At 36.4% G+C, this 94,843-nt stretch carries 95 protein-coding genes, 1 pseudogene and 1 riboswitch; of the genes and pseudogenes, 21 read left to right on the forward strand and 75 right to left on the reverse strand.

Annotation, left to right across the window (positions count from 1 at the left end):
• The first annotated feature begins 266 nt into the window (after nt 1-266).
• Together J7E67_RS12925 and J7E67_RS12930 are read left to right on the forward strand one after the other, a co-directional pair.
• Entirely contained in the window at nt 267-731 is a 465-nt protein-coding gene (locus J7E67_RS12925; protein ID WP_251026741.1) for a VanZ family protein, read from the forward strand.
• A 119-nt stretch (nt 732-850) separates the two neighbouring features.
• Nucleotides 851-1,555 (forward strand): DUF421 domain-containing protein, encoded by a 705-nt coding sequence (locus tag J7E67_RS12930; RefSeq protein ID WP_214716503.1) that lies wholly within the window; start codon nt 851-853, stop codon nt 1,553-1,555.
• Between the two features lie 134 nt (nt 1,556-1,689).
• Here J7E67_RS12930 and J7E67_RS12935 read toward each other — a convergent pair whose 3' ends face one another.
• The 7 genes from J7E67_RS12935 to galE all read right to left on the reverse strand — a co-directional run bounded on the left by J7E67_RS12935 (nt 1,690) and on the right by galE (nt 7,784).
• Nucleotides 1,690-2,772: a nucleotidyltransferase family protein gene (locus tag J7E67_RS12935; protein ID WP_214716502.1), complete on the reverse strand. Its 1,083-nt coding sequence runs from the start codon at nt 2,770-2,772 to the stop codon at nt 1,690-1,692.
• Nucleotides 2,773-2,792: 20 nt separating this feature from the next.
• Nucleotides 2,793-4,601, reverse strand: coding sequence for an ABC transporter ATP-binding protein (locus tag J7E67_RS12940; RefSeq protein WP_251026742.1), 1,809 nt, complete (start codon nt 4,599-4,601; stop codon nt 2,793-2,795).
• A 19-nt stretch (nt 4,602-4,620) separates the two neighbouring features.
• A complete protein-coding gene (locus tag J7E67_RS12945) occupies nt 4,621-5,076 on the reverse strand; it encodes a signal peptidase I (RefSeq protein ID WP_214716501.1) in 456 nt (151 codons plus the stop codon).
• Entirely contained in the window at nt 5,066-5,341 is a 276-nt protein-coding gene (locus J7E67_RS12950; protein ID WP_251026743.1) for a PqqD family protein, read from the reverse strand. Before J7E67_RS12950 ends, J7E67_RS12945 begins: the two co-directional genes overlap by 11 nt.
• A complete protein-coding gene (locus J7E67_RS12955; RefSeq protein WP_214716500.1) occupies nt 5,338-6,123 on the reverse strand; it encodes a hypothetical protein in 786 nt (261 codons plus the stop codon). Before J7E67_RS12955 ends, J7E67_RS12950 begins: the two co-directional genes overlap by 4 nt.
• A gap of 84 nt (nt 6,124-6,207) precedes the next feature.
• Nucleotides 6,208-6,471: a hypothetical protein gene (locus J7E67_RS12960; RefSeq protein ID WP_214716499.1), complete on the reverse strand. Its 264-nt coding sequence runs from the start codon at nt 6,469-6,471 to the stop codon at nt 6,208-6,210.
• A gap of 266 nt (nt 6,472-6,737) precedes the next feature.
• Nucleotides 6,738-7,784, reverse strand: coding sequence for a UDP-glucose 4-epimerase GalE (galE, locus tag J7E67_RS12965; protein ID WP_214716498.1), 1,047 nt, complete (start codon nt 7,782-7,784; stop codon nt 6,738-6,740).
• A gap of 271 nt (nt 7,785-8,055) precedes the next feature.
• Between galE and J7E67_RS12970 the strand changes: the two genes are divergently transcribed.
• Together J7E67_RS12970 and J7E67_RS12975 are read left to right on the forward strand one after the other, a co-directional pair.
• On the forward strand, nt 8,056-10,176 hold the full coding sequence (locus tag J7E67_RS12970; protein WP_214732050.1) for a right-handed parallel beta-helix repeat-containing protein: 2,121 nt from the start codon (nt 8,056-8,058) through the stop codon (nt 10,174-10,176).
• 242 nt (nt 10,177-10,418) lie between these two features.
• Entirely contained in the window at nt 10,419-12,758 is a 2,340-nt protein-coding gene (locus J7E67_RS12975) for a right-handed parallel beta-helix repeat-containing protein (protein WP_251026744.1), read from the forward strand.
• A 154-nt stretch (nt 12,759-12,912) separates the two neighbouring features.
• On the opposite strand, the gene J7E67_RS12980 is transcribed toward J7E67_RS12975, so the two are convergent.
• The 31 genes from J7E67_RS12980 to J7E67_RS13130 form a co-directional block, all read right to left on the reverse strand.
• Nucleotides 12,913-14,466, reverse strand: a complete 1,554-nt coding sequence (locus J7E67_RS12980; protein ID WP_214715034.1) for a lipopolysaccharide biosynthesis protein — start codon at nt 14,464-14,466, stop codon at nt 12,913-12,915.
• Nucleotides 14,467-14,840: 374 nt separating this feature from the next.
• Nucleotides 14,841-14,987, reverse strand: coding sequence for an LbetaH domain-containing protein (locus J7E67_RS31280; protein ID WP_251026745.1), 147 nt, complete (start codon nt 14,985-14,987; stop codon nt 14,841-14,843).
• Nucleotides 14,988-15,262: 275 nt separating this feature from the next.
• Nucleotides 15,263-16,474, reverse strand: coding sequence for a glycoside hydrolase family 88 protein (locus J7E67_RS12990; RefSeq protein WP_214715033.1), 1,212 nt, complete (start codon nt 16,472-16,474; stop codon nt 15,263-15,265).
• A gap of 18 nt (nt 16,475-16,492) precedes the next feature.
• Nucleotides 16,493-17,680, reverse strand: a complete 1,188-nt coding sequence (locus tag J7E67_RS12995; RefSeq protein WP_214715032.1) for a glycosyltransferase — start codon at nt 17,678-17,680, stop codon at nt 16,493-16,495.
• A 5-nt stretch (nt 17,681-17,685) separates the two neighbouring features.
• Nucleotides 17,686-18,885, reverse strand: coding sequence for a glycosyltransferase (locus J7E67_RS13000; protein ID WP_251026746.1), 1,200 nt, complete (start codon nt 18,883-18,885; stop codon nt 17,686-17,688).
• 12 nt (nt 18,886-18,897) lie between these two features.
• Nucleotides 18,898-20,058 (reverse strand): polysaccharide pyruvyl transferase family protein, encoded by a 1,161-nt coding sequence (locus J7E67_RS13005; RefSeq protein ID WP_214715030.1) that lies wholly within the window; start codon nt 20,056-20,058, stop codon nt 18,898-18,900.
• Between the two features lie 17 nt (nt 20,059-20,075).
• Nucleotides 20,076-21,107, reverse strand: coding sequence for a glycosyltransferase (locus J7E67_RS13010; protein WP_214715029.1), 1,032 nt, complete (start codon nt 21,105-21,107; stop codon nt 20,076-20,078).
• Nucleotides 21,108-21,125: 18 nt separating this feature from the next.
• On the reverse strand, nt 21,126-22,322 hold the full coding sequence (locus tag J7E67_RS13015) for a glycosyltransferase (RefSeq protein WP_214715027.1): 1,197 nt from the start codon (nt 22,320-22,322) through the stop codon (nt 21,126-21,128).
• 12 nt (nt 22,323-22,334) lie between these two features.
• A complete protein-coding gene (locus tag J7E67_RS13020) occupies nt 22,335-22,982 on the reverse strand; it encodes an acyltransferase (RefSeq protein WP_251026747.1) in 648 nt (215 codons plus the stop codon).
• A 26-nt stretch (nt 22,983-23,008) separates the two neighbouring features.
• Nucleotides 23,009-23,734 (reverse strand): glycosyltransferase family 32 protein, encoded by a 726-nt coding sequence (locus J7E67_RS13025; protein ID WP_214715026.1) that lies wholly within the window; start codon nt 23,732-23,734, stop codon nt 23,009-23,011.
• A gap of 30 nt (nt 23,735-23,764) precedes the next feature.
• On the reverse strand, nt 23,765-24,106 hold the full coding sequence (locus J7E67_RS13030) for a helix-turn-helix domain-containing protein (protein WP_214715025.1): 342 nt from the start codon (nt 24,104-24,106) through the stop codon (nt 23,765-23,767).
• 59 nt (nt 24,107-24,165) lie between these two features.
• On the reverse strand, nt 24,166-25,281 hold the full coding sequence (locus tag J7E67_RS13035; RefSeq protein WP_214715042.1) for a DegT/DnrJ/EryC1/StrS family aminotransferase: 1,116 nt from the start codon (nt 25,279-25,281) through the stop codon (nt 24,166-24,168).
• 48 nt (nt 25,282-25,329) lie between these two features.
• The gene (locus J7E67_RS13040; protein WP_214715024.1) at nt 25,330-25,980 is read right to left on the reverse strand and encodes an acetyltransferase; all 651 of its coding nucleotides are present in this window, start codon (nt 25,978-25,980) and stop codon (nt 25,330-25,332) included.
• A complete protein-coding gene (locus J7E67_RS13045; protein ID WP_214715023.1) occupies nt 25,977-26,591 on the reverse strand; it encodes a sugar transferase in 615 nt (204 codons plus the stop codon). The genes J7E67_RS13040 and J7E67_RS13045 overlap by 4 nt, the downstream gene beginning before the upstream one ends.
• A gap of 38 nt (nt 26,592-26,629) precedes the next feature.
• Nucleotides 26,630-26,773 (reverse strand): YwzD family small protein, encoded by a 144-nt coding sequence (locus J7E67_RS13050; protein WP_214715022.1) that lies wholly within the window; start codon nt 26,771-26,773, stop codon nt 26,630-26,632.
• Between the two features lie 51 nt (nt 26,774-26,824).
• Nucleotides 26,825-27,892 (reverse strand): EpsG family protein, encoded by a 1,068-nt coding sequence (locus J7E67_RS13055; RefSeq protein ID WP_214715020.1) that lies wholly within the window; start codon nt 27,890-27,892, stop codon nt 26,825-26,827.
• A gap of 27 nt (nt 27,893-27,919) precedes the next feature.
• Nucleotides 27,920-28,828, reverse strand: coding sequence for a glycosyltransferase family 2 protein (locus J7E67_RS13060; RefSeq protein WP_214715018.1), 909 nt, complete (start codon nt 28,826-28,828; stop codon nt 27,920-27,922).
• Nucleotides 28,829-28,853: 25 nt separating this feature from the next.
• The gene (locus J7E67_RS13065; RefSeq protein WP_214715016.1) at nt 28,854-29,972 is read right to left on the reverse strand and encodes a glycosyltransferase family 1 protein; all 1,119 of its coding nucleotides are present in this window, start codon (nt 29,970-29,972) and stop codon (nt 28,854-28,856) included.
• An 11-nt stretch (nt 29,973-29,983) separates the two neighbouring features.
• The gene (locus J7E67_RS13070) at nt 29,984-31,051 is read right to left on the reverse strand and encodes a glycosyltransferase (RefSeq protein WP_214715013.1); all 1,068 of its coding nucleotides are present in this window, start codon (nt 31,049-31,051) and stop codon (nt 29,984-29,986) included.
• Nucleotides 31,014-32,180 (reverse strand): glycosyltransferase family 4 protein, encoded by a 1,167-nt coding sequence (locus J7E67_RS13075; RefSeq protein ID WP_214732056.1) that lies wholly within the window; start codon nt 32,178-32,180, stop codon nt 31,014-31,016. The genes J7E67_RS13070 and J7E67_RS13075 overlap by 38 nt, the downstream gene beginning before the upstream one ends.
• Before the next feature lie 26 nt (nt 32,181-32,206).
• Nucleotides 32,207-33,085: a UTP--glucose-1-phosphate uridylyltransferase GalU gene (gene galU, locus J7E67_RS13080; protein WP_214715011.1), complete on the reverse strand. Its 879-nt coding sequence runs from the start codon at nt 33,083-33,085 to the stop codon at nt 32,207-32,209.
• Nucleotides 33,086-33,098: 13 nt separating this feature from the next.
• On the reverse strand, nt 33,099-34,925 hold the full coding sequence (locus J7E67_RS13085) for a polysaccharide biosynthesis protein (protein ID WP_214715009.1): 1,827 nt from the start codon (nt 34,923-34,925) through the stop codon (nt 33,099-33,101).
• Between the two features lie 429 nt (nt 34,926-35,354).
• Nucleotides 35,355-35,915: a CpsD/CapB family tyrosine-protein kinase gene (locus J7E67_RS13090; protein WP_214715039.1), complete on the reverse strand. Its 561-nt coding sequence runs from the start codon at nt 35,913-35,915 to the stop codon at nt 35,355-35,357.
• Nucleotides 35,916-36,000: 85 nt separating this feature from the next.
• Nucleotides 36,001-36,732 carry a YveK family protein gene (locus tag J7E67_RS13095; RefSeq protein WP_214715007.1) on the reverse strand — a complete coding sequence of 244 codons (732 nt, stop codon included), beginning with the start codon at nt 36,730-36,732 and terminating at the stop codon, nt 36,001-36,003.
• A gap of 230 nt (nt 36,733-36,962) precedes the next feature.
• Complete coding sequence (locus J7E67_RS13100) at nt 36,963-38,759, reverse strand: ABC transporter ATP-binding protein (RefSeq protein WP_214715005.1); 1,797 nt, start codon at nt 38,757-38,759, stop codon at nt 36,963-36,965.
• Nucleotides 38,760-38,762: 3 nt separating this feature from the next.
• The gene (locus J7E67_RS13105; protein WP_374102971.1) at nt 38,763-39,953 is read right to left on the reverse strand and encodes a nucleotidyltransferase domain-containing protein; all 1,191 of its coding nucleotides are present in this window, start codon (nt 39,951-39,953) and stop codon (nt 38,763-38,765) included.
• Between the two features lie 12 nt (nt 39,954-39,965).
• Nucleotides 39,966-40,427: a lasso peptide biosynthesis B2 protein gene (locus J7E67_RS13110; RefSeq protein ID WP_214715004.1), complete on the reverse strand. Its 462-nt coding sequence runs from the start codon at nt 40,425-40,427 to the stop codon at nt 39,966-39,968.
• Between the two features lie 24 nt (nt 40,428-40,451).
• A complete protein-coding gene (locus tag J7E67_RS13115) occupies nt 40,452-40,754 on the reverse strand; it encodes a lasso peptide biosynthesis PqqD family chaperone (RefSeq protein WP_214715003.1) in 303 nt (100 codons plus the stop codon).
• Nucleotides 40,751-41,686 (reverse strand): phosphoenolpyruvate carboxykinase (ATP), encoded by a 936-nt coding sequence (locus tag J7E67_RS13120; protein ID WP_214715002.1) that lies wholly within the window; start codon nt 41,684-41,686, stop codon nt 40,751-40,753. The genes J7E67_RS13115 and J7E67_RS13120 overlap by 4 nt, the downstream gene beginning before the upstream one ends.
• Nucleotides 41,687-41,788: 102 nt before the next feature.
• Nucleotides 41,789-41,914, reverse strand: a complete 126-nt coding sequence (locus J7E67_RS13125) for a paeninodin family lasso peptide (RefSeq protein WP_214715001.1) — start codon at nt 41,912-41,914, stop codon at nt 41,789-41,791.
• Nucleotides 41,915-41,930: 16 nt separating this feature from the next.
• Nucleotides 41,931-43,868 (reverse strand): asparagine synthase-related protein, encoded by a 1,938-nt coding sequence (locus tag J7E67_RS13130; protein ID WP_214715000.1) that lies wholly within the window; start codon nt 43,866-43,868, stop codon nt 41,931-41,933.
• Between the two features lie 404 nt (nt 43,869-44,272).
• A riboswitch (SAM riboswitch) is annotated at nt 44,273-44,387 on the forward strand.
• 81 nt (nt 44,388-44,468) lie between these two features.
• On the opposite strand from J7E67_RS13130, the gene J7E67_RS13135 reads away from it, so the two are divergent.
• The 9 genes from J7E67_RS13135 to J7E67_RS13175 all read left to right on the forward strand — a co-directional run bounded on the left by J7E67_RS13135 (nt 44,469) and on the right by J7E67_RS13175 (nt 56,898).
• A complete protein-coding gene (locus J7E67_RS13135; protein ID WP_214714999.1) occupies nt 44,469-45,581 on the forward strand; it encodes a methionine biosynthesis PLP-dependent protein in 1,113 nt (370 codons plus the stop codon).
• Nucleotides 45,581-46,774 carry a cystathionine beta-lyase gene (gene metC / locus J7E67_RS13140; RefSeq protein WP_214714997.1) on the forward strand — a complete coding sequence of 398 codons (1,194 nt, stop codon included), beginning with the start codon at nt 45,581-45,583 and terminating at the stop codon, nt 46,772-46,774. The genes J7E67_RS13135 and metC overlap by 1 nt, the downstream gene beginning before the upstream one ends.
• A complete protein-coding gene (locus J7E67_RS13145; RefSeq protein WP_214714995.1) occupies nt 46,771-48,636 on the forward strand; it encodes a bifunctional homocysteine S-methyltransferase/methylenetetrahydrofolate reductase in 1,866 nt (621 codons plus the stop codon). The genes metC and J7E67_RS13145 overlap by 4 nt, the downstream gene beginning before the upstream one ends.
• Nucleotides 48,614-52,063, forward strand: a complete 3,450-nt coding sequence (gene metH / locus J7E67_RS13150) for a methionine synthase (RefSeq protein WP_214714993.1) — start codon at nt 48,614-48,616, stop codon at nt 52,061-52,063. The genes J7E67_RS13145 and metH overlap by 23 nt, the downstream gene beginning before the upstream one ends.
• Nucleotides 52,064-52,340: 277 nt before the next feature.
• A complete protein-coding gene (locus J7E67_RS13155; protein ID WP_088089423.1) occupies nt 52,341-52,754 on the forward strand; it encodes a MarR family winged helix-turn-helix transcriptional regulator in 414 nt (137 codons plus the stop codon).
• A 14-nt stretch (nt 52,755-52,768) separates the two neighbouring features.
• Nucleotides 52,769-53,977, forward strand: a complete 1,209-nt coding sequence (locus J7E67_RS13160; RefSeq protein WP_214714991.1) for an MFS transporter — start codon at nt 52,769-52,771, stop codon at nt 53,975-53,977.
• 221 nt (nt 53,978-54,198) lie between these two features.
• Nucleotides 54,199-54,762 carry an NAD(P)/FAD-dependent oxidoreductase gene (locus tag J7E67_RS13165; protein WP_214714989.1) on the forward strand — a complete coding sequence of 188 codons (564 nt, stop codon included), beginning with the start codon at nt 54,199-54,201 and terminating at the stop codon, nt 54,760-54,762.
• A 27-nt stretch (nt 54,763-54,789) separates the two neighbouring features.
• A complete protein-coding gene (locus tag J7E67_RS13170) occupies nt 54,790-55,173 on the forward strand; it encodes a VOC family protein (protein WP_214714987.1) in 384 nt (127 codons plus the stop codon).
• Between the two features lie 213 nt (nt 55,174-55,386).
• Nucleotides 55,387-56,898, forward strand: a complete 1,512-nt coding sequence (locus J7E67_RS13175; protein WP_214714986.1) for an MDR family MFS transporter — start codon at nt 55,387-55,389, stop codon at nt 56,896-56,898.
• Nucleotides 56,899-56,946: 48 nt separating this feature from the next.
• Here J7E67_RS13175 and J7E67_RS13180 read toward each other — a convergent pair whose 3' ends face one another.
• Nucleotides 56,947-57,786 carry a pirin family protein gene (locus tag J7E67_RS13180; protein ID WP_214714985.1) on the reverse strand — a complete coding sequence of 280 codons (840 nt, stop codon included), beginning with the start codon at nt 57,784-57,786 and terminating at the stop codon, nt 56,947-56,949.
• A gap of 305 nt (nt 57,787-58,091) precedes the next feature.
• On the opposite strand from J7E67_RS13180, the gene J7E67_RS13185 reads away from it, so the two are divergent.
• A complete protein-coding gene (locus J7E67_RS13185; protein ID WP_214714984.1) occupies nt 58,092-58,604 on the forward strand; it encodes a nuclease-related domain-containing protein in 513 nt (170 codons plus the stop codon).
• A gap of 724 nt (nt 58,605-59,328) precedes the next feature.
• On the opposite strand, the gene J7E67_RS13190 is transcribed toward J7E67_RS13185, so the two are convergent.
• From J7E67_RS13190 to J7E67_RS13225, 8 genes are all read right to left on the reverse strand, one after another.
• On the reverse strand, nt 59,329-59,727 hold the full coding sequence (locus J7E67_RS13190) for a cytosolic protein (RefSeq protein WP_214714983.1): 399 nt from the start codon (nt 59,725-59,727) through the stop codon (nt 59,329-59,331).
• A gap of 109 nt (nt 59,728-59,836) precedes the next feature.
• A complete protein-coding gene (locus J7E67_RS13195) occupies nt 59,837-59,998 on the reverse strand; it encodes a hypothetical protein (RefSeq protein WP_179195941.1) in 162 nt (53 codons plus the stop codon).
• A gap of 112 nt (nt 59,999-60,110) precedes the next feature.
• The gene (locus J7E67_RS13200; RefSeq protein ID WP_214714982.1) at nt 60,111-60,260 is read right to left on the reverse strand and encodes a hypothetical protein; all 150 of its coding nucleotides are present in this window, start codon (nt 60,258-60,260) and stop codon (nt 60,111-60,113) included.
• A gap of 19 nt (nt 60,261-60,279) precedes the next feature.
• Nucleotides 60,280-61,500 carry a helix-turn-helix domain-containing protein gene (locus tag J7E67_RS13205; protein ID WP_214714981.1) on the reverse strand — a complete coding sequence of 407 codons (1,221 nt, stop codon included), beginning with the start codon at nt 61,498-61,500 and terminating at the stop codon, nt 60,280-60,282.
• 142 nt (nt 61,501-61,642) lie between these two features.
• Nucleotides 61,643-62,905 carry a S8 family peptidase gene (locus J7E67_RS13210; protein ID WP_214714979.1) on the reverse strand — a complete coding sequence of 421 codons (1,263 nt, stop codon included), beginning with the start codon at nt 62,903-62,905 and terminating at the stop codon, nt 61,643-61,645.
• A 159-nt stretch (nt 62,906-63,064) separates the two neighbouring features.
• Nucleotides 63,065-64,003, reverse strand: coding sequence for a magnesium transporter CorA family protein (locus tag J7E67_RS13215; protein ID WP_088089439.1), 939 nt, complete (start codon nt 64,001-64,003; stop codon nt 63,065-63,067).
• 226 nt (nt 64,004-64,229) lie between these two features.
• Nucleotides 64,230-65,126: a cation diffusion facilitator family transporter gene (locus J7E67_RS13220; RefSeq protein ID WP_214714977.1), complete on the reverse strand. Its 897-nt coding sequence runs from the start codon at nt 65,124-65,126 to the stop codon at nt 64,230-64,232.
• A gap of 107 nt (nt 65,127-65,233) precedes the next feature.
• The gene (locus tag J7E67_RS13225) at nt 65,234-65,374 is read right to left on the reverse strand and encodes a hypothetical protein (RefSeq protein WP_214714976.1); all 141 of its coding nucleotides are present in this window, start codon (nt 65,372-65,374) and stop codon (nt 65,234-65,236) included.
• A gap of 98 nt (nt 65,375-65,472) precedes the next feature.
• Here J7E67_RS13225 and J7E67_RS13230 point away from each other — a divergent pair, with 98 nt between their 5' ends.
• On the forward strand, nt 65,473-65,691 hold the full coding sequence (locus J7E67_RS13230) for a YozQ family protein (protein ID WP_098930799.1): 219 nt from the start codon (nt 65,473-65,475) through the stop codon (nt 65,689-65,691).
• Nucleotides 65,692-65,741: 50 nt separating this feature from the next.
• On the opposite strand, the gene J7E67_RS13235 is transcribed toward J7E67_RS13230, so the two are convergent.
• Entirely contained in the window at nt 65,742-66,500 is a 759-nt protein-coding gene (locus J7E67_RS13235; RefSeq protein ID WP_214714975.1) for a yteA family sporulation protein, read from the reverse strand.
• 230 nt (nt 66,501-66,730) lie between these two features.
• Between J7E67_RS13235 and J7E67_RS13240 the strand changes: the two genes are divergently transcribed.
• Together J7E67_RS13240 and J7E67_RS13245 are read left to right on the forward strand one after the other, a co-directional pair.
• Nucleotides 66,731-66,892 (forward strand): hypothetical protein, encoded by a 162-nt coding sequence (locus J7E67_RS13240; RefSeq protein ID WP_179195943.1) that lies wholly within the window; start codon nt 66,731-66,733, stop codon nt 66,890-66,892.
• 16 nt (nt 66,893-66,908) lie between these two features.
• Nucleotides 66,909-68,264, forward strand: coding sequence for an amino acid permease (locus J7E67_RS13245; RefSeq protein WP_214714974.1), 1,356 nt, complete (start codon nt 66,909-66,911; stop codon nt 68,262-68,264).
• A gap of 35 nt (nt 68,265-68,299) precedes the next feature.
• On the opposite strand, the gene J7E67_RS13250 is transcribed toward J7E67_RS13245, so the two are convergent.
• From J7E67_RS13250 to J7E67_RS13270, 5 genes are all read right to left on the reverse strand, one after another.
• Complete coding sequence (locus tag J7E67_RS13250; protein ID WP_214714973.1) at nt 68,300-68,926, reverse strand: LysE family transporter; 627 nt, start codon at nt 68,924-68,926, stop codon at nt 68,300-68,302.
• A 110-nt stretch (nt 68,927-69,036) separates the two neighbouring features.
• The gene (locus tag J7E67_RS13255) at nt 69,037-69,474 is read right to left on the reverse strand and encodes a GtrA family protein (protein WP_251026748.1); all 438 of its coding nucleotides are present in this window, start codon (nt 69,472-69,474) and stop codon (nt 69,037-69,039) included.
• Complete coding sequence (locus tag J7E67_RS13260) at nt 69,440-70,480, reverse strand: glycosyltransferase family 2 protein (protein ID WP_214714970.1); 1,041 nt, start codon at nt 70,478-70,480, stop codon at nt 69,440-69,442. The genes J7E67_RS13255 and J7E67_RS13260 overlap by 35 nt, the downstream gene beginning before the upstream one ends.
• A gap of 20 nt (nt 70,481-70,500) precedes the next feature.
• Entirely contained in the window at nt 70,501-72,177 is a 1,677-nt protein-coding gene (locus J7E67_RS13265; RefSeq protein WP_374102970.1) for a DUF6044 family protein, read from the reverse strand.
• Between the two features lie 135 nt (nt 72,178-72,312).
• Nucleotides 72,313-72,474: an aspartyl-phosphate phosphatase Spo0E family protein gene (locus J7E67_RS13270; RefSeq protein ID WP_214714968.1), complete on the reverse strand. Its 162-nt coding sequence runs from the start codon at nt 72,472-72,474 to the stop codon at nt 72,313-72,315.
• A gap of 240 nt (nt 72,475-72,714) precedes the next feature.
• On the opposite strand from J7E67_RS13270, the gene J7E67_RS13275 reads away from it, so the two are divergent.
• Nucleotides 72,715-73,701 (forward strand): potassium channel family protein, encoded by a 987-nt coding sequence (locus J7E67_RS13275; RefSeq protein ID WP_214714967.1) that lies wholly within the window; start codon nt 72,715-72,717, stop codon nt 73,699-73,701.
• Nucleotide 73,702: 1 nt separating this feature from the next.
• Here the strand turns inward: J7E67_RS13275 and J7E67_RS13280 are convergent, their stop codons facing one another.
• The 6 genes from J7E67_RS13280 to yugI form a co-directional block, all read right to left on the reverse strand.
• Nucleotides 73,703-74,116, reverse strand: a complete 414-nt coding sequence (locus tag J7E67_RS13280) for a YugN-like family protein (protein ID WP_088089450.1) — start codon at nt 74,114-74,116, stop codon at nt 73,703-73,705.
• A gap of 107 nt (nt 74,117-74,223) precedes the next feature.
• Entirely contained in the window at nt 74,224-75,570 is a 1,347-nt protein-coding gene (locus J7E67_RS13285; protein ID WP_214714966.1) for a glucose-6-phosphate isomerase, read from the reverse strand.
• A 121-nt stretch (nt 75,571-75,691) separates the two neighbouring features.
• Complete coding sequence (locus tag J7E67_RS13290) at nt 75,692-76,855, reverse strand: iron-containing alcohol dehydrogenase (protein WP_214732052.1); 1,164 nt, start codon at nt 76,853-76,855, stop codon at nt 75,692-75,694.
• Nucleotides 76,856-77,623: 768 nt separating this feature from the next.
• On the reverse strand, nt 77,624-78,907 hold the full coding sequence (locus J7E67_RS13295) for a Glu/Leu/Phe/Val family dehydrogenase (RefSeq protein ID WP_214714964.1): 1,284 nt from the start codon (nt 78,905-78,907) through the stop codon (nt 77,624-77,626).
• A 25-nt stretch (nt 78,908-78,932) separates the two neighbouring features.
• Nucleotides 78,933-80,132, reverse strand: coding sequence for an ornithine--oxo-acid transaminase (locus J7E67_RS13300; RefSeq protein WP_214714963.1), 1,200 nt, complete (start codon nt 80,130-80,132; stop codon nt 78,933-78,935).
• A 186-nt stretch (nt 80,133-80,318) separates the two neighbouring features.
• A complete protein-coding gene (yugI, locus tag J7E67_RS13305; protein WP_214714961.1) occupies nt 80,319-80,726 on the reverse strand; it encodes a S1 domain-containing post-transcriptional regulator GSP13 in 408 nt (135 codons plus the stop codon).
• A gap of 137 nt (nt 80,727-80,863) precedes the next feature.
• Between yugI and J7E67_RS13310 the strand changes: the two are divergent.
• Nucleotides 80,864-81,130, forward strand: a pseudogene (locus J7E67_RS13310) (helix-turn-helix domain-containing protein); the annotation flags it as partial.
• Between the two features lie 185 nt (nt 81,131-81,315).
• Here J7E67_RS13310 and J7E67_RS13315 read toward each other — a convergent pair.
• From J7E67_RS13315 to J7E67_RS13345, 7 genes are all read right to left on the reverse strand, one after another.
• Nucleotides 81,316-81,579 carry a DUF1871 family protein gene (locus J7E67_RS13315; RefSeq protein ID WP_214714959.1) on the reverse strand — a complete coding sequence of 88 codons (264 nt, stop codon included), beginning with the start codon at nt 81,577-81,579 and terminating at the stop codon, nt 81,316-81,318.
• Nucleotides 81,580-81,635: 56 nt separating this feature from the next.
• Nucleotides 81,636-82,013, reverse strand: coding sequence for a PH domain-containing protein (locus J7E67_RS13320; protein ID WP_214732054.1), 378 nt, complete (start codon nt 82,011-82,013; stop codon nt 81,636-81,638).
• Between the two features lie 173 nt (nt 82,014-82,186).
• Nucleotides 82,187-83,383, reverse strand: coding sequence for an alanyl-tRNA editing protein (locus J7E67_RS13325; protein WP_214714958.1), 1,197 nt, complete (start codon nt 83,381-83,383; stop codon nt 82,187-82,189).
• A gap of 140 nt (nt 83,384-83,523) precedes the next feature.
• Nucleotides 83,524-84,060 (reverse strand): mediator complex subunit 15 domain-containing protein, encoded by a 537-nt coding sequence (locus J7E67_RS13330; protein ID WP_214732055.1) that lies wholly within the window; start codon nt 84,058-84,060, stop codon nt 83,524-83,526.
• Nucleotides 84,061-84,214: 154 nt separating this feature from the next.
• Nucleotides 84,215-84,763, reverse strand: a complete 549-nt coding sequence (locus tag J7E67_RS13335; protein ID WP_214714956.1) for a superoxide dismutase family protein — start codon at nt 84,761-84,763, stop codon at nt 84,215-84,217.
• 96 nt (nt 84,764-84,859) lie between these two features.
• Nucleotides 84,860-85,069, reverse strand: a complete 210-nt coding sequence (locus J7E67_RS13340) for a hypothetical protein (protein WP_214714955.1) — start codon at nt 85,067-85,069, stop codon at nt 84,860-84,862.
• Between the two features lie 92 nt (nt 85,070-85,161).
• Complete coding sequence (locus J7E67_RS13345) at nt 85,162-85,902, reverse strand: peptidylprolyl isomerase (RefSeq protein WP_214714954.1); 741 nt, start codon at nt 85,900-85,902, stop codon at nt 85,162-85,164.
• Nucleotides 85,903-86,013: 111 nt separating this feature from the next.
• On the opposite strand from J7E67_RS13345, the gene kapB reads away from it, so the two are divergent.
• The gene (kapB, locus tag J7E67_RS13350; RefSeq protein ID WP_214714952.1) at nt 86,014-86,394 is read left to right on the forward strand and encodes a kinase-associated lipoprotein KapB; all 381 of its coding nucleotides are present in this window, start codon (nt 86,014-86,016) and stop codon (nt 86,392-86,394) included.
• 39 nt (nt 86,395-86,433) lie between these two features.
• On the opposite strand, the gene kapD is transcribed toward kapB, so the two are convergent.
• The 9 genes from kapD to J7E67_RS13395 all read right to left on the reverse strand — a co-directional run bounded on the left by kapD (nt 86,434) and on the right by J7E67_RS13395 (nt 93,302).
• On the reverse strand, nt 86,434-87,057 hold the full coding sequence (gene kapD, locus J7E67_RS13355; RefSeq protein WP_088089465.1) for a 3'-5' exonuclease KapD: 624 nt from the start codon (nt 87,055-87,057) through the stop codon (nt 86,434-86,436).
• Nucleotides 87,058-87,249: 192 nt separating this feature from the next.
• Complete coding sequence (locus J7E67_RS13360) at nt 87,250-87,633, reverse strand: hotdog fold thioesterase (protein ID WP_214714950.1); 384 nt, start codon at nt 87,631-87,633, stop codon at nt 87,250-87,252.
• 118 nt (nt 87,634-87,751) lie between these two features.
• The gene (locus J7E67_RS13365) at nt 87,752-87,982 is read right to left on the reverse strand and encodes a hypothetical protein (RefSeq protein WP_214714948.1); all 231 of its coding nucleotides are present in this window, start codon (nt 87,980-87,982) and stop codon (nt 87,752-87,754) included.
• A gap of 338 nt (nt 87,983-88,320) precedes the next feature.
• Nucleotides 88,321-89,829: a leucyl aminopeptidase gene (locus tag J7E67_RS13370; RefSeq protein ID WP_214714947.1), complete on the reverse strand. Its 1,509-nt coding sequence runs from the start codon at nt 89,827-89,829 to the stop codon at nt 88,321-88,323.
• A gap of 114 nt (nt 89,830-89,943) precedes the next feature.
• A complete protein-coding gene (locus J7E67_RS13375; RefSeq protein ID WP_214714946.1) occupies nt 89,944-90,552 on the reverse strand; it encodes a 3D domain-containing protein in 609 nt (202 codons plus the stop codon).
• 175 nt (nt 90,553-90,727) lie between these two features.
• Nucleotides 90,728-91,051: a YuiB family protein gene (locus J7E67_RS13380; protein ID WP_214714945.1), complete on the reverse strand. Its 324-nt coding sequence runs from the start codon at nt 91,049-91,051 to the stop codon at nt 90,728-90,730.
• Nucleotides 91,052-91,225: 174 nt separating this feature from the next.
• The gene (locus J7E67_RS13385; protein ID WP_168245575.1) at nt 91,226-91,351 is read right to left on the reverse strand and encodes a YuiA family protein; all 126 of its coding nucleotides are present in this window, start codon (nt 91,349-91,351) and stop codon (nt 91,226-91,228) included.
• 156 nt (nt 91,352-91,507) lie between these two features.
• Nucleotides 91,508-91,999, reverse strand: a complete 492-nt coding sequence (locus tag J7E67_RS13390) for an NUDIX hydrolase (protein ID WP_308160580.1) — start codon at nt 91,997-91,999, stop codon at nt 91,508-91,510.
• An 85-nt stretch (nt 92,000-92,084) separates the two neighbouring features.
• Nucleotides 92,085-93,302, reverse strand: coding sequence for an NAD(P)/FAD-dependent oxidoreductase (locus tag J7E67_RS13395; RefSeq protein WP_168245577.1), 1,218 nt, complete (start codon nt 93,300-93,302; stop codon nt 92,085-92,087).
• Between the two features lie 464 nt (nt 93,303-93,766).
• Between J7E67_RS13395 and J7E67_RS13400 the strand changes: the two genes are divergently transcribed.
• Entirely contained in the window at nt 93,767-94,765 is a 999-nt protein-coding gene (locus J7E67_RS13400; RefSeq protein ID WP_214714944.1) for an NAD(P)/FAD-dependent oxidoreductase, read from the forward strand.
• The last annotated feature ends 78 nt before the right edge of the window (nt 94,766-94,843 follow it).

Raw genomic sequence — 94,843 nt, forward strand, 5'->3', positions numbered from 1 at the left:
CACAAAATGTGGTGATGAATCTTCTTTTCTAATTATCGGTTCCTAAATAAGAACAACTTATGTTCATTATAAAAGAAAATGTAGAATTTTGTAAATGGAAACGGGTTAATTTTACCCATAGAAATATTATTAACTTATAATACGAAAGTTGTACATTATTGGATTATTTTAGTGTGAATATCTCCTATTTGTTCTTTAAAGGGAACAATGATAAAATTAATAATATAATTCAATTAAGAAATACTAGTTAGTTAGGAGCAAGGATTTTGGATTATCAACCGGTACAAGGTAGTAGAATACGTAAGAGAAAGACAAAGAAACGATTTCTTTTTATAAAAGTCTTAATGATTATTTTATGGGGACTATTTTTGTTGGTAAATACCTGGACTGAGAGTATAGAGCGATTAATATATTTACATTCATTTGGATTAAAGTGGGTATCAAATCCGGACTTTTTGTCTTTTTTTTATTTAAATGATTTAACCTTGATTCATTCTGAATTTATTAAAATTAAGTTAGGCCATTTTATCGGTTTTGCGATAATGGATTTTCTCCTCTTCAATCTATTAAGAAGTCACATATATTCTATCGGAATCTCCATTACTTTTGCGTTTCTAACAGAATTCCTGCAGTTATTTTTCGGGAGAGATGGACGTTTTTATGACTTAGTTATTGATTCATTCGGTATTTTATCAGTATTTTTTATTTTAAAAAGGTTTAATATTAGATGAAACAGGATGGGCCACTTTGCTCATCCTGTTTTATTGTTTTTGATAAGTCTGTGCAAACAAAAAGGAATTCAAGACAATACTAAATGAGATGCTTATCAGAGATAAAGGATGTGACTTTCTTGAATTTTTTTCATAGCCAAGAAACACTTAGTTCAATTGAGTGGATTCTAAGAGCCATCATTGGATTTTTCTTTTTACTCATTGTTGCAAAAATCATGGGTCAACGCGCTATCTCCCAATTAAGATTACTGGATTTCGTTATCGCCATGGTCATAGGAAATATTATTGCTCATCCATTATCAGATGAACATCTTGGGATGAAAGGATCGATGATTACTACCGTTGTATTGGTTGCTTTGTATACAGGGGGTATATTAATCAGCTTAAAATCGGCACTCATCGATAAGTTCCTAGACCCAGCGCCATTTCCCCTTATTAAAGAAGGAGAAATCATTTATAAGGCCTTAAAGAAAGCTAGAATATCCGTTAATCATTTATTAGCTGAATTAAGGAAAGAAAAGGTAGAAGATATTAAAAAGGTTGCGTTAGCATTATGGGAATCTGATGGGAAACTTTCAATTTTCTTAGATCCTCAGTACGAGGCGATTACGCCATCAATCTATCAGATAAAAACTGAGCCTTTCGATCTCCCACAGACGGTAATCAAAGAAGGAAAGATAGATTATCATACACTGAAGCAAATCAACAAGGATAAAGGGTGGCTTATTCACACTCTTAATCAAACGCATCAAACAGAGATACAGAACGTTTTACTAGCCACAATTGACGGAAAAAACAATTTGAAGGTATTCTTTTATAGATAATAGGAGTTTATCTACAATCTTCGGAGGGTTATTGGGGATTAAAAATTCCTAATCTCCTTTAAAGGAACTCTGAATTGAGGTAATACCTGAAACAATTAATGGGACATAAGCCATCTGTTGGTCCAGATGGCTTATTAATGTGGCAATACCGCTTTTAATATACTGGTAAGTCTCTTCTTATACAACAATAGGTACATCTTCTTTCCTTGTGACCGCTCACCTATTTGTGAAGATACTTCATATTTTGAAGGCCATATCCAGTTTCCGATTTCAATCAACGTATGTTTGACTGTATCATAGCTAAAAAATTGATAATCGAGGAAATCCCAGTACTTCCTAAATCCCTTTATAGATTGGTACTCCCAAAGAGTATTATTCGCTTTAAATGGGAACATCTTGACATCGTCTAAGTGTGGAAATTGCTGATAAACGATGGATAAGGTCCTGATCATTCGTTTTAATGTTTGGTGAGATTCCGCAAGCTTTATGAATTGGTCAAAATCAATCTCATTACTGTCCTTGTAAATGACTTGAATAATATCCATAAAATATTTCATCGAATCTAAATTATGCCGCCAGCCATGAAGGCATATCATATAAAAGGTATGAAGATGGGACAGTTCTTTAATATATCCTGATTTGCTCACGGGTATCGACTGTTTCCAAAGGTCATTAATATTAAACCTCGAGGTACTTCTCTTCACCAAATCCCAATGTAATTCCACCACTAACGGAGTGGGCGAGGTAGGTAATCTCTTGCTAAAACTGCAATGGAAATGACCAGGTATTTGCTCCTCTTCAAAAGTAAAACCTAATGATTTTACGGATTCAATGGCGATATTTAGGTCCTGTATTCTGACTAACAAATCAATATCAGATGTAGCCCTTGCCCCCATGTGGCCAAAATATTTCTCAGCAAAATAAACCCCTTTAAGAGCAATAACATCTATCTTTTTCTCCTCAAATCCTCGCAATAATTGATCCGTTTGATTTTTAATAAAAAGGTTTTGATAAAATCCTTTATCATATTCTTCTTTAAGACGAAATTGAAAAAATGCAGGCGTTTGATAGAGCCTCCCCTGCTGCTTTAATAAAAAATAAACTTGAGATGCAATACCGTCATTTTCAATATCCTGAAGCGCTTGATGATAAAACACTGCATCCTGAGGCAGTGATTTCTGATTATCATATAAAAATCTGACGAACTCTATACTCACTAGCCTCATCTCCCATTTTATTAGTTTGAAACTAAAGACAAAGGTGTTTCTTTATTTGAACTATAGGATGTTTCGTTGAGTTTTCGATATAAACCTTTTTGTCCGATTAACTCCTCATGTGTTCCCTGTTGAACAATTTTCCCATCATTCATCACCATGATTACATCAGCGTTTTGGACTGTCGACAAGCGGTGGGCGATAACAATCGTCGTTCTACCTTTCATCAATTCATCCAGTGCTTCTTTGACGTAATATTCGGTTTCACCATCCAAAGCGGAAGTAGCTTCGTCTAATAATAAAATGGGCGAATCTTTTAATATTGCACGGGCAATTGCGACTCTTTGCTTTTGGCCGCCAGATAACTTAACTCCATTTTCGCCAATTTGAGTTTCATATCTGTTAGGAAGTGAGAGAATAAAGTCATGAATCTCAGCATTGATTGCCGCTTCCACCATTTCTTTCTCAGTCACATTGGGGCGGGCAATCAAAAGGTTATCTCGAACGGTTCCAGCAAATAAGAAGGTTTCTTGAGGGACATGGGCAATCGAACTCCTTAATGCTGAAGCGGAAATCTCTGTAATAGGCTTACCAGCAATCTTTATTTCGCCTGATTGCGGCCTATAAAATCCTTGTAAAAGATTAAAAAGTGTACTCTTACCAGCTCCACTAGGGCCAACTAACGCCACCACTTTTCCAGCAGGAATCTCTAAATGAAAATGTTCCAACACATTTTTATTTTCCACATAATTAAAGGTGACGTTATGAAACTGAATCGAATCGACTCGGTTCAAGGTTGACTCAAAAGAAGGCAATTCTTTTAAATCGGCTGGTGTTTCGAGAACCGCTAGCACTCTCTCCAGTGCTGCCACAGACCGTTGAAAGCCGGCCCATAGACTCGCCATTCCTGTGATTGGATAAAATAAGTGACCAACTAAGTTTAGAAACGTTAACAAAGCTCCAACGGTTAACACCCCTTTGGATACAAAAAGGGCTCCAACAGAGAGATTAATCATAAAAGTGATAGAACCTAAGATTTGACCACCCGTATTATACCAGCTTTGAAGTTTTGCATTTTCAAGCTCCAATTGGAATAATTCCTTATTTTGTTTGGCGTACTTAGTATATTGAAGTTTCTCAAGTGTAAAGGAACGAATAACCGTGAAGCCGTGAAACGTCTCATTTAGGAGGCTATTAATATTTCCTACTAATCGGTGTATCAATCTACCATTTTTCCGAAGCAACAAGCCAAATGCAACACCAGATAATGCCGCGATTGGTGCAATGATAAGGCTTACCATACATAGTGTCAGATTAATATTTAACAAATAAAAAAAGACAACAATATAGATAATTGGTAATCTAACTAAACTGATAAGATTACTTCCAATTACCCCATCGACACCATGGATATCATTAGAAAAATGGGACATTAATTCACCAGATCGAATATTGGATGTATCTGCTGCTGGCAGTCTTAATACATGGTGAAAAAAATGATTTTTAATGTCCATTTTCACCCCATTGGTTGCAATCATATTAAAGTATGTATATGAAACACTGGAGACGATACTCAATAATATAAGCAATGCGCCATATGGAATAAATGATAAAATCTGTTGATAGCCACCATGAATAGCTGCATCAGTAATCTGACCATAGTACTTTGCAAAAGCAATCGTTAAGTAAATGTCCAATCCTAATAATAGAAGAATGACAATATAGGCCTTCCAACGTCTCATAATAAAAGGAAATACAAAGGAAAAGGTCCTGCGAAGATCTTTCATGGAAAAATATTGTTTAATTAAAGAATCAATCCGTTCCTTCATCATATGGACACTCCAAATGTTATTAGAATTGTAATTTGAATTTCCTATTTAAAAATTTTCTAAGCATGCCTGATAGTATAGGAAAGGTAAGAATCATTTTTCCCCAACAGCGAGCAAGAAAATGTTGCGGGTTTATAGTCAGTTGTTTTTTTTGCACACTTGCTAGTTTACCAAGGATATACTCTTCTCTTATAAGTTGATCGTACCCAAGGTTTGTATCACCTTTAAATAAGAAAAACAGTTGGTTATCTATTTTTTTTACACTCACAAAGCGATGGGCAATTAATTGACCTGTTTGCGAATAGAACAGAATCACATCGCCCTTCTTTAATTGTGAAGATGGACATGGGATAAACCTACATAGATTACCTTGTTGAATAAAAGGAAACATACTATTCCCATATGCAGGCAGCTCCAACCAGCCGTCCTTTTTGATCGTACGTTTAAGAATTGCAAAGGTATGGTTGTCAATCAACATGTTCAATCAGCCCGTACTGAACGAGATTGGCTAGAAATTCTTCCATGTCCTTTTTTACTTGCTGCACATTTTCAGTTGTTGAAAACTTCTCCAACAAAGATTGAGTTAGGGAATCAACTGTTTGAACCTTATTAAGCAATGACCAGCAATGTCCACCCTCATCATTTAATTTGGTGATTGTATATTGGTCAGTATTCAAGATAATCCATTCTCCATCAAGCTCGGTAGCTTCATAATTTCCTTTTTGAATATATTGAGTCATCATGATATTAACTCCCAAAATGTATTATTTTTTTGAAAATGCAGTTCATAAACAGGTACATTCTTCACCAATTTGGTCATTAACCTCATTATGGTTTTGGTCTCTTCAACACTATGGGGCCAAAAGAAGACTTTATCCATTAAATGAAGTAGTGCATCCGATTTAATAGATCTGGTTCTTTTATTTTGAAGGGCTTGGCAAAGTAATTGAACACTAGCTAATTCTACATTTCCCTCAAAAGAATCTGCTTGGATTTCACTTCGAAATGGTGAATTATATACAATAACTTCATTGGAAGTAATTTTGACAAGTGTTGCCTCATCCGAAAGAAGTGGTCTTGGATACGATAGTTTGGCTGCTGTTGATTTACCTGCCCCCGATTGACCAGCGAAAATATGGGCTTTACCGTGTTCTATTGCACATGAGGAGTGGATCAAGAGACCCCAATTATGATAAACAATGAAGGCACTGTATAAATTTGTTAAGGCGTGTTTTAAGGCAAAATCATTATAAACTGATATAACTGCAGACCTAAAGTCAGTATCAACCTCTATTAGGTAATCAGCTCGGCGGTAAAGGATTTGGTTGTTTTTTTTTGTGATTTCTACGTCATAATCTTGAAAGGAAACACCGTAGCCCTCTTCAATTTTGATGACAAGATCTGGCTGCATATTATCAGCATAAATGTGGGAATGATAATTTTTTTCAAACATTTTCTTTAGATATACAGACTCACAGATTATATGTATGAAATGGTCGCCAATTTTTGTATTTAATGAGATCATATTGGCCTCCTATAGGATAAGTCGATATTGATTAGGAAGGGAAGCCAATGGAGATATTCCCTTTGGTCTTCCGCCTCTGTGAAATTAAGGGTTAACATTTGGATTACACTGACCTACTCCGATATTACCATTTCCGTTTCCATTGCCATTATTATTTCCATTGCCGGCGGTTCCCGCTCCACAAGGTTGTGGATTTGGATTTGTGTCTACTGGGAAGTTGATTCCATCATTGCCTGTTCCATTATGGTCGTGTTTACCCTTACCTGGATTCCAACTCTGGGCTGTTTCAAAACGTATTGGTTGATGGCTTAAGACGATTGGTCTAGAATAAACTGTTTCTTTAATCACTTATATCACCTCCTAATCTATCTAATTACGTTCACTATAATGAACGTTAAACCCAAAAAAGCTTGTCAATTTTCATTTTATAAATAGAAATATCTTTATATAAAATTATAAACCAATAAACGTTCTGTTAAAAGAACAAAAATTCGACAAAAATGTGATGCTCTATTAACTTATTCGTTGATAAAACGTTTATGCGACTACCAAATAAATACCTCTTTGGGTTACAATCCATTATTTAAATACCAGTCAAAATTAATATAATAATTTTATAATTGATTAACAGCATTTATTTTCTCGTACTCTTTCTCAAATCCATTAGGATAATTAACTTGCCATCGCCATGAATCTTTACACATCTCATCAAGACCTTTATTGGCATTCCAATTTAGTTCTTCATTTGCCTTGGAAGCATCGGCAAAACTAATAGAAACATCTCCAGGTCTTCGGTTTACTATTCTATATGGTATTGGACGCCCAATTACTTGTTCAAAGGCATGAATCATATCCAATACGCTGTATCCTGTACCAGTTCCTAGATTATATGCCGTAATTCCTGAATTCTCCATAACCTTTACCAGAGCTTTTAAATGACCATCTGCAAGATCTACCACATGAATATAATCTCTAACTCCAGTACCATCATGTGTTTGATAGTCACCACCAAATACTTTTAGTTCAGGTAATTTCCCAACAGCTACTTGAGTAATATAAGGAACGAGATTGTTAGGAACACCATTAGGATCTTCTCCAATTTGCCCGCTGCAGTGTGCACCAACTGGATTAAAATAACGTAACAGGGCAATACTCCAGTTTTGGTTGGAAGCATATAAATCTTGTAAAATTTCCTCAATCATTAGTTTTGTGCGCCCATAAGGGTTTGTTGCTTGAAGTGGTAAATCCTCACTTAGAGGTACCTGTTCTTGAAGTCCGTATACGGTTGCTGAAGAACTAAATACTAAGTTATAAACCCCATATTTCTCCATAACTCGACATAAATTTAATGTCCCTACTATATTGTTGTTATAATACCGTAATGGCATAGATACTGATTCTCCAACTGCTTTTAATCCAGCAAAATGAATTACTGCCACAATACCATTTTCAAGAAACACAGACTCTATTGCAGAGTAATCAAGTAAATCCACATCATAAATTTTAAAGTCCTTGCCTGTTATTTCTTTAACCCTTTTTAAAGACTCAGGCTTACTATTCAAAAAATTGTCCACCACAACAATTTCATGCCCTGCATTCAATAACTCTATACAGGTATGAGATCCAATGTATCCTGCGCCGCCTGTAACTAATATAGACATATACAAAATCCTCCTTCAATTTTGTTCATTATAAAGAACCTATTAATCAAAAAAAATTCACGTTATTAAAACCACGTAAATTTTAACTCTTCTAACTGAATATTATAATTCAACAAATGTTCCTTTTAAAGAACTTTTATTCGACAAAATCTATTAAACCCCAACATGAAAACAAATACTTTTCGATTCCAGGGAAAGCTTATTTTATTAATCAAATCAGGGCAGAATTATCTAATGGCTTAAAATAAAAAAATAGTAAAGGATGAACCAATTGAAAAAATGTTTTTTTAAGGTCGTAATAACAATTTCTTTGTTACTTTTTTTATTCCCTGTTAATTTTTTTAACTCTTTTGTCCAGGTGCATGCAGAAAAAACAAAGTTAAGTGTTAAATATACTTTAGAGTTAAGCCGTTGGGGGATATATAACGATGCTACACACGCAGTGGAAACAACCAAAGGATTGAATCAAGCTCTCAAATGGGCTTACCAACAAGGCTACTCCACTTTTGTTGTTCCGGATGGAACTTATTTGGTTTCAAAAGATGGACAAATAAATATGGTTAGTAATATGGATTTTCAATTAGGAAAAGGTACTGTTCTGCAAAAAGAAGCGAACAGTAATACAGGTTATATACTTCTTTATATGGGACCCGGTGTTCACAATGTTTCCTTAAAAGGGGGAACATACAAAGGAGATAAAGAAACTCACGATTATAATATGATAAAATCAACGCATGAAGGCGGGTATGGGATTGTTACAAGTGGAGCAAGTGATGTAACTATTGATGGAATTAAATCCATACATTTTACAGGGGATGGCTTAGCTGTAGGTTCAATGGGTAAACTCATCAAAGAATTTTATGCGAAGAGTTTTGTACCTGGATCCGTTAATTCTAAAGGGAAGCTGACTAAAGACTCCACAAAAATGAGAATTGAAAAGATTCCACTAACAGACCGGTATTTTAAGATTCAAAATACTTTCCAATTCCTTCACCAACAAAATATGCCAACAAAAGACTATACTGCATACTTTTACAAAGCAGATGGGACGTTTATAACAAGCTTAAATACAAAAGAAGTAAACAAACCAGTTGGCTGGGGTTTGATGGATATTCCAAAAAATGCAGCTTATTTCAACGCCGTATTTAATACGCCTTATGTTCCGAATAATGTGTATATTGAATTTTGGATGCAAGGCGTCTCCAAAAATGTAACTGTTAAAAATTCTGAATTTTCGTTTAATCGCCGCCAAGGTATTACTGTTGGAGGAGCAAAAGATACAGCCATCCTTAATAACAAGATTCATGATATGAAAGGTACGGCCCCACAATCCGGAATTGATGTTGAAGCAGGTTACAATTTAAATAATCAAATAGAAATCAAAGGAAATAAATTTTATAACAATCAAGCTTATGACTTAATTTTATATGATGGTAGGAATGCAATAGTGGAAGACAATTCTTTCTATTCCAAATCTATCGGATTGGCTATATCCGAACCTTTCAAATATGCGAAGGTAAAAAACAATACATTTAAAGATGCAAGAATTTACATATACAATGATGCCATATTTAATTCCAATAAAATGGATGGCGGTATGGCTGCCTTCCTTGGAAACAATATTTTGATAAATGACATGGAATTTAAGGATACGTTAGTCAATTTAGCAAGTTCCACTCCATTCGGCATTGAGGCCTCCAATATTACAATTAAAAACACAAAGAACGAACACACTCAATTTGGTGTTAATCGAAATCCGATTCACTTGAAAAATGTAACTATTACTGGTCAAGCTGCTTTAGATAGTTTTGGAGGAAATGCAGCAGATGGGAGTACTTTTGATCACTTAAAAGTCATTGGATATACACGAATTCAATTGCCAAAGGGAACTTACAATAACTGTGAATTTGAGGCAGCAAAAGGCAAAAACGGTGTGGAAGTAAGCAATACCGGTCATTATGAATTCCATAACTGCAAATTCACATCATTTAGAGGCGGATTTGAAACGAATAAAGTCCACGGGTTACCTGATACAGTTGTTATAAAGAATTCGACGATAAAGGTATTAGGTGATAATAGTCCTGGAGTTTCCGTACAAGCAGGTAAAACTGTGATCCTTGAAAATAACATTATTGAAACAGGTTCATTCCCGTACAAAACAAATGCCATTATTCAAGTGGGAGATTATTGGAAAAGGGATAGCCTTTCTACCGTTTCAAACTTAACCATTAAAGGAAATACAATAAGGTCTAGCGAAAAAGGAGCTGTTGGTGTCTCCACGATTTATGCAGGTAAAAATGCTCTTTCCTATTTGATTGAAAATAATAAGATTTTTCATGGGAAATTGGAATTGAAAACAAATGATATTAAACGTAACAACAAGCTCCAGTAATAACTTAGGCCCTTCTCAGTTGAGAAAAGGGCCTAAGTTATTACTTTTAGAAATTTTTCCTTTATAAATGGTCCTTAAAATTGAAATAAATTGAAATTTAGTAAACTTGTCCAATCAGAAAAAAACTCTAAACAATATTATATTTAATGACCCGACAATATTAAGTAATTTTTTCAATAATTTCTATAAACTCTCCTTAACCATAACAAAACTCGGGTTAAAACGAAAGGAAGTGCGATAAGTTGTATCTTATAGATCTTGTTAAATGGAATATCACACAAGGGATACCTAATAAACCTTATACTAATGCGGATTATTTAATGGCAGATACGAATATTCAAGGAATAAACAATGCTATACAATACGCATTTAGCAATGGTTATGATGGTGTATTATTGCCTAAAGGCCAATATTCATTATGTTATCCTAGAGAAATAAAAATGCTTAGTAATATGACATTCAACTTAAATGGTTCTACTTTAAAAGTAATTTATGATTCTGATCGAAAATCACCATTTGACAATCGGACCACCAGAGATTTTTACAATTTTGTTGGTAACAGTATCTTGTTTGAAAATGTACTGAACGCTCACCTAATAAATGGAACTATCATTGGATGCAGAGACGATCGAAGCTTTTCGAATGTAACAGCGGAAAGAAAAGTTGAAAGCAGCTATGGAGTTGTTTTTCGTAAAAGTACAAGATACTGTACAATAAAAAATTGTATTGTAAGAGATTATATGGGGGATAATATAACCTTTTCCAGTTCTGCAATTAGAGAATTAGCGGAATTTAATATGAATCTTACATTAAATTCCTTAGATTATAACACTGGTCAATTAGTTTCTTCCACAAATTCATTAACAACTGGCTTTATAAATATACCTACTGATGCAGAATTTTCTTCGTTTCTTATAGCAGGAGCTGGGTATTCAAGATTAACTACTCTAATAAATAAAGACGTAGATGTTTTTTTCTATAAAGCAGATAACTCCTTTATCGGTGTTCTCAAAAAGAAAAAAATATATACAAATATATCAATACCACTTAATGCAGCGAAAATGAGAATGGTCTTTTCAGGTGAAACAAATCCGTCTAAAAATTTACAAATCACATTAAAGTTCGGATTAATTCCTCATCACAATGTAGTTGAATATAACGAGCTTTACAATGGGCATAGAGGCGGGATATCGCTTGGAGGAAGCTATAATGTCGTACAACACAATGTAATTAGAGACAATGGAAAAGGGAGCAATAGCTTCTTAGATGGAAAGCCTATCTTTAGCGACCCTACAAGATATGCAATTAATCAAGAAGATTCCTATGGCGATAACTGTGTTATTAGAAATAATCTTATTTACGGCTGTAATCACGGAATATTAGCTGGGTGCTATTCGATCCAAATTGAAAATAACCACATTTATAACGTGGATTCAATTGGTATTAATCTTTATAGCTTGTTATATGCAAATGTTAGAGGAAACATTATTTATAATTGTCCTACAAGTATAGGCATAATGAATTCAAACTTTGGAAATGCCTATGTAAATATTTCTGAGAATAGTATCCAAGGTGGAAATATGTCTTTTAATGTCAACGATTCATATCAATTAAACGTTACTGATAATAATTTTATAGACGTTTCCAATATTAATATGGGCACCAGCAATATAAACAATACCTTTAGAAACAATAGAATCAAATATGCTAATATTTCTGGAGCTCCAGCCCTTATAGCTAACAAAATAGAAAGTTGTATATTTGATTCAACAACAGTAAGAGATTTAACTTTAAAGGTTTATCAGCAAATTGGGTGTACTTTTAACAATTTAAAGATTACTATTCAAACCCTAAATGGTACCACTAAGAGCGAAAAGGTTACGATAGAGAATTGTGAATATACTAACAGTACGTTGATTAACCTAATCTTGGGTACTAAAGACAGGGGAGTATTTATATCTAAGTCAAGGTTTACAGACACTGTGATAAAAGTTGGAAATATAAACACTCCAGGTTTTCCTGCAACTATAGTATTAGAGGAATGTCAACTTACAGCTAGTGCAGTAAATTACCTTTTTGCAACAGATTTAAATCAACCAAGCGGCTTAATTAAATTAGAAAAATGTACAATTGAAATTTCTAATTCTACGTTTTCTCATTTAATTCATCATGACAAAACTACTTTAAAAGCTGTCTTTACTTTATTTTTAAAAGATTGTAAGTTTAAATTCACTGGAACTACTCCACTAAATCTGATTTATTATAATAGCATTAATCCTATGATTAAATTTATTTCTGCAGACAATTTATTTACTAACATCAACTTACCAAATGAAGATCCAAATATTTATGTTGGGTATGATACTGTTAACACATACAAAGCAAACGTAATATTGCAGACGGATGGTGATGGATATTCAACAACTATTAACCATAACTTGAATACATTGGAACCTTATGTTTTATCTGTCTCATCCGCATCTAAAATTGTACAATCAATTATATCTATAATAGATAAGAATACTATTTTTATAACAGATAAAGAAAATACCAATTTAAAGGTAACGGTAAAAAAATTGTAATATAATCTTCCAACTAATTCTCAGCTTAATATCAATAATATGCCTAAAGTAAATAGAAGGGATTTAATAACTAAAAAAAAAACGGCTAAATACTAAAACATTTAGCCGTTTTTATTATTTTAAATACCTTTGGACATTTTTGATTAATTCAAAATTAGCCCACATCTCTTATTTTTTTATTATATTTCACTTTCATCTGTAACAAACTTAAAATACTTCTTAAAATCATCAACAGATACTTAAATTCGTCGGTCTTATTAAAAATTACAATATAAATTATATTAGGGACAATTAAACAAACAAATCCCATTAAAACTAAATTAAATACATTGTTAGGCAGAATAAAATTGCAAATAATTCTTGTAATTAAAAAAGCACCTAATCCAACAATTACATAATAAGTGTAATTTAAGAAATATTTTATTAATGGCATACTAAAAACCTTTTTATAGACAAAATAAGGTGTGGTCCAGAAAGGAACAGCTAGTGCACTTATGAGTGTCCCAAAGAAAACACCAGAAATCCCTATATATTTAACTAAAACAATAGAGAAAACTAGATTAATTACAGCTTGAAACAATGGAGCATATCTATCTTCATGAAAAATTCCTGCTGTTGTTTTTACAGTAGTTATCGAATTTCTCATACCACGCTCAAAAAAACAAATCATTAATATTGCCAGAACGCCATGGCTCATTATAAATTTTGAACCTAACCATAGATTTATAAATGGCTCTAGCAATATTGCCAAAAAAATGGTTGCAAATGAATAAAGCCAAAAATTTAGGAATCTATATACTTTGTATAAACTATAGACCTTATCTCTAGTTTCCTCTGCGACTAAATTTCCAACACTATGATAAATATTATTAAAAACCTGATTGATAAATGTTCTGCAAATTTCTATTAACATATAATAATTTGAGTACAATCCTACAGCTGCCACACTTACAAAAGAAGAAATAATAATGTTATCCGTTCCAAATACAAGATAGCTTCCGATATTTTGTAAGACGATGGCTTTTATATTTTTTATTATATTTTTCTTTGTATTATCATCTATTCTTTCTGATGTTTTATTCTTTAAATAAGGATATTTTTTATTAGCAATTCTTGATATAATAACTGAATTTGAGATAGTAATAATACTGTCAATTACTAGATAGAGAATATAATTTCTCGTGACATATAATATGCTAATCTTTATACAAACAGAAATTATAGAAGAAATAGAATATACTCCAGTTACAATATAATTCTTTTGGCAAACATTTAGAAATGAATTTTTGTGAACATATAAGTATGGTGCAACAGTGTTTAATAAAAAAATAAGATATATCAAATTTATATTTTCAACATTAGAATCTTTTATAAAAAAAGATAAAAAGGGCATTACAGATAACCCTAGTAACAATATAACTAGAGCAATCATCATATATGCTTTTTTATACAATTTCATCAGTACGTTTATTTTATTTTGATCATTTTCAGCAACTGGTTTGTATAAACTATACATTATACTTGAGCCAATTCCAACCTCAGCTAGAGACAACATCGCTAGAATATTAGTAAATAGTCCATTTACACCAAGATATTCAATGCCTAAACTATTAATAAATACTGTCCTTGATACAAAACTTAGTAAGGTAATTATAACTTGATTTCCTAAACCAACAGATATATTTATTAAAGAACTTTTTACTCTCATTGATTCCCTCTCTAGAATGTTTTGCTTGTTAAACATCCAATTTATTAAATTATTAAGTTTTTAATAAGTCTTAATATTTTCGAAAAAAAGTCTATTGTTAAATGTAAATAAAAAAGTTTTATTTAGGCAATTACTTAAATGGCGATATAAACTTGAACAGTTCTAATCATATATATATTAATATAACAAAATTAATTAACGTATATCAATAGCGAACTAGCCATCCAAAATAACTAAGATACCTTCTAATAACTTATTCAATAAATCCTATATCTCTAGTTAATTCCTCAAACATTTTATTTTTTTTATCTTTCGTAATATTCCCATTAATTGTATACCTTTTATCATAAAATTTAGCACAATATTTATACTCTTTATTTTTTTCTGAAAAAAACCTGAATACTCGAAATAATTTTTGCAGGATTACCTGCTACAATACTTCCTTCTGGAACAGATTCTGTAACAATACTCCCCGCAGCAACAATTGAATTTTTTCCAACAGTTACTCCAGGCATAATCATTGCTCTTGCACCTATAAAAGCATTATCTTCTATATATAATACTTCCAATTTTTGTGTAATTATTTATTACCTTTGTACTAGCATCATGTGCTAACAAATAGACATAAGGTGATAGTGTAACATTATTTCCTATTTTTATCAACCAACAATGTGAATAGTCAAACACCACAACCGTTTGTATAGAACAATTTTTTCCTATTTCCATCCCAAGCTTTATATAATCCTCTAACCAAATTTCTTCTAGAATAAATTTTCTAATTCTTGACCTAATATAATTAACTACTTTTATTAACATAATTTTTTTTCAACCTTTGATTCTCATACAAATTTATCAATCTAATACAAAATCCTTGTGTAAAAGGTAAAATATTGAATAGTGTAGAGTACACCCCAATATCTTTAGTATCCCCCTGGGAAAAATCTACTTCACCATTTCTTCTAGTTACTTTCATTAAATAATTTAGAGCCTTGTTTGTACCTTCTTGACAATCTTTTGAAATGCTGTTTATTACTGATGCATTTATCATAAACCACCCTAATGTTGCTGTCGTAGAAGAGTCTGCTCTGCATTCACTTCTACCAACTTGCCAGTTCCAACTTCCATTATCCTGTTGAAAGTGCATTATAGATTTCGCAAATTTCACTACACTTTCTTCTAATGATGCTTTATATTTATGAGAGTGTGGTAATTCATTCCATGCATCAATAAGTCCTATTGCAAACCATCCTAGTCCTCTTCCCCAGCCATATAATCCCTGTGGTAAAGTATTTTCGATTTTATATGCATGACTTGGAATCCAATGAATATCTAACATCCCGTATTTTTCATACTCCTTTATTTGCTTCACTGCCAAATCAATACATTCTTTTTTATCAAATTTAAACCCGTATGCAATTAAGAAAGGACAAATAAATCCAATTGTGTCTACGTATCTGTAACTTTCCATAGATTTTCTATATTTTACTGTACCGTCATCTCCAATATGATCTCTAATTATTTCCCAAATAAAGTCGAGCGCCTTTTGATACTTAACATTATCAATAATTTCTATCTTCATAATTGCATACGCCAATATTGCTGCATCAATATTTTTGGGCTTATGTAACCAATTTCCGGTATTATCAAATTTTGAATTTAAGAAATTTAATAGTCCCATTTTAACCGCATTATCCTCTTTGTACTTTAAATATTCTGTAATCCCTAATATAAGTGATGCTTCTTGCCAATGTTGTATGGCGCTTTTGCTGTAATTTCCTTTTAATATATCCAATAGAATTAATCTTGTATTATCGGTTACCTTAATTTTAGGAGTCTTTATTAACCATTTTACTCCCTTTTCTGTTATGAATTTATTCCATAATTGCTTATCTTCAAATCTTCCTAATTTAATCCTTTTTAACCAGTCTTTAAAAACGGGTGTTATATCAAAAAATAATATTAATGCTGCAAAACTAAGCAATCCAATACAAACAATTTTAGTTATCACATTGTTCACCTTTCATAATTACTTATTTATTATTTCATATAATTTTGTAATCTCAGATTCAGTACCTAAACTCTCATTTTCTAAATTACTTTTTAGTCTTTCCTTTAATTCATCATCGTTTATTATTGTTTTAATCCCCTCATAAATTGATTGGGAATCTATATCAACAATTATTCCATTTACCATATTTGTTATTTGATCTTTTGCTGTGTTAAAATTTGTAACCACTATGGGCTTTTGCAGAATTTTTGCTTCATCTATAGCAATAGATTTTCCTTCAAAGCGAGATGATTGAACAAAGATGTCAGCTTCCCTCACGTAAGGGTAGGGATTCTCTTGCATCCCAATTAAGATAAAATTTTTCTTTAACCCTTTATTTTTTATTAATTGTTCTAATTTTTCTCTCTCTTCTCCTTCACCGATAATAAACCATTTAATGTCATAGCCATTTTTAATCAACAATTCACAAGCCCCAATTGCTAAATCGTACCCTTTTGCATAATGAAGCCTTCCTACAGAAATTATTGTAATGGTATTTGACTGTATTTTATTTACACTTTCTAAAGCTAATTTTTTTATAACTCTAGGAGCCACGATATTATGCATAACCTGTATTTTAGAGGATAGATTTAGAAATTTTCGTTTTAGAATATTAGCACTTTCTTCTGATACTGTTACTATTTTACTTAGCTTTTCAAAATAGTATTTATCTATTTTGGGATCCATTCCTAACATGTCGTAATCGGAATGAATGAACCCAATTTTCTTTTCTGCATCCACCTTATCAACACAGAAATAAATCGGATTCTTTTCCAGAAATCCGATAGCAATATCATACCTTTTATCCATTGTGTTTAATGATTTTGATATATATTTCCAAACTCTTTGTTCACATCTCGCCTTGTTTTTTTCATTTTTAAAAATATATCCTGCTAATATCCTTGAAATAGCGATATCGAGTCTTCCCTTTGTAACATTATCAATAATTGCAGTCTTTATCGGCATATCAAAATACTTATAACCAAATGGTTCCTCAAGTAGATTTACTTGTTTAGGTACCTTATTTAAAAATAAACCCTCTTGTTTAAATAACAGCAAATCCACTTCATATTGTGAATAATCAATTGTTTCTAACAATGAAATAAGTGATTTTTCGGCTCCACCACAAATTAGTTTATTCATGACAAATAAGATTGTTTTTTTCATATATCTCACCCACTAAAGATCCCATATAACTTGTTAATTTCTCCCTCAGTACCTAATTTCAGTTGGGACAGATTATTGATTAATTTCTTCCTTAAGACTTCGTCTTGTATTAAATTCTCAATATGCTCTGCGACAGAATTTGAATTCATTTCAGCAACTAATCCATCCATTCCATTTGTAATCTGGTCTTTGGCAGTACTATAGTTTGTAACAATAATCGGTTTATTCAATATCTTTGCCTCATCAATCGCAATGGATTTCCCTTCAAACTTGGATGTTTGTGCGTAAATATCAGCTTGTTTTATATAGGGATATGGATTAGCCTTTAAACCCAATAATTTAAAATGGTCTTCTAATTTATTTAGTTTAATAAGTGATTCGAGTTTTTTCCGTTCTTCTCCTTCTCCTACAATATTCCACTTAATATTGTATCCTTTATCTACCAATTTCTTACAAGCTTCAATCGCTAATTCAAACCCTTTTTGAAAATGCAGCCTGCCAATTGATAGAATAATAATTTCATTATTTTTTCTTTTATATACATCCTGACTCTCTTGAGCTGCCATTTTATAAATCATTGTAGGAGATACTATATTATAGACAATCTCCACTTTATTTTTTTCACTTGGAAATCTGTTTTTAAAAATGTTTTCACATTCCTCAGACACTGTAACTATTTTGTTTAGCTTCTGGAAATATCCAATATCAAACTTAGGGTCCATGCCCAATTTATCGTAATCAATATGAACCCATCCTATTTTCTTTGCAGCATTCACTTTATCAACACAAAAATACGTTGAGGTTTTTTCTAGAAAACCAATCGCCACGTCATAATTTTTCTCCAGCCTTGCAAAGGATTTGGCCAGATGTCTCCATGTATACTGCTCTCTAGTGGAGACATTTTTTGTATATTTATTTTTTAATGTAAAAATAACTCTGTTATAAGCAAGTGATAATTTTCCTTTCATTAATAGTTCCTTTACAGCTTTTGTTATATTCTTTGAAAATAATTGATAGGTTTCAGGTAGGGGCAAAACTCTAACCTCTGTTGGAATGAAATCCATAAATAGGCCATCATGATTAAACATAAATAGATCTACATCATATTGACTAAAATCAATCTGTGATAGTAAATTGACTAAGCTCTTTTCTCCACCGCCAGCTGATAAGCTTGGAATCACAAATAGCAAATTTTTTTTCTTCATAATATACCTCATTTACTTTACAAGATCTTTTAAATAATCTACTGCCTTATAAGACATTTTCTTTATTTTTGGTATAGATTTTTGCAGCTGTTGTTTAATTAATTCCTCATCCCGTACCATTTGGTCAAAGCTATTTTTCAGCTTGTTGCTATTAGAAATTTCTTCAATTCCCAACACCAATTTTTCCTCACCAAATAGGTCTTTTGATATTCCTTTTGATTTTATGCTATAACCTAAAACAATTGTTGGGACACAATTTGAGTAAGCAGCAATTGTTGCATGAGTCCTTGCACCAATAAAAAATCTCATCCTACCAATATAGCCTTTGTATTGAATGGCATTTAAATTATCCGGTAAGATGAGGACTCTTCCTGTGTGTTTATATTCTTCATAATATTTATTTAGGATTTCAAAATCGTTATTTCCGTGGTCTATAACATGAGGGGTAAGGGCAATGGTCATATCTGTACTTGCTAATATATGATTAATAAGTTCTCTTACAGCCTCTTGGGATTTCTTGTTTCTTTTCCATACAAGTGGACTAAAATTTAATCCAACAGTATTTCCTTCTTGCCATCCTATAGGTAATTCTAACTCTTCCTTCTCCATCGTAAAGGCTGGATCGGCAACTAATCTGATATTATTTAGACCTCTACTTTTCAGTAAGTTATAAGTAAGTGTTTCCCGAGCTAAAATTAAATCAAATAATTTTAGGTCTTCGATTTTTCTTTCTGACAAGTCTTCCTCTCCAATCGAACAACCCCACAAAACAAGCTTTTTCCCCTGTGCTTTAACTTTTTTATCAATCTCATACAACCATGGCTGCTCTCCATAACAATAATTATCACCACCAATGGACAGACAAATCTCTGCATCCTTGATACGTTTAATAATGTTTTTGTGAATTTTACTAAATGCATACGATTCATCATTTAAACATTTCACATTTAAAGAAGAAATTAACCAATCATAAGAATACTTTTTTATTTGTGAATCAGAGCCGTCAAAAATCTTATCTAGTTTAGGGATCATTTTATCTGTTTCAGGCCTGCTAGAAACTAAGTATACTTGAGCTTTGTTCACTTTTTCTTTTATGATATTAGTAGATGAGCGAACAATCGCTTCACATCCTCTATTTAAACTGCCCCCATGAGCAAACATCATAACTTTCATCCTAATTCTCCTCCAATTCATCTATTCCGCAATCGACTGTATGCTGTTGCACAGTATAGTCCCAGCATTGACCTTCTGTCGATTAAACTAATCACTAATTTTTCATACCTTCCAAATTTAGGTGACATTTCCATTTTATATTCAGGCAGTGCTTCTCTAACAAACTGATTGTTAATCATATTTTTTATGTATTGATATCTTTTAACAAAGCTCAATTCTTTGGTTGGTTTAAAATAAATATAAAGATAGGCCATAACGCAATCCATTAATTTTATAGATTGCAGTTTCTTAATTGTTTGTAAATCCATATTTGTAACAAATTCTTCTGGCAACATTCTATTGTAAACATCTAAAGCTTGGCTGAAGTAATCTTTTTTAGCTATATTTCTTGTTGCGCTTCCCACAACTTCTCTATAATGATACCCGGCATAATCTATAAATCTTACTGCCTTCGCAAAACTGAAACACTGCATATTAAATAGTCCATCTTCGCCTAACGCTACATTCTGTGGAAAGAAGGCATTCGCATGTGTTATTAGATTTCTTTTATAAATCTTTGTGCAAACTGTATTCAAATCATCTTTTTTAAAAAAATAAGGTATCAGAGTTTGTTGAACATATTCAGCATTCAAATTAATATTTTTTGGAAAATGATAATTGCTAGTGACATGATGTCCTTCCATCTTACTTTGAAAATTAGATATAACTATGTCGCAATTCCCTTGTATCGCCAAATCATACAATACTTTATACATTTCCTTTTCAACAAAATCGTCAGCATCTACAAAACCAATATAATCTCCGACAGCTGCATTAAGCCCCGCATTTCTCGCAGCACTTACCCCTTGATTTTCTTGATTAAATAACTTAATCCGATGATCTGTTTTTTTATATTCGTTGATAATAGCTACACTGTTATCAGAAGAACCATCGTTTATAAATATAAACTCACATACCTCTAGTGTCTGGTTTATGAGTGATTCGATACAATGAGCAATATATTTCTCTGCATTATAAACTGGTACGATAATACTTACATTAATACCCATTACCAAATCACTCCTTTCTTAACCTACAATTTTGTAAAGCTTTTCTAATTCATAATTATTGCTATAATCTATTTCTATAATATTACGAATGAATGAGTTTCTTAGCTCTTCGCTTTGGTGAAACCCTTCAATTCCATTTACTATTCCATCTACACTCAAATCACAAATAATTCCCTCTACACCATTTTCTATTTGGCTGCTTGCCGTTGGATAGCTGGTAATAAGAATGGGTTTTCCTAGTATCTTAGCTTCTGAAACGGTAACCGCCTTTCCTTCATACCTGGATGGCTGCACATATAAATCACAATCTTTTATATATGGATATGGATTTGTCTGTTTTCCTAAAAGTATAAAGCTATCTTCTAAGTTGTTTTTTGTAATTAATTCTTTCAAATCTGTTTCGAAGCCTCCATACCCAATCACATACCATTTAATATTAGTTAGACCTTTATCATGTAACACTCTCAGGGCACTAATTGCTAAATCAAAACCCTTTACATAGGATAATCTGCCGACAGAAACAATGTTAAAGGTTTGATTGCAATTATTAAAAATTTTTATCTCCTCTGCCATTTTCTTGATAAAGGTTGGTGAAGTTAAATTTTCAATAACTTTCACTTTTTCTTTTAAAGAAGGATAGGTTGCTAGGAAAGATGTGGCACATGCATCAGAAACAGATGCAATAGCGTCGAATTTATTCCATACATTTAGGTCCAATCTATTATCAATTTCTAATTTACTGTAGTCCGTATGAATCCATGCAATCTTTTTTTGGGCGTTAACTTTGTTGGCTATAATGTCATGCGGCCATGCATAACTTATCGCCACATCGTATTCTTTTTCTATTCTTGGTATAAAATAAGTAGAATATTTAAGTGAAAGTTGCATTTGAATATAGCCTGCGCCTTCTGTTAATTTCCAAGTCTTCGATTTTATTTCCGCAATATATTTAGCTATTATTCTCATAAGGGCTAAAGAGTAATGTCCCTCTTTCAAACATTGGATAACAGGTTTTCGGAAAACGGTAAATTTTTCAACTTCAGGTAAAATGTTCACACTTTTCGGTATTAATTTCATAAAGTCACCAACATGATGGAAGATTAATAAATCTACATTGTATTTCTCATAATCGAAACTTTCTAACATGTTAATTAGGCTTCTTTCAATTCCACCGATTTCCATATTATAAACTGAAATTAAAATATTTTTTTTCATATCTTCCTCACATTAAGCTTTCATATTTTCTAAGTTATTAATTTTAACTACTTTATTTGTTCGATTTAATGAAAAAGAACCGTTCTCTCTTTTGTTAAAAAATAATGTGTTTGCCGATACAGTTCCTTTTACAACACTCCCAGCTCCAATTACTACATTATCGCCTATATGTGTGTCTCTTAAGATAACTACATTGGAACCGATCCATACATTGTCACCAATGGAAACCTCTCCTCTTAACAGATGGTCACCACCACTTTTTTTATAATTATGGTCATGGTCATTAATACATACATTCGGGGCAATTTTTGTATTTTTTCCAATCGATATTCGTTTGACACAGTTTATATTACAATTATCATTAATGAATACATTCTCACCAATATTTAGCTCTCCATTAAAATCAATTCGGATGCTTGCGTTTTTTCTAATAAACGCAAATTTTCCGATATTTATGATAGAACTTTTATTAAAAATTTCTATTCTACTGTTTGCTTGTAATGAGAAAATGGATGATTTTATATTTCTGAAATAAATTAACTTATAAAAAAATCCCCTTAATACTCCTATTAAATGGGATAAATACATAATAAATGTTAAATAAATTCCTCGTTTTCTACATTCAGAAACAAGAACAGTAAAGATCTTCTTAAGTACCATGGGGAATTCTCCTTAAGGAATAAATTTCAGCGATTAATTCTCCTTAACCTTGCAATATTATTTCCGCCTATTATTTTAGACAGATATAATTTTATTTGACCTTTTATTTTTGCCCTCAGTGGCAGCCAGCTTTTATAAAAGTGGTGCATCGCATAAGTATTATCCGAGATAAAATTCCGGCAATTAATATAATCATATGGAGAAAAATAGGTTTGAGGATAAAAGACACCAAGTCCTTTAATCTCTTGATATTGACCATTTGGTTCCAAACCAACACTTTTTAAAATTTTTGTAATAACTGCTACATTGGTTAAATCATTATGGGTACCATTTTCTAGTATATATTTTTTATTTTTATATGATTCCAAAAATAACCTTATCAAGTTATTTCCTTTTGCAGCCCCAATTGTGCTAGTAGCAATAAAATTCTCTTGTTCAAACCCCCAAAATGAATCATGATGCAATAGATTGTCAAATGGTTTAAAAACCTCGACATCAGTATCTAAGTAAATTCCCCCAAAGTTATATAAAACAAATACTCTTACATAATCACTGACGAAAGCAAACTTTCCAGCTTCATATGCCTCTTTCACATAGGTATTTAAATTTATATCAAAGTTGGTTTCATTCCATTCTAAAATTTGATAATCTATTAAATTATTTTTCCAGCTTTCAATACATTTTCTGACTAATTCCGGTTTTTCTTTTCCTCCAAACCAACAGTAATGAATGATTTTAGGTATTTTATACATATAGTTACCTCAATTTTTGTTTTAGAAACTTTATTTTTTTGTTTCCAAATTTTGATTCTGCCACTTGATAAACTCTATCAAGGTTTTATATTCTTGTTTTTCAATTCCTGATTTTTTTAATTCATTTATAATTTCAATCCATTCTTTATCTTGTTGCTGGTGATATTCGTCAGTTGCTTCTGTTTTAAGTAGTACCTGCAGATCAATATTTAAAACATGCGCAATTTTTTTAATAACCTGGATTGAGGGATTTTGGTTTAGATTTCGCTCAATATTACTAAGGTAGGACTTTGAGATGCTGGCACGTTCTGCTAACTCTGATAATGTAAGACCTTTTTTCATTCGGATTTCATATATATTTCTTCCTATCATTGGCAACTACCCCGTTTTATCTTCTAAGATTTTCTTCTGTATTTATACGTATATTCATTCTAATTTACTTTAGCCAACATATTCTTAATAGAATTAATAATTCTAATTTGGTCTTCTTCAGTCATATTTGATCCAGACGGTAGACATAGTCCATTATAAAAAAGACATTCAGAGATATTCTCATTCTCACTGTGTTGAAAATATTTAACACCTTTGAAAACCGGTTGGAGATGAAGTGGCTTCCATACTGGGCGCGCTTCAATATTCTCTTCTGCAAGGTTTCTTATCAAGTCTCCAACTGAAACTCCTGCTTCTTCCTCGTTTACTGTAATAGCTGTCAGCCAACGATTAGAGAAAGTATTCTCTAATTCAGGCATGAATTGAATACCAGGAAGATGGGCTAATTCATGATAATATTGATTATAAACATTTCTTCTTGCTTCCACTCGTTCAGGTAATACCTCTAATTGAGCTCTTCCTACACCTGCTAAAATGTTACTCATTCGATAATTAAATCCGATATAACTATGCTGGTAATGTGGTGCAGGGTCTCGAGCTTGAGTTGCCAGAAAACGAGCTTTTTTTAATGCTGCTATGTCGTTTGAAACTAACATGCCACCACCTGAAGTAGTAATAATTTTGTTGCCATTAAAAGAATAGATTCCAAATTTCCCAAATGTTCCACTTGCCTTACCTTTATATGTCGAACCAAGGGACTCTGCTGCATCTTCAATGATAGGAACATCGTAATGATTACATATAGAAACAATTTCATCCATTTTTGCACTTTGCCCATATAAGTTCACAACAATGACTGCTTTTGGGAGTTTTCCTTCATATGAAGCATCTATAAATGCCTTTTCTAAAGCAAAAGGAGACATATTCCATGTTTCTGGTTCCGAGTCAATAAAAACTGCTTCTGCACCTTGATAAATAATTGGGTTAGCACTAGCAACAAACGTTAAGCTTGAACAAAATACTTTGTCACCTTTTTGTACGTCCAATAAAGAAAGAGCCAAATGAATGGCTGCAGTTCCTGAACTAACGGCAACAGCTTCATTGGCTCCTACATATTCTGCTATTTCTTTTTCAAAGGCATCAACATTTGGTCCAAGTGGCGCAATCCAGTTAGTATCAAATGCTTCCTTTATATACTTAAACTCATTCCCACTCATATGGGGTGATGAAAGGTAAATTCTCTTTTTAAGTGTTGTATTTAACAATTAGTTCACCTCCGAACTCATTTGATTAACTTTTTTAACCCTTGCAGGTATACCAACAGCTGTAGAATAAGATGGAATATCCGTAATAACTGTTGCACCTGCACCGATAATACTCCAATTTCCAATCTTAATATTTGGGATAATCGTTGATCCGGCACCAACATGTACCCCTTCAGCTATATGGACATTTCCAGTTAAGATGACACCTGGAGAAATGTGTGCAAAATCTCCAACAATACTATCGTGCTCGATAATGGAACTTGTATTTATAATAGTATGATTGCCAATTATAGTATCGGAGTTAAGTACTGAGTTAGGCATGATAACGGTCCCATGACCTATCTTTGCACTAGGACTGATTACAGCAGAACGGTGAATCAAGGTAGGAAAATATTCATCGGAAATATTTAGTCTCTGAGCAATGGATTGGCGAATCTTATTATCTCCGATCGCTATAACGAACTTAACATCAATAAAGTAATCAACTAATCTTTTAGCTGATGAAATAGGACCACAATAAGTATTGTCTATAAGACTTACATTGTCGTATTTGTCATCTAAGAATCCCACTATTTCATTTCCTTGATTAGATAAAATTGTATCGGATACCACATTACTGTGACCTCCACGGCCAACCACTACAATTTTCATCCATGTCCCCTTCCTATTGTCGAATTTGATCCTTTAAAACTTTCCATCGTGACTTGGCCTGGTTGGTTTATTCCTTCGGAAACCGCTACCTTATAGACTGTTAAAAATAAGATTTTCATATCAAGTAGGAAGGATCGATTATTTACATACCAGACATCTAATTCAAATTTTTCTTCCCAAGTTATTGCATTGCGTCCATTTATTTGTGCCCATCCGGTAATACCAGGTTTTACTTGATGACGCTTAGATTGTTCCTTTGTATATAGAGGAAGATACTCCATTAATAAAGGTCTGGGACCTACTAAACTTATGTCACCTTTTATTACATTCAATAGTTGTGGATATTCATCCAAACTATATTTTCTAAGGAATTTCCCAAATGAAGTAATCCTTAGATAATCTGGAAGTACTTTGCCATTACTATCTCTTTGATCTGTCATTGTACGAAGTTTGTAAAGGTAAAAGGGCTTTGCATTCAATCCGGGACGCAGCTGTTTAAATATGATTGGAGATCCTAGCTTTAATTTAACCAAGAATGCAAATATCAAGAATACTGGGAAAAGACAAATAAATATAACCAATGAAACTATTAAATCAAATGATCGCTTCATAACTAGCCATCCCCTGCTATTTTTCTCTAATTAATCATTTATCTTTTTTCTGACACTACTTGCTGTTTTATTTCTTCGATTAATTCTATAAGATTAATATTTTCGGATGTTTGACCCTTTAAGTAGATATTTAATAGTAATTCCTGAAATTTCTGCTGTGTTAACGTTACCGATATTTTCACTGTTCAAACCTCACTTAAAGAGATAAAAATCCTTTTAAATAATAAAGGCCCCTATAAATTTATATAATTACTTTTATAAATGATATTAAGTGATAATACATTCTCATAATAAAAGTAAATTAAGTAACAACCTAAAAGCCCATAATAAATTAATTTCCTATCCCTTTTAGAAAATAATTTAATAATCCATGAGATTAATATAAGGTTATAAAGGCCAAAGTATATATTAAATCTTGCAAATATCCAGTTTTGTGAAGAAATGACCATAAATACTATTCCTAGCGTAGTTAAATTAACAATATAATCACTTTTAGGCCATAATTCTCTTAGTCTCTCTTTTCCAAAATAGGCAATAATCAATGGGGCACCAGTTACAGCTACTCGTATTGAACTTGCTCCACCTTCGGAAAAATTACTATAGTGACCGTACTGGGTATCTGCAAGTGCACTAAATAACAGTGTTGAGAACTGATTAAACCCCGCTGCAAGTAAGACAGCTAAACCTAAAAGGGTAAAAGTTACCTTTGTCCATGCCTCCCTTCTTACAATGAAATAAATTGGAATAAAAATTAATGCTGTTTGGTGTATTGTTGATCCTAATAAAACTACAATCATAAACATCTTCCAATTACCATTTACGATAAATCTTGTAGCCGCAAAAACAATGGCTGCAGCTAAGAATTGTCTAATTCCATTCATTGAAACTGTATACATCCCAGCTGCTATATAAGCAAATAAACTTAATTCAATCATTCTAGAGTATTTAAATAATACTTGTACTATCAATACATTTGTAAATAATGCTACAGTAAAAATTAATAATTGAGGATCATGAGAAATTTTTTGTAAAAGTGCTTGCAAAATATTAAATCCAAAATCACCTTTGTAATTTATATTTTGTAGAGTGTAATCATTAATTTTGTAACTATACATATAAAAAAATGTGTCACCAATATTATTTCTAAGACCTGAAACGAGGACCAAAGAAATAATTGAGATAAAGATAAGTAGTTTATTTGGCTTAATATATGGAACATTAATGGCTAAAGGGCTGGAAAAATATCTTGCAAAAAAAGAAGAAAAATATACGACAATAAGATTAATCCATAAGATCTCCATAGGCTTAATCCTTTCGTTAATAATAATTCATAACTCACTACTTTTTAGAACCGTGGTTTTTCCAGTTTTTAATATATAAAAATATAAAGCAACTCCAAATGGTGACGCGAGAAGTGTGGTAAATTTATTCGGTGACTCAAACAAATATTTTGCATTTCTTAACATCAAATTACTTGATACGTAATGGATGGATTCTCTAAATCTTTCCCTGAATGAAGGAGCATACCTCATTGCTACCATTCTAAAAAAGGAAAAACTTTTTGGATTTTTTTTATACTGATTGATAATATTCATACTTGATCCATCTGGTAAATACTCTACAAAACAAAGGATTTCATTCAAAATAAGCAATGGATATTCTTGATCAATAAGAATGTATTTATAGCTTAACGGACAATATTTCTCACCTGGAAAGATAGGGTATGGCGGTGACTTTCGAGTTAATTCAGACCGGTAGACTAGCTTTTTATCACCCTTTACTTGCTGCTTAGCATATAAATTTGATAAAGTTGATTTGTTTAAATTCTCCGGCATTTTTGTGCCAATTACTCTTCCATCAGGACTGGCATCTAGGCCAACTATTCCTGCAAATCTACCACTTCCAAAATTCTTCCAAAATTCAGTAATTTTTTCAACTGCATCATCAGGCATATAATCATCGGAGTCAATACATACATTAAGTTCTGTATCAATGAGTTCATATGCTGTATTATGTGCACCATGCATACCAAGATTTTCTTGATAGTGGTAACGGATTGGAACTGTATTCTCTGTAATCCATCTTTTAACTAATTCTTTCGTATTGTCTGTAGAACCGTCATCAATAATCAACCATATAAAATCTTTACTTGTTTGCCTTTGTAGACTTTCATAACATAAATGAAGAGTATATGCTCGATTATAGGTAGGAGTAAAGACTGTAAGTATCGGTGTCATTTGATTCACCTCCAAATATCTCAAATTATCTTGCTTCAAATGAATAATAATCCGTATAATAATTTGATAGCCATTTAGCCATCGTTATAGAATCATAACCACTTTCCTTCAACTTTTCTGAAGTATCAGCATGTTCGTATGTAGAGTTTAGAATTTGTTTTGTCCAATATTCCGGGGACTTATCTAGACTGATGTATTCTACTCTTCCTGTAACATCACTTTCAAAAGTAATTGCATCTGATACAACACATTTTAGGCCTGCAGCCTGTGCTTCAACTAAGACTACTGGTAAACCTTCAAATAGAGAAGGAAAAAGAAATAAATCCATTGCTTGCATTAATTTTGAAATATCGCTTCTAACTCCTAACAATTTAACACGGGAGGATAAACCTAGGTTCACAATCTTCTTTTCAATTGATGGTCGTAAATGCCCATCCCCAACCAAAAGCAATATAACATCCTGGCGTTGTTGAAGAATAGCTTTAAAAATTTCTATAAGAAATTCGTGGTTTTTTTGTTTATTGAATCTTCCAATATGACCAATTACCAATTCATTTCCAATACCAAGTTCTTTTCTAATATTGTTTCTGGTCGTTTCGTTAAATTTAAACTCACTGACATTTACTGCATTGTTAAGAACCTTCATTTTTTTTGAAGTCGCAATATTATTGCCAAAGAGCCATTGCCCTGCCTTTTTCGAACAAGCAAAGTAATTGGTTGGGTTATTCTTCATAGTGAACCTAGCATATAAACGGAATGGGAGTTTTACATCAATTCCCAAATCACTTAAATGCGAATGGGCGATTCGACAAGGAATTCCTACCTTCTTAGCTGCTCTTAAAACAAAGCAGCTATTTTCGTTAATATGAGAATGAACCACTTTATATTCCATATGTTCTTTGAAGAAGTCATCAAGAAGCCTAAAATACAATCGATAATTACCTGGTTTAATTTGTGGCATTCGGTAGATCCTACCGCCTAGCTCCAATATCTCTTTATCATAGTGACCTTCTTCAGCGCGATGTACCATAAAATCAAATTGGACTTTTTTTCTATCCATTTGTCGATAGTAATTCATTAACATTGTTTCAAGACCACCACGATTCATAATCGTGACCACCTGAAGAATTCTAATAGGTTTCAAGCATCTTACCCCTATCTAATGATTTTTCTAAGAAATTCAATACAAACCAACATAAAATAAAACCCTGCAGCAAAGCGAACTTTTGCAAAAAAATAAAACACTCTCCAAACAAACGGAAATTTAGATAAATCTAATTGTTTAAATGATTGTCTTATTCGTTTTTCTTTCAAGAACATATTTATCCTTCTAATCTTCATAATGGAGGATGATAAATTGTCCTTACTAATTGTATTTAATCCAAGACCGAGTGTATTGAGACAAATGCGATTATTTAGAGCTAAATAGTAATCCTTGTTCATCTTTTTATCCCTTAAAAAATTTTCAATATACATAAAAAGGTACATCCACTGGTCCATTAATTTTGGTTTGTACCCCGATGTAACTGATGTACTATTCGCACGCCAATAATGATAATAAGGGCAATTTAAAAATAAAAAAGATTTTGCATAGTAAGCTGCTTCAATATTAAATAATGTATCTTCATTGGTACCAATTTTATTAAGGTCCATAAATTCAATGTTATTTTCCATTATTATTTCTGCACGATACAACTTTGACCAAACAGTACCCCATGCATCCAGAAATTCTGGATTTGCTATTTCTTCATTTATTGGACCAATTAATCTCCTCATAAAATTTTTTTTTACTTCTTCATCTTGATAACGAAACCTATTGGGAAGATTAAAATCTTTTATTTTTGAATGATTTTCAAACTCACGAATGTATGAACACATGACAATATCGATATTTTCACTTGTTGCATTTTTGTACATTTCCTCATACATTTCTGGATTCACCCAATCATCAGGGTCAACAAAGCCAATATATTCACCGGTTGCAAACCAAATCCCCTCATTTCTAGCAGAGGAAACACCACCATTTAGCTTTTCAATCACTTTAATTCGCGAATCCCTTATTTCATATTTTCTTAGGATTTTTAAGCTTGAATCATTTGATCCATCATTAACAGCAATAATCTCTATTTCTTGTAAAGTTTGGACTAATAAACTATCTAAACATCTACTCAAATACTTTTCAACATTATATATAGGAACGATTATGCTTACTTTTGGTCTCATTTGTGCCCTCCACCATATAAATTGAGTAGATATCTTTTAACTCCGTAAAAACTTTGGATAGTGAATATGTTTTCATTTTATTCGTTCCTGCTAAACCAAATTTTTTGCATAGTTCTTTAGATTTATAAACATCTAAGATTTTCAAGGAAAAATTTTTAGAATCATCAGTAAATAAAACATATCCATTTTTATCATTTTCAACTAATTCCGAGTGCCCTCTATTAATAGTCGCTATGACTGGCAAGCCACAAGACATTGCCTCCATAATATTTACTGGAAGTCCCTCTCTCAGACTAGATGCAACGGCTATATCACTCATCTTTAGCAGGTTTTCAATATCATTTCTAAATCCAAGAAAATGAATCATGTCATCAACCTTTAATGATTGTGCAATTTCTTTGCAATTATTTAAAAGATGCCCCTCACCTGCTAATAAAAGCCTTGCATTTGGCACTTCGTCTCTTATAAGTGCTAACGATTCAATTAACAATTTCTGGTTTTTGTTTTTATTAAATTCCGCTGCATAAAACATTAAAAAATCATTAGGCTTATAGCCTAATGATTCTCTTAACTGATTTTTATGTGACTCTTCTACTGGTTTAAAAATTTCAGTATTCACACCGACACCATGCACCTGTTTGATTGATTTTGCCTTAAATCGATGATTTTTAGCCAAAAGATAATCTTCTTGATTGATCGTAATGAGGCAATCTGTGAAAGATGACAAAAATTTTTCTAACGGATAATAAAGAAGCCAGTTTAGCAATGGTGCTCCTTTACAGAAATGAAAGCCATGTGCTGTATATATGACCTTTGTACCATGCTTTCTTGTATTCCTTGCAGCTAACCTGGTAAGGACTCCGCCCATAGGGGTATGGCAGTGAATAATACTATATTGGTGATCCTCGATAATTTTTTTCAGCTCATGATAAGCTTCTACATTCATTTTATGAAAAGGTGATCTTTGAACGGGAATAGTAAATTTCTTATCTACATAAGGAAGTTTCAATTCACCAGATGCTGCAACATGTACTTCCCATCCCTGTTCTTTAAACCATTTTAAATATGGTAAATGAAAAGCTTTAAAGTGATAATCCACTGTTGCACAGAACAGAACCCTCTTTTGCATTTTATCTTCCATCCTTTTTTATCGAACTACCTAATAAGCTCTTTTTCAAGAACAGATGAAAGGTAGTCTAATAACTGTGTCCTTAAATCTTCACGCTGTAAAGCTAATTCAATACTTGTTTGAATGAAGCCCATTTTTCCACCTACATCGTAGCGTACTCCCTCAAAATCATAGGCATATACAGCTTCATGTTGATTTAAAGCAGCGATAGCATCTGTTAGTTGTATTTCCCCACCAGCGCCAGGTTGTTGTTCACTTAATATGTCAAAAATTCTAGGACTAAGAATATATCGGCCAAGGATAGCGAGGTTCGATGGAGCCTCATCCTGTTTAGGTTTTTCAACTAAGCTATTTACACTGTAGAATCGATTATTAATATTCTTCCCATCCACAATTCCATACCTAGATACTTCATTGTCAGGAACTGTTTGAACCCCAAGAATGGATGCATTATATCTTTCATACTGGTCAATTAACTGCTTTAAACAAGGTGTTTGAGCTTGAACAATATCATCGCCAAGCAGTACAGCAAATGGTTCATCACCGATAAACTTGCGAGCACACCAAATCGCATGACCTAATCCTTTCGGTTCTTTTTGACGGATATAATGAATATCTACCATTTTCGAAGACTTTTGCACTTCATTTAAGAGCTCTAGCTTTCCTTTTTCCAACAAGTTTTGTTCTAATTCGAAAGAATTATCAAAATGGTCTTCTATCGCTCTTTTCCCTTTACCAGTTACGATAATAATGTCTTCGATCCCTGATTCAACGGCTTCTTCTACGATATATTGAATCGTTGGCTTATCCACAATTGGCAGCATCTCTTTTGGCATTGCTTTTGTTGCTGGAAGAAATCTCGTTCCAAGCCCCGCTGCTGGAATAATGGCTTTTCTAACTTTCATTTTATTAACTCCTTTAAACTGAGACTGATAATTTTGATTTTGGCTTTACTTTATAATTCGCAAGATCAATTAGCCTTTCCCTAATTTCGTCTTTATTTAGGCCTGAGTATGTTAGAATAATTTCCTCTATTTCTTGAATTAATAGGTCAGACGTTTTTCCAATATAAATCTTTGGATAAATTTGTTGCTCATGAACCTCATCTTCTTTTAATAATTCTTCAAATAGCTTTTCTCCAGGTCTAATTCCTGAAAATTCAATGCCAATTTCCTCAATAGTATTGCCTGAGAGTTTGATGAGGTTTTTAGCTAAATCAACAATTTTTACAGGGTCGCCCATGTCTAATACGAAAATTTCTCCTCCACTTGCTAGTGCCCCTGCTTGAAGTACTAACCTTGATGCTTCTGGGATCGTCATAAAGTATCGAACCATTTCAGGGTGGGTAACTGTCACAGGACCGCCTTTTTCAATTTGCTTTTTAAATAGCGGAATCACACTGCCTCTGCTTCCTAATACATTACCAAAACGAACGGCAACAAATTTGGTATTACATTCATTGTCCATATGTTGGATAATCATTTCGGCAAGCTTTTTTGCTGCTCCCATTACACTGGTTGGATTCACAGCTTTATCTGTTGAGATCATCACGAAGGTCTTCACTCCAGTCCAGCTGGCAGCATTTGCAACATTCATTGTCCCAATGATGTTATTCTTGACCGCCTCTTCTGGGTTAGCCTCCATTAAAGGTACATGCTTATGAGCCGCCGCATGATAGACAATATCAGGTTGGTATGTACTCATAACCGACATCAATTTCTTCTCATCTTGTATATCCGCAATCACTGGAATGAATTCAATTTCAGTATGTTTATTCGCTTCCTTTAATTCCATTTCTATCGAATATATACTATTTTCACCATGTCCTAATAAAATAAGTTTCTTTGGATTAAAAATCGATATTTGCCGGCAAATTTCCGATCCAATCGACCCTCCTGCACCAGTAACTAAAACGACCTTATTCGTGATATTATCTGAAATACTATTCATATCTAGTTCAACTGGTTCTCTTCCAAGTAAATCCTCTACTTGTACATCACGAAATTGACTTACTGACACTTTCCCTGTCATTAAGTCTTCCAGCAAAGGTAAAATTTGTGTTTTAGCATTTGTTTTGGCACATTCCAGAAAAATAGTATTCAACTTTTTTTTACAAAGTGATGGAATGGCAATCACTATATTTTCAATATCATTTTTCGAAACTACCGTCTCGATTTTGTTGATGCCTCCAACCACGGGGATTCCTAAAATATCAAGCTTATGCTTTTTTACATCATCATCGATAAATGCCACTGGCAATAAATCCGCCTCATTATTTTTTAATAATTGCCTTGCAACCATGGTTCCTGCAGATCCGGCACCTACGATGAGCGTTCGTTTTTTATTATCGATTTTATTAAGCTGTGAATCCCTTAGCATTCGCCAACAAAAACGTGAACCTCCAATGAAAGACATATTCAGTAACCACGTTACTGCCAAAAGACGGACAAATATTTCCTGAACAATTATTTGTTGGACAACTGCTGCAACAAAGATTGAAATTGACACTATTTTTAAAATACTTAGCAATTCTCCCACACTGGCATATTCCCAAGCTTTTTTATACAAATGAAATTTAAATGACAGCGAATAATGACTTAATAAAATGACAATTGAACTTAACACAATATGAAAGTTAATAACCTGGATAGTTCCATCCACTAAAAAACAACTACCAAAAATAGCCGTTAAAACGATACATGAATCAACAAAGATAAAGAAAGACATTCGTTGTCGATAAGTCATAATTTTTCTCCTTTCCAAATTCAATTGACTCTACGATGTCTTTGCTTGATCGCATTATCTATTAGTCTCTTAATATCTTCTAGTTGATCTTTTGTTGCCTCTTGCTTGATATACCTAACTGCTTTTTTAATTGATTTGGGGAAGCGATCAATATTCATGTCATAACTCCTTCAATTTAAAATGGTTAAGTAAATGTACTTTGTTCAAAAGAACACATACTTAACCATTTTATTTAATGTGGGGCATCTAACCCCTCCTCACATCATACTATCGACGACTAGCGTCTAAGGTTCCCTGACCCACAGTATGACCGAGTGCCTCCATTGATATTGGAAAGGAGACATCTCCAAATTTCACTCAACGATAAAAAATACATTTTTGTTTCTAATAACGAACAAAAATATTAAAAAAATTTCTAATTTAATAGGACTATTGATTTAAAACTGCTCCTACAACCTTTGCTTTGGCATACTTAAGTACTTTTTTTGCTTCGGCCGCTTTTTCTAATTTCGTTTTACCACTTTGAATTACTAGTATGACTCCATCACATTGGTTTGCAAGTAGCTTAGTATCTGTAACCTCTAGCACTGAATTAGAATCTATTATAATAACATCGTAATTTTGTTCTGCCTTTTTAAGGAGATCCTGCATCATCTGTGAACCGATTAATTCAACTGGATTAAATGGAACCACACCGCTTGATAAGAGATCTAGCCTCCAAACTTCAGTATGATAAACAGCCTCAGAAAAGGATAATCTACCTGTCAGAACATCCGTTAACCCCTCCGCATTGGCTGTTTTGAAGAAGGAATGTAAAGCCGGCCGTCTTAAATTAGCATCTATTAAGAGAACTTTTTTCTTCTGCTGAGCCATTGAGACAGCAAGGTTTGTTGCAACCATAGATTTCCCTTCTCCATCACTGGATGAAGTAATTAAAAAAGTGCGACTTTGCAGCTCGGACATCATGAACTTAATATTAGTATGAATCATTCTGAACTGTTCAGATATTATTGATTCGGGATGAGAGTATGTAATGATCGTTTTTTTCTTTATTGATGACTTTCTTCTAAATTTATTAAAGATCAATATTCTCACTCCTAGTTTCAAGTTCAAACTTCATACTTTTTGTTTTCTTCTTTACCATTCTTTTGTTTACTTTTGGGATTCTCCCTAATACAGGAAGACCAAGTAAGGATTCGATATCGTTTTCTTTTCTTATTTTGTCATCTAAAGACTCCAATAAAAATGCTATCCCGATGCCAATTGCTAAACCACCAATAATTAAAAATAGGATTTTATTATTATTTTTAGGATTAATAGATATTGTATTAACTTTAGCTTTTGATAATAAGCGAACATAATCTTTACCAACTATATTCGGTACCTCATCCCTGAAAATTTGAGCAGTCGTATCAGCTATTTTTGCTGCCTGACTTGGATCAGGATCTACCACACTAATACTCACTACCTGAGACGATTCAACGCTCGCAACAGTAATTTGTCCTGCTAGGGCTTCCGCAGATCTCGTTAGCCTTAGTTTTTTTACAACTTTTTCTAAAATAACCGAGTCTTTCACAATAACCTGTAGGGTTTTCCTTGATTCTTCATCTGCCCCGATGATAATTCTTGAAGAGGACATATACATTGGAGTTACGGAGGTATTATTTAATAGCACTCCCACTATTCCAGCTAAAACTGAAACCAATGCAATGATCCAAAAACGCCTTTTTATTACTGCAAATAACTCTTTTAAATTAATTTCCTTTGCTTTTTTTCTGTCACCATTACTTTCATTTAAGCTATTCATTAAACCACCTTTTTTGTAGGACATGTAAACACTACGTATAACTACATCAGCTCTTTTTGTTCTAAATAATGAACAACCAACCAAAAAAAATTACATTTCTATATATTACTCAAATTTGCTGATAAACATAACCTATACTCATTATATTAGTTCTTTATTAAGAACCTGTCAATTGTAAATTAAATTCAATTATAACTTTTTAATATACGAACCTTACAAAATTCTAAGTATTAAACACTAACTCCCATTTGTTTTTCCAGTAAGCTGCTAAACATTCCCTTCTTTTCACTTGCAAGTTGACTAAATTGTCCTTGTTGGATGATTTCTCCTTGTTCCAAAACAATTACTTGATCTGCATTTCGAATTGTAGAAAGTCGGTGGGCGATTACAACGACCGTCATGGTTCCTTTAAGTTTTTCAATTGCTCCTTGAATCTTAGCTTCATTCTCTGAATCTAATGCACTGGTTGCTTCATCTAAAACTAGAATGGATGGCTTACGGATTATGGCTCTTGCAAGAACAAGTCTTTGCCGCTCTCCCCCTGACAGCCTAATACCCCTATCTCCAACAATTGTATCCAGACCATTTGGTAATTTCTTCACAAATTCGGCTGCTGCTGAAAACTTTAATGCCTCCCAGATTTGTTCTTCACTCGTATCGGCCTTTATCATAAGTAAATTATCTCGGATACTAGTATTAAATAAAAATGGATCTTGTGGAACATAACTAATTGAGCGCCTTAAGGATAATAGTTTTTGCTCAGTAAGCAAATTACCATCTATCAGGACATTGCCTTGTTCAGGTTTATTTAATCCCATTAGGATATCTATTAATGTGCTTTTTCCAGCACCAGATGGACCTACTATAGCTGTCATACTATTAATCGGAATGTTTAAATTAATATTTTGAAGAGCATATTTTCCATTACGATTATATCGAAAAAATACTCCACGACATTCTAATCCTTTTTCAATAATCAAAGGTTGAATATTCTTGTAAATGCTTTCATCATTAATCTCGGCTGCTTGCTTACATTTTTTTTGTAACTCTCTTAATGCCTTAAATGCAGGAATGGTCGTTGCTATTTGTTCCGTACTGGATTGAATTTCTGTTATCCTTGGCCATAATCTTGAGAAAATAATTAGTATCAATAAAAATTGCTCAGGTTTTATATCAATGATCATCACATAAATAAAAATAAAAACTGCAATCAAGCTTGCTGATGAAATTTTATAAAATGTCTGGGAAGAGGTTTTTAACTTTATATATTCAATTTGCTCTTCTATCATTCCTTTTGTTAAAGAATTTAACCAATGGAGACGTGATTCTTCTAAAGTGTTACTCTTAATATCCTTAATGCCATTTAACTGGTCAGTTATTCCAGCAAGATATTCCTGTGCTAAGATAGAGGTTTTTGACCCTAATAATTTTGATTGTTTTATGAATTTTCTCGAAAATAGAGCAAGAATGAATCCTGAAAGCAGGACCAACATGGTTAGTTTTATGGATAACCAAAGAGCTATAACAATCTGTATACTAGTGAAAACAAGTGATGTTAATAACAATAAAAATTGGATAATACCGCCTGAGACACGTGCAAGTTCCATTGTCATTACGTTTATGAGATCTGCTTTCCTTTCCTTTGTATAGAATTCCCAATTTGTTTTTAATAGGAGGCTATATGTCTCCAATCTTAATTGACGGATAAACCCTTGAGTGATTTTGACATTTCTAATAGCTAAATTTCGCTGAATTAGATTTTGACATATTACCAATGAAATAAAAAATCCCAAAATAAAAACTAGTGCTTGAAGTTTAGGGAAGTCTTGTAAGAAATTTAGGAATTCTAAAAATTTAAATCCTCCAAAATCAACATTTATAATTCCGCTATAACTTATCATTGGAACCAATAACAAAATCCCGATTCCTTCAAGAAAACTTGCTAATCCCATTCCAAACAGATTTAAATAAAGGATCTTGCCAGAATATGAATATATTCTTTTTATAAAGTAAAAAACGTGATTCACTTGTTATGCCCTCCTAGTTTCTGAACGAATCTTTATTTTTCTTAGTAGGAGAATAATCGGGCGCAATGGAAAATATAAAAAATGAAGAACTTTGGGTAAGGGTAAAAATTCTGCATCTTCTGGATATGGGTATAAAAAACTTAATATAAAGAAAAATTTCTGTTTAGTAGACATTAAAGAAAATAAATGCCGTTTATGATATGCAGATACCTCTTCCGGTACCGGGTCTGTATGAAGATTAACCATCTGCTTTATATAAAAAAAAGCGTCTAGTCCAAGCTGCTTTGTTCGTTTTCTATTTATAATGTTATTCATTTCCTTAGGTACCTTGGCATTAAGCAGATGAAAAGCCAAAAAAAGTGCCTGGCCGCCTACATCGTCATAATGATACCTTTTAAGTAAATTAATAGTTTTAGTCCAATTAATTTTTGATTCCGTAATTTGTTTAATATCATCTAACCAACGAAGTCTGGACCACCCATGACGTGCTCCGTGTGAAACAAGGAATACAAATAAGTCTTCTAGTCCCAAAGTATACATAGGCTGGCTTGTCAATGAACTTACTCTTTTCCTTTTCCATAAATCATCAAATTTCGGTTCTTTAGCGGGTCCTGGATTAAGTCTCCAATGGATTTCCACCTTAATCTTTTTCTGAGTGTGAAAAAATGTTATATGGTGATGCCTCCACTTCCAGTCATTTAATACGGTTAAGATATACTCATCTTTTTTGTAACCTTCATTTATGAGAATTTCTTCAGCCTGGTCCAGGTTTTCGATTGGGATTAAAACATCCAAATCAGCAGATGTACGTAAAGAAATATCACCATATAGATCAGCAGCAAGAACGGGTCCTTTTAAAAAAAGGGTACGGATTTGATTACTAGAAAATAATTTTGATATTTTTTCTGTTTCTCCGCTTAGGTGAAGCATTTGAAAAATGTTTTTTTGATAGATGAGGAATAACTCTTGGAGAACGGAAGTCGGAATAAAATTCCCCTCTAAATCTTTCATTCTTTTATAAATGAGAGGAAAAACTCGATGATGTTTAGATAGTTGGATGAACTTATCCCATTCGATACCCTCAAAATCCTTATTATTAAAATCGATGACATCATCTCCTTTTTTCATAATGGAGAGTAGTAGTTTTAATTCTCTAGGAAATTTCTTTAGTTTTTCATTCATTATTTTTTCCACGGTATTCCCCTCTTATCGATTGTCGCTTAACCGTTTTGCGAATTTTCCAACAATGGTAAATCTCCTCATTTCTTCAGCACCAGTAATATACAATGCCCCACTCCTAAGCCACGCATGCGCAATCATGATTCCTTTTTCATCTTTTGCTGTACCTAAATAGAGTGTACTCTCAATTTTCCTTCTTTGGAGCATCTTCATTCCCGCAATCGCCTTGACTAAACATTTACTTTCCCAAAATGTATAATTGCTCGTTATATAAATTGCATCCGATACATTCCTTAATATCATTTGATCTGAAGCTTTATGTTCAAATGATGTTTCATCCATATGTTTACCTAATAAAGGTGCTATCTTGGAAAACTGCATAGATTTAAGGATACGAGCCCAGGCTAAGAAAACAAATGCCTCTACGAACAAAATTTTTTTTATATTATCTAAAAAAATGAATGTCTTAATCTTTCGGAAAAGTGACATTACTATCCTCCTCCTAGTAATATTCTATTCTCCAAGATTGATAACCTGAATGAGGCCCTCACGACTTAATTGTTCAATATAGGATAAAACATGCTGTTCACATATTTCCTTTTCTACTTCGTACGTTAATAATAAGGTATCAACCAATTTGTTAATTTCTATTGGTGTCCTAATTAAATCCCATATTTCCCCACCTAATTCACCTAAATTATAATAATTACCACTTTCTATGCTTAACATTACTTTTTCTCCATCCATATCACTAACTACATTTCCTTCGGTTTGTACAACCTTAGAATTCAATGAAATTTTTTGAGTACTAATCATACTTTTTCCTCCTCTTTAATGGTTGATAAAACAAGTGAAACTAAGCTATGTGCTGTAAAACCTGAATGAGGCCGCATTAATTGATACATTTCTATTCGATTTAAGATTTTAGCAGATTCTTTAAAGTGCCATTCTTGCATTTCCAGGCGAGGAATTAAAAAATTCCGATATGTATGCTGATAAATTGTTTGAAAGCGCCCTAATCCCTCTATTCTCCTAATTTCAACATGATTACTTTCCGTTTTAACTAATTCATAAACTCCTGCAAGAGGTAGACTTTCACTTGAATAATCAGAATGTACCGGAATAGCATATTTTGTTTCTCTATCAAACAATGGACGGTAACCCGATGAACTTATTCCAAATTCATTTAAACTTTCTTGCCACAATTTTTGATGCGGATAGGATGGTTCAACATATGGAATATTGTCTTTTGATAGATAAACTGGAATTACATCATCACTTAAAAGTTGATACCCTTCCTTTATTAACGCTGCTGCAAGTGTAGATTTACCAGCACCTGAATCGCCTACAAAAGCATACGCCTTCCCATTAATCGCTACTGCACTCCCATGTAATGGTAGTAATTTTCTCTGAATCAATATTGCCCCCATACAAGTGCCAAGGATGTAAAGACGGATTTTATCCTCTTCAACGCCTACCATTGGTGATACAGAAATCTTTTTACCTTCTTGTATAGAAAATATAGCTGTATTTGGTACTTCAAACATTACTTTATTTTCTTTTACTACAAATCTTTTCTGTGCTATCGTATCTATTTCGGACCACTGTTTACTTAAATCATCAATTTCTATAACTATTTCTACCTTATGAATACTTTCACTTATTCTAGGTAATTCAGGTAGGTAAATTTCACTTAAAATGTTTAGCCCAAAACCCTTATACATTAAGGTATTTAGTGTTGTAATCATATTTTTCACTCCAAATGTTGACAAATTAGATTTTTAAAAGCCCTTATACAGTTTTTATTGTATAAGGGCAGTAAAAATCCAAACCTCTTTTAAATTCAGAAATTAGCTATACTTTACCGGATCATCTGGATCTGGTTGTATTGCATCAGGAAGTCTGTGTCCTGGGCCAGCCATTGTCATGTTAACATTAAGTACTTCTAACACTGGAGCGTTCCATTCTTTCTTCATATCTTGTCACCTCCTTTCAAGTAAATCTTTTTATAAATCTGTAAAAAATTAAGCTGCGCATTAAGACTTTAAATTGTGGATCATAAATATTTTCTAGTGATGGTACCTCTCTGAATTTTGCTATTATATCCTTTAATAATGGTATATTTAGATATTTAGAAACTATTGAATCATTTAGCATCTTGTCAAGCTCTGCAATAAAAGTATCCCACTGCGAAGCCATACGGAGGATTCCATCAGCCCCCTGTGCACCGCGGGTTCGTAAATTAAGCCTAACACTATCTGGTAATAAGTTTTTGGTTGACCTTCTAATAAGAGCTCTATCTAAGCCATTTTGGACATATTGTTCCTCTGGAACAGAGAGACAAAAACGAACAACACGAAGATCATTTGTCGGGTCACGATCCCAAACTGAGTAAGGCAAAGAAAATTTAGCCCCATAGGTTCCTGTAATATTCCAATAATAGAGCTTTTCAAATTGTTGTTCCCTGACTTTATACCAATTTGGATTTGCAGTACCGGTAACATCAATTTCATGCTCCTGCAATTTATCAAATACACTCATTTTCTTACCAAAATCAGGGTTTATTAACATTGGAAAAGCGTATGGATTTTCTGAAGAGATTCGTTGATATATATAAGGAAAAGTCTTTTTGGCGACCACCGACATCACTCTTGACTTCTTTACTCCAAGATTTTTACTATAAAGGTTTATTTCTTGGAAACACCGAATTAAATGTAACCTTTTTAAAAGCATAGCCTGGTATTCTAAGGCTGGTCCCCAAGAAACAGTCCAATTTCCTCTTTGTCCGTTTAATAATACCCCAATCCCTTTTTCATGGGCTCTTTCATAAATCCCTTTTAGCCAGAAGCTATTTTCAAAGAATTTATACGGGGTCTCAAGGGTATCAAGCCATTTATCTATTACTGAAAAAGGACTCTCTCCATCAAAATCTAAATACTCCGCCTCTATATTACCTACATAATTAACAGTTGATTCAATAAAAGGCCTTTCATTTGCAACCCTGCTTTTTGGTGTCCAATCCTCAAAACCTTGTAAAGGAACATAACTATAGGTGTATAATTTTTTATTCTTTTTGCCTAGAGAATTAGCTGCAAAGCTTGCAACTGATCCTGAATCTAAACCACCGCTTAGATGGGCTCCTACTTTATGAAAGGTACGAATACGATCATTTACAGCCCTCTGAAAAATGTCTTTAAAAGCCTCTTCATATTCAAAGTTTGACTTTAATTGCAATTTTTCTCCTTCAGGCAACTTACAATATCTTGAAATATTTAATTTTCCCTTTACCATTTTTATAGAATGAGACGGAGGGATTTGCTGGATATCCTGAAAAACTGTTGAAGAAGGATCTACAGATTCGAACATACCTGGATTGGCCAAAAACTCTGCTATCCAATTCTCATTTAGTTTTTTCTCTATATAGGACAATTTCAACAATGGGTGAATAACTGTGCTAAATGCAAACCTTTGATGATTATGATGAAAATAGAGTGTCCTATTTCCTGAAAAATCCCTAGCCCCAAAAAGCTGCTGCTTTCTTTCATCCCAAATCATAAAGGCAAAATCACCAACCAAATACTTAGGTGATTCTTCTCCCCATTTATAATAAGAAAGTAAAATTAATTCGCTATCAGTGATATTTTTTCTCTTTCTATTATCAATTTGTAATTTTTCAAATAATTCGACCCTATTATCTATAATCGCATCGGCGGTTATCGCTAACTTTCGTTCATAATCATAATAAGGAAGTTTTTCACCTACTGACTCAGGTGTAATCCACTGTGCATGGCAACCAAGGAAGACTTTGTCACTATGCCAAGTTTGAATATCATCAGCCGGATATTTTTCTAGTTCTTTCATTATTCGATTTCCGTGCTCTAGATTGATAGGTTCATCGTTTAAATGATAAATTCCGGCTATCGCGCTCATCATTTCCTCCTGCCAGGCTAACAAATTTCATATTATCTATTACTTTAAAGTTTTTTATTAGTTCATTAAAAAGAACACTTAGACCATACTTAAGTTCAGGGAAATTCATTCGAATCAAAAGTCCCTAATTTTTGAATTATTTTTTAAGTTAAATAGTCTAAAATCTAATTAATCTTATAACTTATTACCTATATAATATTCCATATAAGTTCTTTATTACGAACATCCGATAAACTTATAATATAGCCTCATACTATCAGTGTCAACTATTTTTCATAAAGGAAGATTATATTTTAATGATCCGATATTTAACTCTAATTTCAACATTATTATATGGATTTATAAAAAGTAATTGACACTCCCATGGAATTGTAGTAAATTTTATAAATAATCTAAATATTACTTTCTTATCAAGAGAGGTTGAGGGAATGGCCCTGCGACACCTCAGCAACCATCAATGGCTCGCTATTGAAAAGGTGCTAAGTCCTGCAAATTATTCGCTAATTTGCGAGATAAGAAGAATGACAAATGTGTAATCTGACAAAAGTCTTCTTCTTATAGAAGACTTTTTTTATTTATATAAAACGAGGAGTGTGCATAATGTACAAAATTGAAACGAAACTTGCCCAAATTGGAAATCGCAGTGAAACAACAACTGGAACCGTAAATCCTCCTGTATACTTCTCAACAGCCTTCCGGCATGAGGGAATTGGACAATCAACTGGATTTGACTATACACGCACAGGAAATCCAACACGCCAGCTCCTTGAGAAAACAATCGCTGATTTAGAGAGTGCTGATCAGGGATTTGCATGCAGTTCTGGTATGGCTGCTATTCAACTTATCCTTGCTCTATTTGAATCTGGTGACGAATGGATCGTTAGTGAAGATTTGTATGGAGGTACCTACCGTCTATTAGAAAAGGGCTATAAAAAATGGGGCTTAACTACTCAATATGTGAATACCTGTTGTCCGGAAGAGATTGAAAAGAAAATTACCCCGCAAACAAAAGCTATTTTCTTAGAAACACCAACCAATCCGCTTATGCAGGAATCTGATATTGCGGCAGTTTCAAAAATTGCCAAACAGCACGGATTATTATTAATCGTGGATAACACTTTCTATACTCCACTGTTACAGCAGCCGATAACCCTTGGCGCCGATATTGTTATCCACAGTGCAACGAAATACTTAGGAGGTCATAATGATGTCCTTGCTGGTCTAGTAGTCGCAAAAGGAAAAGAACTTTGTGAAGCATTGGCCTTTCATCATAACGGTGCCGGAGCGGTTTTAAGTCCATTCGATTCTTGGCTATTAATGCGCGGAATGAAAACATTGTCCCTTCGAATGGAGAGACATGAAAAAAATGCAAAGAATATCGTTGAATTTCTTTCCAAGCATGGTGCAGTTACAGATGTGCTCTACCCAGGACGTGGTGGAATGGTTTCATTTAGAATAAAGGAAGAAAAATGGGTTAATCCATTTTTACAAGGGTTAGGGCTGATCAGTTTTGCGGAAAGTTTAGGTGGTACAGAAAGTTTTATTACCTATCCGGCAACACAAACTCATGCCGATATTCCAGAAGAAATTCGAATTCAAGCAGGTGTCTGCAATCGTTTATTACGTTTTTCCGTTGGAATTGAGGATTCACAAGATATAATTGAAGATTTGCAAAAAGCTTTTGCCCATGTTCAAGAAGGAGTGATTGCATAATGGCACACGAAGAGTATACCTTTGAAACCAGGCTCCTTCATAATAAGCATAAAATTGATCCCACAACTGGAGCAGTTAGTGTACCCATTCAACATGCATCCACTTTCCATCAATCTGATTTCGATCAGTTTGGCAAATACGATTATGGCCGTAGTTTAAATCCGACAAGGGAAGCACTTGAAGATGTGATTGCGGAACTCGAGGGCGGGATAAAAGGATTTGCCTTTGCATCCGGCATGGCCGCCATTTCGACGGCATTTCTCCTGCTTTCTGCCGGGGATCATATTGTCATTACGGAAGATGTCTATGGTGGTACGTTTCGAATGGTCACAGAGGTTCTTACGCGGCTCGGAATTGAACATACCTTCGTCGATATGACGAATTTAAATGAAGTAAAACAAGCCATTCAGGCAAATACAAAAGCGTTTTATGTGGAAACACCATCGAATCCATTAATGAAAGTGACTGACATTAAGGCAATTAGCAATTTAGCTAAGGAAACGGGCGCGTTAACATTTGTCGATAACACATTCCTTACCCCTTCCCACCAAAGGCCATTGGAGTTAGGTGCCGATGTCGTGCTCCATAGCGCGACGAAATTTTTATCGGGCCATAGTGATGTTGTTGCCGGACTTGCTGTCGTCAAAGACGAAAACTTGGCGAAAAGATTAGGTTTCTTGCAAAATGGGTTTGGGGCGATTTTGGGTGTTCAAGATGCATGGCTCGTTTTAAGAGGGATCAAAACGCTGCACGTCCGACTGGAACAATCACAAAAATCGGCTATTAAACTAGCGGAATTTTTAGATGCTCATCCGCTTGTTGAAAAGGTTCATTACCCAGGGTTGGAAAGTCACCCACAATATCAAATTCAGAAAGCGCAAGCAGCTGGTCCAGGAGCGGTCTTATCGTTTGAATTGGCTAATGAAGATGCACTTCGCACCTTTCTTGCCAATGTAAAAATCCCTGTATTTGCTGTCAGTCTCGGAGCGGTAGAATCGATTCTATCCTATCCAGCAAAAATGTCCCATGCAGCCATGCCTCAAGAAGAGCGAGAGAAGCGCGGGATTACAAATAGTCTGGTTCGATTATCGGTCGGACTTGAAAATCCTGATGATTTAATGAAGGATTTTTCACAGGCACTAGAGCACGTTCGCAAAACACAATTGGTATTACATCAAGGAGAATCATCATGAGTTTTTTAGATAAATTAAAAAATCAAATCTTAATTGCTGATGGAGCAATGGGCACTCTATTGTATTCCTTTGGTAAGGACAGTTGTTTGGAGGAATTGAATCTTTCCCAGCCCGGACACATCCAAACTATCCATAAAGCCTATATTGATGCAGGTGCTGACGTGATTCAGACCAATACTTATGCGGCAAACTATTTAAAGCTGCAGAGGTATGGTTTGGAGGATTCTGTAAAGGAAATTAACAGTGCAGCCGTCTCTATTGCCAAAAAGGCAGCTGCCCAAAACGATACGTACGTCCTTGGAACTATTGGTGGAAATCGAGGAATTAAGCCGGATTCCATTTCTATAGAAGAATTAAAGCGAAGCTTCCGGGAACAATTATATTGCCTCCTTCTTGAAGGAGTGGATGGCTTATTGCTTGAAACCTTTTACGATTTTGAAGAGCTTGAAACCGTTCTAACGATTGCTAGAAAGGAAACAAAGCTGCCGATTATTGCGCAGGTCTCCCATCAAGAGCCCGGGCTTATGCAGGATCGAACTCCTGTCAATGACGCCTTAAAAAGACTTGAAGGCCTGGGAGCCGATGTGGTCGGGCTAAATTGCCGTCTTGGCCCCCATCATATGCTATTAGCGTTAGAACAGATTGAATTACCAGCACATGCTTTTCTATCTGCCTACCCAAATGCCAGTCTCCCTGCCTATACGGACGGAAAGTTTCATTATGAAGGAGATGCCAATTATTTCCAAAATTCAGCAAAAGCTTTCCGTAATCAAGGTGTACGGTTACTTGGCGGATGCTGCGGAACCACTCCTGACCATATTAGAGCATATGCTTCTGAACTAAAAAACAGTGTTCCAGTCACTGAAAAAATAGTAAAATTAAAACCAAAGAAGATAATCGTTGAATCTCTTGCGCCAAAAAGGGAGTTTACTCCCCTGCAGGAACTCGTGAAAGAGAGACCATCAGTTATCGTTGAATTAGATCCACCTAGAAAACTAGATACAACAAAGTTTTTCCAAGGAGCTAAAGCCTTAAAAGAAGCGGGAATCGATTCGATTACCCTTGCTGATAATTCACTAGCAACGGTCCGAATTTCCAACGAATCGCTTGGCTATTTAGTGAAACAGGACTTAGGAATGCGGCCACTCATTCATATTGCGTGCCGTGACCGCAATATTATCGGCTTGCAATCGCATTTAATGGGTCTGCATACACTTGGGATGAATGATGTTCTTGCCATTACCGGTGATCCTGCAAGAGTTGGCGATTTTCCAGGTGCATCATCTGTTTACGATGTGTCCTCCTTTGAACTTATTCAAATGATTAAGCAGTTGAATGAAGGATTGTCTTTTTCAGGGAAAGATCTGGGGCAAAAGACAGACTTTAGCATTGCGGCAGCCTTTAATCCCAATGTCCGCTCACTGGAGAAAGCCGTGAAGAGACTTGAGAAAAAAGTTCATTATGGGGCAGATTACTTTATCTCCCAACCGGTTTTTTCAGAGGAAAAATTACTCGAAGTTTATGAACATACAAAGCATCTTGATGCACCAATCTATATTGGCTTAATGCCACTAATTAGCAGCAAGAACGCTGAGTTCCTCCATAATGAGGTACCTGGTATTAAGATTGCCGATTCAATCCGCCAGCGGATGGCCCAACTGAATGATCAACCGCTTCAAGCTGCCCGAGAAGGAATTGCCATTACAAAGTCACTAATCGATGCAGCCTTAGATCTATTTAACGGTATTTATTTAATTACACCATTTTTACGTTATGAATTAACTGCTGAATTAGCGTTATATACTCGTCAGCGGGCTAGTGAATTGAGGGGGAGCAACTATGCCGAAAACACCATTTTCTGAACAACTCAAAAAACGAATCCTCGTCATGGACGGGGCTATGGGGACAATGATCCAGCAAGCAAATCTTACCGCTGAAGATTTTGGCGGTGAGCAGTATGAAGGCTGTAACGAGCACTTGAATTTAACCGCTCCATCCGTCATTGCTAATATTCATCGTGAATACTTAGAGGCTGGAGCAGATATCATTGAAACCAATACATTTGGGGCGGCAAGCCTGGTTCTCGATGAATATGAACTTGGTTTTAAGGCCTATGAAATTAATAAAATAGCTGCCTTTCTTGCTGTGAAAGAAGCTTACAAAGTTTCAACTGATGAGTGGCCGCGTTATGTGGCAGGCTCAATGGGCCCAACAACAAAAACCTTAAGTGTAACAGGTGGAACTACTTTTGATGCACTTGCAGCCGCATACGAGGAACAAGCCATCGGCCTAATTGATGGCGGTGTCGATTTACTGCTTCTTGAAACGAGTCAGGATATGTTGAATGTGAAAGCGGGCTATGTTGGCATCGAAAGGGCGTTTGAAAAAACCGGCAAAACACTGCCGTTGTTTATTTCGGGGACAATCGAGCCAATGGGGACGACACTCGCTGGACAGTCAATCGAATCGTTTTTTATCTCTGTTGAACATATGAATCCCGTGGCCGTTGGACTTAACTGCGCAACAGGGCCTGAATTCATGCAAGATCATGTCCGCTCATTAGCAAATCTAGCATCAACAGCAGTCAGCTGTTATCCAAACGCAGGTTTGCCTGATGAAGAAGGTCATTATCATGAAACACCTGAGACTTTAGCTAAAAAACTGGCTGATTTTGCCGCCCATGGCTGGCTAAATATTGTTGGTGGCTGTTGTGGAACAACTCCTGACCATATTAGGGCGATTGCCGATGCGATGAAAGCCTACCAACCAAGAGAATTTAAGCCTTCATCAGTTCATATGGTTTCCGGGATTGAACCATTCATCTATGACGATCCAACGTTAAGACCGATTATGGTCGGCGAACGGACGAATGTGATTGGCTCACGTAAATTCAAGCGGTTAATCACCGAAGGAAAATTTGAGGAAGCGTCAGAGATTGCACGAGCCCAAGTCAAAGGCGGCGCGCATGTAATTGATCTTTGCCTCGCCGACCCTGACCGTGAAGAAATGGTTGATATGGAAAACTTCATTAAAGAAGTCGTCAAGAAAGTAAAGGCTCCCCTTGTGATCGATTCAACCGACGAAAAGGTCATCGAGAGAGCCCTTAAATATTCACAAGGAAAAGCAATTATCAATTCGATTAACCTTGAAGATGGTGAAGAACGATTTGAAGCAGTGGTCCCATTAATCCATCGCTATGGTGCTGCTGTCGTTGTAGGCACCATTGATGAGGAAGGCATGGGAGTAACTGCGCAGCAAAAGCTAAAAATTGCCAAACGGTCACATGATTTATTAGTGAACAAATATCATCTGAAGCCGCAGGATCTCATTTTTGATCCGCTCGTGTTTCCAGTTGGTACGGGTGATGAACAATATATTGGTTCCGCCAAGGCTACAGTAGAAGGCATCCGGTTAATCAAGGAGCAACTCCCAGAAGTACAAACGATTCTTGGAATTAGTAATGTTTCCTTCGGCCTCCCTCCAGTCGGTAGAGAAGTTCTAAACTCTGTCTTCCTTTACCACTGCACCCAGGCTGGACTTGATTATGCTATTGTTAATACAGAAAAACTAGAACGGTTTGCATCTATTTCAAAAGAAGAAGTTCAATTAGCGGAGGCTCTCTTGTTTGATACAACAGATGAGTCGCTCGCTACATTCACTGAATTTTACCGTGGCAAAAAGAAAGAACCGAAAACAACCGTTCCAAATATGACCTTAGAAGAGAGACTCGCCTATTATGTAGTTGAAGGTACGAAAGAAGGCTTGCTTCCAGATTTAGACCTAGCCCTTGAAACTTATCCTGCTCCGCTTGATATTATTAATGGACCATTAATGGACGGGATGAAAGAGGTTGGTCGTCTTTTTAACGACAACCAGCTTATCGTTGCTGAGGTGCTCCAGAGTGCTGAAGTAATGAAAGCAGCCGTATCGCATTTAGAACCACATATGGAAAAAGGCGATGTTTCTTCTACCAAGGGGAAAATCATTTTAGCTACCGTAAAAGGTGATGTGCATGATATTGGTAAAAACCTCGTCGATATTATTCTTAGTAATAATGGCTATGAAGTAATCGACCTTGGGATTAAGGTGAATCCAACTGACTTGGTTCAAGCCATTCTTAGAGAAAAACCAGACATGGTTGGTTTATCAGGTTTGCTGGTGAAATCTGCGCAGCAAATGGTGTTAACAGCACAGGATATGAAGGAATCCGGTATTGCAGTACCTATCCTCGTTGGCGGTGCGGCGCTGTCTCGGAAATTCACAGATACGAAGATTGCCAAGGAATATGACGGCCTGGTCCTTTATGCAAAGGATGCAATGAATGGTTTAGCCATTGCGAATCAATTGAATTCGGAAGAGGAAGTTCAGAAATTAATGCTTGAGAAAAATGAAAAGCTAGCCTCTTTAAATGTGCCGAGGGAGTATGAACGTCCATCCACTGTTTCCGTTGCCGTAAAACCGAAGCCAGCGGTATCGACAAAGGCTCCTGTATTTACGCCAATGGATACAAAGCGACATATCCTTAAATCGTATTCACTTTCTCATATCGAACCATATATCAATATGCAAATGTTGATTGGCCACCATCTCGGTGTAAAAGGGAAAATTGCGAAGTTATTAGCCGAGAAGAATGAAAAGGCAGTTAAGGTAAAAGAAGTGGTGGATCAATTACTAGCAAATGCTAGTGCAAACAATTGGATTAAGCCTGCCGCTGTTTATCAATTTTTCCCAGCACAATCCGATGGGAATAAGGTCATTATTTATCATCCGGAAAATCCTGATCAAATTTTGGAAACCTTCGACTTCCCACGTCAGGAATCAGCACCAGGTCTTTGCTTAGCTGATTTTCTAAAGTCAGTTGATAGCGGAGAAAAGGACTATGTCGGCTTCTTCACCGTCACGGCTGGTAGAGGAATTCGTGAAAAGGCAGATCAATTTAAAGCAGAAGGACGCTTTTTGGAGTGCCATGCACTTCAATCATTGGCACTTGAAACGGCGGAAGGCTTTGCGGAATTAATTCACCGGCAAATGCGCGATCGCTGGGGATTCCCGGATCCGCTCGATTTTACCATGCAGGACCGTTTTGCCGCACATTATCAGGGACAGCGTTTTTCGTTTGGATATCCAGCATGTCCAGAGTTAGAAGATCAGAGAAAGCTGTTTAAGTTGATTCAACCGGAAGAAATCGGAATTCAACTAACAGAAGGCTGTATGATGGAACCGGAAGCGTCTGTTTCGGCGATGGTATTTGCCCATCCAGAAGCTAGGTATTTTAATGTGTTAAGATAAGGATTTTATATGAGATTCCGCGGAATAAGTTCGTCATTCCGCGGAATTTTTCTTTTTCCGTGAGCACCTCTTGTCGTTATTCCGACAAAAGTGGATTGAATTCCGCCAAACTAGTTTGGGATTCCGCCAATGTTGTGTGGAATTCCGCCAAACCAAAACATGATTCCGCGAACCGGATTTACAGCCTTAAATCTGTGAGCCTTTCTTGACATATTCCAACAAATCCACTATAGTTACCTAGGTAACTAATTAGCAATTTTTGAGGTGACCTACATAAATGAATAGCCACGAATTATTCCATACGCTGCATCAGCTATCACGCCATCTTACCAATACACTCAATGAAGCATTAAAACCATTAGGGTTATACGGGTCACAATGGTCTGTCATTTTTGTTTTAAAAACCAAAGGCTCTTTAAGCCAAAAAGAACTTTGTGATTACTTATTTGTTGAAGCACCTCCAATGACCCGTACCATTCAACGGCTTGTTAAGCAAGGATACGTACGTCAGGTCCCCGGTAAAGACAAACGTGAGAAACTGATTCAATTAACAGATGTGGCGTTAAAGATGTTCCCCGAATGGGAAAGAAGAGTCTTTGAAACGAATCAGTCAATATTGAAGCATTTCCCAGAAACATCACAGGAAGAGCTTTTAAATTTGCAAAAAAGCTGGTTGCAACAGCTGTTATAAAAGGAGCGGATCATATGAATAAACCTAAATTATGGACGAAAAGTTTTATAAGTATTTCTTTAAGTAACTTCTTTCTATTTTTAACCTTTTATGTTTTACTTGTCACACTTCCTATATATGCGATACAGGAGTTCCATAGCAATGCATCAGAAGCGGGATTGATGACAACGGTCTTTTTATTTTCAGCGATTATCTCCCGTCCTCTGGCTGGTCAATGGCTTGAAAAAGCTGGTCACAAAAAGGTGCTGCTTACCGCACTGATAATTTTCTCAGGCGCCTCCCTGTTATACTTTTTTCCAAAAACAATCATTGGTTTTCTTTTCATTCGGTTATTACATGGAATTGGTTTTGGCATGGCAACAACCGCTGCAGGGGCAATCGTGGCGGATCTCATTCCGACTTCACGCCGTGGTGAAGGCATGGGCTATTTTATTATGTCGACGAATATGGCGATGGTGCTTGGGCCATTTATCGGCTTAACGGCCATTCAGCAATGGGGAGCAAAAACCCTGTTTATCGTCAGTGTCATTGTCGCGATTGGGGCCCTGATTACAGGTTTAAGCGTAAAGGTTAAAGAAATGGGGCAAGCAGACCACATGGTCGTCCATTCTGCGTTTTCATTTCGAAACTTTTTCGAAGTTTCCGCCATTCCTATCGCAATTGTCGGCTGCTTTCTTGCCATCGTTTATTCAGCGCTTCTTTCTTTCGTATCTATATTTGCCACTGAAATACACCTTACCGAGATTTCTAGTCTTTTCTTTGTCGTCTATGCGATTGTTTTATTGATTTCAAGACCTTTTACTGGAAAATGGTTAGACCAGCATGGTCCCAATGTGATTGTCTATCCATCCATCGTATTGTTTGCCATTGGGATGTTTATTTTAAGTCAAAGCGGCAGCGCACTCAGCTTTCTCCTTTCAGCAGGAATGATTGGTTTAGGCTGGGGAACACTTTTTCCAACCTTTCAAACCATTGCTATTCAAGATGCTGCGCCTAGAAAACGAGGGTTAGCTACAGCTACTTTCCTATCAATCTATGATATTGGGATTGCATTAGGCTCGTTTCTTTTAGGCTTAGCGGCCGCAAAAATGGATTATAGCTCGCTCTACTTCTTATGTTCATTCTATATTCTTTTGGGTATTGTTCTTTATTACTTTCTTCATACGCGGAAACAAGCAGCGTTTAAGGAACATAAAACAGAGTTAAATAACATTAACTCTTAATACTTGCTATACCCTTTTAAAAATGGATAATTTAACTACAAGAACCATCAATCCGAAGCAGGAAATGATGGTTCTTTTTATTTTGCTGCCAGCACTAATCGTTCTTTAATGGGCTGCCATTAAGAAAAAGTTTCTCGGATGGGCAGTTCATTTTACATAAGTTTCTAATTACGCTAAGCTTATTTTGAAATTAAATTTTCAATATAATGGAGGTAATTCACATGTTTGACGTATTAATTGTTGGTGCTGGGCCTACAGGAGCAAGTGCAGCCCTATTTACAGCCAAAGCTGGTAAGAAAACATTGGTTATTGATAATGATAAAAGTGTGACCAAGCGTGCTTGGATTGAGAACCATTATGGTGTTGCAGAAATTACTGGACCTGACCTAGTTGAAACTGGTAAGAAACAAGCCAGCAAATTCGGTGCAGAAATTGTCCAAGCTACGGTTTCAAATATCAGTAAAACTGAAAGCGGTTTTAAAGTTGAAACCGATCAAGGGGAATATGAGGCTAAACATGTTATCCTTGCCACTGGTATGTCTGTTGATCTAGCTGAAACAGCGGGATTACAAACAAAGCCAGGTACAGAGCCAAGAATCAAGACTATTTTTGACGTGGATTCTACTGGAAAAACAAATATTGACGGCATTTGGGCAGCAGGAACAGTTGCCGGTGTGAGTATGCATACCATTATTACTGCTGGCGACGGTGCCAAGGTGGCGATTAATGTTATTAGTGAAATAAACGGTGAACGTTATGTTGACCATGATGTTTTAAAAGCTTAAAAAAGGGTATATAAAGGGGGAAGCCAGATGACAGTAAAGAAAATGGACCATGTCGGCGTAATGGTAAATGACCTTAATGCCTCACTTCTTTTTTATCAAAAAGTAGTTGGGATGGAGTTAAAAGACCAATTTACGATTGCAAACGGTACGATAAATTTAGCCTTCCTTGGGTTCAATGGGTCAGACGAAACAGAATTAGAATTAGTGTATGGTGGAAATCCCGACCTTCCAACTGAAGGGAAAGTTAATCACATCGCCTTTTTAGTGGACAATATAGAAGAGGAATTCAACCGTTTAAAGGGCGTCAACGTTGTTTTCATTAGTGATGAGATCGTGACACTTCCGAATGGATATCGTAATTTCTTTGTGCAAGGACCCGATGGTGAAAAAGTCGAGTTTTTCCAACGTTAAGTTTAAATAAAAGAGAGGGACTCAGCAGCTGAGTCCCTTTTCTTCATTGTGAGTACAAGATGGTTTTTACATAAAAATTGACAGTCTAAACCCTTCCTTTTAAAATTGGTTTAACTTGATTATCATTAGCTTTGGTAATCTTACTAAATATTTTAAAATACTTACAAGGAGCGGTTTCATTACTTATCATTTTCTAGAGTAAGGGGAAATTTTATGATTAAAAAAGATACGAATCTAAAACCAGTCGTTGCTGGTTTACTGTTAGCAATTTTAATGGCAGCTATGGACAATACGATCGTAGCTACGGCGATGGCTACCATTGTAGCAGACCTCGGCGGCTTTGATAAATTTATTTGGGTCACCTCTGCCTATATGGTAGCGGTAATGGCAGGAATGCCTATTTTCGGTAAGCTTTCCGATATGTACGGACGGAAACGCTTTTTTATTTTTGGACTCATCGTCTTTCTGATTGGCTCGGCATTATGCGGTATTGCCCAGAGCATCGTTCAATTAAGTATTTTCCGTGCCATTCAGGGGATCGGCGGCGGAGCCCTGATGCCGATTGCTTTTACGATTGTTTTTGATATTTTCCCACCTGAAAACCGCGGAAAAATGACCGGTTTGTTGGGGGCAATTTTTGGCGCATCCAGCGTCTTAGGGCCGTTACTTGGAGCCTACATAACTGATTATATTAGTTGGCACTGGGTTTTCTATGTGAATGTGCCAATTGGAATTGTATCGATTTACTTAATCGTTCGTTATTATCATGAATCATTACAGCATTCCAAGCAAAGGGTTGATTGGCTTGGGGCGATAACACTGGTCATTTCGGTGGTGAGCTTAATGTTTGCCCTTGAGCTAGGCGGGAAAGAATATGCTTGGGATTCTACTCCAATCATCGCATTGTTTGCAAGCTTCTTCGTCTTTTTTGTGGCCTTTTTCATTGCTGAAATAAAGGCTGCTGAACCGATTCTACCACTCTGGCTCTTCAAAAGGCGCTTGTTTGCCACCTCGCAAATCTTGTCCTTTTTATACGGCGGTACGTTTATTATTTTAACCGTGTTTATACCAATCTTCGTTCAGGCGGTATATGGTGGGTCGGCTAAGAATGCTGGATTGATTTTAACACCAATGATGCTCGGGTCTGTTGCAGGGAGTTCAGTGGGCGGGATTTTCTTGACGAAAACCTCCTACCGCAATTTGATGATTGTTTCGATTATTTCATACGTTCTTGGCATGTACTTCCTCGGTACCTTAACTGTCGATACAGCACGTTCCTTGCTGACGATTTATATGATTTTGGTTGGCTTCGGGGTTGGTTTTTCCTTTTCTTTATTACCAACTGCTTCCATGCACAATTTGGAGCCGCAATACCGCGGAACAGCCAACTCAACAAACTCATTTTTACGGTCATTTGGAATGACACTTGGGGTAACAATCTTTGGAAGCCTGCAAAACAATTTGTTTACGGATAAATTGAAAGATGCGTTTAAAGGCATGCAGGGTGCAGGAGATTTTAAAATGGGCGATCCACGCCAAATTTTCCAAGCGAGTGAACGCTCAAAAATTCCAGATTTAATTTTAGATAAAATTGTTCATGCGATGTCGGATTCAATCACACATACCTTTTTACTAACATTGATTCCTATTGCGATTGCGGCGTTTACAATCTTTTTTATGGGCAATGCCCGGGTAGAAGTCAGTAAAAAACAGATAAAAGGATAATAGATAAGCACTTGGGCGTTTTTATCCCAAGTGCTTATTTTTGTTATCTTATTCTGCAAACTTCCCGTCCATATAATCGCGATAGGCTTGGCGGATTTCTTCTTCGGTGTTCATGACAAAAGGTCCCCTCGCAACGATTGGCTCATTAAGTGGTTTTCCTGCATATAACAACACGCGTAGAGATTCCCTGGCGGTAATAGTAACTTCACTGATTTGTCCCGGCTCGCCTTTTCCTAGCAGAAGCACATTGCCTTTTTCGGCCTCTGTCTTACTTTTTCCAAACTGACCTTTCCCTTCTAAAACGTACATGAAGCCATTGTAGTCTCCCGGAAGATCCTGGGTAACGGTTGCTCCTGGTTGTAAGTTGATTTCAACCATTGTCACCGGAACATAATTTTTCGTTGTCGATTGAATGCCGCCTGATGAACCGGAAAAAATTCTGATTAATACCCCATCCTCTTCGCGCACTGGCATGTCTTTGGCACGGAGATTTTGATAACGCGGTTCTGCCATTTTGTGCTCACGCGGCAGGTTCACCCATAGCTGCAAGGAATGAACGGTCTCTCCTTCAGCCGGGTCTTCGATATGGATCACGCCTTTTCCGGCTGTCATCCACTGGACATCACCAGGCTCAAGCTCCCCCCGTCCCGCTTTATTATCCTGATGCTCAAGTTTTCCCTCAATCACATAAGTCACTGTTTCAATCCCACGATGCGGGTGGAAATCAAAGGTACCTTTTTTAAAAAAATCTTCTGCTAGAAATAGAAATGGATCTGACTCTTTCATTTGATTTGGATCCAAAACCATTCCCGCTATATGTATCGGACTATTCTGGTGATGCTGTACCGTCCAAACACGGTCAATACCCCTTTGGAAAATTTCACTCATGTTTGTATCCTCCCTTTGTAAATCATGATAATGGTATCGTTATCGAGATGTTTTATCAAATTTAAGGATTGTTATGTGCAAAAAAGGGATTCGCTCATTGAAACTATAAATTCGCCCATTAAACGCCGAAATTCGCTCATTAAATCTGTAGATTCGCCCATTAAATACGTGGATTCGCTCATTGAATTCCGAAAAGCGCTCATTGAAATATATTCGGAAAAATATTTTACAAAAATCGATAAAATTCGGCAGGAATTTCTATACTACTACTAGAATTCATTCATAAATTGAGAGGAGTGTTTATTTTGCTAATAAAAGAACGGACAAAACCATTAATTATGCTTATATTAGAAGCTTTACTGCGGCGACTCCCCAACAGTCACCAAAAGTACCAACAAATTTTAGAAGAGCTTGGAAGGAGGCAGGCCGGCTACCTTGGTGAGAAATCGCTCGAGTACTATTATCGTGACCTTCCACAGCAGAAATATATGATCCTCCACGATTTAAACCTACCTGATGGTGACTACAACTGCCAAATTGATACCCTACTTCTAACACCTGAATTTGCCCTAGCAATCGATGTAAAAAACATGGCCGGAAAGTTAATATTTGATACTGAAAATGAACAGTTTATTCAAATCAACAATGGTATTGAAAAAGGATACGGTTATCCGATTGCTCAGGGAGAAAGACATCAAAAATACTTACAGAAACTTCTTGCTGCAAATCATATCCCTCCAGTTTCAGTTGAATATTTAGTTGTGATTAGTAATAGCTATAACATATGCTGTTCCAGGAAAAAATGCCTACAAAGTTAAACCTCGAGTATGTAAGGCCGACGTCTTCTTAAACAAAATTACCCTTTTAGAGAAACAATATCCGAAACCGCTATTGACCGCTAAAGACCTCCGTAAGCTTTGCCGCCTCTTAATGAAAATGAATACCCTTCCGACAAGCTATGTATTGAATAAATACGGTATTCAGAAATGTGACCTGTTAACGGGTGTCCACTGTCCTACCCACTCTAATCATTCCCTTGTCAGTAAGAACCAAAAATGGTACTGTCCTGCCTGCGATACTTTTCCAAAAGATGCACATATTAACGCACTGAACGATTATTTTCTGCTGTTTGGTCAGACGATAACAAATAAGCAGTTTCGGGAATTTGCTCATATAAAATCACGGGATGTAGCAAAAAGAATACTGCTATCTTGTAATCTGCAATGCCTTGGAAAGTACAGATCCTGGTCCTATGCTCCAAAGAGCTTCCCATGGTGAGTTTTAATTTCAAATTTATTAACAGGATAAAAATGATTCGCTCATAAAGCTGCGAAATTCGCCCATTAAACTCCTAAATTCGCTCATTAATTCTGTAGATTCGCCCATTGAACGCAGAAATTCGCACATAAATCAAAAATGCACCACTTGAATTACCCCATTTAAGAAAAATATCGATCAAAACCAATAGAGGACACCTAAATTAGGTGTCCTCTATCATAATATTAAGGAAAGCTAGCATCTTTTTCAAAAAATGCCCCCTCGTTATACCTCGAGATCCTTTCCTTCTTCGACTACATGGAACAGAAGATGGGCTAGATGATGAATCGGGCCATATTCTTCCTCGTCCTCATCGTCTGGTTCCTCATTAAACTCCATGTCATTTAAGAATAGCGCCATAAATTCGTAAAAGTCCTTCAATTGGAAGGAATAGCAGCCAACTGGGTCTTCATTGTCTTCCTCATAATGCAATACCATATAAGAGAGGTCTCCGTCCTCATCTTCTGCATCAAAAAACACAAATAGACCAATGTTTGTGTCGAGCTCAAATAAATGCCTTGTTCCACCTTCCGAGGCTTTCGTAAAATCTTCTTGACTAAGCTTTTGAATCTGCATGCTATCTACATTATCTTCTTGATGGAATCCGACAACAAATGATTTCATGTTTTCCTCCTTCATTCTTTCCGTAATAAAAAACACATGTCAATAGCATGCCCTAATTCAAGCACGTTTCATTCCTAATCAGCTAAAAATAGATAAAAAGGTGACATCATTAATCACACTGTTTCTCTTCCCCTTCAAAATGTTCATTTAAGAGTGTATTTTCACTTGGAGCGAAATTAACTGACTGTAAACTCATTTTCGGTTCCAGTCCGTAAAGTTCGTCGACTGATTTCCCCTCATTTTTCTCACTTGGAGATTTTTCTTTTTTCATTTTTATCACCTCTTTCATAATAATATTTTCCTAGTATTGTCTGCCTTAATTTTAATTAACATTCCAATCCTCAAAAAAAACCCCTGATCAGTTCAGGGATTTTTAATAACGATCAGCCAATTGGCGGTTGAATGGGATGATATGCAGGTCCACCAGTTGAATAGGCCATGTCACTGCTTGACGTTGACACTTTCACATCCTTAGTTGAAGTAAAAAGTGCAATCAGTGAGATTGAAAACATTATGACAACAAACTTTTTCATATAAATTGCCTCCTTTGATTTAAGTTATTTTATTTAAATAAGTAACGGCATCAATAACCAGACCCTTTTGATTGTAATAATCTGCAAGCATTTTATAAAAACAGGTTAGGTCATCACTATGTTCATTTTCCTCTTCAAAGTAGGGAATTACCTTAGATTCCAAATATTTAAACGCTTTTGCTGGCGAGGTCATGTGGAGGAGATAAAATTCCGCCAAGAGTCTATATTTTTTAACCCCCAGCTCTTTTGACAATAAGTTAACTTCTTGGAAGCAATCTTTTGCTTTTTCGATGGAGTTAAGTGAATGGTACAGCTCCCCAATCGCATGTAATGTGACTAGATAGTGCTGATTTTTGTTTGGCTGCAAGGCCAAACTTTTTTGATAATAGTACAGAGCTTCCTTTGCATTCTTCATTTTAAATTGCAAATGGCCCATATTATGATAGATCTGGGGAAGTAATTTATCTTTCTTTAATAATTCTGCGTTGCGGATTAAGTGCTGAAAATACTCCTGTGCTTCCTCATATATATTGGAGTGGGTATAATTAATCCCGAGCAGCATAAGTGTATGGAGAATTCGGATGAAGTTATGCTGATTCATGAATATTTGCAGGGCCATCTTACCAAAATGGATAGCATGTCCTGATTGCTCAAGTGAGCTTTTTACAAGTGATCGATGATAGAGAAATTCCCCACTTGATACTTCATTATTATTTTCTGTATGTAAAACATCGAGGATATCATCCGCATTTTGATATTGACCCTTCCACATTAAGAATATCGCATGATAGTATCGAAATAAATAATCTTCATGTTGGGAAAAATTTTTCTTTTGCTTATATAAAAGAGCTCTTTGATGCTCTGCATCTTCAACAAGTCCCTTAAATATAAGATATCTAAATTTATATAGCTCGTAAATATACATATATTTGGAGAATGGGATGAGGTGTTCTATTTTCACTAGTTTCTGATAATTTTCTTCTATTTCATCCCTTAGATAAAAATTAATCTTACCGTCTAGACTCCTAAGTAAGATTTTGATTTTTTCTTCTTTTTCCTCCATCTCTTCTAGGCTTATATTTAGCCGCTTGAGTAACAGGGAAATTGTTTCTTCGTTTGCTTCTTTAGAATTGTTTTCAATTTTACTTAAATGCGGGACTGAGCAAATCCCTTTGGAAAGCTCTGCTTGGGTAATTCCTCTTTGCGTTCGATAGAATTTTATTAAGGCTCCAAATTCCATATTGCCACCAGATGCACCTTTCTTTTATACCTATTTTACAACAAATGGCTCCCTACTGATAGTTATTTCTAATTATTTGGAAATTTTAGAGTTAAATCTCAAAGGGTCATCAGGCTCCCTAACCTGATAACCCTTATATGATTTATTTTATCCTTGGAAAACCGAATCCTGATGTGTAATCATCACCCGCCGCTGATCCAGTACCTCCTTTAATATCATAAACTTTCGCACGGTTTTGAAGTTCTATTCGTAGTTGGACATTCGACATGGATGGACTGGCTGCCCAAATCTTGGCTGCAAGCCCTGATACATGTGGTGTCGCCATCGACGTTCCACTAATGGTGTTATAGCTGCCATCATTCCAAGTCGACTCAATTGCTCTTCCTGGTGCAGATACCTCTACATCACGTTCTTGAATCACATAGTCTCCATCCGAATTCGGGTTCCCTCGCGATGAAAAGTCTGCGACACGATAGGTGCCATTTTCCTGGACATTTTCTAATGCCGCAACCGCTACAACATTCACCAATGCCCCAGGATATCCAATACTATTGCTGGTAGGACCATCATTTCCGGCAGCTGCAACAACTAGTACACCCTTTCCATAGGCATAATCCACTGCACTGGATATAAGTGAATCCTTAGTACTAGACCCAAGCGACATAGAAATGATCACGTGCGCTCCTGTGCTTTTGGCTTCGTCAGCTACCCTGCGAATCGCTGCTGCAATATCATCAGAATAACCGCTGCCACGGTTGTTTAATACTTTATAGGACCAAAGCTTTGCATCTGGTGCGACTCCGTAAATTCCTTGACCATTACTCCCGCCGTTCGCAAGCACGGTTCCGGAGACGTGTGTTCCATGGCCATTGCCATCGGCGCAGCTTCCCTCAACCAATGAAGTCTTGTTTTGCGAAAAATCCTTACATTGTTCTATATTTCTAGTTAAATCAGCATGATTTACATTAACACCGGTATCAAGGACCGCTACCTTTATTCCGCTTCCACCTGATGTTTTAGCGACAGTTGCATCGTTATACATCGCTTGAATCCCCCATGGTGTTTGATCACTAGGAATTGATCCTGCAGTACCACCAGGCTTCGCTGCTAATTCTGTGTTAGATATAAATTGTAATTCTGGTAATCTTTCAATTGTTAAATTCTTATTGTTTAATAGTGCTTGATATTGCTTTGCATTAACAGTTGTTGAAAATCCTTGGCTTGCAAAATCCCAGCGGACACCGAAATTCGCTTTGACTCTTGCCTTTTCAGAGGCTGGGCCTTGAATTAGCACCCGATAAGATTCCTGTCCGTTTGTTCGCTCCCCGAATGCTGCGGTTGCAGACATTGAAATAACCATCATAAAACTAAGTAGTGCAGATCCTATAATTTTTCTTTTCTTCAACCAGAAACTCCTCCTTTTACTATTGATATTTAAGCCTATTCAAAAAATCAATAGTAAATATCAAATAATCAGCACTATATAATTGGGAAAACTTTTAATTTTCTATTACGATAAAATAGAGGAAAATGTAAAAAACCAGCCCTATGCAGGACTGGTTATCTAAAAATATTTCTTTTTCCAAAAAACGAAGGCTGTTAAACTTGTTAAAAAAGCAGAGATTACTAGTGGTATAGCATAGGAATGAGTAGCATGCTGGAATGGTATATCAACGTTCATCCCATAAAAGCTCGCTACCATCGTTGGGAAGGATAAAATAATTGTAATGGAAGTTAAGAATTTCATTACAATGTTTAAGTTATTAGAAATAATCGATGCAAAGGCATTCATCATACCTGTTAAGATCGAGCGATAGGTTTCGGCCATTTCAATCGCCTGTGTTTTTTCAATAATAACATCTTCTAATAAGTCCTTGTCTTCTTCATACATTTTTAAATAGTTAAAGCGTAAAATTTTATCGAGGACAACCTTATTTGACTTTAACGAGGTCGTAAAATAAACCAAACTTTTCTCTAAAGCCAGAAAGGCGAATAGCTCTTTATTTTTCAACGATTGATGAACAACGCGTTCAATTTCATTTGTTTTCTTGTTAATTTGCTTTAAGTACCGAAGATAATAAGAAGAGATGACAAACAGAATTTGCAACGCAAAGCGTGTCTTTTTAAACGTAAAAAACTCTTTCACTCTGTTTTTCCGAAATTCTTCTAAAATCGGTGTATCTTTTAAGGAAACGGTAATGATACATTCGTCCGTAAGAATTATACCGATTGGAATGGTTTCATAACCAGCAAAACCATCTTCATCATGAACAATGTAGGGAAAATCGACAATGATATAGACCCGGCCATCATCACGTTCAATCCTCGGGCGTTCTTCATCATCCAGGGCATCTTTGATGATATCAACATCCACTTGAGCATCCATTGATACCTTATTAATTTCTTCTTGTGTTGGGGCATACATATTGACCCAGCAGCCTTTTGAGATTACATCTACTTGTTCTAAAACTTTTGTCTCCGTGCTTTTAAATATTTCCAGCATGACTTAACCTCCTCACTCAATTTGTTTGAGGAAGCCAACAACCTTTTCTAGAGTTGATATTCTTGATATTCAATTCAATCCATTCAAAGATAACATTGACTTCCCCTCGCCTACTTGGGTCCGGGTCTACGGAATAACTCAAAAATATCAACTCCCTCTAACCTTTTATATATCCTTTCCTATCATAAACCCAAATCATCGAAAGTACAAAGGAGTTTTTTTGGAATTATTCATCTTCCTCAAAATAGGGATTTAAATGAATTAAAACTTCTTGAATGTTATCAAATTTATCCATAAGATTTTGTTTAATTAATTTTGCGAGGTCATGCCCTTGCTTGATCGTTTTAAAGTGATCGATTGCTATACGTAAATCCACCAATACATAATGACCCAGTTCTCTTGCTCTAATCCGGTCAATTCGTTTTACCTCTTGGAACTCGTTTACAACCGCGATGTATTCTTGAAGTGTCTCTGTATTAATATTACGTTCAAGTAAAATATCAAATGCCTCTGTTAACATTTCCCTCGCTATTTTAAAAATTAAATAGGCGACAAAAATACTTGCTGCCTTATCCCCGTATAGTAAAAAATGGATATCGAATCGATTACCGGCTATTGAAAGGAGAACCCCGATTGCAGCAGCAATTGATGCGACAATATCTGCTTTATGGTCTAGGGCAATCGCTTCAATGGCTTTACTCTTATTCTGTTTCGCAACCTTTAATGAACTGCGGTATAAAATAACTTTGGTTACATACGAAAATAGAGCGACCCACATCGCCAGCATGCTTGGTGATTCCACTTCATGAAAGAAACCGCTAATGCCTTCGTAAACCACATAAATGGCGACGAGAAAAAGCAATATACCAATAATGCCTGAAACAATGACTTCGGCCTTCCCATGTCCATAAGGATGTTCATCATCGGCAGGCTTATTAGCAATTTTAATCACTAACAGCACAATGACTGAAGCAAAGACATCTGCTGCTGAATGGATCCCATCCGCAAAGACCGCGTCACTATGTCCATACCAACCAATGACTATTTTTCCTAATGTAAGAATAATGTTACTGATTACACTGATCCAGGCTACTTTTTTAGCCAGAGTTTCTCTCATCTCCATAAGTAAACCACCTTTAAAATTACCTCTAGAAATCATAGCAAACGTAACCTAGATGGGTCTAGAGAAAAAGTCTTGCCTGCTTCAAGATATGTTGGGCATATACAAAATCATAATCCTTCTTCACCTTGACTTTCCTCTTTTACCATTTCGATCTCTTCAACAACAGAAATTTTATTGATTTGGTCATGCAGAAAATGAAAAGCTTCGTCTAATTCTTCCCGAGATGGGAATTCATTTTTTTCATTCATAATGTAACCTCCATTTGAGATTTATTTTTTATGGGGAGTAATCCTGTTAAAAAAAGAAAAAAATACCCTTGTATCAAACATAAAAGGGAGGAATTAAGATGGACAATAAGAATCAGAAAGCTAATCCAAAAAAAGAATTGGCAGGTAGTTTCTATCATCCAAGTTATTATCAAGAATCGGATGACCTTTCTGCCGGGCTTGCCACTACACATGAGCAAGCTAGTGACACGTATACTGAAGGTGAAATTGGTGCCGTTATTGATGATGTAAATGGTAAGGATATCCCCATTCCACAAAAAGGCTACGATAAACAATAAAATTGGAGAAAACAGCTCTCACTTGAAAGCTGTTTTCTTTTTTTAATCCATCATTTTTCATCATGATCAACGTAAGGGTCGTGTTCAAATGCAGGTAAATCCCCAAAGCTTGTCATGATTCCTTCCTCATCAAGGGCATCTTCGTATTTTTCATGCTGAGGGTTTGGATAAACCTTGATTTCCTTTCCATACATGTCATTTCCAACAAAATTTTCATAGTCCTCAACATAGCCAATATTTTCGTCTGCTTCAGAATAGATATCACTATAACTATCCTGTGGGAAGGCTAAATCGGATGGAGTTTCGGATGTTCCCCATGCTGCAACCGTCTGCCAAGAATCTTCGGCATCATATGCTACATTCTCATCTTTTTCATCCATATCAAACTTACCAAATGGCGGCATCCAAACGCCTTCTTCAACTGGTCGTTTGTGAGAAGTAACCTGATCGGGGCTGTGCTCAATACAATAGGTTGTATTTGGCAAGGCCTCTAAACGTTCTAACGGTATTTCCTTTCCGCATACCTCACAGTTTCCATAGGTTCCATTTTCCATCGCTTCTAATGCATGATTTATATTTCTTAGTTCAAATTGATAATGTTCATTTAAAGCAATATCTTTCTCCCGTTCATATAATTCTGTTCCTTCATCAGCTGGATGGTTATCAATGCTGGATAACTCCCCCATTGACTCATGAAAATGACCTCTTTCTAATCCAAAATGATCATTTTGTTCTAAATGCCCTTCCACTTCACTCTTTTCCTGTAACAACTGTAACCGTAACTCAGCTAGCTGCTGTGTCGATAACATGTGATAAACCCCTTTCAATGAAAAGCGCAATTATTTATTACTCGATCTATTTCAGCATTTATTGTTTTTATTTTTTTCGTTCTCTTATATTTTCATTTTTTTCGTGGTTGATTATGTAATGAAAATTTAATTCCATCAAAAACCTAACTAATGCATCAATTTTTAACTGAATAAGAATTGAACAGACGAGTATCTTAATAAATATCATTTAGGAGAAAAGAGGAGATAATGTGGTTAATGAAAACTTTGATAAATTCAGACAAGAGCAAAAGGAACATCAAGCAGTATATTTAGGTGGTAACAAAACGCAAAAGCCAGGCCTTAATGATCCAGAATATAATAATCAAGATAATACCGACAAATCACCAGGAGCAACCGGACGGGATATTTAGTTAAAGGAGAATTTCAATGAGTAAATCTAAAGCCGGTGCGGGCGAAAAAAACGACATGAAATGGTGGCAGCTTTCCTTATTTGGAGTCGGTTGCACAATTGGGACAGGTTTTTTCCTTGGCTCTGGTTTAGCAATTAAGATGACTGGCCCATCTATTTTAGTTGCGTTTATGATCGCTGCCCTTGGTACCTATTTTGTCTATGATGCTCTGTCAAAGATGACTTCCCAAGAGCCTCTTAAGGGCGGTTTTAGGTCGTATGCCAAGAAAGCCTATGGAAGATGGGCAGGATTTAGCAGCGGCTGGGTTTACTGGTCCTCAGAGGTGCTAATCATGGGAAGCCAAATGACGGCCCTCTCCATTTTTTCTCGTTTCTGGCTTCCAAAAGTACCTTTATGGATTTTCGCCACAATATACGCTGTTTTAGGATTAGCCGTTATTTTAATTGGAGTAAAAGTTTTAAACAAGCTCGAAAATATTCTTGCCATCTTAAAAATCTCAGCGATACTAATGTTTATCGTTATTGCTTTGCTAGCCATTTTTGGGGTCATTAATGGGGATCACCCGATTCATTACCCGAATAGTAGAAGCGAAATCCTTCCACATGGCTTTAAAGGTTTGTGGTCGGCTGTAATATTTGCTTTCTATGCCTTCGGGGGAATAGAAATCTTAGGTTTAATGGCAACAAATTTAAAAGATCCAAAGGAGGCTCCAAAAGCAGGAAAAGTGATGTTGTTTACGCTGATGGTTATTTATGTTATTTCCATCGGCCTAGCGGTCATCATCGTTTCATGGAATCAATTTAATACAAAGGAAAGTACATTTGTGGTTGCCTTAGATGCTTACCATCTAACTTTTGTTCCGCATTTATTTAATGCAGCATTAATTATAGCAGGATTTTCGACAATGACAGCATCTCTTTATGGCGTTACAAGCGTTCTTGTTACCCTTGGAGAAGAAGGCGATGCACCTGAAAGTTTTTCAAAACAGGGAAAATTAAAGGTTCCACTCCCTGCACTGCTAGTTACAATGCTTGGAATTACTGCGTCGATTGTATCCGCACTGGTACTGCCAGATCAAATTTATGAGTGGGTGACAACAGGAGCAGCATTAATGCTACTTTATAATTGGCTCTTTATCCTTGCATCCTCAAGAAAAATCTTAGAGTTAAAGCTAAAGGAAAAAATAATGTATTCAATTGGTGCCCTCTTTATTTTAATTGCTGTCAGTGGAACACTTTTTCACAAAACAAGCAGACCCGGCTTTTTTATAAGCTTAGCCTTTCTTGTGATTATTGGAGCAATTACCTTAATCATGTCGTTCAAATGGAAAAAGACTAAGAAAAAAGTACTGAACCCTTGGCCAACGGCATAAAAAATCCAGCGAGTTTTTTCGCTGGATTTATTTTGTTATCCAAGTAAAATATTAAAGGCTTGCATGCCAAAATAAATCCCAAAGCCAATCAATGAAAGACCAGATAGGCAGGAAATGACTACAAGTAAATGGGCTGTTAAAAATTGTCTGAAGCTGCTAGCGACACTTGCCATCGCAATATCCCAGATTAAAAGTCCAATAAAAATTGCACTGCTATAAATCACTAATTGACCAGTATTATAGGTTGTAGCTGTTTTGGCAAGTACAGACCCATAAATACCTAACCAAAAAAGAATGGTTAACGGATTGGATATCGACATTAGGAACCCAGAAAAAAAGGATTTGATCAGCGGTTCCTTCCCTCTGGAATGCTCTAAATTAATCTTCCCTGCATTCATAAAGGTTTCTATGCCTGTATACATCAGTACAAAACAACCAAAAAACCAGAGAAAGGTTTGCATAAATGCAGTCTCAAGAAATTGGACAACTCCTATGTAAACAACAAACATATATATGCCATCTGCGACAACTGCACCTACTCCAATAAGCCACGAGTTCATAAAACCGTTTCTTATGCCTCTGTCTATTTGCGCGGCATTAATCGGTCCAATAGGAGCCGCTAGTGACAATCCTAAAAGTATGTAGCTCAAAAATACATTCATCCATATCTCTCCCCTAATAAATGAGTAGAAGCTTGTCTATCCATTTTTATTCAGAGAAATAGGTTTGTACGACAAAAAAATAAAATGAGCTTACTACTACTTCAGGAAAACTAACACGCTGTTTTTAGATTTTTGAAGACAAAATACTTTTGTCCAAGATAATTGGCTATTGTATACAAAGTACTCCCTAATAGAACGGAAGCATTTTCCTTAATAGACGTGCTAAGAAGAACAAATTGACTTGCCAGCCCGACCAATTTCTCACTACAGAAATAGGCGGAAAAATAACAAATAAAAAGAAGCGCGAAAAACCTGGGCAGACCTCTATGGAAGGAAACATTACTTTTAAACGTAAACGTCCGATTTAATAAAAAGCTTACACATGCCCCGATCGCATTTCCTGCAAACGTGGATGTCCAGTAGGATAAGCCCACAACGTTAAGAAGAAAGAACATAAAAGTCAAACCAATAATTGTATTTACAATGCCTACAAGGAGAAATCGAACAAGTGAGTTAGTTGTTGGTTTCAGATATTTGTCTAAGGTCAAGATTATAAAACTCATCCTCTACTGTTTGATTAAGCAAATGGTGTCTTGGTTTTGGCAGATTAAAGGAATCGATATCAACAATATACTTTGGACGCTGTTTTGATTCTTTATAAATTTTCCCAACATACTCGCCAATCAATCCGATTGCAATTAACTGCAGGCCGCCAATAAGCCAAATCGAAGTAATCAGTGACGTCCAGCCCGTCTCGGTATTCCCAAAAAACTTTAGCGTTAAAAAATAGATTCCAAAGAATAGACTCAAGAAAAAAGAAACCAATCCGATGATTAACACAAAGCGAATCGGCGAAACAGAGAAGGAGGTAATTCCGTCAAAAGCAAAGGCGAGCATCTTTTTTAACGGATATTTCGTTTCACCCGCTTGCCTCTCAAGCCTGTCATAATAAACTACATCCGAGCGAAAGCCGAGGAGAGGAACAATCCCTCGTAAAAATAAATTGACTTCGCTAAATCGTTCTAACTCTTGCACTGCTCTTTTACTCATTAATCGGAAATCGGCATGATTATAAACGAGGTCAACTCCCATCTTTTCCATGACCTTATAAAAGCCTTGGGCAGTACTTCGTTTGAAGAGAGTATCCGTGTTACGCCCCTTCCTTACACCGTAAACAATTTCACACCCTTCATGAAACTTCAGGACAAACTCACGGATTACATTGATATCATCCTGTAAATCTGCATCAATGGATACAACGCAATCAGAAAGATCCTTTGCTGTAAATAAACCAGCAAGTAATGCATTTTGGTGACCTACATTTCTGGATAATTTTAAGCCTCGTACAAATTCATTTCTTAATCCCTCTTTATAAATCAATTCCCATGTTCGATCCTGACTTCCATCATCGACGAACAATATTTTGCTTTGTTTAGAAACAAGCCTATCGTTAATCAGCTCTTTCACCAATTGCTGAAGCTCAGCAATGGTCAAAGGTAAAACCTCCTCCTCGTTATAGCAAGGCACAACAATTGTAAGAACTGGTTCCATCATCTGTTTAAAACCCCCGCTGTCTACAAAGTCTTGTATAAATAAATTTTCCATGCTGATGTTTTCGATTCGAATACTTTCATTAGCAATAATTGATTTTCTTTCGCGTTATCGATAGGCAGCGCCGAAAAAATAAAGCGGCCTCCCATTTTTTTAAAGACACCCGTATTCAGTTCTAAATGTTTCAAATGACGTTTAGAATCTTTTTTGATCATATAATGTTTTCCAAGCTGTGCGGTAAAAATATAACAACGGCCGCCCCATTTATCAAAATATCTGCGAACCTTTTTATTTTTAGCCAATTCCCTTTCAATTATTTTCCTAAACTGATGTTTATAGGTTAATGGATAAAAATTATTATAGGTATCCAGTGTGTAAAACCCGTTATATTGTGAGATAGCTGGGTGTATTCCTATACTGGCAACACGATATTCTTCCTTTGGAAGTGCGATATATTCCTCTATTTCATGGAACATTTCCTCAGCAAAAAATGCTTTGACAGTAGGCTTTTCCCGATAAATGATTTCATCATTAAATAGTCCCAAAAAGAGAAGTTGCAAGACGGCATACCACTTAGCTGTTCTAGCCCAGCTCTCTCCTTGAAGCGAAAGGACTTTTAATGCAAGGGCAAAGCCTGCATAAATCACCATCGGCCGTAAAAAATGATAACGGGCGAAATTAAAGGTAGCCAAAAAATGGAATCGCTTGACTATAGGTGCCCATCCCTCATAAAACCAAAAAGCATACCAGATCGATAGCACAATATTTAGTGAGAATAAAAAGACAAATAGACTTTCCTGCTTCCAAAGCTTTTTTCTGAAGACAATCCATATGGCGGTAATGGTTGCAGGTAAAATAAATAGCGTATGAACCGTCATCACATGGGTGTGTCCGAGCAGATAATTTTTTATGGTAAGCCTGATCGCTCTCCAAAAAGGCAAGGTGGCATGAAGATACTCGTCCCGACTATTCGGTTCATCAATTAATAGAAATGAAAAAATGAGCCGATATTCAACGAACATAAAAATGACGGTCATATAAATAATCGCTGCCAAAAAACGAAGGTTCCATCCCTTCCCTCTTAAACCATCAGTTAACCATAAGAACCCGATCGCAGTTATAAAAAAGAAAAATCCTAAAACAATGCTTGCATAAAAAGGTATGAGGGTGAGAACCAAAAAATCCGACCAAGCTCCCTCACCTTTGCGAATGTTAAGAAGTGCCCAAAGCGCAAGCGGCATCCCCAACGTACTCAACATCCCAGACGGCCAAAAAGGCGTTAAGGCAAAGGCAAGAGCCGTTCCAATTTGTAAAAACAGCCACTTCTCCCCAGGTAAAAAGTGTTTTTTTAAGAGCCAATACATGCCAAAAAAAGCTACGATTCTTGTCAGGGCTTGGCTTAAACCATAGGCGATCATTGTTGGGAAAAGTGCGTAAAGCCAGACAATGATACTGTATTCAGTCCCAAAGGCATTTCTCGATAATTGTCCATTGATGATTTGGGGTATCGTCGCATTAACAGGACCGAACATTTCTCCACTTCTCGCTAAAACCTTATACCAAGCCAGGTTCGAATCAAGATTATCATGAACACGTATATGCGCATTTTCCTGGAGAATAAATAGTGGAGAAAGATAGACCGCTATAACAAGCAGAGCAATGATGATAAATCTTTGCTCTTTTTTGGTTTCAATAAGCACTCTTCTTCACCTCATAGGTCAAAACTTAAAAAGGACAATTCCGTTTTAACGTTTGCCTATTGGGAAAATAATATTCCCATTTGACAAAAATAAACCTTCCGGGTTTGCCGGAAGGTTTTATGTTTTGGACATGAATTATTGTTTTCGAAAATTATAATAGACATTTAATAGAGAATCGAGTTTCTGGCTGCATTGTACTACATTTGGATTAGAATAACCGTAAAGATGCGCTAATTCAACCATTTCTAACCTTGTTTTTTCAATTTTTGATAGTAGCGTATTTAAACCAATCCCCATGAAACCAACCCTCTTTCTATGTTGTAACTATATTAATGTAATAACCATAATTTATAAGTTTTAAGCATTAAATACAAGTAGGTTAGAGAAAAATATTCGTATCTTTTGTGAACATTGACCTATTTTTAAAATTATCAAGTAGTCCTATTAGATCGATTCTTTTTCGTCAATAATAGGAATAACTGTTTCAGCAACAAATCTAAGTGATGGAGCTAGATCACGAGAAAAGAGGTGACATTCGTGCCGAACAGAGTATATATCAGTTTCTTGCGTTTACCGCTCCTCGTTCGAATTCTATTAATTGCGTTGCTAGTGTTTCTCTCATTTGGAATATCCATTCATTTATTAGAACCTGATACGTTTCCCACCATTTTTGATGGCATTTGGTGGGCCATTATTACTGCATCAACAGTCGGATATGGCGATTATGTACCACATTCCTTCTTAGGCAGACTAACAGCGTTAATTTTAATACTGTTAGGTGTTGGTTTTGTTTCCTCCTATTTTGGAACATTGGCAGCCGCTGCCGTTACAAAACAAGATGCCTTATCTGAAGGAAGAATTCCTTTTAAAGGCGAGGGCCATATCATCATTATCGGTTGGAATGAACGATCAAAAGAGTTAATAAGTAAACTTACCAACACGAAATACTCTCAGATGATTGTTTTAATAGATGAAACACTTGAAGCAAACCCAGTAAAATCAAGGTTTGTCCACTTTATCCAAGGGAAAGGCCATGTCGATGAAACGATCATTAAAAGTGATATCAATCGAGCCGAGAAGGTGCTGATTACTGCTGACAGAGGAAACGAGGAGCTCCAAGCAGATATGAATAGTATTCTAACCTTACTCACGATAAAGGGAATTTGTGCGCAAGTAAAATGCATCGTTGAAATACTAACGGCTGAGCAAGTAATCAATGCCTTAAGGGCTGGTGCCGACGAGGTCATTCAATCGAATAAACTGACATGTGTTTTTATGGTTAACAGCCTACACTCAAATGGGAATGGACTCTTATCAAACATTGTTCATGAGTTACAGGAAAGCAGATTGTCCTCCTATCGAGCCGAGGAACAGGAGATTGGAAAGCCCTTCAGCGATGTTTGCCATATCCTTTTAAAAAAGGGCTTCCTTCTGATTGGGATTCAAAGAGGGGATGAAACCTTGCTGAATCCATCCCACTCCTTGCCTATCGAAGAAAATGATCAACTGTTAATTTTTAAATAGCCTAATCAGCTAGGAGCAGCATTTCCAATTCCTGTACCAATGCTTTCCCTTCATCGATATATGCTTGTGGAAAGCTAGCATCCTTATCGACAGGCTCCTGAAACTGATTGATGGTTCCAGAAAAGGTGCCTGTTCCTGCTTCGTCATCTAGTTCTGCCTCAAATAGGTGCGACAAAAGAAACGGTCGTCCTAGCTTAACGGTACAATTATTAGCATCAAGCTGCCCGTCGACTGCTTGAAAGGGCAAGCGCAAGAACTGATAGCCTTCTTCTTCACCACCATTAATTTTGTAATCAAATGCACCATGATCATAATCCCAGTTCCCGCCAATCGTATAGCCGATTGGTTTTAGTTTTTTTTCAAGCTTATACAAATCAAACTGCTTACCTTCCACCTTTGATGGTACCTCAATCATAAAAATTTACCCCCTAATTATCGATACAATTAGTTTCTCCAAATCAGGTAAATTTCAATAAAAAAAAGAGAACTGATTTATTCACTATCAGTTCTCTTTCTGGTTTATTATAATCGTTTTTCTAATTCTGCCTTTTTCTCTTCATATCCCGGTTTTCCTAAGAGAGCAAACATATTTACTTTATAGGCTTCTACCCCTGGCTGATCGAAAGGATTTACACCCAGTAAGTAGCCGCTCATCGCGCAGGCCTTTTCAAAGAAATAAACAAGATAGCCTAATGTATATTCATCCATTGCTGGAATATTAACAATTAAGTTCGGCACGCCGCCATCTGTGTGGGCAAGCATTGTTCCTTGAAATGCCTTATTATTAACAAAGTCAACCGTTTGACCAGCGAGGTAATTCAGCCCATCTAAATCATTCTCGACAGCTTCAATTTTCAACTCGTGGCGCGGCTTGTCGACCTTAATAATGGTTTCAAATAAATCACGACGACCTTCTTGAACATATTGTCCAAGCGAGTGAAGATCCGTTGAAAAATTTGCTGAAGATGGATAAATACCTTTTTGGTCTTTCCCTTCACTTTCTCCAAATAACTGCTTCCACCACTCTGAAAAATACTGTAATCCTGGCTCATAATTAATCAGCATTTCAATCGTCTTGCCTTTATTATAAAGCACATTTCTAACGACAGCGTATTGGTAAGCGGCATTATCTTCGAGTTCAGAATGACCAAAGTCGGTTTGCGCTTGCGCGGCGCCCTCCATTATTTTTTCAAGGTTTGCTCCACTTACTGCTATCGGAAGCAGCCCTACTGCTGTTAGGACAGAATAACGGCCGCCAATATCATCGGCGATCACAAATGTCTCGTAGCCCTCTTCTGTTGCTAAAGTTTTAAGAGCACCTCTTGCTTTGTCCGTTGTTGCATAGATTCGTTTGCGCGCCTCATCCTGACCATATTTTTCTTCAAGAAGCTTACGGAAAATGCGGAAAGCAATTGCTGGTTCGGTTGTCGTTCCCGATTTGGAAATAACATTAATAGAGAAGTCCTTTCCGTCAAGGACGTCGATTAGATCTCTCATGTAAGTAGAACTGATATTATTACCAACAAATATTACTTGAGGTGTCTTTCGTTTTTCTTTTGACAATGCATTGTAAAAACTATGCTGGAGCATTTCGATCGCAGCTCTTGCTCCAAGGTAAGAACCACCGATTCCAATGACAAGAAGTACATCAGAATCAGCTTTGATTTTTTCAGCTGATTTTTGTATGCGTGAAAACTCTTCCTTGTCATAGTTGGTTGGGAGTTCAATCCACCCTAAAAAGTCACTGCCTGCACCTGTTTGCTCATGTAGAGAATGATGAGCAACTTTTACAGCATCTCGTAAATATGTAAGTTCATGTTCTCCGAAAAAGCTTAATGCTTTTGAGTAATCAAAACGAACGTGTGTCATGCATGATCCTCCAAAAATTTATTTTTCACTAACCACTTTATCGAATGATGAGATGATTATCAAGGAAGGTCACTTCGTGTAAGCGCATCCAATTTCGACAAATTTCTTCACAATCGATATATTATAGTGATGCACGATAAATGGCCAATACATCCTCACGGTTTAACTTAGTAAAGTTTCCAAATTCTCCGTTTTCCATCGCTCTGTCCGCCATTAACTCAAGCTTCGAATCGTCAATGTCATAATCGGCTAACCGTGAAGGTGCTTCGATGCTATTCCAGAATTCACGTAACTTTTGAATGCCTTCAAGCCCTGCCTCTTCGGCACTCCTGCCTTCAGGATTAACCCCAAACACCCGAACAGCAAGCTGCTTAAAACGTTCCGGCTTCACCGCTAAATTATGACGCATCCAGTGCGGGAATAGGATGGCAAGACCGCCGCCATGTGGTATATCATAGACTGCTGATACAGCGTGTTCAAGATTGTGAGTAGCCCAATCGCCGCGATATCCCATATTCAAGATGCCATTGAGAGCCATTGTACCGCAATAAAGGATTGTTGCCCGGTGTTGATAATTTTCTAGGTCTGAGAGCAATTTTGGCGCGGTTTCCATTACAGTAATAAGCAGTGATTCACACATGCGATCTTGAAAGTCTGTATTTTCTTCTAAGTGAAAATAGTGTTCAAGGACATGTGACATCATATCGACCATTCCATATATCGTTTGATTTCTAGGAACCGTAAACGTATTAACTGGGTCTAATATCGAGAATTTAGGGTATGTTACTGGACTTCCCCAGCCATATTTTTCATTTGTTTCCCAATTAGTAATGACGGAACCTGGATTCATTTCTGAGCCTGTTGCCGCAAGTGTCAAGACGGTTCCAAAAGGAAGTGCATCTTCTGCAAACTCCTTTTTAATGACTAAATCCCAGGCATCCCCATCATACTTCGCTCCCGCTGCAATTAGCTTTGTACAATCAATGACACTGCCGCCGCCAACTGCCAACAAGAATTCAATCCCCTCTTGTTTACAAATTTCTACCCCTTTTCGTGCGGTAGTTATCCGTGGATTCGGTTCCACTCCCGGGAGTTCAAAAACCTTAGCACCGATTTCAGATAATAGGCTCATAACATTTTCATACAAGCCACTTCGTTTGATACTGCCGCCGCCATAGACCAGCAAAACCTTTTTACCATAACGAGGTATTTCTGTTTTTAATTGCTCCAACTCACCTTTTCCAAAAATTAATTTGGTTGGATTCGAAAATGTAAAATTTTCCAAAATAAAACACCATCCTTTACCTTTTTCATTATTAGTTATTATGGTTAAATTTGCAAAAACTAGCTAAGTTCTATACAAAAAAATTCCTGCATCTTGAATGATAAAGGGTTCCGTTTTCGGGTGCATTCTTAATAAATGGCATAGGAAATGACGTGTGAATTGGCACACGTCATTTTCTTTATTTATCAAGGTTTATTTAACATTTAAGAAAAACTGCCAAATTAACTGTCAATGTTACTGCCGATTAAGCTGTCAATTTTAATGTTTTTTAATTGCTAAGCGGTTCGGGTTGATGGAACAAATGGCATTTGCTATAAAGACTATTTCCACTATTTTTTCGAAGAGATTTGGCCTTCTTCGCTTTATGAAGACCACTTTCTCTGTTTTTCCAAAGGGATTTAGTCTTCATCGCCTTTATGAAGACCACTTTCTCTGTTTTTCCAAAGGGATTTAGTCTTCATCGCCTTTATGAAGACCACTTTCTCTGTTTTTCCAAAGGGATTTAGTCCTCATCGCCTTTATGAAGACCGCTTTCTTTGATTTTCCGAAGGGATTTGGTCTTCATCGCCTTTATGAAGACCTATTTCTCCGTTTTTCCCAAGGGATTTGGTCTTCATCGGCCTTATAAAGAAAACTCACCAATATGCGGAGAGTTTTTACGTTTTAATATACCAATTGCTATGTCTAAACTTTTGTCATTTCGGCTTTATATTTCAGAAAAGCACCTCAAAACGGAACCCTGCATCTTGAATAATGCAAGGATTTTTTTTATACCCATCCTCTAAACAGGGAGGCCTCCGCCATTTTTCTTACACCAACCATATATGCGGCTAATCGCATATTGACGTTGCTAGTTTGCGAAAGATGATAAATGTCATGAAACGATTTGATAAGCTTGGTACGTAATTTAACTTCCACCTCATCTTCACTCCAATATAACCCCTGCTTATTTTGAACCCATTCAAAATAGGAGACTGTAACTCCTCCAGCACCGGCCAAAACATCTGGAACGAGCAGAATCCCCCGGTCTGTAAGAATATTCGTTGCCTCCAGCGTCGTCGGTCCATTTGCCGCTTCTACGACAATTCCTGCTTTGATGTTAGAGGCATTTTCAGCTGTAATCTGATTTGAAATCGCTGCAGGGACCAACACATCACATTCCTGCTCTAGTAATTCTTTGTTAGTGATTGTCCCCTCAAAAAGCGAAGTCACCGTACCAAAGCTGTCTCGGCGGTCCAAGAGATAATTAATATTTAGACCATCAGGGTTATAGAGGGCACCATAAACATCGGATATTCCCACCACGATTGCTCCCGCATCATGCATAAATTTAGCGATATAGCTGCCAGCATTCCCAAATCCTTGGACAATCACACGGGCTCCTTTTACCTTCATTCCGCGTTTTTTGGCCGCTTCTTCAATACAAATGGTTACTCCCTTTGCCCCAGCCTTTTCCCGCCCTTCAGAACCTCCAAGTACAAGTGGCTTGCCTGTAATAAAACCGGAAGAGCCAAATTGGCGAAGACGGCTGTATTCATCCATCATCCAGGCCATAATCTGAGAATTTGTATACATATCGGGTGCCGGAATATCCTTTGTAGGTCCGACAATTTGACTGATCGCACGCACATAACCTCTGCTTAATCGCTCAAGCTCACCGAATGACATCGTTCGGGGGTTACAAAGAATCGCTCCTTTTCCCCCGCCAAAAGGCAAGTCAGCAATTCCGCATTTTAAACTCATCCACATCGATAATGCCTTTACTTCATTAGCAGTCACTTGAGGATGAAAGCGGACACCACCCATGGTCGGTCCAACCGCATCATTATGCTGTGCCCTAAACCCGCTAAAAATTTTTGTAGAACCATCATCCATCCGAACAGGAATTCTAACATCGGACATTCTTAACGGTTCTTTTAATAATTCGTACATTTCTTGGTTATAGCCTATTTTTTTTAATGCATCATGTATAACAATCTGTGTTGATGTGAGTAGGTTCAATTTCTCTATATCCTTTTCATCTTCACTACTCGTTACATCATAAATCCCCATTTTGGCACCCCTAGTTAGTAGTCCATTATCCTAGAACGTTTTTTATCCTTTCTATCGCCCAATCCAATTCTTCTTTACTGATCACCAGCGGCGGCGCAAAACGAATCACCGTGTCATGTGTCTCCTTACACAGTAGACCTTTGTCCTTTAATTGTTCACAATATTTGCGGGCCGGTGCCGTTAGTTCAACACCAATAAATAAGCCGCGGCCGCGAACATCTTTGATTAACGGATTATTAATTTCTTTTAATATACTGAGAAAATAATCACCAAGTTCAAGGGATTTTTCAGCAAGTTTTTCATCCATTAGCACTTCAAGTGCAGCAATCGAAACCGCACATGCTATCGGATTTCCACCAAAGGTAGAACCGTGCGATCCTGGATTAAAAACACCCAAAATATCTTTATTTGCAACAACACACGAAATGGGGAACACACCGCCGCCAAGTGCTTTACCGAGGATATACATGTCAGGTTCGATCCCTTCCCACTCGCAGGCGAACATTTTACCTGTTCGGGCCAAACCTGCTTGAATTTCGTCAGCAATAAACAGAATATTATTTTCCTTACATAAATCAAAGGCCGCCTTCATAAAGCCTTCAGGCGGAATGACAATCCCAGCTTCACCTTGAATGGGTTCAATTAAAAACGCTGCAGTATTAGGCGTAATCGCAGCTTTTAATGCCTCCAAATCACCATAAGGAATAAGTTTGATTCCTGGCAGCATTGGTCCAAATCCGCGTTTATATTCATCATCAGATGATAAGGAGACTGCCGTCATGGTCCTGCCGTGAAAGTTTCCAATACATGCAATAATTTCTGCTTGGTTCTCTGCCACACCTTTAACATCATAGCTCCAACGTCGCGCCGTTTTCACAGCCGTTTCCACTGCTTCCGCCCCTGTGTTCATTGGCAGCACCATTTCTTTATTCGTTAATTGACAAACTTTTTCATACCATGGGCCCAGCTGGTCATTATGAAAAGCACGCGAAGTTAACGTAACCTTATCTGCTTGATCCTTTAAGGCTTGAATAATTTTTGGGTGACGATGCCCTTGGTTTACCGCAGAATAAGCACTAAGCATGTCCATATATTTATTGCCTTCAGGATCTTCTACCCAAACACCCTCTGCACGAGTGATGACAATTGGCAATGGATGATAGTTATTCGCACCGTATTTCTCCGTTTTTGCGATTAATTCATTCGAATTAACGTTTCTTGTCATAATGAAATTTCCTCCATTTCAAAGCTGGGATATGTATATATAGTTCTATTGTAGCCGAGCTTGAAAAAAGAATGAACACTTCATCAAAACTTTTATTTATGAAAAACTTTATGTATAATTTGTGGCTTAAAAAAAAGCCTGGTCCGCTGCTAAATCATAGCATTTGGACTAGGCTTTTTTTAATATCTATTTTTTAATTAAATCTTCACGTTGTGACTGGTCAATCCATTCTTGGAGCTTATCTTTTAATGTGTTAAAGCCTTGTTGACCTTCCACATCTGGAATAATCGCAGCTGCTTGGCGTTTACGAGGCTTCTTTGCTTTTGGAGCAGCCTGTTGTTGAACAGGTGCTTCTTCAGTAGCACGGATGGACAGACCAATCTTGCCTGCACCTTCATCTACAGATAATACTTTAACCTTAACTTCATCGCCTACTTTAAGGTGGTCATTAATATCTTTCACGTAACCATGTGTAATTTCAGAAATATGCACAAGGCCTTGGGTATTATCGTCAAGCGCAACAAACGCTCCATATGGTTGAATTCCTGTAACTTTACCTGTTAATATACTTCCAGTTTCGATCTTTTCTGACATGAAAACACTCCTAAGTGATTAATTATTTTATCCATTATATATGCATTATAATATTATATCACAAAGAATGCCTTTAATCAAAAAATATTAAATATAAAAGGGCTCATTCGAAAATCTTAACATAATGTTCAAGTTGTGCAGGAGAAAGATATACCAAACGTGATACACTAATAGTGAGGAAATCTATTTTTAAAGGAGAGGTGAACCAAATGAATACAATCGGCCAAACCATTAAAAATGCCCGCGAAATGCTCAACATGTCTCAAGAGGAGCTGGCACAAAAAATCAGAGTTGGATCACAGACAATTGAGAAATACGAATCTGGCGAACAAATTCCAAGTACGCAGACACTGTTAAAGTTATCTACTGTTTTAGATCTCCCAGCTGCAGAGTTATTAAAACAATAACATATTCAACTTATTTTTTTGATGCAACGATCCTTATGGTAAAATAATCTGTTTTTTCTTTTCACGACTGTATAAAAAAAGGGAATACTGGAAAACCTCTATATCATAAGGCTTTCTAGTATTCCCCCCTTTTTTGAAGTGGACATCCAATAATGGTATGTCCCTTTTTTTTTCCTAAATTGCTAAATGGAACAAGAATCATTTGCTTTAATAGCTAGTAATACTTTTGCTACTTTCAGACATTTTTCCATTGGTATTACCTTTTCAAATGAAAATTCATAAATGCTTTGTATTTTTTTGGCCAACTCATCCGAGGCATCAAGTTCATGAATCGCTTGGATCGTATCAGCGATTTCTGTTTCATATCCTCCGTTGTTCAATTGGAATGGGTCCCACTCATTTAATACGTCAACATATTGCAAATTTATTTGAAGCTCTTTTCTCATATGCTTTTACTCCTAATTTTTGCTTTTAAATAGTATACCATAATACACCGTTTCACTTACTTAAGAACATACTCAGCTAGAACACTTTGAAGCTCGTAGATGTTCAAGTTCTTGTTAAATTGTTTTTGTAATGGCAGGGCATTTCCAGAAATCCATATTTTCAGTTCCGCATCTAAATCAAAGTTACCCGCAGTTTCAATGCTGAAATGTGTAATGCTTTTATAGGGAATGGAATGGTATTCAACCTTTTTACCCGTTAGACCATGTTTATCCACTAAAATCAAACGTTTATTGGTAAAAATAAACATGTCACGAATTAACTTGTACGCTTTATCAATACGCTCATTCGGTGAAAGCACTTTTCCAAATTCCCGCTGTACATCAGCGGCATTTACCTCGGATGCGTTACCCATCAATCCATCTAAAAACCCCACTAACTTCACCCTTTCAAACTAATAATTTACTTCAAGTCCATCCTTACCTTTGGTTAAATAGGCACTTTTATATTGCCCTGGGGTCAAGCCTGTATACTTTTTAAATAGGGAGGTGTAATAGCTTTGATTGCATTGGGCCTCCTTGGAATGGAGGCCTATGTTTTGTTGTGGGACTATTGTGCTGTTTCCAATATATGCTGCAGCATTTGCTCCCCTGACATCAGGGCTTCACCGCCACCCTGGGTAAAGGAATCATTTCCACCGCCCTTTCCGTTTATAAGGGGAAGCGCCTTGGCGATTACTTTCTTCATACTTTCCGTTCCGGATGCCCCCCGCGCACAAACTAGCTGCAGCCGATTTTCAGTTTGTGAAACAAAGTAAACGATTGCTGTTTCATCTTCCGCAGTGATGATTCGGGCAAGCTTTTGCAGATCTTGAAGCGATCTGTTTTGAAATACTTCACTGACGAGTTTCTGCTCATGCGGATTACTTTTTCCAAGTAAGTCTTGCGCCTCATAATGGAGAAGGTTTTCCTGAGTTTGTTCCAGGGCTTTTTCTAACGTTTTATTATTTTCAAGGAGACGAAGGGCAGCTTGTTCCATTTCTTTTTCTGGTGCATTAAGAATCTTTGTTAATTCTAGCAGCACCTTTTGTTTTTGACCAAGCTGCTTAAGCACTCGGTTTCCACAAACAAATTGGACTCGCACTTTTTTCTTTTGCCTTTCCCAATCCAATACTTTTATTGCGCTAACCTCACCAGTTGCCTTTGGATGCGTGCCACCGCAGCCGTTATAATCAAAATCTGGAATAATAACAAGGCGAATATCCTCTTTGACCTTGGTTTCTTTTCGTAGTGTAAATTGAGACAACTCTTCTTCAGACACCCATTTAATCTCGATCGGCCTGTTTTCAAGGATGATCTGATTCGCAAGTTCTTCTGCTTTTTGAACTTGGTGCTGGGTTAGATTTTCTGTCTCTAAATCAATCGTGAGCAATTCCGCACCCAAATGGAAGCCGACGGTCTTGAACTCGAATAACTGGTCAAAGGCCGCAGATAAAATATGCTGTCCAGCGTGCTGCTGCATATGATCATAGCGTCTTTCCCAAGAAATGATACCAGATACTTCCTGCCCTATCCCTTGTAATGGCCCCACAAGATAATGACGAATTTCCCCATCGATTTCTTCAACATTTATTACGTTTTGATCAGCAAGGGTTCCTAAGTCGTATGGCTGTCCGCCACCAGTTGGATAAAAAGCGGTCTGATTCAAAACCACGTACCAATTTCCAGTTGAGTCTTGCTCTTGTTTTAACACCAACGCTGTAAAGGCTTTTATATATGCGTCCTGATAATACAATTTATTCTCCATTTTTGTTGTGCACTCCTATGTATTAAACATTTATTTATAAACACATTGTCATGAAAAAAGGAAAATAAATCAAGTTATAAGAAAACTGTTCCCTCGGTTATGAAGGAACAGTTTTCTCTAACCATATTATTTCTTATTTGTTATTTCTTTTCTTTACGCTGCGTGGGTTTAGTTGGTGGTTTTTGTCCACTTTGCTGGGAGCCGCCCATGCCTTGAGAGAAACCAGTATGCTGTTGTCCGCCCATCAGTTGCGGTAATCCGCCCATGCCTTGAGGGGATCCTGTTTGTTGTCCTCCCATCATTTGCGGAAACCCTCCCATGCCTTGAGGGGATCCTGTTTGTTGTCCTCCCATCAGTTGCGGGAAACCGCCCATGCCTTGAGGGAATCCTGTTTGTTGTCCTCCCTTCATTTGCGGGAACCCTTGATGTGGGAATCCGTGATGGTATCCACCCATCATATGTGGATAGCCCGGTTGTTGGTATCCTCCCATTTGTGGATAGCCTGATTGTTGATATCCTCCCATTTGTGGATAGCCTGATTGTTGATATCCTCCCATTTGTGGATAGCCTGATTGTTGATATCCTCCCATTTGTGGATAGCCTGATTGTTGATATCCTCCCATTTGTTGGTAACCAGGTTGTCCCGGAAATCCTCCAGAGAATTGCCTTTTTTCCATTACTTTCGCCTCCTAAACTGTCTCCATGCTAGTGTATGTCCACTTTTAGGATAAGTTTAGATTACTACCTATATAGAAGAAAATTTCTCAAAATAAAAACCATGATGTTGAAAAAAAAGACTATCACATTTCGGTGATAGCCATTAAAATTTTATTATTTCTCATCCTGAGCATTCTTTTGACCTGCTTTTTTATTTTTAGTAATTTCACCGCAAGCAATCCGTTTACCAGAATCTCCTGCAGGTGGTGTCATGCCATCATCTTTTCCTTCATCAACCACAATCGTGGTTCCTTCTTTTGTAAACAATGAAGTTTTTCCATCTTTTAAGGTGACATTGGGTGCCATTAAGTCTGCCTTAACTGACCCATCATCCTCGACGATTAAATTAGGCAGATCCCCTGCATGGGCACCTTTAGGATGGAGTAGCCCATGTTCCTTATTCTCAGGGTTAAAATGGTTCCCTGCAGATTTAAAATCTGGAGCCTCACATTTCCCACTGTCATGAATATGAATTGCATGTTCCCCAGCTGGAAGGCCCTTTAAATCCACTGATAATTTCACACCACTAGCTTGCTCAGCTAACTTAACTTTACCTAGCGAATCTCCCACCGCATTATACATTTCTACATCAATCTTTCTAATTTCCTTTTCAGTACAACCTGTAAGAATGAGCAGCGGAATGATCAACCAGCTTTTTTTCATATGTATACCCCCACACTAGCCAATTTGCCCTTAGTATGGACAATCTTACCCTCCTTTATCCAATGAAGGGATAAAGGAAAAAGGAACAGCTATTTGTTAACTGTTCCTTTGTGGAGGATGCTGATTTTTTAATTGTTCTTCTAATTCTTTTGCTTTTTGGGCCTCCCGTTTCGAGACTGAAATAATTATTTTCATCGTAAGAAAGGCTCCAATTAAAAAAATCACAAATGTAATGGCAGCAGGAATATATTCTGATTTATCTTCTGGAAAGTATAAAAATAAGGAAAGTACCAATGGTTGAAACATTTTCTTCTTCCTTTCTATCAAGGAACTGCTCTAAAAATTAATTATAGCAACAAAAAACGTTTCAATCCACTTTTCAATCCGATGACCTTTCTTTATTGTAAAACCTTAATCTCTTTAATAATAACATCTTTTTTGGGTTTATCTTGGGCACCAACTGAGATGTTGGCAATTTTATCAACGATATCCATGCCATCAATCACCTGGCCAAAAACCGTATGACGATGATCCAGCCATGGTGTACCGCCGTTTTTATTATAAGCTTCAATAATTTCTTTTGGATAACCAGCCTTTTCCATTTGTTCTTTCATTGCTGGATCAAGTGAAGAGCTTTGTACAATAAAAAACTGACTCCCATTTGTGTTGCTGCCCGAATTAGCCATGGATAAGGCACCGCGGAGATTATATAGATTCTTTGAAAACTCATCTTCAAAAGGCTTCCCATAAATGCTCGCTCCGCCTGTTCCGTTCCCGTTCGGATCCCCGCCCTGAATCATGAAATCCTTTATGACCCTGTGAAAAATTAGTCCATCATAATAACCTTCTTCACTATGTTTTACAAAGTTTTCAACCGCTTTTGGTGCATGCTCAGGGAATAATTTGATTTTAATGGTTCCCATCGACGTTTCCATTTCAACGAGCTTTTCATCATCGGAAACCTCGGTTGAAAGTTGAGGAAAGCCTTCATTTGTCACTTGTTGGTCCCCTTCCTTCTGTTCCGTTTTTGGTGTCGTCGTTTTCGGTGTGGATTCTTCTTTCTTTGTGCTTGTCCCACATGCGGCCAATACTAAAACAATCGTCAATAATGTAAACAAGATTTGCAAATTCTTTCTCATATATCATTCCTCCATTTTTTTCACTTTAACCGAAATAATTTCCTCACAATGTTTTTAATTTACTATGTTTCATATTAAAATGAAAGAGGAAAAGCGAAAGGGGTGTTTGTTGTGTCAGAATTCCAAATCGGTGAAATCGTAACAGCCATTTATAAAACAGGAAAATATATCGGAGAAATAACAGAAGTACGCCCACAGCATTATTTAGTAAGAATCCTCGCAGTACTTAAACATCCGATGCAAGGAGATTTACATAATCCGAAAGAAGCTGATGTACTTATTTTTCATGAGAGAAAAGCGCTCAGCTATCGTGAGCAAGCGAATATTCCATACAAAATGGTTAAGGCCTTCGAAAATGAAGTTCCAGACTATTTGGAGTCCTTAAAAGAGGCAGTAGCCATTATGAAAAAGGAACTAGCAGAGACATCTTCAGAATGGGCTGCGATGAGCTTAAAGGCATTAGAATCGCTAGAAAAAGATTATAAATTATAAAAATGCTAAAGGCCAAATCAGTTTGAATGATTTGGCCTTTTATGCGAATTCGCTTAATAACTTTGAGAAATCAATCCGATCACCAATTGTCGTTGGTTCTGGTTTCTCTAAATAACGTTTATCCTTTTCAACGAGCTTGAATATATTAAAGGTAGTCAACGCATCATCAAGTGCTCGGTGATGCCTGCCTGTCCCTTCTTTCCCATATTCCTGTACAGCTTTCCAGAGGCCAGTTTGATTTTGGTCACCAAAAAAGCGTTTATATTCCATGGAAAGATCTAATTCAGCAGCCTTGAGCGGAAAAGCAACCCCTGCCTTTAAGCAATTATGCCGAAGGACCTTCATATCCATATTTCCCCATGTAACAATGGTTGTTTCATAATTATGCTTATTGAACTCCTCCAATTTTTTTACAAGTTCAAAAATAGATAAACCCTTGTCTACCTGCTGCTGGGAAATATGTAAAAAGGATTTACATCGTTCCGTAAGTTTTGGGAATTTAAGTGGAGTCACAAAGGAAGAAAACTGTTCCGTCACTTGGTCATCAACGACTGCAACTATTCCAACCTCGATAATTTCTGCATAAAAGTCCTTCATTCGTACATTTCGTTCAGGCATTGTAAACTCAAAATCGATAAACAAATATTGCCGCCTTGCTCTCATCAATTTCACCACCTTTACGTTTCTTCTTAATACATTATATAAAGAAACCTGTACAAAAAATTGTGCTTTTTTTCTATTTTTTTATTTCTTACATTATAACATGAAATTAAAGTTAATTTTTTAAATTTTTCATCAATATAAAAAAGAATGGGAATGACTCCATCCTTATTTAGAAACCTGGCATACATGTTTTTATCTTTTTAACTTAATGACTGCCATTGTACATCTAGACACGCAAACAAGGCGATCTTTCTCATCGGTAATTTTAATATCCCATACCTGAGTTGATTTCCCTTGATGAAGTACAGTACCTACTGCAGTTACAACCCCTTCCGTTTTGGGACGGACATGATTGGCATTAATCTCTTGCCCCGCAACAGCCTCTACTTCTTTATCAACCAGCTCATATGCCCCTACACTGGCAACCGTTTCTGCTAAAGCAACAGATGCTCCTCCGTGCAGTAATCCAAATGGCTGGCGGGTCCGTTCATCCACGGGCATTGTCGCAATGACCTTCCCTTTTTCGATTTTGGTAATCTCAATCCCAAGAGATTTTAATAATGTGTTTTCAATCATTTCTATTCCTCCAATATGTAAAATGTTGTCTATTTAATCTATTCGCTTTATTTTCTTATTTTCCTTTTAATTATAGTTCTCTACATAAAAAAACAGCCCAAGAGCTGTTTTTTCTCATTTAATAATAATACGGGGCACCATAGCCTGGATAAAAAGCTCCTGGGTAGCCTACTGGCGGTGGGGGTGGTGGATAAAAGCCAGGATATCCATAACCTCCATAAAATGGCCGGCTAATTAACGCGCCTCCTAATAGTCCACCTAGAAAGCCCCCAATCAATGGCAAACCAAAACCAAAGCCAATAAATCTATGATCCTGTCCCTGCTGTGGGTTCCGATAATAAGGGTACATGCAGCAAACCTCCTTTCCTCTATACTTGCCTACACTATTTCATATGCGAAGTGAAGGGGTTTGGAGTGGGCAAAAGAGCCCCCGAGATTCATATTGGATTTCCTTAGTAAGGCGTTCATGAGGACAAATATCTGTATCCGAAAGCAGTCCTCATGAGGTGTTCATGAGGACAAATATCTCCATCTGAAAGCTAAAACTGGCCTCATGAGGTGTTCATGAGGACAAATATCTCCATCCGAAAGCTAAAACTGTCCTCATGAGGTGGTCACGCGGACAAATATCTGCATCCGAAAGCTAAAACTGTCCTCATGAGGTGGTCATGAGGACAGTACCAGTAATTATTTCTCAATTGGTTTAAACCGTTCTACAAATAAGGCAAGTGTCCGGGTCATGACTCCTGTTGCCCCGGCTGGACCTAAATCATATGCCTTGGAAGAGGTTGCCGTCCCTGCGATATCTAAGTGTACCCACGGTGTTCCTTCGGCAAATTCACCGATAAACGCCCCAGCAACAAGCGCATGGCCTTCACTGCCTGGGGAATTATTTAAATCGGCGACTTTACTGTTTCTTACCCGCTCGATCTCCGTTTCAAATAATGGCAGCTGCCACATCTGCTCACCAGCTTCCACCGAAGCTTCTAACACCTGTTGATATAATTGGTCATGGTTAGTCATTGCTCCAGTAGTATGGAGGCCAAGAGCTGTTATCACTCCACCGGTTAAAGTTGCCACATCTACCAGGTAATCTGCGCCGTGATGCTTGGCATAGGTAACTGCATCAGCTAACACAAGGCGGCCTTCTGCATCTGTATTTAAAACCTCAATGGTTTTACCGCTCATCGAGGTAATGACGTCATCAGGTTTAAAGGCATGACCGTTAATCATATTATCTGTGGATGGAATGACAGCGACCACGTTTTGCTCTGGCTGGGTCTCGCCGATGATTTCCATTGCCCCTAGCACTGCTGCTGCTCCGCCCATGTCCGTTTTCATCCCAACAATTCCAGCTTTTGTTTTAATAGAGTAACCGCCTGTATCAAAGGTAATCCCTTTTCCGACGAGGCCGATGACATCTTTCCATTCGTCTTTTCCTTGATATTTCAGGACAATCATTTTTGGCGGCTCTGTGGACCCTTGGTTAACTGCAAGGAAGGCTCCCATACCGAGCTTTTCGATCTCTGCTTTATCTAAGATTTCCACTTCGAAATCATACCTTACAGCAAGGTCTTTGGCATAATTAGCCATAACTGTTGCTGTCAACATATTGCCTGGGAGGTTAACAAGTGTTCTCGCCGAATTCGTTGCTTTTCCAAACGCAAACCCTACAGTTAGTGATGCTTCCACTTCATCTTCCTCATATTTATCACAATAAATCGTCACATGCCCGAGTTTTTTCTCAGGCTCGTTCGATTTTTGTTTGTAGCCTTCAAATTGGTAAGTGGAAAGAGAAAGTGCTTCACTCAACGCATGTGAGGCATCTAAACCATTTACTTCCACTGCTGTAAAGGAATCTAAATAAACAGCGGTTTCCTCAAGTTTACTCTTTTGTATTTCCTTAAAAAGCCTACCAAACGCTTCTTTTAGTTTATCGAAGGTTAAATCCTTTTCTTTCCCTAAACCAACAAACCAAATTCTTTTTGCGCCGATTTTACCAAAGCTATGTACTTTACTGATACTTTTTAACTTGGCCGATAAATCACCCGATTTTACTAGGTTTGTAAGCTGGCCTTCGAACCGATGATCAAGACTTGTCAATAATCCTGAAAATTTTTCTGGTTTATCAAAAAGACCAATGATTAAACCCTCATGCTCAGTAGATAGGTCTATTTCCTTTTTAACATCAAACAAACTACTTCACCTCCATAATATTGTATTTTTATTATAACGAGTAACCGCATTTATTTCGACTAACTAATTATCTTACAATTATATTAAAATAAAAAACAGGCCAGCAGCCTGCTTCTATCGTTTCTCCGAGCTAATGTACTGCCCGCGAAAAACTTGCATCGATTTATCTTCATTTAATGATTTAAGTGTTTGCTCTGTCAGTTTCCCATTGCCTTTTTCGACGACATAAATATCTAACTTCTTTTTCCCCCATTTATTATAAACATCATCTACCGTTTCATAATAAAGGTCTAGTTCATTCCCTTTAATAGCCCCGCCTTTATCAGCTACAACCCCATACCCGTATCCAGGGATAAAGAGAATCGTTCCAATCGGAAAAACAGATAAATCTGCTGCGATCGTTGAAAATAAATCACGTTTAACCTTTACTCCTGAGTAGGTAATCCCGTATTCCGGATGACCTTTACTCTTTCCTGTTGATTCTACTCCCGCAGTATAACCAGTGGCTGTAACAGTTAGCTTAGGATATTTTGACCAATCAATTTCGTCTTCTAAGGAACGTGAGGTTCCAGCAACGGTTTCAGTGGTTGAGATAACCGATGCAAATTGCTTAATGAGCAACTCGGCATTTACTCCGGAAATAGATTGGAAGGTCGCTAATATTGCCATCAAGAAAAGACACACCATCGCAAAACGCCTAGTCCAATTTTTCATTTTATTCATAAAATTTTTCACTCCTCCCAAAATATTCATTCCCAAGCTAGAGGAAATTATTCAAAAAAGGAGGGGGAAAATTTTTAGAACTGATTTTTCTATTCCTTAAATCCTTGTTCCCAAAAAAAGACCCTTACCTAGAGGTAAAAGTCTAATATCATCTGGTATTCATTTATTAAAAGTCTTAAAACATTTGGTATCCATTTTTTCGTAAAAGCTTGATTGTAAAACCAGCTGCGACTGCACCAGCAAGTCCACTTATTAAGATAAGAATATCTGCAGTTGCTAGCGAAGTAAACCTGTGGCCCAACTCGTTAAAGGCCATTTTACTATTTGTAAAATATTCACTAAACCTTACTTTATCTACAATAAAAATTGCCACAATCGGATAAACTACTGCCATAACCCATGACATTCTTAGAAGCATATTTAAGATAAATCCAATTCCAAAAAATAAAACAAAGAATAATAAAATCGAAATGATTAAGACCACAATGCTCATTTGCATCCGAGATTCCCCCTTATACATCAACATTTAGTGTACTTAATGTCGAAAAGGGAGTCAATATAAACGAATTATTTTTGCAAGGCAATACTTTCCTTAAGAAAAAAAAGCCCCTCGAAAGTCTCGAAGAAGCAGTTATGGCTCGTTATCCAACTGATACAGAAAAGGTAAAAAGCCTTATTCTTTTTTCTTGCCTGTTCCATTACAGCACGTACAGGTTTCTGATCCGCCTAGTACTAGTTGAAAATAGCCTTTCCCAGAGCAATAATCACAGGTTTTTGAATCCAAACTCTTAACTGTCATTGTCCATCATCTCCTTAAAAATTAACTTAATTTTCTGATAATATATCAAGGATTGGCTAAAATAGAAAGGTCTGAATTTGTGCGAATCGCCCAAAGAAAACGGATACACATTAAGTATTCTTTCATTTACTAAGTTTTCCTTAAATTTTCTAAAAATTATAAAAATAATTTATAGGCTGTATACCCGAATTGATCACCAGGGTTCAGGTCACTAGTACCTGGCTTCGAAAAGGAAATATCATTTTTTATCAGGTATTGGAGAATAATCGATGCGTCTTTCTCGAGCAGCAGTTCTTCTGGAGACATAAATCTCGCTTCAAAGAGTTCGTTTTCCTGATGGATAACCTCACCCACTTCTATCGGTTCAAGCAGGAAATGGAGTAAATTATCACTGATTTCGCCTTTAATAACACCGGTTCTCAATCCGATGAACCCCTTGACCTGACATTGAATACCGGTTTCTTCCTTGACTTCCCGAATGACTGCTTCATCCGCAGTTTCCCCCATCTCAACAAAGCCTGCTGGCAATGACCATTTTCCTTTTAAACCGCCATATCTTTTCTTCACGACAAGCCATTGTCCATCTTTAGACTTTACCACCCCAGCAACAGCCAACCAAACCTTCCCGCGTTTTTCACGATTGCTCACCCAAACTCCCCCTAACAAAGAATTCATTTGTTCAATCATATCAAAAAGGGACAGATTTCTCTGTCCCTTTCGCATTAAAATATTTTTAAAAAACATTAAACTTCCCTTTTTTCAATACAAGACCTGCGCCGCCAATCATGTATAAAGAGCGATTATCGACTACTTTTTTCATGAAGGATGCCTTGGCACCAGTTATTTTTTTACCAAAAACAACACCGATCGCATCATCTTCACCAAGGGAGCAAACAGTCCCTTTATTGTCAAACGTAAAAGTTTCTAACTCAGCTTTATTGCGAACTAGGGCCGCTATATTACGGGCACAAACTTCGCCTTGCTGCATAGCAATTTGAGCGGTCGGAGGATAAGGACGATTAATCTCCTCATTAATCATGAGTGAGCTGTCACCAATCATGAAGACATCCTCAAAGCCAGGAACACGAAGGTCCGGCTGAACTTTTACCCTGCCTCGCATTGCTTCGAAACCTGATTTTTCAACAATCGAGTTCCCGCGAATTCCAGCGGCCCAAACGACGGTACCAGCCTTAATCTCACGCGGTTCCTCATCACCTTTTGCTACAAAAATTCCTTCTTCCGTGCATTCCTTAATCGCTGTTCCAATTAAGAATTCGACACCTTTTCGTTCCAATTGTGAAACGGCGTAATTCACTAATTCTGGGTCAAAACCAGGGAGTACGGTTGGTGCAGCTTCAACACAAATAATTTTTACTTTATGGGAATCGACATCATATTCATGGCATAGTTCTGGTATTCTGTTTGTTAATTCACCTAAGAACTCGATTCCTGTAAATCCAGCACCACCAACAACAATAGACAAGCGATTGTCGTTCTTCACTTCTTCCATATTGTAGGTGGCAAATTGGTATTCAATATGTTCGCGCAATTGACGTGAAGAATTCACATTAGAGATTCCAAATGCAAATTCTTTTAATCCTTTAATACCAAACGTTTCTGGCTCACCGCCAAGAGCAATAACAAGGTAGTCATAGTTGACTTCACCTTTTTCTAAAATAACCTTTTTTTCTTCTTTGTTTATTTCTACTACTGTATCTTGAACAAAATCCACTTTACTGCGATCAATCACATCACGTATATCATAACGAACACGATCATGATGTAACGTACCTGCAGAAGCTTCATGGAGCCATGTGGTTTCATAATGGTAGTCATTTTTATTCACTAATACAATATCCGCTTCATTAACGCCGATTAATTTTTGTAAGCGAACTGTTGTCATTAGTCCACCATAACCAGCACCGAGAATAACAATTTTAGGCTTTCTCAAAGTGATCACTTCCACCTTTTATTTTTTTTGAATAAACTCTCTTTTTCTTAGCTTCCACTGCTTTAACCGTTTTTATTTTGAATAATAGAAAAATGTATGTGATATAATTCACGTATGAGTCTAAAAAAAACGAACTACTTGGTTTGGATATCGATTTTCGCAGAGGTTTATTATGCTAAGAAAGTAAATATTTCCTATGATCGTCATAAAAATGTGCTTTTTATGTCACAAAAATTTAACAATCTATCCTCAATACATCTTATGCTACTTTCACAGGATTATCAAGCAATTTTTATAAATTAATTAACTTTAATAGATAAGGAATTGCATCTCCTGTTATCTTTTAGTCCTTGTTTTAAATATTGTTTCTATTGCGAATATTACCTTTATAATGATGTGAGAATTTTTTATTTTATGATATTATAGTGAGTGGAGTTTCTAACTACAAGTTGGGGGGATACGGAGTGCAGGAGAATCAAAAAATTTATGACATTACAATCATCGGTGGCGGCCCTACCGGTTTATTTACCGCCTTTTACGGAGGAATGAGACAAGCATCCGTGAAAATCATTGAGAGCTTACCACAGCTAGGCGGTCAATTATCAGCGCTTTACCCGGAAAAATATATTTATGATGTGGCAGGTTTTCCAAAAATCCGTGCACAAGAATTGATAAATAACTTAAAAGAACAAATGCGCAAATTCGAACCTACAGTTGCACTTGAGCAATCTGTTGAAAAGTTAGAAAAGCAAGAAGATGGTACGTTCAAATTAACAACAAATAAGGAAGTTCACTATTCAAAAACAATTATAATTACCGCTGGAAATGGTGCTTTTCAACCGCGTCGTTTAGAGCTAGAAAGCGCTGCCCAATATGAACGGAAAAATCTCTACTACTTTATTGAGGATCTAAATCAGTTTGCTGGTCAAAAAGTTGTGGTTTTTGGTGGCGGAGATTCTGCCGTTGACTGGGCACTAATGCTTGAGCCTATTGCTGAGAAAGTATCCATTGTTCACCGCAGAGATAAATTCCGTGCTCACGAACATAGTGTCGAAAACTTGTTTAACTCAAAAGTAGATGTGAAGACACCTTATGTTCCTGCCGAACTTATTGGTGATGACGGTGGAATTAAGCAGGTAGTCCTTGAAACGGTTAATGGTGAAGAGAAAGTAGCACTCGATGTGGATGCTGTTATTTGTAACTATGGTTTTGTCTCATCCCTTGGACCAATTAAGGAATGGGGTCTAGAAATCGAAAAGAATTCCATTGTCGTAAATTCGAAAATGGAAACCAACATACCTGGCATTTATGCTGCGGGCGATATTTGCACCTATGACGGAAAAGTAAAATTAATTGCTTGTGGCTTTGGTGAAGCACCAACTGCCGTTAATAATGCAAAAGCTTTCATTGATCCTAAAGCAAAAATCCAGCCATTGCATAGTTCATCGATGTTTAATAAATAAGAAAAAAGCGTCCCTCAGCGGGACGCTTCAGACTGTCGACAAATCCGAAAAACTTGGGTTTGCCGGCAGTCTTTTTTA

The organism is Bacillus sp. ISL-46, from assembly GCF_018613205.1.

Coding starts and splice junctions, on each gene's coding strand:
- J7E67_RS13000 (WP_251026746.1), bottom strand. CDS start 18,885: ATGAAGAAAAAAAATTTGCTATTTGTGATTCCAAGCTTATCAGCTGGC.
- J7E67_RS13015 (WP_214715027.1), bottom strand. CDS start 22,322: ATGAAAAAAAATATTTTAATTTCAGTTTATAATATGGAAATCGGTGGA.
- J7E67_RS13340 (WP_214714955.1), bottom strand. CDS start 85,069: ATGTTTCAACCATTGGTACTTTCCTTATTTTTATACTTTCCAGAAGAT.
- J7E67_RS13360 (WP_214714950.1), bottom strand. CDS start 87,633: ATGATTGAAAACACATTATTAAAATCTCTTGGGATTGAGATTACCAAA.
- J7E67_RS13055 (WP_214715020.1), bottom strand. CDS start 27,892: ATGGAGATCTTATGGATTAATCTTATTGTCGTATATTTTTCTTCTTTT.
- J7E67_RS13075 (WP_214732056.1), bottom strand. CDS start 32,180: ATGCAAAAGAGGGTTCTGTTCTGTGCAACAGTGGATTATCACTTTAAA.
- J7E67_RS13235 (WP_214714975.1), bottom strand. CDS start 66,500: ATGTTATCGACACAGCAGCTAGCTGAGTTACGGTTACAGTTGTTACAG.
- metC (WP_214714997.1), top strand. CDS start 45,581: ATGGCACACGAAGAGTATACCTTTGAAACCAGGCTCCTTCATAATAAG.
- J7E67_RS13010 (WP_214715029.1), bottom strand. CDS start 21,107: ATGGGTATTAATGTAAGTATTATCGTACCAGTTTATAATGCAGAGAAA.
- J7E67_RS13250 (WP_214714973.1), bottom strand. CDS start 68,926: ATGAATGTATTTTTGAGCTACATACTTTTAGGATTGTCACTAGCGGCT.
- J7E67_RS13165 (WP_214714989.1), top strand. CDS start 54,199: ATGTTTGACGTATTAATTGTTGGTGCTGGGCCTACAGGAGCAAGTGCA.
- J7E67_RS13205 (WP_214714981.1), bottom strand. CDS start 61,500: ATGGAATTTGGAGCCTTAATAAAATTCTATCGAACGCAAAGAGGAATT.
- galU (WP_214715011.1), bottom strand. CDS start 33,085: ATGAAAGTTAGAAAAGCCATTATTCCAGCAGCGGGGCTTGGAACGAGA.
- J7E67_RS13245 (WP_214714974.1), top strand. CDS start 66,909: ATGAGTAAATCTAAAGCCGGTGCGGGCGAAAAAAACGACATGAAATGG.
- J7E67_RS13330 (WP_214732055.1), bottom strand. CDS start 84,060: ATGGAAAAAAGGCAATTCTCTGGAGGATTTCCGGGACAACCTGGTTAC.
- J7E67_RS13040 (WP_214715024.1), bottom strand. CDS start 25,980: ATGAAAATTGTAGTGGTTGGCCGTGGAGGTCACAGTAATGTGGTATCC.
- J7E67_RS12980 (WP_214715034.1), bottom strand. CDS start 14,466: ATGAGAGTAAAAAGTTCTTTAATAAATATATCTGTTGGTTTAGGAAAT.
- J7E67_RS13170 (WP_214714987.1), top strand. CDS start 54,790: ATGACAGTAAAGAAAATGGACCATGTCGGCGTAATGGTAAATGACCTT.
- J7E67_RS13280 (WP_088089450.1), bottom strand. CDS start 74,116: ATGATTGAGGTACCATCAAAGGTGGAAGGTAAGCAGTTTGATTTGTAT.
- J7E67_RS13230 (WP_098930799.1), top strand. CDS start 65,473: ATGGACAATAAGAATCAGAAAGCTAATCCAAAAAAAGAATTGGCAGGT.
- J7E67_RS13315 (WP_214714959.1), bottom strand. CDS start 81,579: ATGAGAAAAGAGCTTCAAATAAATTTGCAATATGTTGACGTATTAAAT.
- J7E67_RS13005 (WP_214715030.1), bottom strand. CDS start 20,058: ATGAAAGTTATGATGTTTGCTCATGGGGGCAGTTTAAATAGAGGATGT.
- yugI (WP_214714961.1), bottom strand. CDS start 80,726: ATGTCAGAAAAGATCGAAACTGGAAGTATATTAACAGGTAAAGTTACA.
- J7E67_RS13110 (WP_214715004.1), bottom strand. CDS start 40,427: ATGTCACTTTTCCGAAAGATTAAGACATTCATTTTTTTAGATAATATA.
- J7E67_RS13375 (WP_214714946.1), bottom strand. CDS start 90,552: ATGAATAAAATGAAAAATTGGACTAGGCGTTTTGCGATGGTGTGTCTT.
- J7E67_RS13090 (WP_214715039.1), bottom strand. CDS start 35,915: ATGATTCATACTAATATTAAGTTCATGATGTCCGAGCTGCAAAGTCGC.
- J7E67_RS31280 (WP_251026745.1), bottom strand. CDS start 14,987: ATGATTATGCCTGGAGTAACTGTTGGAAAAAATTCAATTGTTGCTGCG.
- J7E67_RS13385 (WP_168245575.1), bottom strand. CDS start 91,351: ATGACAGTTAAGAGTTTGGATTCAAAAACCTGTGATTATTGCTCTGGG.
- J7E67_RS13365 (WP_214714948.1), bottom strand. CDS start 87,982: ATGTACCCTTATTATCGGAACCCACAGCAGGGACAGGATCATAGATTT.
- J7E67_RS12995 (WP_214715032.1), bottom strand. CDS start 17,680: ATGAAAAAAACAATCTTATTTGTCATGAATAAACTAATTTGTGGTGGA.
- J7E67_RS13085 (WP_214715009.1), bottom strand. CDS start 34,925: ATGACTTATCGACAACGAATGTCTTTCTTTATCTTTGTTGATTCATGT.
- J7E67_RS13195 (WP_179195941.1), bottom strand. CDS start 59,998: ATGAAAAAAGAAAAATCTCCAAGTGAGAAAAATGAGGGGAAATCAGTC.
- J7E67_RS13300 (WP_214714963.1), bottom strand. CDS start 80,132: ATGACAAGAAACGTTAATTCGAATGAATTAATCGCAAAAACGGAGAAA.
- J7E67_RS13325 (WP_214714958.1), bottom strand. CDS start 83,383: ATGGAGAATAAATTGTATTATCAGGACGCATATATAAAAGCCTTTACA.
- J7E67_RS13020 (WP_251026747.1), bottom strand. CDS start 22,982: ATGGTACTTAAGAAGATCTTTACTGTTCTTGTTTCTGAATGTAGAAAA.
- J7E67_RS13180 (WP_214714985.1), bottom strand. CDS start 57,786: ATGAGTGAAATTTTCCAAAGGGGTATTGACCGTGTTTGGACGGTACAG.
- J7E67_RS13030 (WP_214715025.1), bottom strand. CDS start 24,106: ATGATAGGAAGAAATATATATGAAATCCGAATGAAAAAAGGTCTTACA.
- J7E67_RS12945 (WP_214716501.1), bottom strand. CDS start 5,076: ATGTTGATTGACAACCATACCTTTGCAATTCTTAAACGTACGATCAAA.
- J7E67_RS13215 (WP_088089439.1), bottom strand. CDS start 64,003: ATGCTGGAAATATTTAAAAGCACGGAGACAAAAGTTTTAGAACAAGTA.
- J7E67_RS13120 (WP_214715002.1), bottom strand. CDS start 41,686: ATGATTACAACACTAAATACCTTAATGTATAAGGGTTTTGGGCTAAAC.
- J7E67_RS13175 (WP_214714986.1), top strand. CDS start 55,387: ATGATTAAAAAAGATACGAATCTAAAACCAGTCGTTGCTGGTTTACTG.
- J7E67_RS13270 (WP_214714968.1), bottom strand. CDS start 72,474: ATGGGGATTGGTTTAAATACGCTACTATCAAAAATTGAAAAAACAAGG.
- J7E67_RS13380 (WP_214714945.1), bottom strand. CDS start 91,051: ATGCAAATGAGCATTGTGGTCTTAATCATTTCGATTTTATTATTCTTT.
- J7E67_RS13045 (WP_214715023.1), bottom strand. CDS start 26,591: ATGAAGCGATCATTTGATTTAATAGTTTCATTGGTTATATTTATTTGT.
- J7E67_RS13285 (WP_214714966.1), bottom strand. CDS start 75,570: ATGACACACGTTCGTTTTGATTACTCAAAAGCATTAAGCTTTTTCGGA.
- kapD (WP_088089465.1), bottom strand. CDS start 87,057: ATGAGAGCAAGGCGGCAATATTTGTTTATCGATTTTGAGTTTACAATG.
- J7E67_RS13295 (WP_214714964.1), bottom strand. CDS start 78,907: ATGGGGATTTATGATGTAACGAGTAGTGAAGATGAAAAGGATATAGAG.
- J7E67_RS13160 (WP_214714991.1), top strand. CDS start 52,769: ATGAATAAACCTAAATTATGGACGAAAAGTTTTATAAGTATTTCTTTA.
- J7E67_RS13190 (WP_214714983.1), bottom strand. CDS start 59,727: ATGAAATCATTTGTTGTCGGATTCCATCAAGAAGATAATGTAGATAGC.
- J7E67_RS13125 (WP_214715001.1), bottom strand. CDS start 41,914: ATGAAGAAAGAATGGAACGCTCCAGTGTTAGAAGTACTTAATGTTAAC.
- J7E67_RS13345 (WP_214714954.1), bottom strand. CDS start 85,902: ATGAGAAAGAATTTGCAAATCTTGTTTACATTATTGACGATTGTTTTA.
- J7E67_RS13200 (WP_214714982.1), bottom strand. CDS start 60,260: ATGAAAAAGTTTGTTGTCATAATGTTTTCAATCTCACTGATTGCACTT.
- J7E67_RS13225 (WP_214714976.1), bottom strand. CDS start 65,374: ATGAATGAAAAAAATGAATTCCCATCTCGGGAAGAATTAGACGAAGCT.
- J7E67_RS13260 (WP_214714970.1), bottom strand. CDS start 70,480: ATGATGGAACCAGTTCTTACAATTGTTGTGCCTTGCTATAACGAGGAG.
- J7E67_RS13130 (WP_214715000.1), bottom strand. CDS start 43,868: ATGAGCGCGATAGCCGGAATTTATCATTTAAACGATGAACCTATCAAT.
- J7E67_RS13025 (WP_214715026.1), bottom strand. CDS start 23,734: ATGTATAAAATACCTAAAATCATTCATTACTGTTGGTTTGGAGGAAAA.
- J7E67_RS13135 (WP_214714999.1), top strand. CDS start 44,469: ATGTACAAAATTGAAACGAAACTTGCCCAAATTGGAAATCGCAGTGAA.
- J7E67_RS12955 (WP_214716500.1), bottom strand. CDS start 6,123: ATGATCTCATTAAATACAAAAATTGGCGACCATTTCATACATATAATC.
- J7E67_RS13060 (WP_214715018.1), bottom strand. CDS start 28,828: ATGACACCGATACTTACAGTCTTTACTCCTACCTATAATCGAGCATAT.
- metH (WP_214714993.1), top strand. CDS start 48,614: ATGCCGAAAACACCATTTTCTGAACAACTCAAAAAACGAATCCTCGTC.
- J7E67_RS13095 (WP_214715007.1), bottom strand. CDS start 36,732: ATGAATAGCTTAAATGAAAGTAATGGTGACAGAAAAAAAGCAAAGGAA.
- J7E67_RS13155 (WP_088089423.1), top strand. CDS start 52,341: ATGAATAGCCACGAATTATTCCATACGCTGCATCAGCTATCACGCCAT.
- J7E67_RS12940 (WP_251026742.1), bottom strand. CDS start 4,601: ATGATGAAGGAACGGATTGATTCTTTAATTAAACAATATTTTTCCATG.
- J7E67_RS13115 (WP_214715003.1), bottom strand. CDS start 40,754: ATGATTAGTACTCAAAAAATTTCATTGAATTCTAAGGTTGTACAAACC.
- J7E67_RS13145 (WP_214714995.1), top strand. CDS start 46,771: ATGAGTTTTTTAGATAAATTAAAAAATCAAATCTTAATTGCTGATGGA.
- J7E67_RS13035 (WP_214715042.1), bottom strand. CDS start 25,281: ATGAGTGGGAATGAGTTTAAGTATATAAAGGAAGCATTTGATACTAAC.
- J7E67_RS13070 (WP_214715013.1), bottom strand. CDS start 31,051: ATGAGACCAAAAGTAAGCATAATCGTTCCTATATATAATGTTGAAAAG.
- J7E67_RS13335 (WP_214714956.1), bottom strand. CDS start 84,763: ATGAAAAAAAGCTGGTTGATCATTCCGCTGCTCATTCTTACAGGTTGT.
- J7E67_RS12950 (WP_251026743.1), bottom strand. CDS start 5,341: ATGATGACTCAATATATTCAAAAAGGAAATTATGAAGCTACCGAGCTT.
- J7E67_RS13220 (WP_214714977.1), bottom strand. CDS start 65,126: ATGGAGATGAGAGAAACTCTGGCTAAAAAAGTAGCCTGGATCAGTGTA.
- galE (WP_214716498.1), bottom strand. CDS start 7,784: ATGTCTATATTAGTTACAGGCGGCGCAGGATACATTGGATCTCATACC.